This window comes from Nitrospirillum amazonense (assembly GCF_007828035.1).
GTDB classification, from domain to species: domain Bacteria; phylum Pseudomonadota; class Alphaproteobacteria; order Azospirillales; family Azospirillaceae; genus Nitrospirillum; species Nitrospirillum amazonense.
The window spans coordinates 1-114,160 of record NZ_VITV01000013.1 but is presented as its reverse complement, the minus strand read 5'-3'; the positions used below and the strand labels follow the sequence as shown (position 1 = coordinate 114,160).

Annotated in this window: 98 protein-coding genes, 7 pseudogenes and 1 riboswitch (1 of these 106 cut by a window edge); of the genes and pseudogenes, 66 read left to right on the top strand and 39 right to left on the bottom strand. The window is 64.4% G+C overall.

Annotated features, from left to right (window positions below; translation table 11 throughout):
- Together FBZ87_RS25735 and FBZ87_RS25730 are read right to left on the bottom strand one after the other, a co-directional pair.
- Positions 1–939: the 5' portion of an MFS transporter gene (locus FBZ87_RS25735; RefSeq protein ID WP_186454978.1), read on the bottom strand. 318 nt of this gene lie to the left of the window's left edge; the window shows 939 of its 1,257 coding nt (coding positions 1–939); it begins with the start codon at positions 937–939; its stop codon lies off the left edge, out of view.
- A gap of 165 nt (positions 940–1,104) precedes the next feature.
- Positions 1,105–1,764: a helix-turn-helix domain-containing protein gene (locus FBZ87_RS25730; RefSeq protein ID WP_145613438.1), complete on the bottom strand. Its 660-nt coding sequence runs from the start codon at positions 1,762–1,764 to the stop codon at positions 1,105–1,107.
- A 215-nt stretch (positions 1,765–1,979) separates the two neighbouring features.
- Between FBZ87_RS25730 and FBZ87_RS25725 the strand changes: the two genes are divergently transcribed.
- Positions 1,980–4,190 carry a TonB-dependent receptor gene (locus FBZ87_RS25725; RefSeq protein ID WP_145613437.1) on the top strand — a complete coding sequence of 737 codons (2,211 nt, stop codon included), beginning with the start codon at positions 1,980–1,982 and terminating at the stop codon, positions 4,188–4,190.
- 47 nt (positions 4,191–4,237) lie between these two features.
- On the top strand, positions 4,238–6,187 hold the full coding sequence (locus FBZ87_RS25720) for a serine hydrolase domain-containing protein (protein WP_246134604.1): 1,950 nt from the start codon (positions 4,238–4,240) through the stop codon (positions 6,185–6,187).
- Positions 6,188–6,608: 421 nt separating this feature from the next.
- Here the strand turns inward: FBZ87_RS25720 and FBZ87_RS25715 are convergent, their stop codons facing one another.
- Both FBZ87_RS25715 and FBZ87_RS25710 read right to left on the bottom strand, forming a co-directional pair.
- Entirely contained in the window at positions 6,609–7,349 is a 741-nt protein-coding gene (locus FBZ87_RS25715; protein WP_145613436.1) for an FkbM family methyltransferase, read from the bottom strand.
- Between the two features lie 238 nt (positions 7,350–7,587).
- Complete coding sequence (locus tag FBZ87_RS25710; protein WP_145613435.1) at positions 7,588–8,568, bottom strand: MBL fold metallo-hydrolase; 981 nt, start codon at positions 8,566–8,568, stop codon at positions 7,588–7,590.
- 176 nt (positions 8,569–8,744) lie between these two features.
- On the opposite strand from FBZ87_RS25710, the gene ubiT reads away from it, so the two are divergent.
- From ubiT to FBZ87_RS25685, 6 genes are all read left to right on the top strand, one after another.
- Positions 8,745–9,356: a ubiquinone anaerobic biosynthesis accessory factor UbiT gene (ubiT, locus tag FBZ87_RS25705; RefSeq protein ID WP_145613434.1), complete on the top strand. Its 612-nt coding sequence runs from the start codon at positions 8,745–8,747 to the stop codon at positions 9,354–9,356.
- Positions 9,353–10,348 (top strand): ubiquinone anaerobic biosynthesis protein UbiU, encoded by a 996-nt coding sequence (gene ubiU, locus FBZ87_RS25700; RefSeq protein ID WP_145613433.1) that lies wholly within the window; start codon positions 9,353–9,355, stop codon positions 10,346–10,348. The genes ubiT and ubiU overlap by 4 nt, the downstream gene beginning before the upstream one ends.
- 15 nt (positions 10,349–10,363) lie before the next feature.
- Positions 10,364–11,281 (top strand): ubiquinone anaerobic biosynthesis protein UbiV, encoded by a 918-nt coding sequence (ubiV, locus tag FBZ87_RS25695; protein ID WP_145613432.1) that lies wholly within the window; start codon positions 10,364–10,366, stop codon positions 11,279–11,281.
- Between the two features lie 77 nt (positions 11,282–11,358).
- The gene (locus FBZ87_RS29930; protein WP_246134603.1) at positions 11,359–11,508 is read left to right on the top strand and encodes a PIN domain-containing protein; all 150 of its coding nucleotides are present in this window, start codon (positions 11,359–11,361) and stop codon (positions 11,506–11,508) included.
- 33 nt (positions 11,509–11,541) lie between these two features.
- The gene (locus tag FBZ87_RS29925; protein WP_342780935.1) at positions 11,542–11,781 is read left to right on the top strand and encodes a PIN domain-containing protein; all 240 of its coding nucleotides are present in this window, start codon (positions 11,542–11,544) and stop codon (positions 11,779–11,781) included.
- Entirely contained in the window at positions 11,778–12,035 is a 258-nt protein-coding gene (locus FBZ87_RS25685) for a YlcI/YnfO family protein (protein ID WP_145613431.1), read from the top strand. The genes FBZ87_RS29925 and FBZ87_RS25685 overlap by 4 nt, the downstream gene beginning before the upstream one ends.
- A 36-nt stretch (positions 12,036–12,071) precedes the next feature.
- Here the strand turns inward: FBZ87_RS25685 and FBZ87_RS25680 are convergent, their stop codons facing one another.
- Genes FBZ87_RS25680 through FBZ87_RS25670 form a run of 3 tightly spaced genes read right to left on the bottom strand, consistent with a single transcriptional unit; the run spans position 12,072 to position 16,073 of the window.
- Positions 12,072–13,493: a c-type cytochrome gene (locus tag FBZ87_RS25680; protein ID WP_145613430.1), complete on the bottom strand. Its 1,422-nt coding sequence runs from the start codon at positions 13,491–13,493 to the stop codon at positions 12,072–12,074.
- Positions 13,490–15,256, bottom strand: a complete 1,767-nt coding sequence (locus FBZ87_RS25675) for a GMC family oxidoreductase (protein WP_145613429.1) — start codon at positions 15,254–15,256, stop codon at positions 13,490–13,492. The genes FBZ87_RS25680 and FBZ87_RS25675 overlap by 4 nt, the downstream gene beginning before the upstream one ends.
- Positions 15,249–16,073, bottom strand: a complete 825-nt coding sequence (locus FBZ87_RS25670; protein WP_211107196.1) for a gluconate 2-dehydrogenase subunit 3 family protein — start codon at positions 16,071–16,073, stop codon at positions 15,249–15,251. The genes FBZ87_RS25675 and FBZ87_RS25670 overlap by 8 nt, the downstream gene beginning before the upstream one ends.
- A gap of 197 nt (positions 16,074–16,270) precedes the next feature.
- Here FBZ87_RS25670 and FBZ87_RS25665 point away from each other — a divergent pair, with 197 nt between their 5' ends.
- Entirely contained in the window at positions 16,271–16,507 is a 237-nt protein-coding gene (locus FBZ87_RS25665) for a hypothetical protein (RefSeq protein ID WP_145613427.1), read from the top strand.
- A gap of 70 nt (positions 16,508–16,577) precedes the next feature.
- Here FBZ87_RS25665 and FBZ87_RS25660 read toward each other — a convergent pair whose 3' ends face one another.
- The 6 genes from FBZ87_RS25660 to FBZ87_RS25635 all read right to left on the bottom strand — a co-directional run bounded on the left by FBZ87_RS25660 (position 16,578) and on the right by FBZ87_RS25635 (position 22,476).
- A complete protein-coding gene (locus tag FBZ87_RS25660) occupies positions 16,578–16,988 on the bottom strand; it encodes a PRC-barrel domain-containing protein (protein WP_145613426.1) in 411 nt (136 codons plus the stop codon).
- Between the two features lie 188 nt (positions 16,989–17,176).
- Positions 17,177–17,680 carry a YciE/YciF ferroxidase family protein gene (locus FBZ87_RS25655; RefSeq protein ID WP_145613425.1) on the bottom strand — a complete coding sequence of 168 codons (504 nt, stop codon included), beginning with the start codon at positions 17,678–17,680 and terminating at the stop codon, positions 17,177–17,179.
- 78 nt (positions 17,681–17,758) lie between these two features.
- Positions 17,759–20,023, bottom strand: a complete 2,265-nt coding sequence (locus tag FBZ87_RS25650; protein ID WP_246134602.1) for a xanthine dehydrogenase family protein molybdopterin-binding subunit — start codon at positions 20,021–20,023, stop codon at positions 17,759–17,761.
- A 55-nt stretch (positions 20,024–20,078) separates the two neighbouring features.
- On the bottom strand, positions 20,079–21,107 hold the full coding sequence (locus FBZ87_RS25645) for an FAD binding domain-containing protein (RefSeq protein ID WP_145613423.1): 1,029 nt from the start codon (positions 21,105–21,107) through the stop codon (positions 20,079–20,081).
- 4 nt (positions 21,108–21,111) lie between these two features.
- The gene (locus tag FBZ87_RS25640) at positions 21,112–21,738 is read right to left on the bottom strand and encodes a (2Fe-2S)-binding protein (RefSeq protein ID WP_145613422.1); all 627 of its coding nucleotides are present in this window, start codon (positions 21,736–21,738) and stop codon (positions 21,112–21,114) included.
- A gap of 105 nt (positions 21,739–21,843) precedes the next feature.
- The gene (locus FBZ87_RS25635; RefSeq protein WP_145613421.1) at positions 21,844–22,476 is read right to left on the bottom strand and encodes a sigma-70 family RNA polymerase sigma factor; all 633 of its coding nucleotides are present in this window, start codon (positions 22,474–22,476) and stop codon (positions 21,844–21,846) included.
- Positions 22,477–22,825: 349 nt separating this feature from the next.
- On the opposite strand from FBZ87_RS25635, the gene FBZ87_RS25630 reads away from it, so the two are divergent.
- The 5 genes from FBZ87_RS25630 to FBZ87_RS25610 all read left to right on the top strand — a co-directional run bounded on the left by FBZ87_RS25630 (position 22,826) and on the right by FBZ87_RS25610 (position 24,847).
- Positions 22,826–23,389 (top strand): sigma factor-like helix-turn-helix DNA-binding protein, encoded by a 564-nt coding sequence (locus tag FBZ87_RS25630; RefSeq protein WP_145613420.1) that lies wholly within the window; start codon positions 22,826–22,828, stop codon positions 23,387–23,389.
- A 169-nt stretch (positions 23,390–23,558) separates the two neighbouring features.
- Complete coding sequence (locus FBZ87_RS25625) at positions 23,559–23,753, top strand: NepR family anti-sigma factor (protein ID WP_088875491.1); 195 nt, start codon at positions 23,559–23,561, stop codon at positions 23,751–23,753.
- A gap of 90 nt (positions 23,754–23,843) precedes the next feature.
- Positions 23,844–24,167: an ArsR/SmtB family transcription factor gene (locus FBZ87_RS25620; RefSeq protein ID WP_145613419.1), complete on the top strand. Its 324-nt coding sequence runs from the start codon at positions 23,844–23,846 to the stop codon at positions 24,165–24,167.
- Entirely contained in the window at positions 24,164–24,583 is a 420-nt protein-coding gene (locus tag FBZ87_RS25615; RefSeq protein ID WP_145613418.1) for an SRPBCC family protein, read from the top strand. The genes FBZ87_RS25620 and FBZ87_RS25615 overlap by 4 nt, the downstream gene beginning before the upstream one ends.
- A gap of 36 nt (positions 24,584–24,619) precedes the next feature.
- A complete protein-coding gene (locus FBZ87_RS25610) occupies positions 24,620–24,847 on the top strand; it encodes a hypothetical protein (protein WP_145613417.1) in 228 nt (75 codons plus the stop codon).
- 5 nt (positions 24,848–24,852) lie between these two features.
- Here the strand turns inward: FBZ87_RS25610 and FBZ87_RS25605 are convergent, their stop codons facing one another.
- The 6 genes from FBZ87_RS25605 to FBZ87_RS29365 form a co-directional block, all read right to left on the bottom strand.
- Positions 24,853–27,069 carry a catalase gene (locus FBZ87_RS25605; protein ID WP_246134601.1) on the bottom strand — a complete coding sequence of 739 codons (2,217 nt, stop codon included), beginning with the start codon at positions 27,067–27,069 and terminating at the stop codon, positions 24,853–24,855.
- 61 nt (positions 27,070–27,130) lie between these two features.
- Positions 27,131–28,180 (bottom strand): DNA topoisomerase IB, encoded by a 1,050-nt coding sequence (locus tag FBZ87_RS25600; protein WP_145613416.1) that lies wholly within the window; start codon positions 28,178–28,180, stop codon positions 27,131–27,133.
- Positions 28,177–28,467 carry a PQ-loop domain-containing transporter gene (locus tag FBZ87_RS25595; RefSeq protein ID WP_145613415.1) on the bottom strand — a complete coding sequence of 97 codons (291 nt, stop codon included), beginning with the start codon at positions 28,465–28,467 and terminating at the stop codon, positions 28,177–28,179. Before FBZ87_RS25595 ends, FBZ87_RS25600 begins: the two co-directional genes overlap by 4 nt.
- Positions 28,464–30,470 (bottom strand): DNA ligase D, encoded by a 2,007-nt coding sequence (ligD, locus tag FBZ87_RS25590; protein WP_145613414.1) that lies wholly within the window; start codon positions 30,468–30,470, stop codon positions 28,464–28,466. Before ligD ends, FBZ87_RS25595 begins: the two co-directional genes overlap by 4 nt.
- A gap of 11 nt (positions 30,471–30,481) precedes the next feature.
- Positions 30,482–31,372: a DUF72 domain-containing protein gene (locus FBZ87_RS25585; protein ID WP_145613413.1), complete on the bottom strand. Its 891-nt coding sequence runs from the start codon at positions 31,370–31,372 to the stop codon at positions 30,482–30,484.
- Between the two features lie 18 nt (positions 31,373–31,390).
- Positions 31,391–31,540 (bottom strand): hypothetical protein, encoded by a 150-nt coding sequence (locus FBZ87_RS29365; protein WP_157999499.1) that lies wholly within the window; start codon positions 31,538–31,540, stop codon positions 31,391–31,393.
- A 200-nt stretch (positions 31,541–31,740) separates the two neighbouring features.
- Here FBZ87_RS29365 and FBZ87_RS25580 point away from each other — a divergent pair, with 200 nt between their 5' ends.
- From FBZ87_RS25580 to FBZ87_RS25560, 5 genes are all read left to right on the top strand, one after another.
- Positions 31,741–32,346 carry a biliverdin-producing heme oxygenase gene (locus FBZ87_RS25580; protein ID WP_186454977.1) on the top strand — a complete coding sequence of 202 codons (606 nt, stop codon included), beginning with the start codon at positions 31,741–31,743 and terminating at the stop codon, positions 32,344–32,346.
- A gap of 129 nt (positions 32,347–32,475) precedes the next feature.
- Positions 32,476–34,707 (top strand): ATP-binding protein, encoded by a 2,232-nt coding sequence (locus FBZ87_RS25575; RefSeq protein ID WP_186454976.1) that lies wholly within the window; start codon positions 32,476–32,478, stop codon positions 34,705–34,707.
- A complete protein-coding gene (locus FBZ87_RS25570; protein ID WP_004273032.1) occupies positions 34,694–35,137 on the top strand; it encodes a response regulator in 444 nt (147 codons plus the stop codon). The genes FBZ87_RS25575 and FBZ87_RS25570 overlap by 14 nt, the downstream gene beginning before the upstream one ends.
- Positions 35,137–37,134, top strand: coding sequence for a response regulator (locus FBZ87_RS25565; protein ID WP_145613410.1), 1,998 nt, complete (start codon positions 35,137–35,139; stop codon positions 37,132–37,134). The genes FBZ87_RS25570 and FBZ87_RS25565 overlap by 1 nt, the downstream gene beginning before the upstream one ends.
- A gap of 118 nt (positions 37,135–37,252) precedes the next feature.
- Positions 37,253–38,230, top strand: a complete 978-nt coding sequence (locus FBZ87_RS25560) for a magnesium transporter CorA family protein (protein ID WP_145613409.1) — start codon at positions 37,253–37,255, stop codon at positions 38,228–38,230.
- A gap of 3 nt (positions 38,231–38,233) precedes the next feature.
- On the opposite strand, the gene FBZ87_RS25555 is transcribed toward FBZ87_RS25560, so the two are convergent.
- Complete coding sequence (locus tag FBZ87_RS25555; protein ID WP_145613408.1) at positions 38,234–39,205, bottom strand: 2-hydroxyacid dehydrogenase; 972 nt, start codon at positions 39,203–39,205, stop codon at positions 38,234–38,236.
- 337 nt (positions 39,206–39,542) lie between these two features.
- Between FBZ87_RS25555 and FBZ87_RS25550 the strand changes: the two genes are divergently transcribed.
- From FBZ87_RS25550 to FBZ87_RS25540, 3 genes are all read left to right on the top strand, one after another.
- Positions 39,543–40,013 carry a hypothetical protein gene (locus tag FBZ87_RS25550; protein ID WP_145613407.1) on the top strand — a complete coding sequence of 157 codons (471 nt, stop codon included), beginning with the start codon at positions 39,543–39,545 and terminating at the stop codon, positions 40,011–40,013.
- Positions 40,014–40,158: 145 nt separating this feature from the next.
- On the top strand, positions 40,159–41,469 hold the full coding sequence (locus FBZ87_RS25545) for an MFS transporter (protein WP_186454975.1): 1,311 nt from the start codon (positions 40,159–40,161) through the stop codon (positions 41,467–41,469).
- A 186-nt stretch (positions 41,470–41,655) separates the two neighbouring features.
- On the top strand, positions 41,656–42,807 hold the full coding sequence (locus FBZ87_RS25540; RefSeq protein WP_186454974.1) for a glycosyltransferase family 61 protein: 1,152 nt from the start codon (positions 41,656–41,658) through the stop codon (positions 42,805–42,807).
- A gap of 351 nt (positions 42,808–43,158) precedes the next feature.
- On the opposite strand, the gene FBZ87_RS25535 is transcribed toward FBZ87_RS25540, so the two are convergent.
- From FBZ87_RS25535 to FBZ87_RS25520, 4 genes and pseudogenes are all read right to left on the bottom strand, one after another.
- Positions 43,159–44,190 carry an IS110 family RNA-guided transposase gene (locus tag FBZ87_RS25535; RefSeq protein WP_145613404.1) on the bottom strand — a complete coding sequence of 344 codons (1,032 nt, stop codon included), beginning with the start codon at positions 44,188–44,190 and terminating at the stop codon, positions 43,159–43,161.
- Positions 44,191–44,480: 290 nt separating this feature from the next.
- Complete coding sequence (gene istB / locus FBZ87_RS25530; protein WP_145613403.1) at positions 44,481–45,209, bottom strand: IS21-like element helper ATPase IstB; 729 nt, start codon at positions 45,207–45,209, stop codon at positions 44,481–44,483.
- Positions 45,209–46,708, bottom strand: a pseudogene (istA, locus tag FBZ87_RS25525) (IS21 family transposase). Before istA (FBZ87_RS25525) ends, istB (FBZ87_RS25530) begins: the two are co-directional and overlap by 1 nt.
- A 270-nt stretch (positions 46,709–46,978) precedes the next feature.
- A complete protein-coding gene (locus FBZ87_RS25520) occupies positions 46,979–48,085 on the bottom strand; it encodes a hypothetical protein (protein ID WP_145613402.1) in 1,107 nt (368 codons plus the stop codon).
- A gap of 608 nt (positions 48,086–48,693) precedes the next feature.
- Here FBZ87_RS25520 and FBZ87_RS25515 point away from each other — a divergent pair.
- From FBZ87_RS25515 to FBZ87_RS25490, 6 genes are all read left to right on the top strand, one after another.
- On the top strand, positions 48,694–49,707 hold the full coding sequence (locus FBZ87_RS25515) for a sulfotransferase domain-containing protein (protein WP_145613401.1): 1,014 nt from the start codon (positions 48,694–48,696) through the stop codon (positions 49,705–49,707).
- Between the two features lie 693 nt (positions 49,708–50,400).
- Positions 50,401–51,765, top strand: a complete 1,365-nt coding sequence (locus tag FBZ87_RS25510; protein WP_145613400.1) for a glycosyltransferase — start codon at positions 50,401–50,403, stop codon at positions 51,763–51,765.
- 561 nt (positions 51,766–52,326) lie between these two features.
- The gene (locus FBZ87_RS25505) at positions 52,327–53,517 is read left to right on the top strand and encodes a glycosyltransferase family protein (RefSeq protein WP_145613399.1); all 1,191 of its coding nucleotides are present in this window, start codon (positions 52,327–52,329) and stop codon (positions 53,515–53,517) included.
- A complete protein-coding gene (locus FBZ87_RS25500; RefSeq protein WP_145613398.1) occupies positions 53,514–55,730 on the top strand; it encodes a glycosyltransferase in 2,217 nt (738 codons plus the stop codon). Before FBZ87_RS25505 ends, FBZ87_RS25500 begins: the two co-directional genes overlap by 4 nt.
- Before the next feature lie 61 nt (positions 55,731–55,791).
- Positions 55,792–56,766: an NAD-dependent epimerase/dehydratase family protein gene (locus FBZ87_RS25495; RefSeq protein WP_145613397.1), complete on the top strand. Its 975-nt coding sequence runs from the start codon at positions 55,792–55,794 to the stop codon at positions 56,764–56,766.
- Between the two features lie 334 nt (positions 56,767–57,100).
- A complete protein-coding gene (locus FBZ87_RS25490; RefSeq protein ID WP_145613396.1) occupies positions 57,101–58,933 on the top strand; it encodes a hypothetical protein in 1,833 nt (610 codons plus the stop codon).
- A gap of 431 nt (positions 58,934–59,364) precedes the next feature.
- Here the strand turns inward: FBZ87_RS25490 and FBZ87_RS25485 are convergent, their stop codons facing one another.
- Together FBZ87_RS25485 and FBZ87_RS29920 are read right to left on the bottom strand one after the other, a co-directional pair.
- Positions 59,365–60,396 carry an IS110 family RNA-guided transposase gene (locus FBZ87_RS25485; protein WP_145613395.1) on the bottom strand — a complete coding sequence of 344 codons (1,032 nt, stop codon included), beginning with the start codon at positions 60,394–60,396 and terminating at the stop codon, positions 59,365–59,367.
- A 144-nt stretch (positions 60,397–60,540) separates the two neighbouring features.
- Positions 60,541–61,031, bottom strand: a pseudogene (locus FBZ87_RS29920) (transposase); the annotation flags it as partial.
- Between the two features lie 59 nt (positions 61,032–61,090).
- Between FBZ87_RS29920 and FBZ87_RS25475 the strand changes: the two are divergent.
- Positions 61,091–61,237, top strand: a pseudogene (locus FBZ87_RS25475) (IS256 family transposase); the annotation flags it as partial.
- A gap of 154 nt (positions 61,238–61,391) precedes the next feature.
- On the opposite strand, the gene istB (FBZ87_RS25470) reads toward FBZ87_RS25475, so the two are convergent.
- Both istB (FBZ87_RS25470) and istA (FBZ87_RS25465) read right to left on the bottom strand, forming a co-directional pair.
- A complete protein-coding gene (gene istB / locus FBZ87_RS25470) occupies positions 61,392–62,261 on the bottom strand; it encodes an IS21-like element helper ATPase IstB (RefSeq protein ID WP_145613394.1) in 870 nt (289 codons plus the stop codon).
- On the bottom strand, positions 62,258–63,760 hold the full coding sequence (gene istA, locus FBZ87_RS25465; protein WP_145613393.1) for an IS21 family transposase: 1,503 nt from the start codon (positions 63,758–63,760) through the stop codon (positions 62,258–62,260). Before istA (FBZ87_RS25465) ends, istB (FBZ87_RS25470) begins: the two co-directional genes overlap by 4 nt.
- A 229-nt stretch (positions 63,761–63,989) precedes the next feature.
- On the opposite strand from istA (FBZ87_RS25465), the gene FBZ87_RS25460 reads away from it, so the two are divergent.
- From FBZ87_RS25460 to FBZ87_RS25450, 4 genes and pseudogenes are all read left to right on the top strand, one after another.
- Entirely contained in the window at positions 63,990–64,340 is a 351-nt protein-coding gene (locus FBZ87_RS25460) for an IS4/Tn5 family transposase DNA-binding protein (protein WP_211107190.1), read from the top strand.
- A gap of 63 nt (positions 64,341–64,403) precedes the next feature.
- Positions 64,404–64,622: pseudogene (locus tag FBZ87_RS29915) on the top strand (transposase); the annotation flags it as partial.
- Positions 64,574–65,122, top strand: coding sequence for an IS5 family transposase (locus FBZ87_RS29910; protein WP_246134600.1), 549 nt, complete (start codon positions 64,574–64,576; stop codon positions 65,120–65,122). The pseudogene FBZ87_RS29915 and the gene FBZ87_RS29910, both read left to right, overlap by 49 nt.
- A 42-nt stretch (positions 65,123–65,164) precedes the next feature.
- Entirely contained in the window at positions 65,165–66,274 is a 1,110-nt protein-coding gene (locus tag FBZ87_RS25450; RefSeq protein WP_211107186.1) for an IS4 family transposase, read from the top strand.
- A 593-nt stretch (positions 66,275–66,867) separates the two neighbouring features.
- Here FBZ87_RS25450 and FBZ87_RS25445 read toward each other — a convergent pair.
- Positions 66,868–67,902: a tetratricopeptide repeat protein gene (locus tag FBZ87_RS25445; protein ID WP_145613392.1), complete on the bottom strand. Its 1,035-nt coding sequence runs from the start codon at positions 67,900–67,902 to the stop codon at positions 66,868–66,870.
- A gap of 667 nt (positions 67,903–68,569) precedes the next feature.
- Here FBZ87_RS25445 and FBZ87_RS25440 point away from each other — a divergent pair.
- From FBZ87_RS25440 to cobJ, 9 genes are all read left to right on the top strand, one after another.
- A complete protein-coding gene (locus FBZ87_RS25440; RefSeq protein ID WP_145613455.1) occupies positions 68,570–69,682 on the top strand; it encodes an IS5 family transposase in 1,113 nt (370 codons plus the stop codon).
- Positions 69,679–70,005: a hypothetical protein gene (locus tag FBZ87_RS25435; RefSeq protein WP_145613391.1), complete on the top strand. Its 327-nt coding sequence runs from the start codon at positions 69,679–69,681 to the stop codon at positions 70,003–70,005. The genes FBZ87_RS25440 and FBZ87_RS25435 overlap by 4 nt, the downstream gene beginning before the upstream one ends.
- Before the next feature lie 40 nt (positions 70,006–70,045).
- On the top strand, positions 70,046–71,932 hold the full coding sequence (locus FBZ87_RS25430) for a hypothetical protein (RefSeq protein WP_145613390.1): 1,887 nt from the start codon (positions 70,046–70,048) through the stop codon (positions 71,930–71,932).
- A 105-nt stretch (positions 71,933–72,037) separates the two neighbouring features.
- A riboswitch (cobalamin riboswitch) is annotated at positions 72,038–72,261 on the top strand.
- A gap of 159 nt (positions 72,262–72,420) precedes the next feature.
- On the top strand, positions 72,421–73,470 hold the full coding sequence (gene cobW, locus FBZ87_RS25425) for a cobalamin biosynthesis protein CobW (RefSeq protein ID WP_145613389.1): 1,050 nt from the start codon (positions 72,421–72,423) through the stop codon (positions 73,468–73,470).
- Positions 73,471–73,640: 170 nt separating this feature from the next.
- Positions 73,641–77,330, top strand: a complete 3,690-nt coding sequence (gene cobN / locus FBZ87_RS25420) for a cobaltochelatase subunit CobN (RefSeq protein WP_145613388.1) — start codon at positions 73,641–73,643, stop codon at positions 77,328–77,330.
- A complete protein-coding gene (gene cobG / locus FBZ87_RS25415; RefSeq protein WP_145613387.1) occupies positions 77,327–78,670 on the top strand; it encodes a precorrin-3B synthase in 1,344 nt (447 codons plus the stop codon). The genes cobN and cobG overlap by 4 nt, the downstream gene beginning before the upstream one ends.
- A 13-nt stretch (positions 78,671–78,683) precedes the next feature.
- Positions 78,684–79,349, top strand: coding sequence for a precorrin-8X methylmutase (locus FBZ87_RS25410; protein WP_246134598.1), 666 nt, complete (start codon positions 78,684–78,686; stop codon positions 79,347–79,349).
- Between the two features lie 5 nt (positions 79,350–79,354).
- Complete coding sequence (locus tag FBZ87_RS25405; RefSeq protein ID WP_145613385.1) at positions 79,355–80,134, top strand: precorrin-2 C(20)-methyltransferase; 780 nt, start codon at positions 79,355–79,357, stop codon at positions 80,132–80,134.
- On the top strand, positions 80,131–80,916 hold the full coding sequence (cobJ, locus tag FBZ87_RS25400; RefSeq protein WP_145613384.1) for a precorrin-3B C(17)-methyltransferase: 786 nt from the start codon (positions 80,131–80,133) through the stop codon (positions 80,914–80,916). The genes FBZ87_RS25405 and cobJ overlap by 4 nt, the downstream gene beginning before the upstream one ends.
- On the opposite strand, the gene FBZ87_RS25395 is transcribed toward cobJ, so the two are convergent.
- Positions 80,895–81,635: a cobalt-precorrin-6A reductase gene (locus FBZ87_RS25395; protein ID WP_145613383.1), complete on the bottom strand. Its 741-nt coding sequence runs from the start codon at positions 81,633–81,635 to the stop codon at positions 80,895–80,897. The genes cobJ and FBZ87_RS25395 overlap by 22 nt on opposite strands.
- Before the next feature lie 28 nt (positions 81,636–81,663).
- Between FBZ87_RS25395 and cbiE the strand changes: the two genes are divergently transcribed.
- From cbiE to cobM, 3 genes are read left to right on the top strand one after another with little or no spacing between them, the layout of a single operon-like run.
- Complete coding sequence (cbiE, locus tag FBZ87_RS25390) at positions 81,664–82,887, top strand: precorrin-6y C5,15-methyltransferase (decarboxylating) subunit CbiE (protein ID WP_145613382.1); 1,224 nt, start codon at positions 81,664–81,666, stop codon at positions 82,885–82,887.
- Positions 82,884–83,279 (top strand): cobalamin biosynthesis protein, encoded by a 396-nt coding sequence (locus tag FBZ87_RS25385; RefSeq protein WP_145613381.1) that lies wholly within the window; start codon positions 82,884–82,886, stop codon positions 83,277–83,279. Before cbiE ends, FBZ87_RS25385 begins: the two co-directional genes overlap by 4 nt.
- The gene (gene cobM, locus FBZ87_RS25380) at positions 83,276–84,037 is read left to right on the top strand and encodes a precorrin-4 C(11)-methyltransferase (protein WP_145613380.1); all 762 of its coding nucleotides are present in this window, start codon (positions 83,276–83,278) and stop codon (positions 84,035–84,037) included. Before FBZ87_RS25385 ends, cobM begins: the two co-directional genes overlap by 4 nt.
- Here the strand turns inward: cobM and FBZ87_RS25375 are convergent.
- Positions 84,016–85,158, bottom strand: coding sequence for a cobalt-precorrin-5B (C(1))-methyltransferase (locus FBZ87_RS25375; protein WP_145613454.1), 1,143 nt, complete (start codon positions 85,156–85,158; stop codon positions 84,016–84,018). The genes cobM and FBZ87_RS25375 overlap by 22 nt on opposite strands.
- Position 85,159: 1 nt before the next feature.
- Here FBZ87_RS25375 and cobA point away from each other — a divergent pair, with 1 nt between their 5' ends.
- The 3 genes from cobA to FBZ87_RS25360 all read left to right on the top strand — a co-directional run bounded on the left by cobA (position 85,160) and on the right by FBZ87_RS25360 (position 88,975).
- Entirely contained in the window at positions 85,160–85,948 is a 789-nt protein-coding gene (cobA, locus tag FBZ87_RS25370) for a uroporphyrinogen-III C-methyltransferase (protein ID WP_145613379.1), read from the top strand.
- Positions 85,941–87,275 carry a cobyrinic acid a,c-diamide synthase CobB gene (locus FBZ87_RS25365; protein ID WP_145613378.1) on the top strand — a complete coding sequence of 445 codons (1,335 nt, stop codon included), beginning with the start codon at positions 85,941–85,943 and terminating at the stop codon, positions 87,273–87,275. The genes cobA and FBZ87_RS25365 overlap by 8 nt, the downstream gene beginning before the upstream one ends.
- 218 nt (positions 87,276–87,493) lie before the next feature.
- Complete coding sequence (locus FBZ87_RS25360) at positions 87,494–88,975, top strand: mannose-1-phosphate guanylyltransferase/mannose-6-phosphate isomerase (RefSeq protein WP_145613377.1); 1,482 nt, start codon at positions 87,494–87,496, stop codon at positions 88,973–88,975.
- A 117-nt stretch (positions 88,976–89,092) separates the two neighbouring features.
- On the opposite strand, the gene FBZ87_RS25355 is transcribed toward FBZ87_RS25360, so the two are convergent.
- Both FBZ87_RS25355 and FBZ87_RS25350 read right to left on the bottom strand, forming a co-directional pair.
- The gene (locus FBZ87_RS25355; RefSeq protein WP_145613376.1) at positions 89,093–89,347 is read right to left on the bottom strand and encodes a helix-turn-helix domain-containing protein; all 255 of its coding nucleotides are present in this window, start codon (positions 89,345–89,347) and stop codon (positions 89,093–89,095) included.
- Positions 89,348–89,543: 196 nt separating this feature from the next.
- Positions 89,544–89,861 carry a helix-turn-helix domain-containing protein gene (locus tag FBZ87_RS25350; RefSeq protein ID WP_186454973.1) on the bottom strand — a complete coding sequence of 106 codons (318 nt, stop codon included), beginning with the start codon at positions 89,859–89,861 and terminating at the stop codon, positions 89,544–89,546.
- A 179-nt stretch (positions 89,862–90,040) separates the two neighbouring features.
- On the opposite strand from FBZ87_RS25350, the gene FBZ87_RS25345 reads away from it, so the two are divergent.
- The 7 genes from FBZ87_RS25345 to FBZ87_RS25315 all read left to right on the top strand — a co-directional run bounded on the left by FBZ87_RS25345 (position 90,041) and on the right by FBZ87_RS25315 (position 98,003).
- On the top strand, positions 90,041–90,394 hold the full coding sequence (locus FBZ87_RS25345) for a hypothetical protein (RefSeq protein WP_145613374.1): 354 nt from the start codon (positions 90,041–90,043) through the stop codon (positions 90,392–90,394).
- A gap of 122 nt (positions 90,395–90,516) precedes the next feature.
- Positions 90,517–90,924: a hypothetical protein gene (locus tag FBZ87_RS25340; protein WP_145613373.1), complete on the top strand. Its 408-nt coding sequence runs from the start codon at positions 90,517–90,519 to the stop codon at positions 90,922–90,924.
- Between the two features lie 134 nt (positions 90,925–91,058).
- Positions 91,059–91,865 carry a metallophosphoesterase gene (locus FBZ87_RS25335; protein ID WP_145613372.1) on the top strand — a complete coding sequence of 269 codons (807 nt, stop codon included), beginning with the start codon at positions 91,059–91,061 and terminating at the stop codon, positions 91,863–91,865.
- Between the two features lie 3 nt (positions 91,866–91,868).
- Positions 91,869–93,398: an AAA family ATPase gene (locus FBZ87_RS25330; RefSeq protein ID WP_145613371.1), complete on the top strand. Its 1,530-nt coding sequence runs from the start codon at positions 91,869–91,871 to the stop codon at positions 93,396–93,398.
- Between the two features lie 639 nt (positions 93,399–94,037).
- Positions 94,038–96,215, top strand: coding sequence for a type I secretion system permease/ATPase (locus tag FBZ87_RS25325; RefSeq protein ID WP_342780934.1), 2,178 nt, complete (start codon positions 94,038–94,040; stop codon positions 96,213–96,215).
- Complete coding sequence (locus FBZ87_RS25320; RefSeq protein WP_211107184.1) at positions 96,202–97,662, top strand: HlyD family type I secretion periplasmic adaptor subunit; 1,461 nt, start codon at positions 96,202–96,204, stop codon at positions 97,660–97,662. The genes FBZ87_RS25325 and FBZ87_RS25320 overlap by 14 nt, the downstream gene beginning before the upstream one ends.
- 113 nt (positions 97,663–97,775) lie before the next feature.
- On the top strand, positions 97,776–98,003 hold the full coding sequence (locus FBZ87_RS25315) for a hypothetical protein (protein ID WP_145613369.1): 228 nt from the start codon (positions 97,776–97,778) through the stop codon (positions 98,001–98,003).
- An 869-nt stretch (positions 98,004–98,872) separates the two neighbouring features.
- Here FBZ87_RS25315 and FBZ87_RS29360 read toward each other — a convergent pair.
- Positions 98,873–99,178 carry a hypothetical protein gene (locus FBZ87_RS29360; protein ID WP_186454972.1) on the bottom strand — a complete coding sequence of 102 codons (306 nt, stop codon included), beginning with the start codon at positions 99,176–99,178 and terminating at the stop codon, positions 98,873–98,875.
- Positions 99,179–99,536: 358 nt separating this feature from the next.
- Here FBZ87_RS29360 and FBZ87_RS29355 point away from each other — a divergent pair, with 358 nt between their 5' ends.
- From FBZ87_RS29355 to FBZ87_RS25285, 7 genes are all read left to right on the top strand, one after another.
- Entirely contained in the window at positions 99,537–101,021 is a 1,485-nt protein-coding gene (locus tag FBZ87_RS29355; RefSeq protein WP_186454971.1) for a matrixin family metalloprotease, read from the top strand.
- A 105-nt stretch (positions 101,022–101,126) separates the two neighbouring features.
- Positions 101,127–102,734, top strand: coding sequence for a matrixin family metalloprotease (locus FBZ87_RS25305; RefSeq protein ID WP_186454970.1), 1,608 nt, complete (start codon positions 101,127–101,129; stop codon positions 102,732–102,734).
- 550 nt (positions 102,735–103,284) lie between these two features.
- A complete protein-coding gene (locus tag FBZ87_RS25300) occupies positions 103,285–104,100 on the top strand; it encodes a sulfotransferase family protein (RefSeq protein ID WP_145613366.1) in 816 nt (271 codons plus the stop codon).
- 4 nt (positions 104,101–104,104) lie between these two features.
- Entirely contained in the window at positions 104,105–105,538 is a 1,434-nt protein-coding gene (locus tag FBZ87_RS25295; RefSeq protein WP_145613365.1) for an alpha/beta hydrolase family protein, read from the top strand.
- A gap of 122 nt (positions 105,539–105,660) precedes the next feature.
- Entirely contained in the window at positions 105,661–105,972 is a 312-nt protein-coding gene (locus tag FBZ87_RS30260; protein ID WP_425465739.1) for a citrate/2-methylcitrate synthase, read from the top strand.
- A gap of 52 nt (positions 105,973–106,024) precedes the next feature.
- The gene (locus FBZ87_RS30255; protein WP_425465738.1) at positions 106,025–106,195 is read left to right on the top strand and encodes a citrate/2-methylcitrate synthase; all 171 of its coding nucleotides are present in this window, start codon (positions 106,025–106,027) and stop codon (positions 106,193–106,195) included.
- A 13-nt stretch (positions 106,196–106,208) separates the two neighbouring features.
- Complete coding sequence (locus tag FBZ87_RS25285) at positions 106,209–106,952, top strand: aconitase family protein (protein WP_246134597.1); 744 nt, start codon at positions 106,209–106,211, stop codon at positions 106,950–106,952.
- 38 nt (positions 106,953–106,990) lie between these two features.
- Here FBZ87_RS25285 and FBZ87_RS25280 read toward each other — a convergent pair whose 3' ends face one another.
- Together FBZ87_RS25280 and FBZ87_RS25275 are read right to left on the bottom strand one after the other, a co-directional pair.
- Positions 106,991–107,950: a relaxase/mobilization nuclease domain-containing protein gene (locus FBZ87_RS25280; RefSeq protein ID WP_145613364.1), complete on the bottom strand. Its 960-nt coding sequence runs from the start codon at positions 107,948–107,950 to the stop codon at positions 106,991–106,993.
- Positions 107,943–108,317, bottom strand: a complete 375-nt coding sequence (locus FBZ87_RS25275) for a plasmid mobilization protein (protein ID WP_145613363.1) — start codon at positions 108,315–108,317, stop codon at positions 107,943–107,945. Before FBZ87_RS25275 ends, FBZ87_RS25280 begins: the two co-directional genes overlap by 8 nt.
- A 395-nt stretch (positions 108,318–108,712) precedes the next feature.
- Here FBZ87_RS25275 and FBZ87_RS25270 point away from each other — a divergent pair, with 395 nt between their 5' ends.
- Both FBZ87_RS25270 and FBZ87_RS25265 read left to right on the top strand, forming a co-directional pair.
- The gene (locus FBZ87_RS25270) at positions 108,713–109,021 is read left to right on the top strand and encodes a transposase (protein ID WP_211107182.1); all 309 of its coding nucleotides are present in this window, start codon (positions 108,713–108,715) and stop codon (positions 109,019–109,021) included.
- Between the two features lie 115 nt (positions 109,022–109,136).
- A complete protein-coding gene (locus FBZ87_RS25265) occupies positions 109,137–109,817 on the top strand; it encodes a transposase (protein ID WP_211107180.1) in 681 nt (226 codons plus the stop codon).
- 35 nt (positions 109,818–109,852) lie between these two features.
- Here FBZ87_RS25265 and FBZ87_RS25260 read toward each other — a convergent pair.
- The 3 pseudogenes from FBZ87_RS25260 to FBZ87_RS25250 form a co-directional block, all read right to left on the bottom strand.
- Positions 109,853–110,107, bottom strand: a pseudogene (locus tag FBZ87_RS25260) (transposase); the annotation flags it as partial.
- Between the two features lie 27 nt (positions 110,108–110,134).
- A pseudogene (locus FBZ87_RS25255) lies at positions 110,135–111,511 on the bottom strand (transposase).
- A 65-nt stretch (positions 111,512–111,576) separates the two neighbouring features.
- A pseudogene (locus FBZ87_RS25250) lies at positions 111,577–112,165 on the bottom strand (transposase); the annotation flags it as partial.
- A gap of 189 nt (positions 112,166–112,354) precedes the next feature.
- On the opposite strand from FBZ87_RS25250, the gene FBZ87_RS25245 reads away from it, so the two are divergent.
- Together FBZ87_RS25245 and FBZ87_RS25240 are read left to right on the top strand one after the other, a co-directional pair.
- Positions 112,355–112,855: a hypothetical protein gene (locus FBZ87_RS25245; protein ID WP_145613361.1), complete on the top strand. Its 501-nt coding sequence runs from the start codon at positions 112,355–112,357 to the stop codon at positions 112,853–112,855.
- Positions 112,819–113,550, top strand: coding sequence for a hypothetical protein (locus tag FBZ87_RS25240; RefSeq protein WP_145613360.1), 732 nt, complete (start codon positions 112,819–112,821; stop codon positions 113,548–113,550). Before FBZ87_RS25245 ends, FBZ87_RS25240 begins: the two co-directional genes overlap by 37 nt.
- The last annotated feature ends 610 nt before the right edge of the window (positions 113,551–114,160 follow it).

Sequence of the window (114,160 nt, the reverse complement as noted above, 5' to 3'; positions counted from 1 at the left end):
CGCCAGCGCCACCAGGGCGAAGGGAAAGGCCAGGACGGCGCACAGGGTGGCGACCCAGATGCGGCCGGAGGGGCCGTAGCGCTTGACCGCCACATCGCTGAGGACGCCGCCCGCCACCGTCGCCACCACGCCGGCGACGACGACCAGGGAACCCAGCGCCAGGCCCACCGCGTCCGGCGTCATGGCGTAGCGGCGGCTGAGCAGGGCCGGGGCCCAGGCGATCAGGGCGAAATCGCCCACCGACATGAAGGCGCAGCAGACGATGACCGGGATCAGCACGGTGCGAACGGCCGCCAGCTGGGCGAAGATCTCGCGCAACGACGTCGCCTCCTTCTCACCCGCCAGCGCCTCGCTGCGGCGCGCCGGCTCACGGATGGGCAGCAGGGCCAGCAGCAGCGGCAGGCCGGCCAGGCCCAGCAGGACCAGGACGGCGCGCCAGGCGGCCAAGCCCTGCAGCAGGGGGATGCCCTGGAAGCCGCCGGCGGCCGCCAAGCCCAGCACGGCCCCGCCGATGGCGATGGCGACACCGCCACCGATGGTCATGCCCATGACGAAGACGCCCGTGGCCAAGCCCCGGCGCTCAGCCGGGAACATGTCGGCGATCATGGACATGGCGGCGGGGGCCAGCGCCGCCTCCCCCACCCCCACGATCAGGCGGCCGGCGAACAGCACCCAGAAGGACGGGGCGTAGCCGCACAGCAGCGTGCCGATGCTCCACAGCCCGACGCCGGCGCAAATGACGGCGCGGCGCGGCAGCATGTCGGCCAGGCGGCCCAGCGGCAATCCGGCGATGGAGTAAATCAGGGCGAAGGCCACCCCCTGCAACACCCCCACCTGGGTGTCGCTGATGCCCAGGTCGGCCCGGATGGGGTCCACCAGCAGGCTGAGGATCTGCCGGTCCGTGTAGGACAGGACGGCCGCCACGCAGAACAGGGCCACTGCCGACCACGCCGCGACAGGGCGCGGCCACGGCTGAAGGTCCCTGTTCGTTATTTTCCCGCTGAGGATTTCCCCATTGGGAATTTCGTTGTCGGGGGGTGCGATCTGCATGATGGGATCAGCATCACACAGGCCGGCGGGTGTTTCAATATCGGAAACAGCGTGTCAAACCGTTTCCTCGTCCGTGGCCGGCGACAGCTTCCACGCCTTGGCCGCGGATTGGGCCAGACGCTGAATCCCCGGCCCGGCGCAGACCGACAGCACGCGGCATGTCTCCTCGCTCACCCGCACATAGACGTGGCTCATGCCGCTGTCGAAATAGACCGAATCGCCCGCCTCCAGCCGCAACGGCGCGTACAGGTCGGTGTGCAGTTCCATGGCGCCGGATAGGACGTAAAGGTATTCCTCCCCCGAATGGCGCACCATGCCGCCCATCTCCGCCACGCTGCGGGCCCGCACTTCGATGATGATGGGGACCATCAGCTTGCCCAGCAGATCCGCCGCCGGGTACTGATGAGCATGCACGTCCGAGGTGGCGCCTGGCGACCGGCCGGCACGGGAAACGCTACGGCGGCCGCCGGCCGGCGGCGGCTCGGCCTCCGGCCCCGGGCTGCTGACCAGGGTGCCGATGTCCACGCCCAGCCCCTGCGCCAGGCGCAGCAGCTTGTCGTAGGTCATCTCCATCTTGCCGTTCTCGAGCTTGGACAAAGTGGAGAAGGGCATGCCGATGCGGGCCGCCAGGGCACGAAGCGTCAGCCCCTGCTTGATCCGCGCCGCCCGCAGGGCCAGCGCCGGATGCGCCCGGTCCGGTGCGGATTTGGCCATGCCTTCCCCTCCCTCATTCTGCAAGCTCGGCAGACCCAGCCCCACGTTTCACGTTCCCCATAGGCGTTTCCGAGCGTTTCATCATCCAAAGTGCACCAGCCGCCTTGAGAAAACCAGCGTCGCCGCACAGAAGCATTCGTGTTGCAGAAACGCTGTTGCCAAATCTGAAACACGTGCCATCATGGGCCCAACATAACGATCAGGGAGATCGGGAAATGAAGCGGGGAACCAGGGCATTCCTCTGCGCGGGCGTGGCGGCCTTGGCCATTAGTGCCGGCGCGCGGGCGCAGCAGGCACCGGACGCGGGGTCGCCAACGGCGGCGCCGGCGGACGCGGCCGACATGCTGGCGGAGATCGTCGTCACGGCGCAGAAGCGGACGGAACGTCTGATCGACGTGCCGCAGTCGGTCTCCGCCGTGTCGGCGGAGGCGCTGCAGCAGGCCCATGCCGAACGGCTGGACGACTTTTTCACCCGGGTACCCAGCGCGGCCCTGGTGGAAACCCAGGCGGGACAGGCGCGACTGATCCTGCGCGGCATCAATACCGGCGGTGTGGGCGCCACCGTGGCCACATACGTGGACGAAACGCCCTACGGCTCCGCTACCTCCCTGGCCAACGGCGCCATCCTGACCCCCGACCTGGACCCGTCGGACCTGGAACGGGTGGAAGTGTTGCGCGGTCCCCAGGGCACCCTCTACGGCGCCAATTCCTTGGGCGGCCTGGTCAAGTACGTGACGGTGGCGCCCAGCACGGACGCGGTGCATGCGGCCGCGGAGCTGAGCACCGAGGACGTGGCCCACGGCGACACCGGCTGGTCCGGCCGTGCCTCAGTCAACGTGCCGCTGGCCGATACCCTGGCCGTGCGGGCCAGCGGCTTCTACCGCCGCGATCCGGGCTTCATCGACGACCAGCATGAAAAGGACATCAATGACGGCCGCACCTATGGCGGCCGCGTCTCCGCCCTGTTCAAGCCCACCGACGCGCTGAGCCTTCGGGCTTCGGTGGTGCTGCAGAACCTGGACAGCAACGGCACCAATCAGGTCGACGTCGATCCCCTCACCCTGAAACCAGTGCTGGGCGACTATAGGCAGGCCCGCGTGGTCGCCCAACCCAGCGACATGCAGTACCGGGTCTACAACCTGACCGGCAGCTATGATTTCGGGCCGGTGCAGCTGTTGTCCTCCACCAGCTACAGCTCGCTTTATCAAAATGCGCTGGAGGACGCGAGCGGCCTCTATGGCGGCCTGCTGACCGGCGCCTTCGGCGTGCCGCTGGGCGCCTCGCAGGTGCAGCAGGTGCAGCAGCGCCGCCTGACGGAAGAGGTGCGCCTGGCCTCCACCGACACCGGCTGGCTGGAATGGACGGTGGGCGGCTTCTATACGCGTGAGCGCAATGCCATCAACCAGATCATCGACGGCGTGGACGGCGCCAGCGGCGCCCACATCGCCGACTTCTCCGGCCTGGCCCTGGCTAACCTGGCCTCGCGGTATGAGGAATACGCCGGCTTCGCCAGCGGCACCGTCCACCTGAACGACCAGTTCGACCTGACCTTCGGCGGCCGCTACAGCCATAATGAACAGGACGCGGTGCAGATCAGCAGCGGCCCGCTGGCCGGCGACTCAGACTACACCGCCCACTCCTCCGACGGGGTGTTCACCTATTCCGTGGCGCCATCGTTCAAGCCCAATGAGGACACCACGATTTATGTGCGGGTGGCCAAGGGCTATCGTCCCGGCGGCCCCAACGTGCTGCCGCCTGGGGCGCCGGACGCCGTCCCCCACCAGTTCGGCGCCGACACCACCACCAACTATGAGATCGGAGTGAAGTCGGAACTGCTGAACCGCAAACTGTCGCTGGAACTGACCGGCTTCTACATCGACTGGGACAACATCCAGCTGTTCAGCTCGGTCGATGACTACGGCGTCAACATCAACGGCGGCACCGCGCGCAGCCAGGGCATCGAGGCCTCGGTCACGATGCGGCCTCTGACCGGCCTGACCGTGTCGCTGAACGGCGCCTTCGTCGATGCCACCCTGACCAGCGACGCGCCACCCCTGGTAGGGGGGCTGAAGGGCGACCGCCTGCCCTACACCGCCCGCTTCTCCTCCACCCTGGCGGTGGAATACCAGCGGCCGCTGAGCGAGACGGTGGACGGCATCGCCGGGTTCAGCTGGCGCTACACCGGCGACCGGCTATCGGCCTTCGACACCAGCTACGGCCAGCGGCACCTCAGCGCCTACAGCCAAGTGGACGCCCATGCCGGCGTCACCTTCGGCGGGTACCGGATCGATGCCTTCGTGCGCAACCTGACCGACAGCCGCGGCATCCTGGATGTGGGCGCGGCCGGGTCGGCCCTGGATGGCAATGTCACCGCGGCCATCGTGCGCCCCCGCTCCTTCGGGGCCACGCTCGGCTATCGTTTCTAAGGCAAGGACAGAACACGATGTGGAAGGTTCGCCTCTTAGCGCTTCTCATGACCGCCCTGGCCTTGCCGGCCGCGGCGCAATCGCCCGCCGACCTCAAGCCGACCCCGCCGACGCAGGTGCCGGCGGCCAGCGAGGCGCCGACCTCGACCCCGGTGCCCGCGTCCACGCTGACCAAGGCGGACGTGGACACCTGGCTGGACGGCTACATGCCCTACGCCCTGCAGACCGGCGACATCGCCGGCGCGGTGGTGGTGGTGGTGAAGGACGGCCAAGTGCTGACCCAGCGCGGCTTCGGCTATGCCGACGTGAAGGAGAAGAAGCCGGTGGACCCCGCCGGCACCCTGTTCCGCCCCGGCTCCATCTCCAAGCTGTTCACCTGGACGGCGGTGATGCAGCAGGTGCAGGCCGGCAAGCTGGACCTGGACCGGGATGTGAACGACTACCTGGACTACAAGATCCCGCCGGCCTTCGGCAAACCCATCACGCTGCGCCACATCATGACGCATACCCCCGGGTTCGAGGAGACGGCCAAGTACCTGCTGCTGACCGACCCCAAGCTGGCCAAGCCGCTGGGTGAGGCCATGAAGCGCTGGGTGCCCACGCGCATCTACGCCCCGGGCCAAATCCCGGCCTATTCCAACTACGGCGCCTCGATGGCGGGCTATATCGTGGAGCGGGTGTCGGGCGAGCCCTTCGCCCAATACATCCAGAACCATATCTTCACGCCCCTGGGCATGCAGCACTCCACCTTTGTCCAGCCGCTGCCGGCCAACCTGGCGGGAGGGATGTCCAAGGGTTATGAGCAGGCGTCCAAAGACCCGCAGCCGTTCGAGATCATCGACATGTCACCGGCGGGCGCCCTGTCCGCCACCGGGGCGGATATGGCGCAGTTCATGATCGCGCACCTGGCCCACGGTGGACCGCTGCTGGACAAGGCGACGGCGGAGCAGATGTACGCCAACGCCAACACCCCCTACCCCGGCCTGCCCGCCATGGGGCTGGGCTTCTATCATGAGGACCGCAACGGCCACCGCATCGTGGGCCATGGCGGCGACACCGACGTCTTCCATTCCGACCTGCACCTGTTCATCGACGACGGCGTCGGCCTCTACATGTCCTTCAACAGCGCCGGGCGCGAAGCTGCGGCCCATGTGCTGCGGGAGCATGTCTTCGTCGACTTCACGGACCGCTATTTTCCGCAGGCCAAGCCGGCGCTGCCGACGGCCCCCACCGCCAAGGAGCATGCCCAGGTCATGGCCGGGCACTATGTCAGCAGCCGCGGCTCCGAGACCAACTTCATGCGCCTGTTCAGCCTGCTGGGCGAGGCCCAGATCGTGGCGAACGATGACGACACCATCACCGTCTCCGCCCTGCTGGACGCCGCCCGGGTACCGAAGCGCTGGCGCGAGGTCGGCCCCTGGCTGTGGCAGGACGCCGAAGGCAAGGAGCGCCTGGCGGCCGTGGTGAAGGACGGCAAGGTGGTCATGTTCTCCATCGGTGCCTACGCCCCCATCATCGAGTTCGTGCCGGCGCCGGGCTCGCTGAACGCCGGCTGGATCACGCCGGTGATGGCGGTGTCCCTGGGCGTGCTGGTCCTGACCGCCCTGTCCTGGCCCGTCGTCGCCCTGGTGCGCCGCCGCTACCGCTACAACCCCGGCATCACCGGCCGGACGCTGATCCTGCATCGCGCCACGCGGGCCGCAGCCTGGCTGGTCCTGGTCTTCGTCCTGGGCTGGGGGATCATGCTATCGGTCATCAACCACGGCGTGGACGCCCTGGACGGCCGGCTGGATATCTGGATGCGCCTGATGCAGCTGGTGCTGCTGGCCACCATCGCCGGTACGGTGGCCGCCATCTGGAACGCCTACGACATCGCCACCCGGGGCGGCCGCCGGCCCTGGGCCACCGCCTGGGCGGTGCTGGTGGCTCTGTCGCTGGTCTTCTTCGTCTGGGCCGCGATCAACGTCAAGCTGCTGACGCCCACGCTGGACTTCTGAAGCGGAGCATCCGTCGTCGGGGCCTCTGGAGTGGACCGCTCAATACCGAGCTGGCTGTGGTGATTTCGACCGAAGGTGTTTCTGACTTAAATAGAATCGTCAGAAACACACTAGAGCGGAGTGCGTTTAACCTGAGATGCACTCCGCTCTAAATGCTTGTTCAACGAGCAGGTTCACGCTCCAAAGCGATTCCGCGATCGGCTCTAAGCCTCTGGTTTTTCATGTAACTCCAGGCTCAGGTGACACCACCTGAGCCTGGAATCACACTAAGGCTAGATCATCATCCGGCGACTTGGCTATAGCGCGTATCGGCGCGCAGCCGCAGTCACCGCTTTTATCAAACAAACAAAGAAGCCGGCCGGAATCGGGACCCCGGCCGGCTTCTTTGTTTTGAGCCCCGTGATGCGGTTGGGGCCACTCCTTAGCGGAGTTCCGGCGGCAGCAGGGTGGCCGCCTCTTCCTCCGGGATGCAGAGCGCGTCCTCTTTCCACTGCGCCAGCTTGTATCCCCGCTCGGTGAAGAACCGGTGGATGGCCCCCACGTCGGACTTCAGATATTCGACCTGGCAGATGGGCCGGCACTTTTCGATGGTCTTCTGCGCCCCGTTCAGAACGTTCATCTCCATGCCTTCCACGTCCACCTTGATGAAGCGGACATGGTCGAAGCCGAAATCGTCGATCCTCACCTGCTTCACCATTTCGCGGGCGGGCTGGCGATCCTGGTGCAGGCGTTCGCGCTGGACGTTGCCGAACTCGACGCTGCCGAAGTTCATTTCGCGATGATAGTCGAAGCCAGGAATCTCGACCTCGGTCACCGTATCGCCGACGCAGACATGGTGGACGGTGGCGTTCTCGATGCTGTTCAGGGCCAGGGAGCCGCAAATCATGTAGGCCAGGACCTTCTGCGCCTCGAAGATATGGACCTGGCCGCCGCCGTCCGCCAGGATAGGGGCGCAGCCGATGCCATAGACACCAAAATTGCCGCCAATATCCAGGAAGGTGGCCGGCTTGGGCGCATGCCGAAGAATATTCTGCGCGAAGGCGATCTTTTCCGCGTCGTGAGCCGCCCCCGTCTTCAGCAGGGCGTTGGTTTGGTTAATATCGTGGCGATTTACGATCAGATCCCCATAAATTGTGGGGAGAATAATGGAATAAGAAACCATTGCAGACCCTCGAATTGCCCGCAGCGCGGGTTATCGCCTGATGAAATATTTCGAAACATGGTAAAGTACTGCACAAGCACTAATGTGCCCGCTTTGACGGTGGCAGGCAAGGCACATTCGCCCCGAGCATTTGCCGACAATAGGTCGTTTCCCGCGCGCTGATGAGCACGGGAGCGGCCAATCAGCCAATATTAATTTCCATGTGCCGGCCGGGCGCCACCGGTGAACCCTAACTCGGTTAGAAACTGGTCCAGCTGTCGCCCGGTTCAAGGGCGCGGAAGCGGTCAGCCGCGATGCCCTCGCGTGCCAGCGCCTGGGCCAGTTCCTGCGGCGGGGCCAGCCGTTCCTCATCCGACAGGGGAAAGGTGCCCCAATGCACCGCCAGTCCCTGGCGGGCGCCGCAGTCGGCCAGGATGCGCACGGCCTCCGCCGGATCGCAGTGCTGCTGCTTCATGAACCAGCGGGGGGCGTAGGCGCCGATGGGCAGGATGGCGACGGTGGGCTCGCCATGGTGCTGTCTCACCTGGTGAAAGATGGCGCCGTCGCCATAGCCGGTGTCGCCCGCCACATAGACCGGGCCCGCCGGCGTGCGCAGCACGAAGCCGCACCACAGCGCCATGCGCCGGTCGCCCAGCCGGCGCGCCGACCAGTGGTAGGCGGGATGGAAATGGGCGGTGACGGCAGGGCCCAGCGCGACCGTGTCGCCCCAATCGCCGGTTTCCACCGGCAGTGGCCCCACCTCGCGCGCCACCACACGATCATTGCCCAGGGGGGCTACGATGCGGGGACGGTGGGTGGCCCACAGCCGCCGCAGGGTGCCCACGTCCAGATGGTCGTAATGGTTGTGGGTCAATAGCACCGCGTCGATAGGCGGCAGGTCTTCGAAGGCGACACCCGGGCGGTTGACGCGGCGCGGCCCCAGCCATTGAAAGGGGCTGACCCGTTCCGACCAGACCGGATCCACCAGCAGGTTCAGCCCCGCCACCTGGATCAGCACGCTGGCGTGACCGATCATGGTGATCGCCAGGCCATGCACACGCGCCGCCGGGCGCACCTGCCGCCCCGCCACTGCCGCCGGCCACACCGGCCGCTTCCCGCCCCAGCGCCAACGCAGAATCTCCCCCAGGCTACGGTCGGTCGGGGCTTGGCCGGGATTGAAGAAGCGGACACCGTCGAAATGGTCCGTCACAGGACCGGCATAATAGGGATTCGCAGGCATTCGGCGTCCGCATCGTTGCGTGGCAAGAACCTTCCCTTGTATCGGCACGGGAAGGCACCGTTTCAAGGCGGCGCCCTTTCATTATTGTGCCATGTCAACGACATCCCTGGCCCGCGACGCCCACAGTCACGCGACAAGCCGCCTACTGGCCGCCGCCCTAACTGGATGTGCCTCCCGTGAGTCTCGACCCGACCGATCCGCCCCCCTTGTCGCCCGTGCTGCTGGCCGGGCTGGCGGCGCGTGTCCTGCCGCCCCTGCCGCTTTTGGGCCGTCCGCTGGCCGGGCCCGTGGCTGCGCGCCTGTCACAGATGGCCTTTGATCGCCTGCAACGGCGCCATGAAGCACTGTTCCAGCGCTTGGCGGTATTGGGGGAGCGGGCCTTCCTGGTTGATCCGAGTGACCTGCCGGTGCGCTTCCTGCTGCGGCCGGCGGGCGTGCGGCCCGGCCTGTGGCCCATCGCCGATGGGGACGCCCCGCCCCCGGCGGCTGCCACGCTGCGGGCGCCCCTGGCGGCACTGCTGGCCTTGCTGGAGGGTCGTGCCGACGGCGACTCCCTGTTCTTCAGCCGGCAGCTGATGATCGAGGGCGACATGGAGGCGGTGCTGGTCCTGCGCAATGCCGTGGACGGCGCGGACATCACCCTGGAGCGCGATTTGGCCGCCCGCTTGCCCCGGCGCGTTCTCACGATGGCGCGGCGTTGGTACGGCGATATCGACGGCCTGCTGCACCTGGTGGCGCGTGCCGCGTGGCAGCCCGCCGCCCTGGCGGTGGCGGAGGTTCAGCCATGACGACCGCCTCCCTTTCCCTCGTCTGCCCCGCCGGAACGCCGGCGGCATTGGACGCGGCCGTGGAGGCTGGCGCCGATGCCGTCTATTGCGGTTTCGCCGACGCCACCAACGCCCGCAACTTCCCCGGCCTGAATTTCAGCCCGGTGGAGATGCGCGCCGCCGTCGCCCGCACCCACAGAGCCGGCCGGTCGCTCTACATCGCCATCAACACCTTCCCCCGGGCGGGGGAGGAGGCCATTTGGCACCGCGCCGTGGACAGCGCGGCCGAGGCCGGGGCCGACGCGGTCATCCTGGCCGACCTGGGTCTACTGGCCTATGCGCAGGCCACGCACCCCTCCCTGCGCCTGCACCTGTCGGTCCAGGCCGCCGCCTCCACGCCCGAGGCCATTCGCTATCTGGCCCAGACCTTCGGCGTGCAGCGCGTGGTGCTGCCCCGCGTGCTGACCCTGGCGGAGGTGACGGAACTGACGGCGGCGGTGGCGCCGGTGGAAACGGAGGTGTTCGCCTTCGGCGGCATGTGCGTGATGGCGGAAGGGCGCTGCCAGCTGTCCAGCTACGTTACCGGCCAGTCGCCCAACACCCACGGCGTCTGTTCGCCCGCCGGCGCGGTGCAGTTTCGACGCGAACCCGGCGGCGACGTCACCGCCCGGCTGGGGGATGTCACCATCGACCGCCACCCGGCGGGCGCGCCCGCCGGCTATCCCACCCTGTGCAAGGGCCGGTTCCGCGCCAACGCCACCACCGGCTATCTGTTCGAGGAGCCGACGTCGCTGAACGCCGCCGAGCACATTCCCGGCCTGATCAGGGCCGGGGTGCGGGCGTTGAAGATCGAAGGGCGGCAGCGGGGCCGCGCCTACGTCGCCCGTGTGGTGGGTGAGTTCCGCCGCGCCATCGACGCGGCCGTGACCGGCGGCTTCACTGTGCCGGATTTGGCCAGCGAGATGGAAGGCGGCCGCGCCACCGCCGGCGCCTACGACCGGCGCTGGCGCTGAGCGGGGAGGATGATCATGACCCTCGAACATCCCAAGCTGACCCTGGGCCCCTTGCACTTCCACTGGCCGGCTGCACGGCGGCGCGACTTTTACGCCCGCGTCGCCGATGAGGCGCCGGTGGACACCGTGGTCCTGGGTGAGGTGGTGTGCTCCAAGCGCGCACCTTTCTTCGACAGCCATATCCCCGAGGTGGCGGAACGCCTGCGGCGGGGCGGCAAGGAAGTGGTGCTGGGCAGCCTGGCGCTGGTCATGCAGGCACGGGAGCGCCAGAGCGTCATGGATCTGGCCGCTAGCGACGACTTCCTGGTTGAGGCCAACGACCTGACCGCCGTGGCCGCCTGCGCCGGCCAGCCGCACGCCATCGGCCCTATGGTCGCCGTCTACAACCCCAGCACCCTGGAACTGATGGCCCGCCAGGGCGCCACGCGGATGTGCCTGCCGGGGGAGCTGACGGCCGACGCCATCGGGGCGTTGGCGGGGGCCGCCATGGCGACGGGCACCCAGCTTGAGGTGCAGGCCTTCGGCCGCCTGCCGCTGGCCATCTCCGCCCGCTGCTACCACGCCCGCGCCCATGGCCTGCACAAGGACGGCTGCCGTTACGTGTGCGAGAAGCACCCCGACGGCATGGACCTGGACACCCTGGACGGCGCCCCCTTCCTGACGGTGAACGGGGTGCAGACCCTGTCGGGCAGCTATCTGGACCTGCTGGGTGATTTGGGCCGACTGCGCGCCCTGGGTGTCAGCCGCTTCCGCCTGTCACCGCAGGATTGCGACATGGTGGCGGTGGCGGAAACGTTCCGCGCGGTGCTGGACGGCATCCTTCCAATGGCCCCGGCCCGCGACCGCCTGCGCGACCTCTGCCCCGGCCGGCGCTTCAGCAACGGCTTCCTGCACGGGGTGGAGGGTATGGCCTACCGCGCGGCGGCGATTTAGGCGGGGATACAAATGTAGTCGCCACTGAAGGCATGACCGGGCGGATTGTGATATCGCGGGCTGATATCAATTCCGACATGAGGCTTGTTCTCGATACCGATGTCATCGTGGCCGCCCTGCGCAGTCCTTCGGGGGCCTCCTCCGCGCTGCCATTGGCGGCGGACGATGGCATCGTTCAGTTGTTGGCCACGGTGCCGCTGTTCATCGAATACGAAGCGATGAGCTAACGTCCCGAACATATTCTTGCGGCTGGCTTGTCAGTGGCAGACATTGAGGTGTTTCTTAACCGGCTTGTGGAATTGGTTGAACCGATTGAGCCGTGGTTTCTTTGGCGTCCTCAATTGCGTGACCCCGGCGATGAAATCGTGTTGGAAGCCGCCGTGAATGGACGAGCCGACGCGCTAATTTCGTTCAACCAGAGAGATTTCTTACCAGCCGCCCACCGCTTCGGAATGCCCTTGCTGAAGCCGGGGGACGCATTGCAAAGGATCAGGGCATGACCAAGATTTCAACCTATCCGCTACGGCTGCCTGCATCTGTGAAAGCGGAGGCGGAACGCTTGGCGGCCGAGGACGGCACCAGCCTAAACCAGTTCGTCGCGACCGCCGTGGCGGAAAAGTTGGCGGCCCTGCGAACGGCGGCCTTTTTCACCGAACGGCGTGGGCAGGGTGACCGCGCCGCGTTCAGGGCCTTAATGACGCGTGGCGGAGGTGAACCCCCGCGACCGGGCGACGAGCTTCCTGGGAAGGAATAAGTCCAGGTCTCTACCAACGCGGAGGCTGAAGAACCGTCACGGCTGCCCCAGCGCCGCCGTCCCCGCCTGGTCCGTCCCGTTCTGCCGGCTGTCGGTGTGGGGGCTGGACACGGTTTCTGGGTTGGGATGATGCATGTCGGTGGGGTAGCCATCCGGTAAGGTGCGGCGGTCGGCGCCCAAGGCCTTGCGCATCTTGGTCACCGTGTCGACGTCCACCGGCGCCGCCGCGTTGCCCCAGCTGTTGCGGACATAGGTGGCCACGGCGGCGATCTGTTCGTCCCTGAGTTTCCAGTTGAAGGCCGGCATGGTGGCCGGTGTCGGCCGCGCGTCGGTCGGCAGGCTGCGGCTGCCCACCAGCAGGACACGGATGAGCGTGCCGGGATTGGGTTGCTGCAGGTTCGGGTTGCCGGGCAGGCGGGGGAACATGGCCATGGAGCCGGCGCCGTCCATGCGGTGGCAGGCGGCGCAGGTGTCGACATAGACGGCCTCCCCCGCCTTCATGACGGCGGGGTCCGGCTTTTTGGGGCTGTCGTCGGCCCGCGCCGGCCGGTCGCGCAGATAGGCGATAATGGCGCGCACGTCGTCGTCGGTCATGCGCGACGTGGAATAGGCGACCACCTCCCCCATGTCAGCGGCGGCATTGGCATGGACGTTGCGGCCGGTCTTCAGGTACTGGAATAGCTCCTCGTCGCTCCACCCCCCGATGCCGGTGCGCTTGTTGGGGGTGATGTCCGGCGCGTACCAGCCGTTGCCGATATCCCCACCGTGATAGTCGCGGCTGGTGCGCGGGGCGCCGAAGAGGTTCTTGGGCGTGTGGCAGGCGGCGCAGTGGCCCGGCCCCTCCACCAGATAGGCGCCCCGGTTCCAGGCCGCGGACTTGGCGGGATCGGGCTTGTACTCCCCCTTGTCCAGGAACAGAAGGTTCCAGCCCATCATCAGGGCGCGGACGTTGAACGGAAACGGCAGATCATTGCGCGGCGACCGGTTGGGCGATGGCGGCAGGCTGCGCAGATAGGCGAACAGCGCGTCGGAATCAGCCCGGCCGATGCGGGTGTAATAGTTGTAGGGGAAGGCCGGGTAAAGATGGCCATCCGGCGCCTTGCCCTCATGCAGGGCGCGGTAGAAGTCGTCCGCCGACCAACGCCCGATGCCGGCGTCCTTGTCCGGCGTGACGTTGGCCGAATAGATGGTGCCGAAGGGTGTCACCAGGGGGCGTCCGCCGGCGAAGGGCAGGCCGCCGGGCACGGTATGGCAGCCGACGCAATCCCCCTGAACCGCCACATAGTACCCCTTCGCCACATCCGGATCCTTCACCGGCGGATAGGGCCCGGACGTGGCGGACGGCGGCTGGCCGTTGGCAATACCGCTGAGGCCGATGGCCACCAGCGACAGGGTGGCCACCAGGATGCCCAGGCTCAGCAGCCCGGTCACAAGCGCGCGCTGCAGGGGGGCCCTCATGTGTGCACCAGGGGGCCGGGGGATTTCAGGTACTGTTCGCGCACCGCCTTCAGCGACCAGTAGGCCAGCGCCGCCACCGTACCGGTGGGGTTGTAGCCCGGGTTCTGGGGAAAGGCGCTGGCCCCCATGACGAACAGGTTGCTGACGTCCCAGCTTTGCAGATAGCGGTTGACCACGCTGGTCTTGGGATCGGCGCCCATGATGGCACCGCCGGTGTTGTGGGTGGTCTGGTAGGGCACCACGTCCCAGGAGCCGTCGCGATACACCACCTTGATCTCGCGCGGCCCCATGGCGCGGGCGACGTCGGCCGCGCGGTCGGTGATGTAGTGGGCCATCTTCTGTTCATTGTCGGTGTAGTCGAAGGTCATGCGCAGCAGCGGCCGGCCGTAGACGTCCCGGTATGTCGGGTCCAGGTCCAGGTAGTTGCCGCGATGGCTCATCACCCCGCCGTGGGTGGAGATGGTGGTGGTCTTGAGGTAGTTGGCGGCCACCGCCTTCTTCCAGGCCCCGCCCCAGGTGGGCGTGCCCTCCGGCACCGGGTGGGTCTCGATGGGCCGGGCGCCCGTCTGCAACACCCCGAGGTAGCCACCGCCCAGGAAACCCAGGCCGCCATGGTCGAAATTATCGCCGTTGAAGTCGTCGATGTGCATCCCATGGGCGCCCGCCCCGATGAAGGGGTTCAGGATCTTGTCATCGAAGAAGGCGTTCACGAAGGAGGTGCGCTGGTAGGCGTAGTTACGTCCCACCACCCCCTCCCCGGTCCGCGGGTCATACGGCGTGCCGATGCCCGACAGCAACAGAAGGCGGACGTTGTTGAGGGCGTAGGTGCCCAGGAAAATCAGGTCGGCCGGCTGTTCGAACTCCCGCCCCTGGGCATCGACATAGGTGACGCTGACCGCCCGCTTGCCCGTGCTGTCCCGGTTGATCGTCAGCGCCTCTGCCTCCGTGCGCAGGGTGAAGTTGGGCTTGCGCATCAGCACGGGCAGGATGGTCGTCTGCGCCGAGGCCTTGGAATAGTTGCCGCAACCGAACTTCTCGCAGAAGCCGCAATAGGTGCAGGGCCCCAGCTGCACGCCCAGCGGGTTGGTATAGGCTTCCGACAAATTGGACGACGGCTGCGGGAAAGGGTGGTAGCCCAGCTTGGCGGCGGCCTCCGCGAACAGCGTGGGGGCGTAGGCCTGGCGCATGGCGGGGGTGGGATAGCCCCGCTTGCGGGCACCTTCGAACGGGTTGCCGCCTGCCTGGATCTGGCCGTTCAGATTGCCCGCCGTGCCCGAGGTGCCGCAGAGGTATTCGAAACGGTCGTAGTGCGGTTCCAGGTCGTCATAGGTGACGCCGAAGTCCTGGATGGTCATGTCGGCGGGAATGGCTCTGGCGCCATAGCGCCGCGTAACATGGCTGCGCACCTCCAGGTCGCTGGGCAGGAAGCGCCATGTCTGCCCGTTCCAGTGCACGCCGGAACCCCCCACCCCCGTGCCCGGCAGAAATGAGCCCATGACGCGCATGGGCAGCGCCGTCTGGCTGATGTTGTTGCGGATGGTCAGCGTGTTGTGCGCCAGGTTCTCGAACAGCGCGTGCCGCCACATGTAGCGCAGCTCATCCTGGGCGAAGGTGGGGGCGAAATCGGTGGGGGTGTCCCGCCATCTTCCCCGCTCCAACGCCAGGACATTCAGGCCGGCATCGGTCAGTTCCTGGGCCACGATGGCGCCGGTCCAGCCGAACCCCACCACCAGCACGTCGACGGAGGGCAGTTTCTCAGACATGGGTCTTGGTCCCCACTTCCTTGGGCTGGCCGTCCTGGTCGCGCGGGGTCCAGCCGGGCCGGCCGGTGATACCGACGGGCGGCAGGGGATAGGGTTGGTTGTGACGGTCGACGAAGGGCCCATGGTCGTAGCGGGCGCCGGGAAAGCCGATCAGGCGCCAGCCGATCATGTCCTTGTTCCCGCCATAGACGGGGTCGCTGAAAAAGCCCTCGATGGTGTTCTGCAGCAGCAGGGTGAAGAACACCTTGGTGTCCACGCCCTCGATGGCCAGCTCGTTCGATTCCAGGCCCTTAAGCACTTCGTCCTGCTGGTCGGGCGGCAGCTTGGCGAAGGAGGTGCCGCCATGCTGCTTGGCCACCATATCGTCGATGGCGCGGATGGCGGAGCGGTACACCTCCGCCGGCGTCATGCGGCTTTGATAACCCTGGGTCTTCAGCGGCGGCGCCCAGGGCCCCTGCATGTACCAGCGGCTGGCATGCCCGTATTCGCCATCCAGCTGGCGATCGATGAACAGCGGCACAGCCGCCTCGATGGCCCCACCACCCAATTCATCGGCGGGGATCAGGCGCCCCACGGCCGCCTCGATGAACGCGGCCTCCGCCGCCGTGAAATAGATATAGCCGGCCCGGCGGTCAGCCGGAAACGGCGCATCCGCCGCCCCTTCCTGCCACGGCATGTCGCCCCGGATGTCGGGACCTGCGCCACCGCCCCGGGCGGACTGCTCCGGGGCGCCGGGCGCGGCCAACGGTAGGGCGCCGGCCGCGCCGGCGGCCAGACCGGCGCCCAACAGGCCGCGCCGGCTGAGTTTGGTTTCCATCAACTCTCTCCACCAGTTGGCCGGCATCGTTAAGTCGGGGCGGGCGGGCCTGTAGCCGGTCGCCAAGCCAATGCTCCAGCCCCGTATTGGTTCCCGTCGAAATGCGGGCGGCACGGAACAGGGCGGATGGGGCAGCGGTTCCCTTAATTCAAGACGGGCGGAAAACGCCCTTCGATCAGTGACCGAGGAGGAACCCCATGGCTTCTTTTGTGCCGCCGCCACCCACTCCTGAACCACCCCGTCCCCACCCCCGCACCAAACTGGAGCAGCTGGCCCACGGCGCCTATCACGGCACGGGCGAGGCCCCACCCCCACCCAAGCAGGCCCAGCGCCCGTCGGGTACGAGGCTGACCGATCTGCTGACCAGCGCGCCCGTGGCCTACACCGCCTTTGGCGTGGTGCTGGGCTTCATCTTTGCCAGCCGCCGGCGCTGAACAGGAAAAGACCCGCGGGAAGGGACGCCCCCTCCCCGCGGGTCTTCTCGGCCTAGGACAGCAGGCGTCCTCAGCTCTTGGCGTAGTGGAACGCCGGCTGGTTCTTCAGCGCATCCTTGTTGCCGCCCGGCAGTTCGATCTTATCATCGGTGATCTGCAGGGCGCTGTAAGGGATGGCCACCAGACGGTCGCCCACACCCAGGAAACCGCCCACTGACAGGATGGCGTAGGGCACGCTGTCCTTGGGCGAGATGATCAGGTCATCGACCGTACCGACGGTGTCGTTCTGGTCGTTCACCACCTTGGCGCCCACGATCTTGGACGAACGGTGGCCGGTGGCCACGGTCGCCACATCCACCTTGGTGGTGGCGATGCGCTGGGTGGTGCCCTGCGCCAGGGTCGGGGCGGCAGGCAGGACAACGGCGGTGCCCAGCGCCGACACACCCAGGGCGGCGGCCAGGAACAGATTGGCGCGTTTCATGGTAACTCCTCCAATTGGGGCGGGCCGCTTTTCCCAGAGGGCGCAGGGCGCCTGGGCGGGCCGCCCGGTTGTTGCAAGGCGGTTTTGCTAACCGTTTGAACAACAATTGAAAGCTGCCCGTGGTTCCCGGTGGGGATCGTCCGCCTCATAAATGCCCCAGGCGTTAACGGCTAAGCACTGATAGGGCATCAGGCGGCGGCGCGGTTCAGCCGCGTCTTGGCCAGCATGGTCAGCCACTCGTCCGTGGCCTTTTCCTCATCCAGGCTGAGGCGCAACAGCTCGGCGCTGTCCGCCCGGCCCAGCATCTGGGCCCAGGCGACCAAGGTGCCATACCGCGCGATCTCGTAATGCTCGACCGATTGGGCGGCGGCGACAAGGGCGGCGTCCAGGACACCCTTGTCCGCCACCTCCCCCACCACGTCGTCGGTCTCATCGATGATACAGTCGATGGAGGGACACTTGGCGATCTCCGGTACCGCGCCATGCATCTGGAATACCTGCTCCAGCCTCGCGATCTGCTCCTGGGTTTCACGCGCGTGCGTCTCGAAACCGTGCCGCAGCTCAAGGTCTGCCGCGCGCGCGGCCATCTTGGGCAGTGCTCTCGCGATGCGACGCTCGGCGTAGTAAATGTCCTTCAACTGGTACACGAACAAATCGTGCAGCGTTTCGATGTCCTTGGTGAACATGCCCATGGCCGTATCCTCCGCATGCGGGCGGGATTCCCCGTCCACTGCCTTGAACACGGATCTGCACGTTTTTGTTCCGAAAGTTCATGTCTGCTGCAACTGAAGCAGCTTGTCCAGGCGCATGGGAATGTCGCGCAGACGCCGGCCCGTGGCATGGTAGATGGCGCTGGCGATGGCGGAGGAGGTACCGACATTGCCCAGTTCACCCAGGCCCTTCACGCCGGCCGGATTCACCTCGGTATCGGTTTCCGGCACCAGGATGACCTCCACCCCCTCCACATCCGCGTTCACCGGCACCAGGTAATCCTGCAGGTCCCGATTGACGGTGCGGGCACGGCGCGGATCGATTTCCGTCATCTCATGCAGCGCGGCGCCCAGGCCCCAGATCATGCCGCCCAGCAGCTGGCTGCGGGCGGTGCGCGGGTTCATGATGCGGCCAGCGGCGAAGGCGCCCACCATGCGCGGCACCCGGATCTCGCCCGTGCGGGCGTGCACCCGCACCTCCACGAACTCCGCCCCGAAGGCGTACATCAGCACCGGGCCCTTGGCCCCGCCCATGATGCCGGGATTGCCCTGTCGCAGCTGTTCAACCGCCCCGGGGGCCGAGCCTTCGGGCGCGAACTCGGCATAGTCCTCCAGCTGTGTCGTGCCCAGCTTCTGGAACAGAGCGCTCAGCGGTGCCGACCGGCCGCTGTCCAGCACGGCCATACCATCGCGCAGGGTGAAGCTTTCCGGCGTGGCGGGAGGGCCGCTGTTGATGGTCGCCGCCCGGTAGAGCTTGTCGCGAATGCCGCCGCAGGCCTTCAGCACGGCGGAGCAGACGCTGGCCGTGCTGACCGACCCGCCGGCGACGGGGCCCGCCGGCAGGGCGCTGTCGCCCATCTCCACCGTCACGTCCTCGACGCTCAGGCCCAGCGCCTGCGCGGCGGTCTGGGCGGCGACGGTGCGCACGCCCGTGCCGATTTCGTGCGCCGCCGTTTGCACCAGCGCCTTGCCGTCGGCCGTCAGGCGCACCCGCGCGGCGCAGGGTGCCACCTGGGTGGGATAGACGGCGGTGGCGCAACCCAGGCCCACCAGCCAATCGCCATCCCGCATCGCGCCCGTCTTCCATACGCCGGCATCCAGGCGGCGCTGCCATCCGAAGGCGGCGGCCGCCTCGTCATAGCACCGCATCAGGGACCGGCTGGTGTAGCGCTTGCCGCTGACCGGGTCGGCCTGGGTATCGTTGACGCGCCGGAATTCCACCGGGTCCAGTCCCAGCTTCTCCGCCATCTCGTCCATGGCGCACTCCAGCCCGAAGACGTAGGGCGTCTCCGGCGGGGAACGCATGTAGCCCGGCGTGTTGCGGTCGGCCTTCACCAACTGCACCTTGGTGTGCACGGCGCCATAGGCGTACAGGCGCGCCGTGGTCTCGGTACCGCCCACGACATAATCGTCGGGGCGCGACGTCAGCTCCCAGCCCTCATGGCTGAAGGCGCGGATCTTGCCGTCGCGGCCGGCACCCATCCGGATGCGCTGGCGCGTCTCCGCCCGAAAGGTGGCGGTGGTGTAGCCCTGGGCCCGGGTGCAGACGCACCGCACCGGCCGCTGCACCAGCTTGGCCGCCAGGGCCACGGCGGCGGTGCGCGGCGTCATGGGCCCCTTGGAGCCGAAGGCACCGCCGATGTATTCGCTGACCACGCGGATGTTGGCCGCATCCATGTCCAGCTGCTTGGCCAGTTGCGCCCGCCATCCCGCCACGAACTGGCTGGGCTCGTACACCGTCAGCCGCCCATTGTTCCATTCCGCCGTGGTCGAGAACAATTCCATGGGATTGTGATGCTGCGCGGCGGTGTTGTAGGTCGCGTCCAGCACCACCGGCGCCGCCTTGAATGCCGTATCGAAATCGCCCGCCTTGGGGTCCTCCGGATACATCGGGCTGGCGCCGGCGCCAGCCACGATCTCCACGCCGCTGGTGTCGAAGCCGGCGCTGGGCGTGTCGTGATCGTAGGTGACAGCCACCAGATCCGCCGCCTCCTGCGCAGCCTCCTGCGTCTCGGCCACGACGATGGCCAACATCTGGCCATCGTGCCAAATCCGCTCCTCATTCAGCGGCTGGATGGAGGTGCTGCCGCCGGTGCCGAACTTGGGCGCGGTCAGCTGGCCTTGCGCCCGGTCCCGCGTCAGCACCAGCAGCACGCCGGGAACGGCCGCCGCCGCGGTGGTATCCAGGCTGCGGATGCGGCCGCGGGCGATGGTACTGGTCACCATCACGGCGTGGGCCAGGTTGTGCAGGGGGGTATCAGCCGGATAGCGGGCCTGACCCGTCACCTTCAGCCGGCCATCGATGCGGGCGACGGGTGCGCCCATGTTCTCCCGGGACGGTTCCCCAGGGGACGGCTTCCCAGGGCGCGGCGGCACGGCGTCAGGCATGGGTCACCCCGTTTCGCGATGTCGGCGGTGGCGGTTGAAGCGCGCCGGCCTGCAGCAGCGCCTGCACCAGCACCTCCTGGCCCAGGGGCACCTTGAAGGCATTGTGCGCACGGGTGCGGGCGCCGGCGAAAGCGGCATCGGCGGCGACGCGGGCAGCACCCTCATCCAAGGGTTTGCCCACCAGAGCGGCCTCCGCCGCCTCGGCCCGCCATGGCACGGTGGCGACACCGCCCAGCGCGATGCGCGCCTGTTTCACGCGGCCACTTTCCAGGTCCAGCGCCACGGCCGCCGATGCCAAGGCGAAGGCGTAGGAGCGCCGGTCGCGCACCTTGACGTAGCGCGACCGCCAAGACCAGGGGCTGGCAGGCACCACCAAAGCGGTGATCAGCTCATCCGGGGCCAGCGTCGTTTCAAGGTAGGGTGTGGTTCCCGGCTGGCGATGGACCTTGGCCACCGGCACCAGGCGGACGCCGCGCGGGCCCGTCAGCTCCACCTGGGCATCCAGGACCAGCAGGGCCTGGGCCATGTCACCCGGATATGTCGCGATGCAGGCGTCGCTGGTGCCCAGCACGGCGTGCTGGCGGTTCAGGCCGTCCAGCGCGGCGCAGCCGGACCCGGGCCGGCGTTTGTTGCAGGGCCAGGACGCCTCGCGGAAATACTCGCAGCGGGTGCGTTGCAAAAGGTTGCCGCCGAGGCTGGCCATGGTGCGGATCTGCCGGCTGGCGGCCAGGGCCAAGCTGTCGGCCAGCACGGGATAGCGGGCGCGGATGCCGGGATGATCCTCCGCCTCCGCCATGCGGACCAGGGCGCCGAGGCGCAAGCCTTGATGATCCAGGGTGATACGGCCCAGCGCCGCCGTCTCTTGGCTCAGGCCGTTGATGTCCACCAGGTGCTTGGGCGACACGACGCCCAGGCGCATGTAGTCGACCAGGTTGGTTCCGCCGGCGACGACGGTGGCGTCGGGAGCGGCGCGCAGGGCCTCGGTCACGCTGTCGGCGCGATCGAACAGGAAAGGCTGCATGTCGCTACGCCTCCATCTCGGTCTTCGCCTGGCGAATGGCGGCGATGATGTTGGGATAGGCGGCGCAGCGGCAGACGTTGCCGCTCATGTATTCCCGTATCTGGTCGTCATCGCCGGCATGCCCCTCCTTGACGCAGGCGACGGCCGACAGGATTTGTCCCGGCGTGCAATACCCGCACTGGAAGGCGTCCTGGTCGATGAAGGCCTGTTGCATGGGGTGCAGGGTATCGGGCGCCGGCGCCAAGCCCTCGATGGTGGTCACCTGGTGCCCCTGGGCCATGACCGCCAGCCGCAGACAGGACAATTCCCGACGACCATCCACCAGCACGGTGCAGGCGCCACACTGGCCGTGATCACAGCCCTTCTTGGTGCCCGTCAGGCCCAGCCGGTCACGCAATGTGTCGAGCAAGCTGGCACGGGCGTCCAGGCTCAACCGGTGATCCTGGCCGTTGACTGTGAGGGTGACGGTGTGGAGCGCGCGGGGATCACGGGCTTCGGCCGCCTCAGCCGCCAGCGCGGTTGCCGCGTCCCCGGGGCTTGGCAAGGTGGCGGCCCCACCCGCCGCGGCCCCGCCGACGGCGGCCAGGAAATGGCGGCGGTTCACAGTGCCGGATTGGGAGCGGTCAGGCATGGCGCGGCGTCCCGGCTGGGATGGAAGGGCTCGGATGGGGGTCGGCTTCGGCTAGGGAACGGCGCGGGCGCGTCCTGGTTCCGCGGCACCGGTGCCGCAGGTTCTCTAATGCCGCGTCCACTGGGTCGTGGAGGTCGCATCGGCACCGGCCGGCAACGTGGTGGCGCCCAGGGCGACGACGCGATTGGGCAGACCCATCAGGCCGGCCAGCTTGGTGCGGGCCCGGTTCACGCGGCTTTTGATGGTGCCCAGGGCGCAGCCGCAGATCTCCGCCGCCTCTTCATAGCTGACGCCAGCACCACCCACCAGGATCAGCGCCTCCCGCTGGTCTTCCGGCAGGGCGGCCAGAGCCACCTTCAGCTCACGCCCGGTGATACCCCATTCCTGCGCAGGCTCCATCATCAGGCGGCCGGTGTGAAAGCCGTCCGGATCGGCCACTTCGCGTTGGCGGCGCTTGGCAATGGAATAGTGGCGGTTACGCAGGATGGTGAACAGCCAGGCGCGCAGGTTCGTGCCGGGCGTGAACTGGTCGGCATGCGACCAGGCGCGCACCACGCAATCCTGGACCAGGTCGTCGGTGTCGGCGGTATTGCCGGTGAGCGACCGGGCGAAGGCGCGCAGCGCTGGCAACAGGCGCAACACCTCGTCACGAAATTCCGGCTGTCGCGCATCCGTGTTTCGCGTGTCGGCGTTCAGCGCACCCGCCGGCAGATCCGTCGATAGTAAATCAGATGGCATAACGTGCCCCGTATCAAGATTCTCTCAAGGAAAACGGGATCCTCGAGAATCGGATGGATGAGGTCTTCAGGTCGATTCGAGATTATCGCGGCGCTTTCTGCGGCACGCGGTGAAAGCATAGACCCATAAAACTGAGTCGTGTTCGGATTTTCCGGGAGGGGCTACACGTCTCTATTGTGCCACGAACACGTATATGTCGTATGCGGAACCGCCTATACCAAACGAATTCATTATGGCATGCGCCCTAGCGCGAAAACGTGCATCGAAAGTTTCCAAGACCAAGGAAACTTTCGCGCCGGTCGGCAGGTTCGGAAACCAGATAGCCAGATAGAGAGGAGCGACGCAGATCATGCCGGCACACCGCAGCGCCCCCGCCGACCTCATCACCGAACAGCTACCCTGTTTGCGCCGCTATGCCCGGGCATTGACCGGCAGCGCCATCAGCGGCGACGCCTACGTCCGCATGGTATTGGAAACGCTGGTGCAGGACGGCGTGGGCATCCTGGGGCCGGACGCCGACCGCGGCACGCTGTTCCGTCTGTTCCACTGCATCTATGCCGGTGGGCATCTTGAGTTGGGGGACGAAGGCCCCGTGCCCGAAACCATGGGCCCTGGCGCCCTGTTGCGCACCCTGCCGTGCGAACGGCGCGAGGCATTGCTGTTGACCGCGGTGGAAGGCTTCACCGCCGATGAGACCGCCCGGATTCTGGGCCTGCCGCTGGACGAGGTGGAACACCAGATCAAGCTGGCCCGCCAGGCTTTCCGTGACGGCCTGCGGTCGGGCGTGCTCATGCTGGAGGACGACATGACCATCCGGCTTCCTCAGGCGGGCGATATGCCGCCGCATGCACACGCTTCCCTCCGTCATCCCGCCGACGCCCCTCCCGGCGGCTGGGGCGCCGGCTTGCAATAAAACACGCTCCAAGGGGTGGCTGGCCGCAGGCGGCTCCATTAAGCTGACTGCACCGGCGGCGTAGCCTTTGATCACGAAAGTTGTTCCAGCTGTCGGGGGACATGCGGGCGCCAGGGCGCGCCGGCCCAAACAAGGCCCAATCACCAGGGCCGCATCCAGGGGATCCGTCATGACCAAGCAGCCGAAGGCCCCGAATGGCAAGCGATCGCTGCTGACGGCCAGCACCCGTCCGATGCCGCCTGGCCCGCAAACCGTGCTTGACCGGGGCCTGCGCGAGATGTTCGAGGATGAGGCGGCGGAACCCGTGCCCCAACACCTGTTGGACCTAGTCGATAAGCTGCATCAGAAAAACCGCAAGCACTGACACGGCGGCCAAGCCAAGCCGCGTTTCGCTCTTGACTCATTCATAACCGATCAGCTATGGATTAATTCATAACTGACTGGTTATGAATCTATGCCCCGAGACCCCGACCTCCTGTTCCGGACGCTGGCCGACCCGACCCGCCGGGGAATTTTTGAGCAATTGTGCCGGCGGGGGGAACAGACCGTGGCGGCGTTGACGGCACATGCCGGCGTTTCCCAACCCGCCGTCTCCAAGCATCTAGCCGCGCTGAAACAGGCCGGCCTGGTGCGTGACCGGCCGGAAGGCCGCCAAACCCATTACAGCGCACAACCCAAGGCCCTGGCCCCGCTGGCCGACTGGACCCAGCAGATGGCCAGCTTTTGGGACGCCCGCTTCGACGCCCTGGAAGATTTGCTGAAAAGGATGGATCAATGACCGCCCCTGCGACCGCCGCCGAAACACGTTCCGTCATCATCGAGCGCGAGGTGCCGTATCCGCCGGAGAAAATCTGGCGCGCCCTGACCCAGCCGCACCTACTGGCGGAATGGCTGATGAAGAACGATTTCCAGCCCACGGTGGGTCACCGCTTCGACTTCAGGGGCGACTGGGGTTCCGTGGATTGCACGGTGCTGGAGGTGGAACAGCAGCGTACCCTGTCCTACAGCTGGGCGGCCATGGGGCTGGACAGCGTCGTCACCTGGACCCTAACACCGTCGCCTACAGGTACCCACCTGCGCATGGAACAGGTCGGTTTCCGTGCAGACCAGGACCAAGCCTATCGCGGCGCCCAATACGGCTGGACCCAGTTCCTGGCCAAGCTGGAGCAGATCCTGGCCGGCATTCCCGTCTGAAATCCCAGCCCGACGGGAACTAGGGAGGCTTTTCCAATGAACTGGGCCACAAGCATCCGCCAGCTTCATCGCTGGCTTTCCATCGCCTTCACCGGTGGCGTCATCATCTATATGGCGGTCATGGGCGGGGGCCGGCAACCGGCCGCCTGGGTCGGACTGCTGGCCCTGGTCCCGCTGATCCTGCTGCTGGCCTCCGGCCTCTACCTATTCGCGCTACCTTATATCCGCCGGGGCCGCGCGGATGCGCAGCGCGTGAGCGGCTAGGCGCCTCAGGCGGGCACCGGCGCCACGTTCCGCTGGGGAAAACGGTGGCGGCGCATGGCCTCGACGAACAAGGTCAGCGTGTCCTCCAATGTCTCGCCGATGATGACCCCCTCCTCTTTCAGCACGGTGGGCAGGTTGGCGGCTGCCAATACCTGTTCGCCCGTGCCGATGGCGGCGATGGGCTTGCCATGCAGGAAGGCCTCGTTGAGGAAATGGCGGAACAGACCGCTGGCCTGTAGGGCGCTGGTGTCCACCCCACCCGGCACGATCACCGCGTCATAAACCACCGACGGGGCGTTGGGCGCGGCGCGCGTGACGGGCACGAGGACGCCATCAGCGCCCTGCACCGTGCCGGCGGTGGGGGCCACCACCTCCACGATCGCCTCCTCATCCATCAGCGTCTCCTGGATGATGGTCAGCTGTTCGGCGCTGACGCCCTTGTCCACCAGCACCGCCACCTTGCGACCCCGGATATCTTCCGCCAACCGGTCCATGCTGAGCGCAGGTGACCGGCCGACCCTAAGACCGGCATTGGGAAGATCGGCGCCGGTCTGGCCCGCGACCGCCGAATGCGTCCGAGCCTCCGGCAACGGAATGCCCGTCCGCGCGGCCACGCCCTGCGCCAACTCCAGCGCGATATTGCTCAGGATCACATCCATCACCCGCTGGCGCACCACCATGTCGGTGCACTGGTTCAACTCGAAGGAGAAGGCGGCGACGATGTGGTCTTTCTCCCACCCCGTCATGCTGTTCCAGAACAGGGTGGCCTGGCTGAAATGGTCACCGAAGCTGTCACTGCGCACGCGAATCTTGGCGCCGTCCACCTTTTCGGCATAGCTGCGGAAGGCATCGGCGGCCTCCGGCGAATGCATGGGACAGCCGTGGGCAAGGCCATTGGGGAAATAGGCCACGCGGCCCCGGTTGATCTGCCGGCGGCCCATGCCGTCGCGCTGGTTGTTGTCCACCCGCTGCAGCGGCCGGTTGATGGGCAACTCGGCGAAGTTCGGGCCCACACGGCGCAGCTGGGTATCGAGATAGGAGAACAGGCGCCCCTGCAGCAGCGGATCGTTGGTGAAGTCGATGCCCGGCACGACGTGGCCGACGTGAAAGGCCACCTGTTCGGTTTCGGCGAAGAAGTTGCCAGGGTTGGCCGTCAGGGTCATCAGGCCCACCCGACGCACCGGCACTTCCTCCTCCGGGATGATCTTGGTGGGGTCCAGGATGTCGACGCCGTACTTGAACTCATCCTCCTCCTCGATGACCTGCAGGCCCAGTTCCCATTGCGGAAAATCGCCGCGCTCGATGGCGTCGAACAGGTCGCGGCGATGGAAGTCGGGATCTTTGCCGGCGGTCTTCTGCGCCTCGTCCCACACCTGGCTGAAAACGCCCTTCAGCGGTTTCCAGTGGAACTTGACGAAGCGCGCCTTCCCCGCGGCATTCACCAGGCGGAAGGTGTGGACGCCGAACCCCTCCATGGTGGCGTAGCTGCGGGGAATGGCCCGGTCGCTCATCACCCACATCAGCATGTGGGCGGACTCCGGGGTCAGCGACACGAAGTCCCAGAAGGTGTCATGCGCCGACTGGGCCTGCGGAATCTCGTTATGCGGTTCCGGCTTCACCGCATGGATCAGGTCGGGGAACTTGACGGCGTCCTGGATGAAGAAGACGGGCATGTTGTTGCCCACCAAGTCCCAGACACCCTCCTCCGTATAGAACTTGACGGCGAAGCCGCGCACGTCGCGCACCGTGTCGGCCGACCCGCGCGACCCCGCCACGGTGGAAAAGCGCACGAACACCGGCGTTTCCTTGGCCGGGTCCTGGAAGGGCGCGGCGGTGGTGAGGTCGGTCAGCGGCTCATAGACCTGGAAGATGCCGTGGGCGGCGGCACCCCGGGCGTGCACCACCCGCTCCGGGATGCGTTCGTGGTCGAAGTGAGTGATCTTCTCCCGCAGATGAAAGTCTTCCATCAGCGTCGGCCCCCGGGCCCCAGCGCGCAACGAATTCTGGTCGTCGCTGACCTTCAGTCCCTGGTTGGTGGTCAGCGCCGACCCTGCCTCCTGGTTATCCGCCGCCAAGTCACGCTGCTTGGCCGTGTCACCGCCGACGAAGGGCACGCTGGGCATCGCGGGTTTGGCCGCCGGCTGGGCCACCGCGTCCGGGGTGGGGCTGGGCGTCGGCGGCACCGGGCGCACGGGCGTGTCGTCGTAACGGGTGTCGGACATGGGCTTCCTCTTTGTCGGGACGGCTTTGGCGAGATGGCGGTCCACGCTCCAACCGCCCGGCTCAGCTCAAGTTCCCCGCGTCCTGACGCTTTTCCGCGCGGCGCAGCACGGTCAGCACCGCGGCCTCCGCCGGGGACAGCCCCGCCGGCCCGTCCTGGCGCAGGCGCAACCGGAAACGGCCGGCCAGGTAATCGTCCATGATCACCGGGTGGACATAGCATTGACGGCAAACGGTGACGGTGTTGCCCAAGCGAGCCGCCACCTGTTTCAACGCGGCGGTGACCATGCGCCGGCCGTGGGTGGGGCTGGTGGGCGGCGGGCTGTCGTTCAGCGCCAGGGCCATCATGACCGTGCCGGCCCAGGTACGGAAATCCTTGGCCGTGACCCCGTCTTCACGCTTGGCCCCCTTCCCCTCCGCCGCCTCGCGAAGGTAGGCGTTCACATCAGCGGAACTGACCTCCCGCCGGTTACCGTCAGCGTCCAGATATTGGAAAAGGGGCTGCCCGGGCAGCTCCTGGCAGGCCTTGACGATCCGGGCCACCCGCCGGTCGGTCACCTTCAGCCGCCAGAGCTTGCCGCTCTTGCCCTTGAAGTCGAAGCGCAGGGACGACTTCTCCACGCTGACGTGGGCGGCGCGCAGGGTGGTCAGGCCGTAGCTCTGGTTGTCGCGGGCGTAATCGGCGTTGCCCACGCGGATCAGCGTCGTCCCCAGCAGGTGGACGATGGTCGCCAGCACCTTGTCGCGTGGCAAGCCGGGCAGCGCGAGGTCGCGGGCCACACGGTCGCGGATCAACGGCAGACGCCGGGCGAAATCGATCAGGTGGTGGAACTTGGCCCCCTCCCGCGCCTGGCGGAAGGCGGGATGGTACATGTACTGCTTGCGCCCCTTGGCATCACGGCCGGTGACCTGCAAATGGCCGTTGGCGTCGGCACAGATCCAGACGTCCGTCCAGGCCGGCGGGATGACCAGGGCCTTAATGCGGGCGCGCAACACCGGGTCGCGCACCGTGGCGCCGTCCGGCAGGCAATAGCGAAAGCCCGACCCGGACTTGCGTCGCCGGATGCCGGGATCGCTGTCGCTGACATAGACCAAGCCCGCCTCATCGCTCATTCGGCGGCCTCAGGCGCCTTCGCGCGGCGCTGGCTGAGATATAGTCCCTGGCCCACGACAGCCGTGGCCAGGATCAGAGCGTTGGTGGTGACGAACACCCAATTGCCCAGCAGCCAGGAATAGGTGACGAAGCCGATGGAGGTGGCGATCTGCCCCGTGAACAGCCAGGGCGACACCCCCTTGGTCGAGCGCTCGCGCCACTGCGTCCAAATCTGGCACGCCAGGGTCAGGAACAGCAGCAGCGCCGCTAGCCAGCCGATAAGGTCCGCGAAGCCAGGCGCGATCATCCGTTGTAGGCCCCCGCACCCACCTTCACCCCCAGCACGCGGCAGGCCGCGGCGCCCAAATCCTGCTCCAGCTCAAAATATCGGGCCCAGGGATCGGCGCGCCGCATCAGGGCGGGGGCATCGGCGGTGGTGTAGAAATCCGCCCGTTCCACCTTGGCCAATTCCTCCCAGCTGACCGGGCAAGCGACGGGGGTGCCGCCGCCGGCGCGCGCGGGCTTGGCCCGGGTCGAGTAGGGGGCAATGGCCGAGGAGCCCCGCGTATTGCGGAAATGATCGATGAAAATGCGACCCTGGCGCCGAGCCTTGCTCATGGTGGCGACGTAGGCGTCGGGGTTGGCTTCCACCAGTTGTTCCGCCACGGCCTTCGCGAAGGCGGCCACCACCGGCCATTGGCGGCGCCCGCCGGCGGCGCCGGGACCCAGCGGAGCCACGACATGCACGCCCTTGCCGCCCGTCAGCAGGGGGAAGCTGACGAGATCCAGCGCCGCCAGGACATCGCGCATGGCCACCGCCGCCGCCTTGACCTTGGCGAAGGGCAGGCTGACGTCGGGATCCAGGTCGAATACCAGCCGGTCGGGGGATTCCAACTTGCGCACCTGGCTGCCCCATAGGTGCAGCTCCAACACGCCCATCTGGGCCGCCGCCCGCAACCCCGCCGCGTCCGTCAGGTAAAAATAGTCACTCTGTCTTCCATCCTTCTCCTTCACCGCCTTGCGCCGCCACCAGGCCGGCGTGCCGGAAGCGGCATGGCGCTGGAAGAAGCAGGCCTGCCCTGTTCCTTCGGGACAGCGCAGTAGGCTCAGCAGCCGGCCTGCGGCATAGGGCAACATGCGCGATGCCACCGTTTCCAGATAGTCGGCCAGGTCCTGCTTAGTCAGGCCGGAGACGGGGTCCAGCACCCGCTCCGGATGGGTCAGCGGGACCTGACCCTTGGGCGGGCCCGCTTCCTTCGCCGCCTGGCCCACGGGTTCCGCCTTTTCCAGCACCACGGCCTTGGCCGGCTTGTCGCCGCGCAACCCCAGGAAGCGGCCCTGCCGCACCAGTTGATCGGCGGTGAAGCCGGCGAAGGCGATTTCCGCCACCAACTCGGGCTTCACCCAGCGCGCCTCCCGGGCGATGGCGGGGGGTACGCTGTCCACTGCCACCGTCGGGCTCTTACGTCCCAGGGCGTGCAACCGCGCCTCCAGCCCCGCCTGGGTGTCGGCGTCGAAGCCGCTGCCCACCCGGCCGGCGTAGCGCAAGGCACCATCCTCCCTTAGGCCCAGCAGCAAGGAGGCGAAGGCCCGCCCATGGGTGGAGGGCGACCAGCCGACGATGACGAATTCCTGGCGGTTGCCACACTTCACCTTCAGCCAGTCATGGCCCCGGCCCGGGTGATAGGGGGCGCTCGCCCGCTTGGCGATGATGCCTTCGAAACCCTGTTCACATAGGGTGGCCAGCAAGGCGGCGCCACCGCCCATCACGTGGTCGGTATAGAAGACCGGGCCGGTCTTGCCGGTTTCCCCCAGCAAGGCGGCCAGACGCGCCTTGCGTGCCACCAGCGGGCGGGCGCCCCAATCGCGCCCGGCTTCCGCCAGCAGATCGAAAACGTAGTAATTCAGCGCCGCCTGATCGTCCTTCATGGCGTGCTGCAGGGTGTTGAAGCTGCTGATCCCCCGGGAATCCAAAGCAACGATCTCCCCGTCCAGCAGCACCGGCGGCAGGTCCAGCGCCGCCAGCGCCTGCACGATGGTGGGGAAGCGATCGGTCCAATCAAGGCCTGAGCGGGTGTGAATGCGCACCTCCTGCCCAGAAGCCGCCACCACCGCGCGGTAGCCGTCGAACTTGGCCTCGAACAGCCAATCCGGCCCCTCCGGCGGGGTGTCGACCAAGGTAGCCAGCGCTGGCTCCATGAAGGCGGGCGGCAGAATTTGCGCGCGCGATGGCCGTACCGTATCCGGCCCCTTGGATGGCTCTTTCGATGGATGGTCCAGCACCTCGTCATCGGGGATGTCACGGCCCACGGCGCCCTCCCTCAATGGTCCAAGCGGCCGACCAAGGCGCGGGCGTCATCGGGCGCCCGCAGCTTGTCGGTGTTGTCGAAGTAGAGGAAGACGTCGCGCGGTGAGGGGTGCGGGTCGGTTGGCGGCTCGACATAATCGTCACGCCCATAGTCGCCGGCGTCCAGCGGCCGCCCCCCGGCCCAGGCGGCTACACGCCGCGCCCAGCGGTCCAATTCGTCGGTACCGTAACCGCTGCGGTATAGTTCGCTGGAACCGTGCAGGCGGCAGTAGACGAAGTCCGACGTCAAATCCATAAGGCGCGGCCATGCAACCGTGTCGGCGCAGACCAGCGCCACGCTGTGCTGGCGCAGCAGGTCGATAAAGGCCGGATCGCGAAAACTCTCGTGGCGGATTTCCACGGCATGACGCAGCCGACGGTGAGGGCCGGATTGCATCCAGGCGCGGGCCTTGAGATTATCGTCGTGGCGGTGGGCCAGGTCGGCCGCGTGTTCCGTGTCGTGAGGCAACAGCGCCAGGAAGTCGCCCAACAGTTGGGCATCGAATTTGAAGCTGGGCGGGAATTGCCACAGCAGGGGTCCCAGCTTATTCCCCAGCCGCAGCAGGCCGGAGGCCAGGAAGTTGGCCAGCGGAGCCACGGGATCCTTCAACCGCCGGATATGCGTGATATAGCGTGGCGCCTTTACCGCAAAGACGAAGCCGTCGGGCGTCTCCTCATTCCACCGGGCGAACACATCCGGCGTCTGCAGCCCATAAAAGGTGCCGTTGATCTCGATGCTGCGGAAGACGCCGCTGGCATATTCCAACGCGCGGCGCTGGGGCAGGCCTTCCGGGTAAAAGGCCCCACGCCAGGGGGCGTAGGTCCAGCCGGAGATGCCGATGCGAACGTCCGCCTGGGGCGCCATGATGCCGCCGGTCCTTCCTTACCACCACTTGCCCAACCACCAAGCCAGCGCGAAGGCCACGATCACCAAGGCCAGGCTGACCAGAAGGACGGCCAAGACCGGCCGTCCCAGGGTGGCCCCCCGCGCCTCCCGCGCGGTCAGGACGACATGGTCTTTCTTGCGTTCCATCTTCGGGCCCTCGCTCGCTGCCAGGTCACAGCCAAAGCAACCACCGGATGCCGCGCAGGGTTCCGTGGCGGGCGGAAAGGGGGCGGTGGCAGGCCCCAGCGGTGCCGCCGACGTGGGCACACCCGACATGGGCACCATTGATTTCCACGGGGGCCGCGATATGTCACTGGCTGAGGTCCGACGAGGAGGAAGGAGCGGGCGTGACGCTACTGAGATCAGTGCTGCGCATGGGTACGGCAGCCTGCCACGCCACCCTGGACAGGCAATTCGCCACGCTGGATGTCAGCCACCTGCCGGACTACTTCCATCTGCTGAAAGCCCAGCACCCGGCATTGCGCGCCGTTGAATTGAGCCTGGAGGCGGCAGGGGTGGAACTGATCCTACCCGACTGGCAACAGCGGCGCCGTCGCCACGCGCTGGAGGCGGACCTGGCAGCGCTGAATGCCGACAACCGCCTGTCGGCGGTGCTGGTGGAAGCGCCGATCATCCGCAGCCGGGCGGAGGCCCTGGGTCATCTGTATGTGCTGGAAGGATCACGGCTGGGCGCCGAGGTGCTGTTGCGCCGGGCGCTGGATTCAGGCGACCCCCTCATTCCCCGGGCCACCCGCTTCCTGGCGCATGGCCGGGGCCGCCCCTTCTGGCGCGACTTCGTGGCCCTGCTCAACAAGGAAGCCGCGGACAGCGCTTTCCGGGCCGACGCCGTCACGGCCGCAGTCGCCTCCTTTGGCCTATTCCAAAAGGCCGCCGAGCAGGTCCTAGGCCATTATCAGGCTAGCCACGGCCGCAGGCGGGTGTCAGAAAAATGAGCCGCGGCCCCATATTCGCCTTAAATTTCCGGCAAATGGCTGGTTCACGGTTCCTTGGACAAATGGGTCTGCCCCGTGGTCACGTCACATAGCCCAGGAAACACCGATCTCGCCCCGGACGTACCGCCCGTGCCCCAGGAGCTGCTGGACCAGTGCGCGCGGGAACCCATCCGCATTCCCGGCGGCATCCAGCCCCACGGCGCGCTGGCGGTACTGCGGCCGGACGACCTGGTCGTGATCCAGGCCAGCGCGAACCTGGGCGCCATCCTGGACCGCCCGGTCGCCTTCGACGGCAGCCAGACGCTGGGTGACCTGGTGGGCCCACGCACGGCGTTGGAGAATGACGTCCGCCTCTGGGCCGACGGCACGGATACCGCCTTTCTGGAGCAATACCAGATCGACGGCCGCACCTTCCATGTCAGCGGCCAGCGCGCATCCCAAGGCCTGATCCTGGAATTCGAATCTTTCGACGAGGCCGAGCGCGGGCGCAGCGCCAGCCTCTACCAACTGCTGCGCGACTTCCTGGACAATTCCGATGGGCTGCAGACCGTGGCGGATCTCAGCGCCGGTGTTGCGGCGGAAGTGCAGACCCTGACCGGCTTCAACCGCGTCCTGATCTATCGCTTCGATGAGGACTGGAACGGCACCGTCATTGCGGAAAAGGGGGACGGCACCCTGCCCTCCTACCTCGATCTGCGCTTCCCCGCCTCCGACATCCCGGCCCAGGCGCGGGAATTGTATCGCACGAACCGCCTGCGCCTGATCCCGACCGCCACGTACACGCCCGAGCCGCTGATACCCGCCCTGTGCCCCACCGACGGCGCGCCGCTGGACATGAGTTTCGTGGCGTTGCGCAGCGTTTCGCCCGTGCATCTGGAATACATGCGCAACATGGGCACGGCGGCCTCGCTGTCCATCTCCATCGTCATCGACGGGCGGTTGTGGGGCCTGATCTCCTGCCATCATGCCCAGCCGCGCTATGTCAGTCCCCAGATTCGCGCCGCCTGCGACTTCCTGGGCCGCATCGTGGCGCAGCAGATCGCGGCCCGCGAGCGGGCGGCCGAGATCGACGAACGGCTGCGGCTGAAAAACATCGAGACGGAACTGGTGGCCCACCTGGCGCGGGCGCCCGGTTTCCAGGCCGGCCTGGTGGACTGCGCCAGCCAGTGGCTGGCCCTCACCAACAGCGCCGGGGCGGCCGTCGTCACCGATGGGATCGTCCTGGCCGCCGGCAAGGCGCCGCCCATCGACAGCATCCTGGCCCTGGTCGAGTGGCTGCGGACCCGGAACGTCGACCAGATCTATGCCACCAGCACCCTGGGCACGGACTGGCCGCCGGGCAGGGACATCGCCGGTGTCGCCAGCGGCGTCATCGCCGTTCCCATCTCGCGCCTTCATGCCAGCTTCATCCTATGGTTCCGCCCGGAAGTGGTGGAGACCGTGCGCTGGGGTGGCGATCCCCGTGCGGCCAAGGCCACGGACACCGCCGGCCGCCTGCATCCGCGCCTGTCGTTCGAGGCCTGGAAGCAGGAGGTGCGCGAGCGCGCCCAGCCCTGGCGGGCGGCCGAACTGCTGAGCGCCGCCGACTTCCGCGGCGCCATCATCAACTTCGTCCTGCAACGGGCCGAGGAGCGCGCCCAACTGACGGAGGAACTGCAGCGCTCGAACAAGGAGCTGGAGGCCTTCTCCTACTCCATCTCCCATGACCTGAGGGCGCCTTTCCGCCACATCGCGGGCTATGCCGAACTGCTGGGCGAGGAGGAGCCTGATCTGAAAGCCCTGTCCCGCCACTACCTGGACGGCATCATCGCCGCGGCCCTGTCGGCCGGTGAGCTGGTGGACGACCTGCTGCACTTCTCGCAACTGGGCCGCACCAGCCTGAAGATGACCCGCATCGACATGGCCAAGGTGATGGCGGAAATCCGGCGCAGCCTGGCCATCACCGAAGGGCAGCGGCAGGTGGAATGGGAAATCGGCGTCCTGCCCCCCGCCTGGGGCGACACCACCCTGGTGCGCCAGGCCCTGTTCAACCTGGTGGACAACGCCTTGAAATACAGCCGGGACGCCACCCCGCCCCGCATCAAGGTCTGGGGCCAGGACCGGCCCGACGAGGTGCTGTACTGCGTGGAGGACAACGGCGTCGGCTTCGACATGAACTATGCCGGCAAGCTGTTCCAGGTGTTCCAGCGCCTGCACCGGCAAGAGGATTTCGAGGGCACCGGCATCGGCCTGGCATTGACGAAACGCATCATCGACCGGCACGGCGGCACACTGGAAGCCAAAGGTGCCGTCGGCCAGGGCGCCGCCTTCAGCTTCACCCTACCTAAGCGAAAGACAGGAGGAAACCGTGGCCACGCTTAGACCCATCCTTCTCGTCGAGGACAATCCCGCCGACGTCGAACTGACCCTGGCCGCGCTCAGGAAAACCCAGTTGGCCAACGAAATCGTGGTCGTCCGCGACGGTGTGGAGGCGCTGGAGTACATTTTCAGCGAGGGCCAATTTGCGAACCGTGAGCCGGGCGCCCCGGCCGTCGTGCTGCTTGACCTGAAGCTACCCAAGGTGGACGGCCTGGAGGTGCTGGAAAAGGTGAAATCCCACCCCCGGCATCGCGCCACCCCCATCGTCATGCTGACGTCCTCCCGCGAGGAGAGCGACGTGGTGCGCAGCTATCACTACGGGGTCAATTCCTTCGTGGTGAAGCCGGTGGACTTCAAGGCCTTTTTCGAAGCCATCCGCGACCTAGGTATCTTCTGGGCGGTGCTGAACGAGCCCGTGCCTGGAGATTTTTAGTGTCGCCATCCGCGGAAAAGCCTGTCGCCCTGCTGTTGGTGGAAGACAGCGACATCGATGCGGAACTGATTGCCCACCAGTTCCGCAAGATCGATCAGCCCTTGATCCTGACGCGCGTGGCCGTGCGGGCGGAATATGAGGCCGCGCTGGCCGGGAGCGACTTCGACATCATCCTGTCCGACTATTCCCTGCCCGGCTTCAATGGCCTGGCGGCGCTGGAACTTGCCCGCGCCCGCGACCCGGCGGTGCCCTTCATCTTCATCTCCGGCGTCATCGGTGAGGAGTTCGCGACCGAAGCCCTGCGCGCCGGCGCCACCGACTATGTGACCAAGCGCAACCTGGCCCGCATTCCCATGGTGGTGGCCCGCGCCTTGCGCGAAGCGGAAGACCGCCGCGAGGCACGGCGGGCGGCCCAGGCGCTGCGGGAAAGCGAGCAGCGCTTCCGGTCCATGGCGGACAACACACCCGCCCTGATCTGGTCGTCCGACGCCGACGGCCGCATCATCTTCGCCAACCGCCGCTTTGAAACGGAATTCGGCATTCCGCCCGCGCGCATGGAGGCGGAGGGCTGGGCCGCCCTGATCCATGAAGACGACTGGCCCACGCTGAGCGCCGTGCGCCGGGCGCTGTTCGTCGGGCGCACCCCGTTCCTGGATGACATGCGCGTGCGCAAGGCCACGGGCGAGGTGCGCTGGCTACGCTGTGAAAGCAGCCCGCGTTTCGACGACGCCGGCACCTTCCTGGGCTTTCTGGGCTGCGCCATCGATATCACCGAAACCAAGCTGGCCCGCGATGCGCTGGAGGCGGAGGTGGTGGCGCGCACGGAGGAGCTGCGCATCAAGGAAGAGGCCCTGCGCCAATCGCACAAGATGGAGGCCATCGGCCAGCTGACGGGGGGCATCGCGCATGATTTCAACAACATGCTGGCCGGGATCGTCGGTGCCGCCGACCTGATCCAGAAGCGGGTGCGCGACGCCCGTTTCGACAGCATCGGCCGCTATGTCGACAACATCCTGTCCTCCGCCCACCGGGCGGCCGGCCTGACCCACCGCCTGCTGGCCTTCGCCCGGCGCCAGACGCTGGATCTGAAGCCCGCCGACATCAACCAGCTGGTGAGCTCGCTGGATGACCTGCTGCGCCGAACCCTCGGCCAGGGCATCGACCTGCAGATATCCCTGGCGCCCGAGGTATGGCCGGCCATTACGGATGCCAACCAGTTCGAGAGCGCCATCCTGAACCTGGCCATCAACGCCCGCGACGCCATGACGGTGGGCGGGCGGCTGACCATCCAGACCAGCAACGTCACTATCGCCGAGGGGGACGAGCGGGCGTCCGCCGACCTGCAGCCCGGCGACTACGTCCTGACTTGTGTCACGGACACCGGCACCGGCATGCCACCGGAGGTGCTGGAGAAGGCGTTCGACCCCTTCTTCACCACCAAGCCCATCGGCCACGGCACGGGCCTGGGCCTCTCCATGATCTATGGTTTCGCCCGCCAGGTCGGGGGGCATGTCACGCTGGCGTCGATCCCGGGCAAGGGAACCACCATCTGCCTGTACATGCCCCGCGACCGTAGCGCCCCAGCCACGGCGGAGACGCCCAAGCCCACCCCGCATGAGACCCCGCCCAAGGGTCGGGGCACCGTGCTGGTGGTGGAGGACGAACTGGTGGTGCGCATGGTGGTGGTCGATATCCTGGAGGAGCATGGCTACGGCGTCATCGAGGCCGAAACGGCCGCCGACGCCCTGCCCCACCTGGAAGGGCCCGGCGCCATCGATCTGCTGCTGACCGATGTCGGCCTGCCCGGCATGAACGGACGCGCGCTGGCGCACGAAGCCCGCCGCCTGCGGCCCGGCCTCAAGATCCTGTTCGCCACCGGCTACGCCGAAGGTGCCAGCCAGCGCTCCGCCTTCGTCGGCGAGGGCATGGACTACATCGCCAAACCCTTTGACCTCGACGAACTGGGGCGGAAGATCCGGGCGCTGACGGAGGCATAGGCTCGCCGCCTATCCTTGGGCGGAGGAGCGATGCGTTTGCGTCCAAGCCGTGGCGCTTGCCTTTCCGGATGAACGGCCTTCCTTCTTGCGGGCGCCCCCTATTTGGAAAGACGCCTGGATGCTCACCCTGTACCGCCTGGAAAACGGCACCCTGACGCGACGTGAATCGGGCGCCGACTGCCTGGCCGACGACCTGTGGATCGACATGATCGCCCCCACCAGGGAGGAGGAAGCGGCGGTCGAAGCGGCGCTGGGGGTGGAGATTCCCACGCGGGAAGAGATGCGGGAGATCGAGACCAGCGCCCAGGTGTATAAATCCGGCGACGCCTTGGTGATGACGGTAAGGGTGCTGACTCGCCAGGCGCCGTTGGGCCCGGCCCTGGCCGACGCCACCTTCATCCTGACGCCCCAGCATCTGGTGACAGTGCGTTACCTGGACAGCACGCCCTTCCGCACCTTCTCCACCCGGGTGGACCAGGGCAACGATGTGCCCACCGACCCCGAGGCCATCCTGCTGGGCATCCTGACCGCCATCGTCGGCCGGGTCGCCGATGTCCTGGAAGAGGTTAAGGACGGGCTGGACACCTTGTCCCGCTCCGTCTTCAGCCAGGGCGGGGAGCAGTCGCCCAGCATCATCGACGCCGACCTGCAGAACGCGCTGAAGCGCATCGGTCGCAGCGGCGACCTGGCATCCCGCGTACGGGAGAGCCTGCACAGCCTTGCCCGCACCGTGTCCTTCCTCAAGGCGGCGGAAAAGGCCACGCCCATCGCCCCGGAAATCAAGCTGATCCTGAACACGCTGAACGGCGACATCCAGTCCTTGCTGGACTACAACCTGTACCTGGCGCAGACGACGCAATTTCTGCTGGATTCGACCCTGGGCCTGATCAATATCCAGCAGAACGCCATCATCAAGATCTTCAGCGTCGCGGCCGTCATATTCCTGCCCCCGACGCTGATCGCCTCCATCTACGGCATGAACTTCAAGCACATGCCGGAACTGGACCTGGTCTTCGGCTATCCCGGCGCGCTGTGCTTGATGGTCGTCTCCGCCATCCTGCCCTATTGGTATTTCCGCCGCCGGGGCTGGCTGTGAGAATCAGCCGGCCTTAATGGGCGTTTCCGGCACAGGCGTCAGCACCGGCCGGCCCTGAGCCCAGGCGACCAGATTGTCCACCACCAGCTGACCCATCGCCTGGCGGGTATGGATGGTGGCGGATCCGACGTGGGGCAGCAGCACCGCGTTGTCGAGGTCCAGCAGCGCCTGAGGTACCTGGGGCTCCTGCGCGAACACGTCCAGGCCGGCGCCCAGGATGGTGCCATCCCGCAGGGCTGCCACCAGCGCCTGCTCGTCGACCACCGTGCCCCGGGCGATGTTGACGAGGATGCCATCGGGGCCCAGGGCTTTCAGCACCGCCGCGTCCACCAGGTTGCGCGTCTCCGAGCCGCCCGGGGTCACCACCACCAGCACGTCCACCGCCCGGGCGAGGTCGACAGGCGTCGCATGGTAGGGAAGATCGACATCCGCCTGCCGGTGACGGCCGTGATAGTGCACCGGCACGCCGCAGGCGGCCAAACGCCGGGCGATGGCCTTGCCGATGCGCCCCAGGCCCAGAATGCCGGCCGTGCGGCCGCGCAGCGAAGGTGTTAGGGGGAAGGGCTTTTCCAGCCAACGGCCAGCGCGCAGGTGGCGTTCGGCCTGCGGCAGGCGTCGAACCGCCATCAACGTCAGGGCCAATGCCGTATCCGCCACCTCCTCCGTCAGCACGTCGGGCGTGTTGGTGACCGTGATGCCGTGGGTCCCGGCCCAGTGGGCGTCGATGCTGTCGTAACCCACGCCGAAGCCGGACACGCATTCCAGCCTGGGAAGCCGCCTCATCAGGTCGGCGGTGATGGCCGCCCCGCCGGCGGCGGCGATGGCGCGGACGCGGGGGGCGACCTCCGCCAGCAGGGCTTCGGCATCCGCCGCCAGCCAGAGCTTGTGCACATGGAAGGCCTGGTCCAGCCGCTCCATGATGAAGGGCATCATGGGGGCGGGCATGAGCAGGTCGATATCGAAGCGAGGTGCCATTCTGCCAAGGTCCTCTTGCCGTTCCGGAACGGGCCCCCAATTTGCTGGGGGTGGGTTGTAACCAGCATAAGCCGCCTCTCAGGCGCTTGTCTGCCACTCCCTGCCATCAGGGACCAGCCGGGAACCAGCGACAGGCATGGTCGGGTGATGGCGGGCCGATGGCGGAGGGGTGTAGAGTGATGCGGGCGGAGCCGGTGACGATCGACCCAACAGCCTGTGACGGCGCTCTTTGCCATTGGCGCGGACATGGGTTATGATTTGAGAATGATTTGCATCTACGGCGCTTAGCCTCCCTGGCGTTGGGGTGGAAGTGGCCGGGGGACTGATGATGTCGTTGATGGATGCCATTGCCGGAACGATGGACCACACGCCGGAATTCGGCCCCGGCGAGCATTTGCTTGTGTGGGCCCTGCGCCGCATGGTCAAGGGCAAGGACTACGGCCCCCTGGTGGGACGGGAGTTCGCCGACACCTGCGGCGAAGATGGGCGGGAGGTGCTGGCCACCCTGCACACTTTCCTGCTGGCCCTGATTCACACTTGCCGTCGGGAATTGTCCATCGGCCATCCGGGCTGCCCCAGCCTGACGGCGGATGAACGGCAGGTGTTGCAGCTGGTCGCCGCCGCCCAGAACGGCAAGGAGGCGCAATTCGACGCCCAGCTGCGCTGGCTGGCCACGGATGATGACCGCCCCGCCCTGGCAATGACGGCGCGGGCCTTGGCCTTCGCCTTGGGGCACAACCACCTGACCCTGACGCCGCCCGCCTCGCAATTGCCGACCACCTGCGAGCGGGAAGCCTTAAGCGCCTGAGTCCGTCCTATCCCTGAACGATTGCGCCGTCCTTCGGATCATTGGCATCCGCCTGACGCCGATGGCAGAGTGTTCTGCTGTCGCGACACCGGGTCCTGCGACGGGTATTGAATCTTCCGGGGGCTTGGATGGCGGGGACGGGGGCATGCGCATACTGACCAAGGTGGCTTACGCCGCCCCAACTGTGGGGTTGGCGGCCTTAGGCTTGCCGCTGCTGATTTATCTTCCCGACTATTACGGAACCGTGGTGGGGCTTCCCCTAGGGCTCGTCGGCACGGCCTTTCTGGTCGCGCGCTTGGCCGACATCGCCATCGATCCTGTTGTGGGGATCCTGACGGACAGGACACGCTCCCGCTTTGGCCGGTTCCGCCTGTGGCTGGCGATTGGTACACCCCTGTTGATGCTGTCGGTCAAGTATCTGTACATGCCGCCACCCGACGCCGGCTTCCTCCACTTGGCGCTTGGCTTAGCCGGAACCTATAGCGCGTGGTCGCTGTGTTTCGTCTCGCATCTGGGTTGGGGCGGCACGCTGTCGGGGGACTACGACGAACGGAACAGCGTCTTCGCCTGGTGGCAGACGCTTTTCCTGGTAGGGGGCCTGCTCGTCACCGCCCTGCCCTTATTGCCCGCCTTGCGCTCGACGCCGCAGCAGCTTCTGCCCGCCATGGGCTGGTTCGTGCTGCTAAGCCTGCCTTTGGGGGTCGGCGCGGCCCTGATTCTGGTGCCAGAGCATGCGGGAAGCCGCCGACGGGCACCGGGGCGACGCGATTATCTCAGCCTGCTGGGCCAAGCCGGCATCACCCGCCTGCTCGCCGCCGATTTCCTCTCCAGCGCCGCCGTCTACGCGGGCGGGGCCATGTTCTTTTTCTATTATGGAACCTTCCACGGTCTGGACCGGGTGCAGACGGCAACGTTGCTGTTCGCGGTCAAGGTGGGCGCCATGCTGGGAACGTACGTCTGGAGCCAGATGGGCAGCCGGCTGGAAAAGCACCGCGCCATGACGCTTGCCTTCGGCGGCTTGGCGACAATGTATCTGGTCGTCCATCTGGTTCCGTGGACCACTTTGCCCACAGGCATCGTCATCCTGGGGGGCTTCGGCCTCTTCCTCTCCGCCGATCCTATCCTCGTGCGCTCCATGATGGCGGATTTGGCTGACGAACGCCGCCTGGCCACCGGCGCGGACCAAATGGGTACCCTGGCCTCCTTGCTCTCCGTTTCCGACAAGCTGGCCGCGGCCGTGGGGCCGGCGCTGGCGTTGACCGCTTTAAGCGCGGCAGGCTTTGACGCCCAGGCCGCAAGCGTACCGCAGACACCCCAGGCCCTCATGGTGCTGGCCGTTGCCGCCATCTGGGTACCCATGGCGGCGCATATGACATCGGCATTCCTGGTCTGGCTGCACCCACTGACCGCCGCTCGCCAACAGTCGGTTCAGTCCGAACTTGCCGTACTTGAGTGACAGGTGGATGCCCATGCTAAAAGGCGGTCAACTGCCAAGCGTCGCACAGTCATATCGACGTTGCGGCAACGACGGTCCGATGCAACACTACGACATAACCGGTTTTACATTAAAGGTAGTACTCTGTTCTCCGTCTTAGTGTATGAGCAGCTTGTTTGTTTACTTATCAACGCCGAGGATATGGCTTTGGATGATCCGATCTCATTAATCGTCAGAAGCCTTGAATCCATTATCGATGGAAATGACCTGTCTTCCCTTGAGGAAACTGGCATCAAACACGTCAACCAGCTATCTCCCAGGGGAAGCTATTTACGACGTCCTATGGCACTGGTAGACGATTTTCATATTAACGCCGAAGTTCGGGGTATATTCGATTATTACAGAAATATTTATGAGCAATTCTACCCACAGATAAGCGCAACGACGTTAGTAGGTGCTTATGTTACCGGGCAAGGGACGGTGGTCACGCGCAACGGCTTGCTCATCGAAGAAAGTGCAATTGAATATCTGGCCCACCGGCAGGTTCCCGAAGGCTTCTGTCAAGGTCAGGCGGATCGAACCTTTGCATTCGCGCACTCCCCGAGTACTCTAGTAGAGGCACCCTGCATTCTAGTAAAACGGCCCTGGTATCGGAATTACGGCCATTGGCTTGTAGATAATGCTACAATTCTTGCGCATTTCTCGCAACAGATCGAGGCCGACCAATTGACCATTGTCGTCGGTGCGAATGAAAGTCAAATCCAAAGAAATATTGTCCAGGAAACAATAAATATAATTTGCCCTGGCACCAACGTTATCGAGATGCCAGATAATGTCACATGGCGGTTCTCCAATCTCCTTTATGTCACCCCTCTGCATCGCCCCCCCATGATCAAGTGGCCTCCGGCCATGATCAAACTTAAAGCGGCCTTCGTCGAAAACCGCGTCAAAATCAATCATGGTGAGCGCTTATACCTGTCACGAGCAGATGTGAAGACGCGCACTTTGGCTAATGAGGATGCGCTCAAGGATTTGCTGGATCAATTTGGCTTCAGAACGGTCTTCACCAGCGGAATGTCGCTGACTGAACAGGCACAGTTGCTCAGTTCCGCTGAGGTAGTCATGGGAGTTAAGGGCGCGGCATTGGCCAATCTTGTCTTCTGCCAGCCCGAAGCGACTGCGATTTGCCTATCTCCCGGCGACTTCATTGACCCGTTTTTCTGGGATGTGGCTGGCCAGATAGGAATGACCTACGCCGAGATCTTTGGTCGAGTTGTTACAAACCACGCTGTGGGCCGAAATGACTTCGTGATCGAACCAGAGCACCTGGAAAGGGCACTGACCACGTTGTTAGGATAGCGTGGCAGGTGGCGGTCAAGCAGTGGTTCACCCTGGCTGTGAACCGGCGTGAAAATTCCATGCCGATACATACGTAATACCAACGAGTGTCAACGTATGGCCCGCCCCGTCCACAGGTGGTTTGACGATCCCGCCTTGATCAGTCTGCTTCAACGTATCCGGCCTCGGGGCAATGCCCCCTGCCAAGATGGAGATCCGAGCAGCCCGGTCCTCATAATCGGCCCGGCCTCGAAGGCCGTTGACAACGCCCAGGTTTCCGTACTGCCGTTCGACTGCCAGGCCATCTCGTCCTACCGCCCGCAGACACCGGCGACCGTGCGCAACGTTGACCGCGCGCCGATCAATTTCGTCTCATGCCGCCACGGCATGTGCCGCATCGAAGCCTTGTCCACCCGTCAGGACGGCCCAGGCGATGCGCGCCAATTTGTTGGCGAGCGCCGCCACCACCACGGTGTTCTTGTGGGCGCGCTCCAGCAAGCCTTTCACCCAGCGGCCGAGCGGCGTATCGCGCTCGACCAGCAACGGCAGCACCGCCCGGGCGCCGTGGATCAGGTTCTTGCGCAAGTAGCGGTTGCCGCGCTTGCTGATGCCGAGCAGCTTGGGTTTGCCCCCCGTCGTCATCTGGCGCGGCACCAGCCCCAGCCAGGCTGCCATATCCCGGCCGCGCGCAAACGCACGGCCATCACCGACGGCCGCCACCAGCGCCGTCGCGTTGATGCTGCCAATGCCGGGCACCGAGATCAGGCGGCGGACCGTCTCGTCGTTGCGGGCCTGGGCGACGAACTCGGTGTCGAACGCGGCGATCCGGTGATCCAGCCCCTGCCATTCCTCGCGCAAATCGCTGACCAACTGGCGGATGCGAGGGCTCAAGCCCAACGCCTCGTCGGCCAGGATGCCGGGCAATTCCTTTTCCAGCTTGCGCCGCCCCTGCGCCACGGTGATGCCCCGCTCCAGCAGGAGTGCCCGCAGGTGGTTGATCAGCGCGGTCCGGTCGTTCACCAGGCGCTCCCGCGCCCTGTGCAGCGATTGCATGTCCGACTGCGCTTGGGTCTTCACCTCGACAAAGCGCATCGTCGGCCGCGTCGCCGCCTCCGCAATCGCCTCGGCGTCCCGGTCGTCGTTCTTTTGCGCCTTCACGTAGGGGCTCACATATTCCGGCGACATCAGCCGGACCTCATGCCCCTGCGCCGCCAACTGACGGCCCAGGTGATGCGCCCCGCAGCATGCCTCCATCGCCACGACGCACCCAGGCCACTGCCGAGCCAATCCGGCGAGGCCCTCCCGCTTCAGCCGGCGGCGAAGCACAACCTGACCGGCGGCGTTCAGTCCGGCAACGCTGCAGGAATTCTTGCCAAGGTCGATCCCAAGAACAACGATATTCATCGGTCCGCTCCTCTCCCTCTCGCAAAGGTCTGCGATCTTAACCCATCGCTTCGAGAGGGGCGGGCCATCCTATAATCGGCGGCGTAACGGGACCCCGTATCGGCGCCCAATAGGGACCCCAGTGATGTGCTGGCAATAGGGTTGTCCCGGTAGCGCATAGGAGGGCCCCGTCCCCGGAGCGCAGCGCCTCCGGCGATGCGTGGAGCGGAGGGGACGGGAGGTGCCTGTGCGCCCACCGGGGGAACCCGCGGGGGTGGGGTCCGGGGCGGCGGGCGGTGATGGGAGGGCGGTCAGGCGCGGTTCTTGAAGCGCCAGCTCTCGTTGCCGGTCTCGACGATCTCGCAGTGGTGGGTCAGGCGGTCGAGCAGGGCTGTGGTCATCTTGGCATCGCCGAAGACGGACGGCCATTCGCCGAAGGCGAGGTTGGTGGTGACGATGACCGAGGTCTGTTCATAGAGGCGGCTGATGAGATGGAACAGGAGCTGGCCGCCCGCTTGGGGGAATGGCAGGTAGCCGAGTTCGTCCAGGATGATGAAGTCCAGGCGGCTGAGGTGGTCGGCCAGCCGCCCCTGGCGCCCCAGGCGGCTCTCAGCCTCCAGCTTGTTGACCAGGTCGACGACGTTGAAGAAGCGACCGCGCCGCCCACCCCGAATGCAGGCGCGCGCGATGGCGATGGCCAGGTGGCTCTTGCCGGTGCCGGTTCCGCCGACCAGGACGACGTTACGCTGATGGGTCAGGAAGTCGCCGCCCGCCAGGTCGCGGACCAGGGTCTGGTTGATGGGCGTGCCCTCGAACGCGAAGTCGTCGATGTCCTTGGCCAGGGGCAGCTTGGCGATGGTGATCTGGTAGCGGATGGAGCGCGCCTGCTTCTCGCTGATCTCCGCGCTCAGCAGGTCGCCGACGATGCGCTGGGGTTCGTGCTGGCGCTTGACGGCCGTGGTGATGATCTCGTCATACGCCGCCTTCATGCCGTAGAGCTTCAACTCGGCCATGGCGGCCAGGATTTCCGGGCGCTCCATCACTGTACCCTCCTCAAGGTGTCGTACCGGGCGCAATCGGCCACCGGCGCATGGTGCAGCATCAGCGTGGCGGGCGTTTGGATGGACGCCGGCGCCGCCGCTTCCTGCCGCCGGGCCAGGATGTTGAGGATGACGGCGGCGGAATGGACGTTCTCGCGCAACGCCTCGGCACAGGCCGCCTCCACCGCCGGGAGGCCGTCGCTCAGCACCGCCGTCAGGATGTCGACCATCTGCCGGTCGCCGTCGTCGCTGCCCGCCAGCTTGCGCCGCACCCGGTCCAGCGCCGTGGGCGGCACCCAGTCCTTGAAGGGCGCGCCGTTGCGCAGGGCCCCCGGCTTGCGCGCCAGCACCGGCACATAGTGCCAGGGATCGTAGACGGTGCGGTCGCGGCCGAAGCAGCGGGCGTGCGTCCCCACCACTTGGCCGTCCTGGCGCAGCTCGATCCGGTCGGCATAGGCCCGCACCTCCACCGGGCGCCCCACCGCCTTGGCCGCCACCGAGTACTTGTTGTGGTCGAACCGTACCAGGCAGGTCTTGGACACTGACGCCGAGGTGGCGTGGAAGCCGTCGAACCGCCCCGCGTAGCCCACCAGGCTGGGTCGTTCCGCCTCGAACATCTCCCAGACGGTACGGTCCCGCTGCTCAGGATGCCGGTGCGCCCTGGCGTAGGCGATGCACTGGTCCAGCAGCCAGCCATTCAGCTCCTCGTAGCTCGCCACCCGCAGGCGCGGCGTGAAGAACCGTTCCCGCACCAGGCCCACCTGGTTCTAAACCTGGCCCTTCTCCCACCCCGCCGCCGGGGTGCAGGCCGCCGGTTGCACCAGGTAATGGCTGCACATCTGCTGGAAGCGCCGGTTGTAGGCCCGCTCCTTGCCCACGAAGATCGCATCCACCGCCGTCTTCATGTTGTCGTATATCCCGCGCGTGCAGGTGCCCTTGAAGAAGGCGAACGCCCGGTCGTGGGCGTCGAACACCATCTCCTGCGTCTCACGCGGATATGCGCGCACGAACAGCATCCGGCTGTGGCACAGCCGGACATGCGCCACCTTCACCGTGACCGTCACCCCGCCGATCAGCACCACCTCGTGGCTCCAATCGAACTGATAGGCCTTCCCCGGCGCGAAGCTCAACGGCACATAGGCCGCCGCCTGCGACGCCCCCCGCGCCTTCTGCCAGGAACGGGCGTACCGCCGCACGGCATCATAGCTGCCGTTGTACCCGGCACCCCGCAGTTCCTCGTAAATCCGCACCAGCGTCAGCCGCTCGCGCGCCGCTTTGGCCTCATTGGCCAATAGCAGCGCGTCCAGCCGTTCCCGCCATGGCCCGATCTTCGGCTGGGGCTGCGCCGTCCGCTCATACCGGAACTCCGTCGCTTCCGAACGAAGCACCTTGCGGACTACCTTCCGCGACAAACCCAGTTCACGGCAGATCGCCTTGATCGGCTTCTGCTGAACAAAGTAGGCGCGCCGGATCTTCGCGATCGTCTCCACCACCAGCATCCCAATCAAGGCTCCCGCCATTGCCATGGGAGCCAGTATGGACCCGCGCAAAAGGGGTCCCGATTGGACGCCGATCACCCCTCATATGGGGTCCTTATTCCATGCCGATTCACACCTCACCTCGGACAAACATTCGGCCCTACCTATCTCAGCCCCATTGCGTTCGAGGAACAACACGCCCAATCACCGGGTCAATTCCGCGGCTTGAAACTGCCCACCTAAAGGGGCGCACTCCATCTCGAAGCCCCCACCCATTGCACCCGCTGTCGGTCAGGGGCCAATCGATTCCGGCAATTCCTCCAGCCGGCACACCCGGACGTCGTAAGCGGTTAAGGGTGCTATTCCATTGGAGTAAATACGTGTTTCATGCACTTCATGGGGTGGCAGGCGCATCACGCATTCAATATCCACAGTGCGGATGGCGCCCCCCGTCCCCATCAACGGCACACGGACATTGGCCCGTGAATAACGAGGACGGGTCATAGCGACATCGCACCAACCACATTCAAAAGCCGGTTCCGCTTCGCTGCTGTAGCGAAAACTGAAACGATATCGGCCGGGACTGATACTTTCGTAGGGTCCGAACATCGCAAAACCGGCCTGTTCCACGCGGCGGGCAGCGTATGGAACAGGCCGACCGGGTATGTTGGCCTGCAACACATCGGCCGTGGTCAACCAAGCGCGGGGAAGCGCCGCATAGGCGGAGGTGTCAACAGAAATGCTTGGCCTTCCACGGCGGCGCAAGATTTTTGCTGGCAACAGCACATTCAGGAAGCGCTGATCAAAGAACCAGTCGCGCTCGGAGCAGCAGGCGCCGACAAAACTCCCCCGACCCGTTTCAAGGATGGAGGTGGGGTCAATGATGCCGAAGCCCGCGCCAATGATCGGCTCGAAATCCGCTGTATATTCCACGGACAGTTCACCCTCGGCGTTTTTACGCCATTGGAATGGAACATGCCTATAAGGATCAAATGTCGCATGGCCGAGACCGAACGCCACATCCCCCAATACAAGGGCGTTGGCCCCGCCCCGCATCATCGCATAGCGATCATGCGGCGCCCTTGGCGCCCACGGACACCGATGCGATTCGAGGACAAGGCCGGCTCCTGTCTCTGGCGACACGCGCAAAATTCGGAACGGATCGAAACCATGGACGGCCCCCACATCGCCATTCAAATCAAATGGCATCCAGTTCTTACCGTACGCGACGGTCAAACCGCTGACATTGATAGGCACAAGACGGTCCGTACGAACGTCATAGAGGTAATATTCTTGCGGGGACTGCAGCGCACCTCGGAACAGAACAATCGGCCTTCCGCTGATAAGGGCTATACGCGGATCATTTCCCGGACCAACCAGCCGCTCCTCGTCGGGCACCAGATCTTGCCCCTCCTCGCGCCACCGAATCAGTAAAATGTCACTAACGTTCGTAGTGGGATCTGATGGCCACCTTTCCGGCTCAAACATGACGTGCCTGCGATGGGCCGACCAAAAGGCGCCGCGCCACCAGACGAACGAAAAAAAGCAGTCGACAGGCACTCCACAGGTCGAATCGACAACAAATTCATAGCCATTCCCTCGTCTTATAAAGCGCATACTGCCTCCGGGAGGGTTGACCATGCTACATGGCCAGAACCAAAAACTGGTCGTTTTAAGCAATTTATGTTCTTATGTGCTCCGTATCCACTGGGAGGCTACCTACCCTCAGTGCCCCTAATTCGATCCCCTGGTAGCTATCTATTGGACGGCACACTCCCGACACCATAAAATTCTCTTCCTTCTTCTGAAATTCGAATTCTGAAATTCGAATTTCTGAACCATGTTCATTGAAGTGGGGCATGACATTAGAACTAGGCCGATTGGAGGTGTCGCCCCATGTGTGCCCAGCTTGCACAACGCCAGCGCAAGCCCAAACCTAAAACCATTGTCTGGCCTTGGGCGAGGGGCTAAGTTGTCACCAAAGAGAACAAATTAAGGCTTTTTTTATGACGGAACTCGGCACCACGGGTGGCAAGCAAAGCATTCTGTTTATCGGGATAGCGCGAGGCGGAAGTTCAATCTGCAATCAAATTCTCTCGGTTTTGGCACAATCCTGCAACTATGAATTGCGGGATATTGAGACCGAACATTTTAATGCCGGGGTCCCCGTCAGCCACATTTCGCAAGACATCTTCGAAGGGCTTGAGAGAAGCCAAGTCTATTATGGCCCTTTCCGCAGCGCGCCCGAATCTCTTCGTAAGGTGAGTTTGCGCGGGATACGGAAGGTCATGGTTGTCCGAGACCCGCGAGACTGTCTGGTTTCACACTATTACGCCATGAAAAATTTCCATGCTCGTTTCCAGATTGGCAAAGGCTTGGACGAAATGGAAAAAGGGGCCCCAATTGATATCGACATCGACAGCCACTGTCTATCGGTGGCGTCCGAATATAAGGAAACGCTTCACGGACTCGCCGCATTCGTCTATCGGAACGCTGATACGATAGTCTACCGCTACGAAGACATCTTTCAGAATCCGGGCGCATGGGTCCTGGACGCCATAAGGCGACTGAATCTTACGCCGACTGAAGATGCGCTGAAGGACGCCATGGTCCTGGCCAACTTCGAAGCCACAGGCGAAAATGAGTTCGTGCACAAGCGTCAGGGGCGGCCCTTCGACCATTTGAACAAGTTGAAAGCGTCCACCATCGAAGCCATCTCCCGGGTGCTGGATCCGGAACTGGGCATGTTTGGATACGGTATCCGCCCGCTTCAGTTGGCGACGGGCGTTGCCGTAGCGCAGGACGAGAGTCTGCGCATTGAGTTCACAGCTCTCAAGAAAGCGATCTTGGACTTGGCCGAACAAAACGGGTTCCGCATCGGAGAGACTGGCGAGCTATCTCGAGAAAATGGCTTCAGGATTGATGAAATTAGCAGTCTGACGAGGCGCCTCGAGGCCCTTGAGGCCAAGTTGGCCACTGCACAGCCCGGAGGCACGGATAGCGCTCAAATCGAGGAGTAGCGTGTGCCGGGCTTCCACCGTAGAGCGGGAACAGAAGCCCGCCCCCGCGTCTCGCCCGCGCGGTTAATCAACTCCCGCCGATAAGCTGAAAGCTATCTGCCTCTGGCCACGCTACATTAAGAGCCATGTACCCACCGCTTCCCAGGAAGCGGTGGGTCGTCGTTTTCCCTGATCAGGCTTGGCAAGCGGCACGGCCGACGGGAGGGAAGTAGGGTAGCTGCTGAACCGAAGCGGAGCGCAAGGTTGAACCAATTTCAATGGCCTGTGCCGCGGGGACGGTTGCGCGATTGGCCCGAACCCTTCGACCTTCACAGCTGGGTTGTTTACCTAGTGCGGGACGATGTGCGCAACGGCGGGGCCTGGGACGATGAGGCAACCCAACGTCGCTTCCTGCTGTGGTGGCTCTGTGGGGGCCGGCGCGACTATCGGCACACGTCAGCTCCTGCCGGCCAAGTAGCCCTAGCCTGGAGCCTGGGCACGTCTGCCCACGTCGACCGGGACCAAAACGTACAGGTTCCAATCCTGCTAGATTGGATCCTCGCGCAACGGGATGACATCGTCGCCGCTTTTCGCACAACGGAGCCAGGCGGGCGTGAACGAGCGCTGGGTTGGCTCCTCATTTATGGGCGCCGCGAACTTCATCTGGAGGACCTATTCCCACCACGAGTCCTGGAATGGCTGGAGGGGGAATCCATGGCCCCTGATGGCAGTCCGCTTGGCCTTTCGCGCCTCATGCATTTTTGCCACGCGGCCGACGCCGGCTTGAGGCAACAGTTCAACATCCTTGAGGATGGCGGCCGCGCGGCTTACATGGCATGGTGTCTGACGGGTGGCTTCCGCCACCTCGGCGTCGATATCCTGACGAGCGGCCGCAACACCCCCTCCCTGCGTGAACCGGTCACGCCCGCTCAAAAGGGACACATCTCCCCCCCGGACCACGCGGTCGCCCTCGTGGGTTATGCGTTCGGTGAATTAGGTATCGGCGAGGACGTCCGGTCCATGGCGGCCGCGTTGCGGACCGCCGATGTGCCTTTCGGGATCCTCGATTTTCCTAAAGGCTTGGCGGCGCGACAGCAGGATTATACGGCCGCCGCGGACGTCGCGGATCATTCCACCGCTCCCGTGACATGCTTCTGTCTGACTGGCTTCGACACCGGACGCTATCTAGTGGAACGGGGAGAAGCCCGATTTCGGGAGAGTTATGTCGTCGGCTATTGGCCTTGGGAGCTTCCACATTGGCCACGTCCCTGGTCGGTCGCCTTCGAATTGGTGGATGAGGTTTGGGTTTCGTCACGCTTCACACAAGACGCACTGCAACTGGTTTCGCCAGTGCCCGTGATATATATGCCCATGTGCGTGCGCCTTGCGCCACCAGTGCTGTTCGACCGCAGTACACTCGGCGCGATTCTCGGCAACTTTCTTTTCCTTTATGTGTTCGACGCCAACTCGTACCTTGAGCGTAAGAATCCCGCAGGTGTGATCGCGGCGTTCCGACGAGCGTTCCCCACGATGACCGAGCCGGTCGGCCTCGTCCTCAAGGTCATGAATGCGCCCCCCGACTCCGCGGCTTGGGAGGCAGTCGCCGAGGCGGCCCGACAGGACCCACGCATTCGCATCATCGCGATGACAACGACCCGGGCTGAGGTGCTGGGCCTGATCGAGGCCTGCGACGCTTATGTTTCTCTGCATCGTTCCGAAGGGTTCGGGCGCACCATAGCGGAAGCGATGCTCCTGGAACGCCCGGTGGTGGCAACTGGCTGGTCCGGTAGTGACGAACTGATTACCCAGGACACGGCGTTGGCTGTGCGATCCGCGCTGATTCCAGTCGAGCCCGGCGCCTATCCCTTGGCGGACGGCACCCATTGGGCCGATCCTGATCTGGATCACGCCGCCTACTGCCTGCGCCAGACGGTCCAAGATAGCCATGGGCGCGCAAAGCGCGTCGCGGTGGCGCGATCGCGTGTGGAAGAGCGTCACAGCGCCGCCGCCGTCGGGGCCCGCTATCGTGAGCGGCTCAACCTGATCGGCCAGATTATCAATGGAAAAACGGCGCATTGACGCATGGAGAGGCCGACTACGGCGTGGGACGGCCACCTTCCCACCACCCAAACACGATTCCCAAGACGGGGCGGCTAGGCAAAACAAGCGCCTAAAGGTATACACTGCACTCGATATTGAGTGGTAGCCGATTTCGGCGATGATGGGCAAAGGTCAATAGAATGGGCACTATTACATCCAGCGACGCGCAGCGGCAACCTGCAACCAAATTGCGAGGCCCAGCTCGGGAATACCTGACAGCACCTTCTTCTTTAGCGAGATTCGGCACTTTTCCTTAATCGATATGGAGCAATTTCCGAAGGTGATCACATTCAGTCATTGGGAGAAAAGGAAGATAGGAAATCACCTTCGGAATAACACTAATTTTAATAAAAACGTTATCCACGCCGGCATATATCTAGGATCTTTTTGGTCACTCGAAGAAATAAAGGACGGCATTTAATATACATTTGGGAACAACGAATTTTCGGAGATGAAAAGAATTAATTAAAATTTCAATCAGGTTTAATACAATACTTAATCCTGAATCGATTACCATTCTCACGAAGGGTTTGCTGAACAATGTCTCGGCTTTTCATTCTCGATCCGGTTTGTGCGCAGCTGCTCGGACACAATCTCACCAGCCTGGTGAAGTTTCGATCTTATTTTTCTTCATTTAGCTACTACGACAGCATTATCCCTGTCGCCAGCCGGCTACTGCCAGAGGCGTTCGCCCAAGAAAATGAGGTCGAGCAAGCATTCCACTTTTATTATCACAATCGGATGAAGGTTTCGGATGCGCAGGGCCGCGCCATAGTCGACGCCACCGCCGTCTTGCCGGACTACGAGGAACGGATGCTGGAACTCGCGACCACGGATGCGCGGGAATTTTTTGAACGCTTCTCCATCGGAGCCGCCGATTCACTTTTTTTCCCAAGTGTCGACTTCTTCTCATGCCTGGCGATATTCGAGATGCTGAGAACACTCCCACCCGAGCGGGCGCCCCGCCTCTATCTTCGCTTCATCGGCGTGATGGAGTATTCCTGCCGCCTGTATCCCGATCCGAAGCGTGAGTTGCTGCGCCAGGTGAAGGACATCATTTCTCGGGGGTATCCGGTGTTCCTGTCGGCGGAAGCCTCGGTTTACGCCGACCATCTGGCAGAATTGCTGGATGCCCCGGTCGCCGCGACGCCGGTTCCGCCCTTCCATGATATCCTACCAATGGATGATGGAGAGGAGTTTGTCGTTGTGTCGCCGGGCTCCGGCCGAATTGACAAGGGGTTCAACCTTCTCCCTAGCATCATCAGCGACTTCAGACGCAGCTACCCGCGTCTGAAAGTCCGCTTCCTGATCCAGAACTTGCCGCCCTGGGATTTGGAACACAATATGAAGTCGGCCTCGCAGATCTACGCTGCCCCTGGTGTCGAATTATTGCCATCATCGATCTCCTTCGAGGAGATGACGGCGATGTTCCGCCGGGCGCATTTGGTGCTGATGCCCTATGCGGCGGATATTTACGAGCTGCGCTCCTCCGCCATTCTGACGGAATCGGTCGGACACGGTCGTCAGATAATCACGAGCAGGGGCACAGGATTTGAAAAGGAGGTGTCGTATTTCAATCTAGGGCTTGTATGCGCAGATGTCGGCGGCTACGTTGCCGCCCTTGCACAGTTTAGTCAAATGTCTCGCCGTCAGCTGACGAATCGCGCCAATCAGGCACGTCATCGTTATACGACCTATTGCCTATCCCAGTACAAGGAGTGGCTCAAGTGAGAAAAATTCTATTTGTTGATCATATTTTCCACAGGAAGACGATTTCGTCTCAATTCTTTCTTGATCTGCTCCGGACGCGGTACGAAGTGGAGGTTCTGTTTGTCGACCCCGCTGAAGGGTTGCCTCCAGATTTCACGGCGCCCGCCGATGTCCAGGTCGCCGTCCTTTGGCAGATGGACTATCTGGCGCCACTCTTTCTGGCGGCCGGGTTGCCTACGGTCGTCGTCCCAATGTACGATGGTTCGGGGCAAATGCCCAGGACCCACTGGGGGATATCCGGTGAGGCCCGGTTCATATCCTTCTCGTTCAACCTCCATGAAAGCATCCGTCGGGCGGGGTGCAACAGCTTGCTGGTGAAGTATTTCCCGGAGATTCCGAACGAATTCGTCAGCGACTTCTCAGAGATGCGAGGTTTTCTATGGCAGAGAGCCCCGCAGACCGGTATCCACTGGCGAACCATCAATCACATGATCGGCCACCAGCTGGCGTCGCTGCACATTCACGACGCACCGGATGGGCTTTTCATCGACCAGAGCGCCCATAGCTTCATTGGAGGGGTGCACTACCCGGTTACAGTTTCCACCTGGTTCGAGAACAAGGCCGATCTTCTGGCGGCCATGCACCGCTGCAATGTTTTCATTGCCCCCCGGCCCTCCGAGGGGATTGGCATGGCTTTTCTGGAAGCCATGGCGCGGGGGTGCTGTGTCATCGCCCACGACCTGCCAACCCATAACGAGTACATTCTGAATTGGGTCAATGGCATCCTGTTCAACAAGGATAACGCTGGCCCTTTCAGCATCAGCAACGCTGCGGAAATTGGCCGGTCCGCCCGCGAAACCGCGGTCGAAGGCCGGCGGGTGTGGCTGGAACGGGACTGCGGACGGATTTTGGACTTCATCGCCGACGCTGTCCGGCCCAACCGCACCATGGCGCATTTCGACCGGCGCAAACTGGACCGGCTGGTCAACAGCTATGTCCGCGGCTACGAGCATTACGTGTCCTTTCTGAAGATGCATGAGGACACGGTCGATGACATTCTCGGCAACACACGGCAGGAGGAGCCGAAGCGCATCTCCCCCAAGGTGTACAATCGCCTGCTTGAGTTCAGCGCCATGGATGATCGTGGCGCGTTCTCGGCCATGGGGCTTGGCCCGCTCATCGACGATTGCGTCTGGACGGCGGCGCAGACGGCCATGTTCAATATTCCACTGGAACCGTCCCCCCCAGGCGCCGTCTTGCTCCTGATGGACATCATGGCGCCCGCCAACGCGCCGCATTCTTTGCAAACACGCCTGTTGATCAACGAGGAGGTCGTCGCCCAAATCCAACTGTCACCAGATTATGGGTGTATCCGCCTGCGATGTGTGATTCCAACCGCGGCCCGGCGTGGTCGCGCCTTGCAACTTAAGATCGTCACGGACTGTCTGGTTTCAGTCCCCAGTAGCACCCTGCGTACCGGCTCGACGTTGCGCGGCATTGGCATTCGGGCGATGGGCGTCTTCGATCTGGACCACGCGCCTCTTAAGGACATCGTCGAGCTCGAGGCACAGGCGGAATCCGTAGTGGCGGATCCTACCGCCCGCCGGCCGTTTGTGATGTGGTGCCTCAACAAGGGCCTGCAAATTGACAGTCCGGAGGCGGTAGCCCGCTTCGACGATGGGCGTCACCGGCGGGCCATGGACAACGCTCCCGCGATCAATGTGGTTGAAAGCGCCAGGGTGCAAAGGGTGGAGACAGCGCAGCGCAGCACCCACCGCATGGATACCATTTGGCGCACCCGCAGCTCGCGCGTTCACCCAATCCTTGGTGATGTGCCTTATCATGCGTTGATGGATCAAATCCTGGCGGAGCGAAGCGACGTCGCGTCGGGCCTGGACATCGGGAGCGACCAGGGCTTGGCCGCCTTCGTCGCTTGGTATTATCTGGTCGGCGTAGTGGAACATCATCTGGAAGACTATCTACACCCGGAAGAGGTGGCGTGGCTTCATGAGGACTGCCCATCTGGCAGCGAAGTCGCGGGACAGCGGCTCAGCCGCGTTCTCTACTGTCTTTGGGCCATGCGGTCGGACTTGCAGCACGCTTTCGACCTCAGTCGACCGGAAGGTCCGGGCGCACTGGCCGCATGGGCGGAGATCTACGGGGTGCAGGAGTACCCGCATTTGGCCAATTTCATTTCCGCTCGTCACGGGACTGCGGCTCTTGAGCTCGCTTGACCTCGGCCCCGGGGCATCAGGCTCGTGACATAGCGCAGCCAGTTTGAATGAGGAGGAATTCATGAAGCAGATTCTTGTGCTGGGTGCTGGCGGCTTTATCGGCAGCCATCTGGTGAAGCGTCTCAAGGCAGAAGGCAATTGGGTTCGCGGCGTGGACGTCAAGTACCCGCGCTATGAGGAAACCCCTGCCGACGACTTTGTTATTGGCGACCTGCGTGAGCAGTATGTTGTCCGCCAGGTGATCGACCGTCGCTTTGACGAGGTCTATCAGTTGGCGGCGGACATGGGCGGGGCCGGATACATTTTCACGGGCCAGCATGACGCTGAGATCATGCACAACTCGGCGACCATCAATCTCAACGTTCTGGACGCCTGTCACAAGCGCAACATCAAGCGGATTTTCTATTCGTCCTCCGCTTGCATGTACCCGCAGGAGAACCAGGAGGATCCCAACAACCCCAACTGCCGCGAGGACAGCGCCTATCCCGCTCATCCCGATAGCGAGTACGGATGGGAAAAGCTGTTCAGCGAACGCCTTTTCCTCGCGTATCACCGCAACCACGGGATCGAAGCGCGCGTCGCCCGTTATCACAACATCTTCGGGCCGCTGGGCTCCTGGAATGACGGGCGCGAGAAGTCTCCCGCCGCGATCTGCCGCAAGGTTGCGATGGCGCAGGATGGCGGCGAGATCGAAATCTGGGGTGACGGCACGCAGACCCGTTCCTTCCTGTTCATCGACGAGTGTCTGGAGGGCACCATTCGCCTGACCCGTTCCGGCTTCACCGGTCCGGTCAATATCGGCTCGGATGAGATGGTGACGATCAACCAACTGGTCGACATCGTGTCATCGATCGCCGGCAAGCAACTTTACAAGCGGCATATCCCGGGTCCCCTGGGTGTCCGCGGCCGCAACTCCGACAACACGCTGATCCGCGAACGCCTGGAGTGGGCCCCCAGCCTGACGCTGCGCGCCGGCCTGGAAAAGACTTACGCCTGGATTTCCGAGCAGATTCGCCGGAAGGCAAACGATCGCTGATTGGCGTGCGATACCAGTAGATCGGCGCCCGACCAGCGCATATAGTCCTGAAGAAATACCCCTGGTCATGGTGGATGGCGTGTTAGCCGCTATGACCAGGTTTCGGGATTCGACGGGCAACTAAAAACGAGGATGATCGTCATTAATGGTATGCGGATATTTGCTCGTACCATTCCAGACGACCACTCACTTCTCTCCATTTTCATGAATTGAGAATACCTTCCTCTATCGTTCGGTCGTAAAAACGCGTTTAATATCGGCTTTAATTACAACAAGATGGGCAGAAATTCGTTAAATAGCCTAATACATCTACTCTAACGATGGAAATCTCCGCATGGCCAGCTTCAAACTCCCGGTGTATGGAAATTCAAACATCCTGACATATCTGGCCACACATCGAAAAGACATTGAGGTTATTTCCGACAACGAGGTTCGTACGAGACCGCATGTAGCATTCTTACACGTCAATATGCTGACGGCAATCAGATCCAGTCAAACTGGATATGCATTCGAAGATATCCTGCGCGAATATAAAGAAAAGATCGCCGATAACTCGAATTACTATATATTAATAGATTACTCTCATGAAGGGGCTGCATTCAATGAAGTCTTTTCGTCATCAATAATAGAAATGCACAACCTATTGATTGAATACAATATAGATGAATCGAAAGTTTCTCTAGCTCAACACAACATATTATTTGGGAACGAAAGCTCGGGATATTTGCGTTGGTGTCGGCGCCACGGGAGGCGCCCATTCAATCTACATTTAGTTCATTGGTGGATGCTCGATCAATCCGCTATGTTGCACAAAAAATATTCGGACTCCCATATTCTGAACCAGCATATTGACAATTTAACGGCCGCAATATTTTCCGATAATCCGAAACCGAAGCGATTCCTCTGTTTTAATTATTTTCCAAGGCCGCACCGAGTTTTGCTCCTCCTTTGGATGATCGAAAGAAATATACTTAACAAAGGTCTTGTTTCATTTCCCGGATTTCGCATCCCCGAAGTTCCTCACATCGATTTTTTCGAGGAATCAAAATATTACTGCAGTAATATCGGCCTCGGGCAACGACTAAGCAAGCACCTCGATCAGCTTGCACGCCTATCTCCTCTTATAGCTGACACGGATGGTGTTTCCAATAAGTCATCTTTACAAGATCGATTTGTTCAAGAACCATATCTTATTACAGATTTTTCAATTATCACCGAAACAGATTTTAGTAACGGTCTTGATTCTCGACGCGTAACGGAAAAATTCCTAAAAAGCGCCTCTAATATGCATCCTTTTCTTATTGCCGGCGAGCCGGGATCGCTCTCCTCGCTCCGGGAGCACGGATTCGTAACGTTTGAACCTTTTTTTGACGAAACCTACGATACTTTTGCCGATCCCGAGACACGAATCGAAAGACTATTTGCCAACGTCAGTAACAAATGCAGCGCTACCCCATACGAGGTCAGCCAAAGCATTCGTTCTATGTATCCTATACTGCTGCGGAATATGGAGTATGTGGCTAGCGATTTCTGGGGTCACAATCGGGAAAAATACGAAACCCCCCTAGTTGAATATCTCCAGCGCAAATTTCTGGGTCTGTACGAGACGATGACTGATAAAATACGCGAACGGCCTTATTGCGAATCAATAGAGATTCCTAGCGACGATGTAACCGTATTTAGCATTGGATCCACCCTGGATTTAAACGATATTCGCCCCCTAAAAAATTTCAGGGGCTATGTAGTACTGTCTGACACTCTCGATCCAGGGAACCATTGCTGCGTATTCAGGATCAACCGTGGCTTGGATTCAAAGATTATTCTCCGCATCGATATAAAGTCGGCTGGCGCGAAAAGTATCATGATAGATATAAAGCATCCAAGAAGAGCTGGGGTACGCCTAATGTTTAATTTCGACATTGGTGTCATTACATCGGTTGATCAACTCTCCTATGGTGCCCAGCTATCTGTAGACATTCAAGACCAAGGTGACGGCTGGTTCCAACTGGGGGCGGAGTGCTATCTGGGCGGGAGGAACGATCCCTTCGATATCGTTTTCTATTTGGGGAATCCACATGTCACGTTCGATGGCACGGGAACGAACTCCGTGCTACTATCCAGCATGAGCCTAATATTACAACGTCCGGCTAATTCTACTGTGTCATAAGTAGCGTATTTTATGGCAGCATGGACATCGTGGGAGTGTTCTGGCGAGTGCCTGTGCGATGGTTATGCGCATGGTGGCGATGGAGGTCGGAACGTGGCGCTCAGGCCGTGGGGGTGGAGCCCCTGGGTCTATAAGCTTTGGGAATGTCAGGCGCCTTGAGGCTACTGTGTCAACGTATGGCCCGCCCCGTCCACAGGTGGTTTGACGATCCCGCCTTGATCAGTCTGCTTCAACGTATCCGGCCTCGGGGCAATGCCCCCTGCCAAGATGGAGATCCGCGCAGCCCGGTCCTCATAATCGGCCCGGCCTCGAAGGCCGTTGACAACGCCCAGGTTTCCGTACTGCCGTTCGACTGCCAGGCCATCTCATCCTACCGCCCGCAGACACCGGCGACCGTGCGCAGCGTTGACCGCGCGCCGATCAATTTCGTCTCATGCCGCCACGGCATGTGCCGCATCGAAGCCTTGTCCACCCGTCAGGACGGCCCAGGCGATGCGCGCCAATTTGTTGGCGAGCGCCGCCACCACCACGGTGTTCTTGTGGGCGCGCTCCAGCAAGCCTTTCACCCAGCGGCCGAGCGGCGTATCGCGCTCGACCAGCAACGGCAGCACCGCCCGGGCGCCGTGGATCAGGTTCTTGCGCAAGTAGCGGTTGCCGCGCTTGCTGATGCCGAGCAGCTTGGGTTTGCCACCCGTCGTCATCTGGCGTGGCACCAGCCCCAGCCAGGCGGCCATGTCCCGGCCGCGCGCAAACGCGCGACCATCGCCGACGGCCGCCACCAGCGCCGTCGCGTTGATGCTGCCAATGCCGGGCACCGAGATCAGGCGGCGGACCGTCTCGTCGTTGCGGGCCTGGGCGACGAACTCGGTGTCGAACGCGGCGATCCGGTGATCCAGCCCCTGCCATTCCTCGCGCAAATCGCTGACCAACTGGCGGATGCGGGGGCTCAAGCCCAACGCCTCGTCGGCCAGGATGCCGGGCAATTCCTTTTCCAGCTTGCGCCGCCCCTGCGCCACGGTGATGCCCCGCTCCAGCAGGAGTGCCCGCAGGTGGTTGATGAGCGCGGTCCGGTCGTTCACCAGGCGCTCCCGCGCCCTGTGCAGCGATTGCATGTCCGACTGCGCTTGGGTCTTCACCTCGACAAAGCGCATCGTCGGCCGCGTCGCCGCCTCCGCAATCGCCTCGGCGTCCCGGTCGTCGTTCTTTTGCGCCTTCACGTAGGGACGCACATATTCCGGCGACATCAGCCGGACCTCATGCCCCTGCGCCGCCAACTGCCGACCCAGGTGATGCGCCCCGCAGCAAGCCTCCATCGCCACCACGCACCCAGGCCACTGCCGAGAAAGGCCGACAATGCCCTCCCGCTTCAGCCGGCGGCGAAGCACAACCTGGCCGGCGGCGTTCAGCCCGGCAACGCTGCAGGAATTCTTGCCAAGGTCGATCCCAAGAACAACGATATCCATCGGTCCGCTCCTCTCCCTCTCGCAAAGGTCTGCAATCTTAACCCATCGCTTCGAGAGGGGCGGGCCATCCTATAATCGGCGGCGTAACGGGACCCCGTATCGGCGCCCAATAGGGTCTCTGACGCAAACTTGATGATGGGCAGATCATTCGGCACCGATGACGCGGGCCTGGAGTAGGTCAAGCTTGCCGCGGCCATACATCTGGCGTTTGACGAGTTTGAGCTTGGTGATCTGGCCTTCGGTTTGGCCATTGGACCAGGGTGACGTGATGGCGGCGGCTACAGCGGCGCGATCCTTGATGATGCCGTTGGCGAACGACGCCACCAGGCTACCTTTGGCCCGATCCAGTCAAGGTTGGAGGTCGCTGAGGGACTTGCGCCGGATCATCCCCTGGAAGTCGGCGACAATGTTCCTGGTATCGACCAAGCCGGGGACGCCCCCTTCAATGGCAGCGATGACGATGGTTTCCGCCTTGGTCAGGGTATCGCTGCCCAAGGTCATGAGCCGGGCGATGGTTCGAGCCGACAGCGTGCGCTGAGGGCCTCTGCCCCCATCTGATCCGCGCGCTGCCGGCGGGTCGCCCACTCGGCGACGACCCGCAGGGAACCCCGGAAGCCCTGCTGATGCAACCGGCGCGGGACTATCAGGAATTTCGTGCTCGGCGGGGTTATAGTGAGGAAAAAGGAGACCCTCCATGGCCCGACGCAAAGAGCCTGTTATCCCTGACGCGATCCTTGACCAGTTGCTTGCCGGAGCGGACGCCAAGACGGCGTTTGACCAGAACGGCCTGCTTGATCAGTTGAAGAAGGCGCTGACGGAACGTACCCCTCCGGCGAGGCTTTCAATTACCCATAAGTCGCTGACTCAAATAAAGATCCCGGACACGGGAATGTTGAATCAAATGAATCCCTTGTGATTCTATAGCGCGACAATCTGTGTGAGAGGCTGGCGAAAATCAGGATGAGAAGGGATGGTCGCGGCAGTGCAGGATCGCTCTATTTTGTTGTCGCTGGCAAGGGCGGTTTTTCTTCTTGATTGTCGCGGCGCGACATTTCCTCGACGGTGTTGATTGTCGCGAATGTAGGTGGTCTGCCGGCCCGTGACTGTCGTTGGATGGCGGACCTTCGGCGATAGCTCTCGACGTTCATCTCGAAGATTGTGGCGTGATGGACGAGGCGGTCGACGGCGGCGAGTGTCATGGCGGGATCAGGGAAGACGCGGTTCCACTCGCCGAAGGGCTGGTTGGCGGTGATGAGCATGGATCGGCGCTCGTATCGCGCGCTGATGAGCTCGAAGAGGACGGACGTCTCGGCCTGGTCCTTGGTGACGTAGGCCAGGTCGTCGAGGATGAGCAGGTGGTATTTTTCGAGCTTGGCGATGGCGGCTTCGAGCGCCAGTTCGCGGCGGGCGACCTGGAGCTTCTGGACGAGGTCGGAGGTTCGGGTGAAGAGGACGCGCCAGCCGTTTTCGATCAAGGCGAGGCCGATGGCGGCCGCCAGATGCGACTTCCCCCCGCCTGGCGGCCCAAACAGGATCAAGTTTGCGCCCTTTTCGAGCCAGCCGTCGCCGGAGCAGAGGGCGGTGACCTGGGCCCTGCTGATCATGGGGACGGCGTCGAAGGCGAAGCTGTCGAGGGTTTTGCCAGGCGGCAGGCGGGCGTCCCCCAGGTGGCGTTCGATGCGGCGACGGTCGCGTTCGGCGACCTCATGCTCGGCCAGGGCGGCCAGGAGACGGACGGCGGGCCATCCCTCCTTGTCGGCGCGAGCGGCGAACTCGGGCCAGACCAGCTTGATGGCCGGCAGGCGCAGGTCGTTGAGAATCAGGCTGAGCCTCTGGGCGTCGATGGCGGGATTGACGGTGGTCATGCCGCACCTCCGGTCAGCAGGGCGTCGTAGGCGCTGAGGGGGGCCAGCTTGACCACGACTTCGGGCAAGGTGCCGGGGGATGGCGCGAAGCGTCGCCTGAGCACGTCCATGTCGGGCAGACGGCCGGCGTCGATGTCGGCGACGAGCGCTTCGGCCAGTTCGGCCTCGCAGGCCCGTTCATGGGCCATGGCGAGGAGGTCGACCATGCGCCGGCAGGCGTCCTTCTCCGACCCCGCTTCCAACAGGCGCTCGAAGGTTCGCTTGTAGGCGTCCCGGGGGAAGAGCTGATCGCGGTAGACCAGCCGCAGCAGGGCCATGGGCTTGCGCCGAAGGCTGTGGATCAGGTGGCGGTAGTCGACGACATGGCCATGGGCGCCATTGCCGGCCGCCCGTCCGCGCCGCAGGGTCATGAGGTGGGTGCCGCCGACGAACAGGTCCAACCGGTCATCGTAGCGCCGCACGCGCAGGCGATGTCCGATCAGGCGGGATGGCACGGTGTAGAACACCTTGCGCAGCGTGAAGGCGCTGGAGGAAGTGACGGTGACGATGACTTCCTCGAAGTCGCTGGTCCGGCGGTCGGGCAAGGGATGCAAGGCGGCACGCTCGAGGTCGATGCGGGGGCCATGACGGCGGTTGCGGCGGCCGACCACCTCGTCGATGAAGCCGCGATAGGCCGCCAGGTCGTCGAAGTCCGGAGAGCCGCGCAGCAGCAGGGCATCGCGGACCGCCGCCTTCAGGTGGCCGTGGGCGCTCTCGATCGAGCCGTTCTCGTGGGCGACGCCCCGGTTGTTGCGGCTGGGCGTCATGCCGTAGTGTTGGCACAGCGCGTCGTAGCGACGGGTCAGGTCCTGGCCGGCCTCGGCGTCCAGGTTGCGGAACGCCGCCGACAGGCTGTCGCTGCGATGGTCGGCCGGCGCCCCGCCCAGGGCCCAGAGCGCGTTCTGCAGCCCCTCCGCCAAGGCGACGTAGCTTTCGCCGCCCAGGATGACATGGGCATGCTCGAAGCCGGACCAGGGCAGGCGGAAGTGATAGAGCCGATGATCGAGCGGGCAGCCAGCAACACGCACGCCCAGGTCGCCCATCTCCGTGAAGTCGGAGAGGCCCAGCCGGCCGGGCTCATGCGTCTGGCGGAAGATCACCTCCCGTTCCGCGCCATGAACCGCCCGCCAGGCGCGGATCCGCCGTTCCAGCGTCCGGCGCACCCCGGGACTGAGGTGGGGGTGGCGGCGCATCAGTTCCTCGTACACACCGATTGGCCGCAGGCCCGGCGCCGCCTTCAGCAGTGGCACGACCTCGCTGTCGAAAATATCCGCCAGGGGGTCGGGGCGCCGACGGCCCCGCTCCTCCGGCCGCACCGAGGGGAGCACCGGATCGTGCAGGATCCGATACCCGGTCGCCGCGCTGAAGCCCGCCTTGGCCGCCGCCGCGGTCACCGGGATCGTTTGCCGCAACTTCATGAATAGCCTCATCTGATGGTCGTTGACGTGGCGGCCGGGCAATCACGGGGCATCCTCTGGAAATCCGAGATGCTCCCTCTTTACCCGGCCGACCCCGACCATCCGCAGCACCCAAAAGGCGCCACACCAGCAGCTGCCCCGGCTACGGGCTACGCCCTCCGCCGGGGCAGCTGCTGGCGATTCTCATCCTGATTGTCGCGCTGCTCTCATCCTGTTTGTCGCGCGGCAGTGATTCCTTATCGAGCACCTGATTCGCTTGATGGGGTGCGGGATGTCGGTTCGGAACGATGGTTCAGCGCATTGGAGCGACCAAGAGGTCGATGAGGCGGCGTTCAAAGACGCGCGGCTTGGTCGGCGGTTTGCGGACATCCTGAAGCAGCTCGGCGACGGAATGGGCGGGTCCATTCCCTTCGCGTGCCAGGATTGGGCAAGCACGAAGGCCGCCTATCGGTTCTTCTCCAATACCAAGGTGGAGGAAGGCGATATCCTGAGTGGGCACTTCGACGCCACCCGGGCGCGGTATGACGCCTGCAACGGCCCGATCCTGTTGCTGCAGGATACGACGGAGTTCACTTACCAACGCCGCAAGCCCCATGACGTCGGGTTCACTAGGACCTGTTGACAAAGGGGCTTCCCAAGATGTGTCGGGCGTGATTCAACGCTGATCTTTACGGAGGTCAGCTTGATGCGCGGCGATGTAACGGACGAAGAGTGGGCGATTATCGAGGCATTGTTGCCATCCGAGCGCGGCCGGGGTTGCCGGCCATCTCACGACAATCGCCGCTTCCTGAACGGGATGCTCTACGTACTACGTGTCGGCTGCCCGTGGCGGGACATGCACGAGCGCTACGGTAAATGGAACTCTGTCTATGTTCGGTTCCGGCGCTGGGCCGAGCAGGGGGTGTGGGACGCGCTGCTTCAGACCCTGGTCGATCTTGGGCTGACCGACGACTGGCAGCACATGATCGACAGCACCACCGTCCGGGGCCACAGCCAGGCCGCCGGCGCAAAAGGGGGACTCATAAGGAGGGCTTTGGTCGAAGCCGCGGCGGCTTTACGAGCAAAATCCACGCCCGCGCAGACGGTCAAGGACGCCCTCTCGGCTTCGTCCTGACCGGTGGCCAGGCTTCCGACTACGAAGCCGTGCCGGACCTGTTCGACCTTGATGTGCGCAAGCCCAGGCTGATGCTGGCCGACAAGGGCTATGATGGCGACGAGGTCCGGCAAGGCCTGCTCGTCCACGGCGTCCTGCCCGTCATCCCACCCAGATCGAACCGGCGGGAGCCGATCGCTTGCGACTTCCAGAGCTACAAGGACCGCAACCGCATCGAGCGCATGTTCAATCGGCTGAAGCAGTTCCGCTGCATCGCCACCCGATACGACAAACCGCGAAATCCTTCATAGGCTTCCTCAATCTCGCCGCCGCCAAAATCTAGCTACCCTTCTTTGTCAACAGGCCCTAAGAGCATCAACAGCGGGCGCGACAAAAAGGGACGGCTTCGCCATCACGCCGTATGCGGAATCCTGATGCATTCCAGCTTGGCCGTCACGGTCGAAGGACTGCCACTCGGACTGGCGGCGGTGAAATTCTGGAACCGCGACAAGTTCAGAGGAACCGCCGCGCTCAAGCGTAAAATCAACCCGACGCGCGTTCCGATCGAGAAGAAGGAGAGCGTCCGATGGCTGGAGAATCTTCGCCAGTCGATCGACCGCTTTGGCCAGCCAGACCGGTGTATTCATGTCGGTGACCGCGAGAGCGATATCTTTGAGCTCTACTGCCTCACCCAGGAATTGGGCACGCATTTTGTGGTTCGCACCTGCGTCGACCGCCTGGCTGGCGACGGGAGCCACACGGTCGCGGCCGAGATGAGTGACGTCGGCACTGCGGGCCAGCACATCATCGAAGTGCGTGACGATGCCGGCGAAGTTGTCAAAGTCGCGCTGGATGTCCGGTTCAAGCGAATTCGGGTCTTGCCACCGATCGGAAAGCAGAGGCGCTATCCGTCGCTGGACCTTACGGTCATCCACGCTGTCGAGCCGAGCGCCCCAAAGGGCCGAAAACGCATCGAATGGAAGTTGCTCAGTGACCTTCCGGTCGCAAGCTGCGCTGAGGCCGTCGAGAAAATCAAATGGTACGCGATGCGCTGGAAGATCGAGGTCTTCCACAAGATCTTGAAATCCGGCTGCCGAGCGGAGGACGCGAAATTGCGCACTGCCGATCGCCTGGCAAACTTGGTCTCGGTCTTCTGCATCATCAGCTGGCGCGTATTGTGGCTAACAATGCTCGCCCGAACTTCGCCAGACTCGCCGCCCACCGTGGCGCTGACTGACGAGGAGATCGTAATTCCCGACCGGCTCATCGGCGACGCCGGCAACCGCAGAACCCAGCCCGGAACCCTGATATTCTATCTGACCAAGCTGGCCCGACTTGGCGGATATCTCGCGAGAGCAGCGGACCCTCCACCGGGCAACACGGTCATCTGGCGCGGCCTCACCCGACTGACCGACATTAAGCTCGGAGCCGAGATCGCAGGAGACCTGACTGTGGGTAATTGAAAGCTACGCCGCATGCTTACGCTCATCGTGGCTTCAGTCTCTCAGGAGTGAAAGCCTCCGACAATCCCGGCGCGGTTCACCTCGCCGTTCCGGCCGCCTTCGGCGACGGCAACGGCGTTCCGTAACTTCGAAACGTCCAATCCGATATAGGCTTCGCTGCTATACTGCTCCATGGCTCGTCCTCCTCACGGTGAGGAAAGGCTCAATACCACGAGCAACCCTCGATCCGCGTGAATGCGGGGACGAGCCACCTCACCTCGGACAAACATCCGGTCTTACCCTGTTCCCGCAAAACCCCAATGATCTGCTCTTCCGTGAACCGTGAACGCTTCATCATCCGTCTCCTGCTTGAGGCGGTCTCTAACTTAAACTGGGGGCGTGCTCGGGGAGCAGGTCACCGCCGTCTGATAACCTCATGAGCGGTCTACTGTCAGGACATAACCGTCTCTGTACAGATTACCACCAGCATATTCGGCAACCACTTGGCGTTTGAACGGTGCTTCGCCATGACCCTACTCCTGCAAGGCCCGACATCACCGTCAATCTTTTATCCGCAGTGTCCACCCCAAAGGGGGCGCACTCCAAACGAGGTACTATTTTGATAATTCTTTCCACTCCGCCTGCATTCCAGCCTCGAGTAAAAGAGAAAGAAATTGATTACGGTCACTAACATGACCCCCATAAGACAAAATTTGTCGCAAAATTGCGCGACCCTCTTCAAACCTTTTCGTGTATATTAGATAATAAGCTAATAAGAATTGAGCATGAATAAGCGCCGGCCGGTAAAGTACCAGCAATTGGGATGCCAGCAAAGCTGGCTTTGGACCATGTATTTTTCCGAGAAGCTCAATTATCTCATACCAGACCTCTTCTCGAGAGGCCTCCTCTACAAAGGTAAAAGCAAGGGAAATTGCACTACCTGCCTCTTCGTGCCGACCAGTCCGATAAAGTATCTTAGCTAATTCCACCCTGGGCTCCGGACTCCTCGATGCAAATTTGACAGCATTCCTGGCAGCATGCTCAATTTCACCTGCGAATCGATCGACGTTTCGACTAAGAGCATAAACGCGATTTATCCAATAAATAACAGATTTCCCGCGATGATTTCTGATCTTTTTTCTAATGGAAAACGCATCAATGGTTATTTGATCAGAATTAAATATCGAATCAATGGCCCCAGTATCGATTAGATGAAGTATTGTCGCATGACCGGTAAAAGGCGCAAGGATTGGAGTCGCATCAGAGTTTTCAATTATTTTTCTCGCATGCCAACTATCTTCTTCAAAAATAGGGTCATAAAAAAATACAGATCCCTTTTTTACATGCTCGCGCCTGATCTCCATCTCCTCATGGAGGCTACTATCAAAAAATTTATAATAAGGCCCCGCCATACCTTCCGATTTTGCCGGATCAATTGTGTATTGAGGACTGGATGCAATAGCCACCGCGTTTAAATCAGCGGAATAACGGAGGGCTGCGTACCCCCCCTGGCTATGCCCATACGTAATAATGGATAGTGGACGACTCTGTTGCAGATCAGAATTAATAACTCTTATGGCTCCCTCCATATCTTTTCTTGGAAACCAATTCGGAGACTTGGACATAACACCGTACAGACTGTAGCCCATTGCCGACAGATACTCCTCCCCCCAGAACCTAGTCCCGTTGGCGAGCATTCCACGTTCATTAAACGTGATTACAACTTCTCTCCGCGTCCCTGGCTTGCAAACAACAGCAAGGCTCGGCGAATCGAAAATGATACGTGAGGAATTCATTGACATAACCACTTCAGAAAATTTTCGGGCAGACTATTTGCGCAAAGTCCCTATTTTTTCCAGGATGATCCAATTATACATCATCCGCTTATTCTTATATAAGCTCGTCATTGCCTCATAACTCCACGGTAGGCGCTTTATCATTGAAGCCATGTACCAAATTGGAACGTGTACGGTATCAATCAGCCCTGAACCACCTTTGCGAAACGATTGCCTAACGTCAATCAATCAAACGAGACTCCTCCAAGCCTGCAACCTTCAGCCTCTCCAACGAGGGCAATTGGACGCGCCACCATATCAGGAGACTTTAAGGTCTCCCTATCCCTTCCAATTTCCGGACACCGCCCGATGTTAATCTAGCAGGATCGTTCCGGTTGACGCATCCGAAACTGATCCGTTGCCTCCTGCACAGGATAATGGGATGCGAGAGGGGGCTGCCTAGCAGGCTGTTGAAAAAGCCTGTGGCCGCCTGAGTGTTGGCATGATTCACTGTTGGCCTTGGAACGGAGCCGAGGGCGGCATGCGGGGATCAGACGAGCGGTCGGGGGAGTTGTTCTCCTACGTTGATCTTGAGATGCGGGTGCGGGCGGATCATCCGCTCCGCCCGATCCGGGAGATGGCGAACACGGCGCTGGCGGTTCTGTCGGGTGACTTCGGCGCGCTTTATTCCGGCATGGGGCGGCCGTCGGTCGCGCCGGAGATGCTGCTGCGGGCCATGCTGTTGCAGGCGTTCTACTCGATCCGGTCTGAGCGTCAGTTGATGGAGCGGCTGGAATACGACCTGCTGTTCCGCTGGTTCGTGGGCTTGGGCGTGGATGATCCGGCGTGGGATCATTCGACGTTCTCCAAGAACCGGGACCGTCTGCTGGACGGTGAGATCGCGTCGAAGTTCCTGGTGGCGGTGCTGGCCCAGCCGAGGGTGAAACGGCTGCTGTCCAGCGAACACTTCAGCGTTGACGGGACCTTGATCGAGGCTTGGGCGTCGCAGAAAAGCTTCAGGCCGAAAGCATCCCCGGATCGCCAAGACGACGATGGTAAGGGAGATGGCGACACCGGTGGCGGGCGAAACGCTCCGGCGGACTTCCGTGGTGAGAAACGTTCCAACGAAATGCATGAGAGCGCGACCGATCCCGATGCCAGGCTCTACCGGAAGGGTGCCGGTATGGAAGCCAGGCTGTGCTTCATCGGGCATGGACTGATGGAGAACCGGTCGGGGCTGATCGTGGACACACGGCTGACCCGCGCATCGGGGCACGCGGAACGACTGGCTGCCCTGGAGATGATCGAAGGCTGGGCCAACCGGCCTCGCGCCATCACCTTGGGTGGTGACCGGGCCTATGACGCCGCCGACTTCGTGGAGGAACTGCGGACGCTCAATGTGCGCCCGCATGTTGCCCAGAACATCAGCGGGCGGCGTTCGGCCATCGACGGGCGCACCACCCGCCACCCCGGCTATTCGGCATCCTTGAAGGCGCGCAAGCGCATTGAGGAGGCCTTCGGCTGGATGAAGACGGTGGCTGGCTTGCGCCGAACCAAGCTGCGCGGCCTCGCCAAGGTGGATTGGGCCTTCGCCTTCACCGCCGCCGCTTACAACCTGGTGCGCCTGCCCAAGCTCCTGGCGGTTACGCCATGAGCGGCCCGGCGGATTGCAAAATCCTCGGGCGTTGGCGGATCGTTGAGGCTGACCTCTGGGATGGCAGCTACCTCAACCTGGCCGGGCCCGCCACGCTGACCATCGGCAACGACGGCCACGGTGAAATGGCCTTCGGCGCCATGCAAGCCAGCCTGGATCTGCAATATGGCCGCTCCATCGTCTTCTTCCGGTGGGGCGGTTCCGATGAAGGTGATGAGGTCACCGGCTCAGGATCGGCTGAGCTTAACGATGACGGCACGCTTGAGATCGAGCTCTCATACGACAACGACGACGAGGTCACTCTCAAAGCCCGAAGAAGCTGACTTCTTCAACACTCTGTTAGAAATTTCCGGAGTACTGCCCATGCCCATATCAGCGTTATTGCGCGGTCTTGCTGCCGTCGCCATTTTAAACGCCATTTCCGCAGTTTCTTATGCCCAACCGGATCAGTCGGGGCAGACCGATCAAATTAAAGAAGAGGCCCACAACAGCCGCGACAGCCCTGGAGTGGGAACGGAACAAACCTATGAATCCCGCGCGGCGGCGGCGGCGCTTCGTATCCCGAAAAGCACCCGCACGTTGCGGACATCCGGCTATGCCACGGCAGGGGATGGGGGCGCCGCTCGTTATATCCGCGTGAACACCCAGGCTTCCTATGCCGGGTTCCAATCGGCGGATGGAGCGTATTGGGCCCTGAACGAAGTTATCGTGCATCCCGAGATGGCCGGAGGCTTGGCGGATGGCAAGACCGATATTGTACCGGCCCTAGACCAGCTCATGGGATTTTTAGGACCCTATTCGGGCAATACCTTGCCGTCCGGCGGACGGATCGAATTTTCATGCAACCGTACCTACTATGCCGGCTCGTCGGTCAACACGACGGGCAAGCACGGCGTGAAACTCATCGGCTGCGGTAACCATTCGACCGTCATCACGGCCAAAGGCGGCAATTACCCTGTCTTCTATGACAACGGCTACGATAACGGCAATTTCAACACCATTAACGTGGAGATTGCCAACTTCACCGTCCGTTGCGGCGGGAACGCCAAGTCAGAGGCACATGGGGTCAAGTGGGCTCTGTCCAACACTGGCAGCATCCACGACAATTTCTTCCTATCCTGCAATCACGCCTTAGACGTGAATCGCCAATGGCAAACGCAGATCTATAATAACCGCATCGATGGCGCCGGAGAAGATGCGACCAAGATCTGCCTATACATGCCGGGGCCGATTTCAGCGGCCGATAAAGATTACAACAACTCGATTATTGCTTCCAATAATGTCTGTCAGCTATATAGCAGCGAGTCTGGATATTACGGAGCACGGATCATTAACGCCCAAGGGTCGATTTTCCACCACAACCAATGGATGGGTGGATACCAGGGTATTTATTATTGTGATCCGCCCGTGGCGACCTATCCGAGTGGCGCCCCCTTCCTCTGCCAGTTCGTATTCTTCGATCAGGATCAGGTGGATAGCGTTGGCAACGCGAACTGGTATTTCGTCAAGGGCCTTGCCGCCACGATGGGGCGTGGTGTCGTGCTGGAGCAACCATGGGCCGGAAACGGCAACGGCTACGGATTCGCGATCGACGGTGCCACGGGCCTTCAGATCAATAATCTGGAGCTAGAGGGCAACGATGTCGGAGTGGGCTTGAACAATACGTCCTTCACAACCGTCAGCGGCCATATCTATACCTTCAACCGACACAACACGCGAGCAGCGGGCCTGCAGTTCACAGGAACAACCAGCAACAACGTGGCCCACGTGCTGATGGAAACCACCCACCCGATGGAAGGCTATAACGGTATCGTGGAGACTGGTAGTCATAGCAATAACCAGTACTGGGGCGGCCGGGCCCCATGCACCCTTGGGCTTGGCCTGGGCGGAACGGCCAACACAGCGACCCTGAACACCTGCGAGTATGAGGTCCAGGGCACCCGCGTTGACCTGCAGTTCCGTATAGCTTTCAAGGGTGGACTATCCGGCAAGGGGGCCGCTGTCCTCACGGGATTGCCTGTCCAAAGCCAGGCAAGCGGCACCAATGCTGCGGCCGAGGGCGGGATCAACATGATATTGGGCATCAGCGGCATGAAGGCGCTCGGCGGACCTATCCTGCTGCAGCCGGTCGGCGGCGCCACTTCGGCCAACCTTTACATGCAGGCCTCCACGGGAAGCGTAGCGCTGGACAGCGCCAACTTTGGAAATTCCCCCACCTTGGCCGGACACATCTCCTATTTCAAGAACTAATAAGCCCTGACGCTGCACGCTTTTTTTTACGCGCTGCCGGGGAAGCCGCCGTGCGAAAATCATTGATCCCTAGCCCTCATGCAGCGCACTGTCGGCCCACCGACGGTGCCCCGGTCGCCGGCCGGATTTCCCACCGGCAGCTGGAGATAATAGGGAATCCGGTTCAAGGCCGGAGCTGCCCCCGCAACTGTGCGCGGTAGGTGCCAATACCCCCGGGCCGATAGGTCCGCGAGGAGCCGCCACTGGCCCGGGCCACCGCCCCGGCCGGGAAGGCAGGAGACGCGCCATGAACCGCAAGCCAGGAGACCTCCCGTCACGAGGTCCACATCTGGTCCGCCGGAGATGGCGGAGAGAGGGAAGTTTCGCCATGGCCCGCCCGCCCCCGCACGCGCGCCTTCCAAACGTCTTCGGCCTAAAACGGCCCCGCCCCGCATCCGCGGCCGCCAATGCGCCTGCCGGGCGCGACCGCCCCCTTTGAAAGCGAGCCCATGCCTACCCCCACCGCCAAAATCCCCGCCACCGTCATCACCGGCTTCCTCGGTGCCGGCAAGACCACGCTGATCCGCGGGCTGCTGCAGAACCCGGGAGGCCGCAAGCTGGCGCTGATCATCAACGAGTTCGGCGACGTCGGTGTGGACGGCGCGGTGCTCAAGGGCTGCGGCGACGCGGCCTGCCCGGAGGATCGAGTGATCGAACTGGCCAACGGCTGCCTGTGCTGCACCGTGGCGGACGATTTCGTGCCGGCGCTGGAAACGCTGCTGAACCGCGCCGATCCGCCGGACCACATTATCATCGAGACCAGCGGCCTGGCCCTGCCCAAGCCGCTGGTGCGCGCCTTCACCTGGCCCGCGGTGCGCTCGCGTGTTACGGTGGACGGCGTGGTGGCGGTGGTGGCGGCCGATGCCGTGGCCGAGGGCCGGTTCGCGCCCGATGCCGAGGCCCTGGCCCGGCAGAAGGCTGCCATGGAGGCCGGCGACGCCACGGTGGAGCACGAAACCCCGGTGCAGGAGGTGTTCGAGGATCAGGTGCTCTGCGCCGACCTGATCCTGGTCAGCAAGACCGACCTGGTGGACGAGGCGGGCCTGGCCGCCGTGGCCGACACGGTGAAGGCCCTGCGGCCCACCGCCCCGCCCCTGGTACGTGTGGCCCATGGCGATGTCGACCCCAATGTGCTGCTGGGCCTGTCGGCTGCGGCCGAAGCGGACCTCGACGCCCGCGTCAGCCACCACGATGGCGAGGAAGACCATGACCACGACGACTTCACCAGCTTCGTGGCCGAATTGCCATCCCAGGCCGATCCGGAGGCCCTGGTCCGCCGGCTGGGCGAGATCACCCAGCGCTTCGGCATACTGCGCCTGAAGGGCTTCATCGATGTGCCGGGCAAGCCCATGCGCCTGCTGGTGCAGGGTGTGGGCACCCGCATCCAGACCAGCTACGATCGGCTGTGGGGGCCGGACGAGGTACGGCGCAGCCGCCTGGTGGTGATCGGTGAGACGGGCCTGGACAAGGCGGCCATCGAGGCGGCGCTGGCCGCCTGATTGGTCGTGCGGGACCGGGCGTGGACGCAAAGCGGTGCCCTGCCCCATCCCGCTGTTGACCCATCCCGCTGTTGCCCATCCCGCTGTTGAATTGACGGCGTATAGGGGCTAGAGCGGCATAAAGCTGGCTTTTCGTCTTTCAGTGTCGTCACACGGGTTCCGCCCCTCCCATGCACCTGTTGCCCACCCAGGCCGAGGATCTGCTGGCGTCCCCCCAAGCCGAGGATTTGGGGCAGACGCCGGCGGAGTGCGTGTTGCTGTCCTTTTCCGACAGTGACCTGTCGGCGGCGGCCGCCGCCTACCGCGCCGTGGGTAATGTTCCCTGGCGGCCCACGCTGCGCCTGGCCAACCTGATGCGCCTGGGGCATCCGCTATCCGTCGATATGTATGTCGAGGCGGTGGTATCGCGCGCCCGTCTGGTGGTGCTGCGCCTGAACGGTGGCGCCGGCTATTGGCGCTATGGGCTCGAGCAGGTGGCGGAGACCTGCCGGGCCCGGGGCATCGCCCTGGCCGTAGTGCCCGGGGAGGCCAAGGCAGATCCCAGCCTGGAGGCCGCCGGCACCGTGGATCATGCCACCGCCCGCCGCCTGTGGCGCTGCTTCGTGGAGGGCGGGCCGGAGAACACGGTCCGGTTCCTGGCCGAGGCCGCCCAATTGCTGGGACGGCAGCCGCCCGCCGACCTGCTGGCGGGCGAGCCCATGCCTCTGCCCCGCTATGGCCGTCATGAAGGCTGGCGGCCGTCGGCACCCGTCGCGGGACCAGCGGCGGCGCTGGTTTTCTACCGATCGCACTTGCAGGCCGGCAATCTGGCACCCCTGCACGCCCTGGCCGACGCCCTGGCCCAGCGCGGCCTAGCACCCCACCTCTATTACGCGGCCAGCCTGAAGGAAGGTCGGGCGGCCCAGTGGCTGGCGGCCGAGCTTAGGGCCTTGCGACCGGCCGTGGTGCTGAACGCCACCGGCTTCTCTGCCCGCCAAGGTACGGAGGACTCCTCCCCCCTCGACGCCGCCGGCGCGCCGGTCCTGCAGGCTGTGCTGTCCACGGGCACGGAGGCGCTGTGGGAAAAGGCACGCGCCGGCCTGGGCCCCGCCGACCTGGCCATGAATGTGGTACTGCCGGAGATGGATGGCCGGCTGCAAGGCCCCGCCATCGCCTTCAAGGCGGCCGCCGACTGGGACGCCGCCCTGGAATACGCCCCGACCTTGAGCCGCCCCCGTGCCGACCGGGTGGACGCGCTGGCCGACAAGGCAGCCGCCTGGGCCCGTCTGGCCGCCACCCCGCGGGCGGGGCGACGCGTGGCCCTGGTGCTGTCCGATTATCCTGCCCGCGGCGGCACCGGCTTGGCGCTGGGCCTGGACACGCCGGCCAGCACCCTGGCGATGCTGGCAGCTCTAGCCGGTGCCGGCTATGGGGTGGCCGAGAGGCCGGCCGACGGCGCCGCCCTGATGGCCGCCCTGCGCCGGGCCCTCGACGGCGGCGCGCCGGGCCTAAGCCTGGTCGATTATGCCCGACTGATGCAGCCCGCGGCCCTGGCCGCCATCACCGCCCGGTGGGGGGCCCCCTCAACCGACCCTCTGGCGCGCGACGGAGCGCTGCGCTTTCGCATCCAGTCCTGCGGCAATGTATTAGTGGCGGTCCAGCCCAGCCGGGGGCATGGCGCTATCGACAGCGCCGCCCACCATGACCCCGATACCCCGCCCAGCCACGGCTATGCCGCCTTTCACCTGTGGCTGCGCCATGTGGTGGACATCCATGCCCTGGTGCAGGTGGGCGCCCATGGCACGCTGGAATGGTTGCCGGGCAAAGCCGTGGCGCTGTCGGCCGACTGCTGGCCGGAGCGGCTGGCCGGCCCCCTGCCCGTCCTCTACCCCTACATCGCCACCAACCCAGGCGAAGGCGTGCAGGCCCGCCGCCGCCTGGGCGCCGTGCTGGTAGGCCACCTGCCGCCGCCGCCCGCGCCGGCGGGGCTGCACGGCGACTTGGCGGCCCTGGAGCAGGCGCTGGACGAATACGCGCAGGCGCAGAGCCTGGACCCGCGCCGCCTGCCCACCCTGCGGGCCCGTATCCGCGACCTGGCCTGGGAGGCCGGCGTCACCCGTGACCTGAACCTGCCGGCCGATCTGGCCACGGGGGACCTTCCCGATGAGGCTCTGGCCCGGCTGGATGCCCATCTTTGCGACGTCAAGGAGATGCAGATCCGCGATGGGCTGCATGTCTTCGGGGCGGCGCCGGACGACGGCGCCCAGGCCGCCTTCCTGGCCGCCATGGCGCGTTTCCCCCGCCGTGATCAGCCATCCATGACCGAGGCGCTGGCCCGCGACCTGGGCTTGGCCGGCACGCTGGAGGACCTGTTCACGGCCGACGCCGCGACGCCCTGGCCCCATCCCCTGCCGGCCCTGCTGGCGGAGCGGACGGGCACCGGTCCGTCCATTGGGCGAGTGCGGGCGGCGCTGGATGGCCTGGTGCGGGAGGTGGTGTCAGGCCAGATTGTTCCGAACCCGGAATGGCAAAGGGCCACAGCGGCCCTTACCGCTCTGCGGGCCGAGGTGGCGCCCCCGCTGGCCACCAGCGGTCCAGCGGAGATGGCGGCCCTGCTGGCCGGCCTGGATGGCCGCTTCGTCGCCCCAGGCCCCGGTGGGTCGCCCGCGCGCGGCCGGGCCGACGTGCTGCCTACCGGCCGCAACCTCTACGCCATCGACCCCCGCGCCGTGCCCACACCCAGCGCCTGGGCCCTGGGCTGGAAGGGGGCGGATGCCGTGCTGACGCGCCATCTGCAGGACCAAGGCGACTGGCCGCGCCAACTGGTGGTGGATTGCTGGGGCAGCCCCACCCTGCGCACCGGCGGGGAAGAGCTGGCCCAGGCCCTGGCCCTGATGGGCGTACGTCCCGTGTGGGAGGCCGGCAGCGGCCGGGTGACGGGCGTGGAGGTGTTGCCGGCCACCGTGCTGGGCCGGCCGCGCGTGGATGTGACCCTGCGCATCTCCGGCCTGTTCCGCGACATGTTCCCGGCGCAGCTGGCGCTGTTCGACCAGGCGGCGCGCAAGGTCGCCGGGCTGGAGGAGCCGGGCGCCGTCAATCCCCTGGCAGCGGCCGTGCGCGCCGACCGCGACGCCCTGGTGGCCGGCGGCATGGATAGGGCGGAGGCTGACCGCCGAGCGACCGCCCGCGTCTTCGGCGCCGCCCCTGGCGGCTATGGCACCGGCCTGGCGCAACCGTTGGCCACCGGCGACTGGCAGGCCCGCGACCAGCTGGGCACCGCCTATCTCGACACCGGTTGCCACGCCTATGGCCTGGGCCTGGAAGGCGTGGCCCTGCCCGCCCTGTTCCGCCGCCGCGTGGGCCTGGCCGACGCCCTGGTCCATATCCAGGACCAACGCGAAACCGACGTGCTGGACAACGACGGCATGACCCAGTTCGAGGGCGGGTTCGCCGCCGCCGCCGGCCTGCTGGGCAGCGATCCCGTCCTCTATCATGTCGACAGCGCCGAGCCGGAGCGCATCACGCCACGCACCCTGGCGGAGGAGGCCGCCCGCGTGGTGCGCGGCCGCGCCGCCAACCCACGCTGGATCGACGGGCAACGCCGCCATGGCCACAGCGGGGCCGCCAACCTGGCTCGCACGGTGGATGGCGCCGTGGCCCTGGCGGCACTGACGGACGCCGTGCGATCCTACCAGGTGGACAGCCTCTATGATGCCTATGTGGCGGACAGCGAAACCTGGGCCTTCCTGTCGGACAGCAACCCTGACGCCGCCCGGCAAATCTTGGACCGGTTCCAGGAGGCTTTGCAGCGCGGCCTGTGGCATCCCCGACGCAATTCCACGCCCGAGGATCTGACGCGCCTGCGGGAGGAATTGGCATGAGGGCCCCCATCAATCCGCCACGTGTGCGGGGCGCCTGCCCCGGCGCACTGGTGCCCATGGCAGTGGCCGACGGCCTGCTGGTGCGCCTGCGTATTCCCGGCGGCAGGCTGCCGGGGCCGATGGCGGCGGCGATCTGCGGCTTGGCGGAGCGTCACGGCAATGGCCTGGTGGATCTGAGCCAACGGGCCAATCTGCAGATCCGCGGCGTGACCGAAGCGGCACTGCCCGCCCTGACCGACGCCTTGCGCGAACTGGGCTTGGTCAACGGCGATCCGGCGGCGGAGAGGGTGCGCAATGTGCTGTGCAGCCCCACCTGCGGCCTGGACCCGGCGTGCACGCCCGTGCGCCCCCTGGCCCAGGCACTGGACGCCGCCTTGGCCGATAGTCCCGACCTGTGGGCCGCGCTGCCGGCCAAGTTCAGTTTCGTCCTGAACGGGGGCGGCCAAGCGCCCCTGGCCGATACCGTTGCCGATATCCGCTTCGACGCCCTGCCCGACACCGGCCTGTTCCGGGTGGCGGTGGGCGGAGATCAGACCGGCGCCACGCCGCTGGGTGTCTGCACCGCCGACGCGGTGGTGGACACCGCCCTCACCCTGGCCCGCGCCTATGTCCGCCTCTCGAACGGCCGCTACCGGCGCCTGGCCGCCCTGGTGGCGGCGGAGGGCACGGCTGGGCTTGCCACCCTCGTGGCCCTGGCCCCGATGCCCGTCAGCATCGGCCTGCCTGGCCTGAGCCTTGAACAGGTGCTGGGGGCACACACTGGCTGGGTGGGCCTCGGCTTTGCCTTCGGCGGCATGAGCGTTCAATGGCTGGCGCTCGTCGCGCACATGACGCCGGCCCTGCGCCTGACCCCCTGGCGCGCCGTGCTGCTGGAAGGGGACCGCATCGACACCGATGCGGTGCGGGCTCTAGGCGGCATCCTGGCACCCGACGACCCCCGGCTGATGCTGTCGGCCTGCAGTGGTCGCGGAGCCTGTGACTCAGGACTGACGCACGCGCGCGGCGACGCCCTGGCGCTGGCCCGGGTCGCCCCCCGCCTGCTGGCGCGCGGGCACATCCACGTCTCGGCCTGCGCCAAGGGCTGTGCCCATCCGGCACCGGCATTGGTCACCCTGACGGCACGGGGCGATCAGGCCTATGATGTCGGCCTCCTGGCCCCCGCTGGCGGGGCGGCGCAATGGCGTGGCGTGACGCCGGCCCGTGCGACATCGCTGGTGGCGGCGCTGGAAGCTGTCTATACCCACCGGATGCGGACGGATGAGGATCCGGCCGCCTTCATCACCCGCCTGGGCGGGCCGGCCGAAGTGGCCGCCCTGGTCGAGGCCACTGTCGTCGCGTAGAGGAAGCCGCCCCGTGTCCAGTCCCGAGCCCCATAGCCGAGGCGCGCCCCCGCAGTACGATTACATCCGCGATGGCGCCGCCATCTACGCCCGGTCGTTCGCCATCATCCGGGAAGAGGCCAGGCTGGACCATCTGCCTGAGGATCTGCGCGCCGTGGCCGTGCGCATCATCCATGCTGCGGGGCTGGTCGAGACAGCCGAGCACCTGCTGTTCTCATCCGACGTGGGGGCGGCTGCCCGCGCCGCCCTGCGCAACGGCGCGCCCATCCTGTGCGACGCCCAGATGGTGGCGCACGGCGTCACCCGCACCCGCCTCCCCGCCGACAATCCCGTTATCTGCACCCTGACCGACCCCGCCGTGCCCGCCCTAGCGCAGGACCTCGCCACCACCCGCTCCGCCGCGGCTCTGGAACTGTGGCGACCCCATCTGGCGGGCGCGGTGGTTGCCATCGGCAACGCGCCCACCGCTCTGTTCCACCTGCTGGAGATGATCGCAGCCGGCGCCCCACGTCCCGCCGCCATCCTGGGCTTCCCCGTGGGCTTCGTCGGGGCGGCGGAGAGCAAGGACGCTCTGGCGGCCAACCCCTGGGGCCTGCCCTATCTGGCCGTGGCCGGCCGGCGGGGCGGCAGCGCCATGGCGGCAGCGGCGGTCAACGCCCTGGCCTCGGACCGGGAGTGAGCGCCATGGCCGACATTATTCCCGGGACTCTCTACGGCATCGGCACCGGCCCTGGTGACCCCGAGCTGATGACCCTAAAGGCGGTGCGCCTGCTGCGCGCCTGCCCTGTGGTGGCCTATTTCGCCAAGCGCGGTGGGCCCGGCCAAGCCCGGCGCATCGCGGCCGCCCATCTGGATGGCACCCATGAGGAGGTGCCGATGGTCTACCCCGTCACCACCGAACTGCCGCCGGACAGCCCCGCCTATGCCGCCGCCATCGAGGGCTTCTTCGATGAGCAGGCGGAACGGTTGGCGGCGTTGCTGGCCGCCGGCACGTCCGTGGCGGTGCTGAACGAGGGCGACCCGTTCTTTTATGGGTCCTACATGCACCTGCACCTGCGCCTGGCGCACCGCTTCCGGGCGGAAGTGGTGCCGGGCGTCCCCTCCATCCTGGGCTGTGCGGCGCAGCTGCCTATTCCCCTGACCATCCGCGACGACGTGCTGTCCGTCATCCCCGGCACCTTGGGGGAAGCGGAACTGGCGGCGGCCCTGGGGCGCGCCGACGCCGCGGCGGTCATGAAGCTGGGCGGCAACCTGCCCAAGGTGCGCCGGGTGATCGAAAGCCTGGGCCTGACCGGCCGCGCCTGGTACGTGGAGCGCGGCACCACCGAGACCCAGCGGGTGCACCCCCTGGCCGAGGCGCCCGACGTCGCCCCTTACTTCGCCATGATTCTGATCCCCGGCCAGGGCAAGCGCGGCGACGTGCTGACCGCCCCCCAGGCGGCCAAGTCCGAGGTGGCGGAATGAGCGCCCTCGGTTCGCTGACCGTCGTCGGCCTGGGCCCCGGCCCCGACCGCTGGCTGACGCCGGAGGTGGCGGACGTGCTGGCCGGCGCCACCGACCTGGTGGGCTATGGCCCCTATCTCGACCGCATCCCGCAGAGCTTCCACCGCCGCCACGGCTCCGACAACCGGGTAGAGCTGTCGCGCGCCCGTCTGGCGTTGGACCTGGCGGTGTCGGGCCGCAAGGTGGCCCTGGTGTCGGGCGGCGACCCCGGCGTCTTCGCCATGGCGTCGGCCCTGTTCGAGGCGCTGGAATCCGGCGACGATCCCGCCTGGGCCGAGGTGCCGGTGCGGGTGTGCCCCGGCGTGTCCGCCATGCTGGCCGCCGCCGCGCGGGTGGGCGCGCCGCTGGGGCACGACTTCTGCGTGCTGTCCCTGTCGGACAACCTGAAACCCTGGGACGTGGTGCTGAAGCGCCTGCGCCTGGCGGCGGAGGCCGACTTCGTCATCGCCCTCTACAACCCCATCTCCAAGGCCCGCCCCTGGCAGCTGGGTGCCGCGCTGGACACCCTGCGCAGCATGAAGGACCCGGCGACGCCGGTAGTGCTGGCCCGCGCCGTGGGCCGCCATGACGAGGACATCACCATCACCACCCTGGCCGCCTGCGACCCGGCCACGGCCGACATGCGCACCCTGGTCCTGATCGGATCCAGCCAGACCCGGCTGCTGCCGCGCAAGGGGGGAGACAACCTAGGCGACGTCTGGGTCTACACACCGCGCAGCTATTATTCGGCGGAGGGGCTGTGAGCGGCCAGCCAGTCGACAGCGTCGGATGCGGTATAGAACCGGGGTGCGGTTCCAGCCGGCGGCCGGTCGACCATGACCACGGGCAGGCCCAAGGACCGTGCGGCTTGCAGCTTGGCCGCTGTGGCATCGCCGCCGCTGTTCTTGGTCACCAGGGTGCCGACGCCGTAGTCCCGCATCAGCGCCATTTCGCCGTCCAGCGTGTAAGGACCCCGGTCCAGCACCAGGGTGGCACCGGCTGGCAGGACATCCGGCGGATCCACGGCGCGCACCAGGAAACGGCGATCCATGGCCAGGAAGGGTTCCAGCTCCTGCCGCCCCACGGTGAGGAAGACGGTATCGAGCAGGCCGGCGAGCAACTGGGCGGCAGCGGCCATGGTGGGCACCCGGCGCCAGTCGTCGCCCGCGCCAGCCGTCCAGGGGCGGCGGCTCAGCACGGCCAGGGGCACGCCGGCGGCGGCGCAGGCCGCCTCGGCATTGGCGCTGATTTGGTCGGCGAACGGATGGGTGGCGTCGATGACGGCCCGCACGCCCTCCGCCCGCAGATAGTCCGCCAAGCCCGCAACACCGCCGAAGCCACCGATGCGGGTGGGCAGCGCCTGGGGCGCCGGTTCACGGGTACGGCCGGCCAGCGACAGCATGGCCTGAAAGCGCACGTCCTCCGCCAGCAGGGCCGCCAGCTGTCGCGCCTCCGTCGTGCCGCCCAGGACCAATATCCGCATTGTCCGTCCTTATTCCCGTGTGCCGGCTATGACTAGCACCGGCACCCCCTGGCTGACTATTGTCGGCATTGGCGAAGATGGATGGGGGGGCCTGTCGCCCGCCGCCCGGGCCGCCGTGACCGGATCCTGCCTGTTGGTCGGCGGTACCCGCCACCTGGCCCTGGTGCCGGAGACGGCGGGGCAGGAGCGTCTAGCTTGGCCCAGCCCGCTCAGCGACGCCTTCCCCACCCTGCTGGCCCGGCGCGGCCAGGCGGTGACCGTCCTGGCCAGCGGTGATCCGCATTGGTTCGGCATCGGCGCCACGCTGGCCCGCCAGGTGCCCGCGGCGGAGACGCGGGTGTTGCCGGCACCCGGGGCCTTCACCCTGGCGGCCGCCCGCCTGGGCTGGGGCCTGCAGGATGTCGCCTGCCTATCGCTGCACGGTCGCCCGCTGGAGGCCGTGATCCCCTACCTGTTCCCCGGAGCCCGCCTGCTGCTGTTGAGCTGGGACGGCACCACGCCGGCCAAGCTGGCGGCCCTGCTGCGCGAGCGCGGCTTCGGCCCCAGCACGCTCAAGGTGCTTGAGGCCATGGGCGGCCCTCGCGAGCGGGTGAACGCCGCCGCGGCCGAAGTCTGGTCAGACGGCGATATCCAGGACCTGAACACCATCGCGCTGACCTGCGCCGTCGCCCCCGGCGCGCGGATCCTGCCACGCAGCCCGGGATTGCCCGACGACTGGTTCCAGCACGACGGCAAGATCACCAAGCGCGAGGTGCGTGCCGTCGCCCTGTCGCACCTGGCCCCCGGGCGCGGGGAGATGCTGTGGGACGTGGGGGCCGGCTCGGGCTCCATCGCCATCGAATGGCTGCTGGCCGACCCGGCCAACCGCGCCGTGGCGGTGGAGGACAGGGCCGACCGCATGGCCGCCATCCGCGCCAACGCACTGACCTTCGGCGTACCCAATCTGGACTTCCGCGAAGGGGCCGCTCCGGATGCGCTGGCGGATCTGCCCCAACCGGATGCCGTCTTCATCGGTGGGGGCCTGACGGGTGCCGGCGTGGTGGAGGCGTGCTGGCAGGCCCTGCGCCCGAGCGGCCGGCTGGTGGCCACGGCCGTGACGCTGGAAACGGAGGCCGACCTTGTCCGCCGGCAGGCCACGCTGGGCGGATCGCTGACCCGCCTGTCGGTGGAGCGCGCCGCCCCGCTGGGCGGCTTTCGCGGCTGGCGCCCCCTGATGCCCGTCACGCTGTGGCGGGTGGAGAAGCCGCTATGACGACCGCTGTCGGCATCGGCTGCCGCCGGGGCGTGGAGACGGCGGAGATCCTCGATCTGCTGGCCCAAGCGTGGTCCCGCCTGGGTTGGAGCGCGCCGCCCGCCGGCCTCACCCTCAACACTCTGGCCGGCAAGATGGATGAGCCAGGCCTGGTGCAGGCCGCGGCCACGCTGGGCCTGCCGCTGCTGGGCCTGAGGGAGGACGCCTTGCGCGCCGTCACCACATCCACCCCCAGCGCCGCCCCTGGCCACGGCCTGCCCCCGGTGGCGGAAGCGGCGGCGCTGGCCGCCTGCGGTGCCCCGCAGAATCCGAACGCCCGCCTGATACTGGCCCGCATCCAGGGGCCGGGCAGCACCTGCGCCGTGGCCTGTTCCGAAGGCATCCTCCCATGACCGTGCATTTCATCGGCGCCGGCCCCGGCGCGCCCGACCTGCTGACCCTCCGCGGCCGCGACCTGATCGCCCGTTGCCCCGTCTGCCTTTATGCCGGGTCGCTGGTCCCCGCCGCCGTGCTGGCCCATGCGCCGGCGGATGCCCGCATCGTCGACACCGCCCCGCTGTCGCTGGCGGAGATCGTGGCCGAGTTCCAGGCGGCACACGCCGCCGGCCAGGACGTCGCCCGCCTGCATTCCGGCGACCTGTCGGTGTACAGCGCCCTGGGTGAGCAGTTGAGGGCCCTGAAGGACCTGGGCATCCCCTACACCATCACCCCCGGCGTGCCGGCCTTCGCCGCCGCCGCCGCCGCCCTGGGCCGCGAGCTGACCCTGCCGGAGGTCAGCCAGACCCTGGTCATCACCCGCACCGGCTGCCGGGCGTCGGCCATGCCGGCCAATGAGACGCTGGAGGTGCTGGGCCAGTCCGCCGCCACGCTGGCCATCCACCTGTCCATCCATGTTATCGACGACGTGGTGGCGCGCCTGACACCGCTGTACGGCGCGGACTGCCCGGCCGCGGTGGTCTATCGCGCTTCCTGGCCCGAGGAACGGGTGCTGCGCGGCACCTTGGCCGATATCGGTGCCCAGGTGGCCGCCAACCCCATTGAGCGCACGGCCCTGATCCTGGTGGGCAAGACGCTGGGGACCGAGGATTTCCGCGCCAGCGCGCTTTACGACGCCGGCTATCAGCGCCGCTATCGCGGGAGGGGGGAGTGAGTCTGGCCCACGCCACCGGCCTGCCCGATGATACCGCCCTGACGGTCGATGACGATCACGTCGACGGTGATGGGCGCATCCTCCAGCACCCGCAGCGCCACGGCGCGGGCCATTTCCGCCACGCGGTCCGCCACGGCCAAGCCGGCGGCGTCGGCCAACTGCAGCACCTCAAGCGCCGTGTTGGCGCCGCGCGCTTGGGCCACCAGCTCAGGCGTAGCGCCCAGGTCAGCCAGTACGCCGGCCAGCCAGTCCAGATCCACCGCGTGACGCTTGGAATGCAAATCCATCAGACCCTGGGCCAGCTTGCCCAGCTTAGCGAAGCCGCCGGCGATGGTCAGGTGCGGCACGGGATGCCGGCGCAGGTATTTCAGCGTGCCGCCGGCGAAATCGCCCATGTCCAGCAGCGCCTGTTCCGGCAGGCCGTAGCGGTGGGTCACCGCCGCCTCCGATGTGCGGCCAGTACAGGCGGCGACATGAGGCAGGCCGGCGGCCCGGGCCACATCCACGCCGCGATGGATGCTGGCGATCCAGGCGCCGCAGGAATAGGGCACGACGATACCGGTGGTGCCCAGCACCGACAGGCCGCCGATGATGCCCAGGCGCGCGTTCATCGTGCGCCGGGCCAGCACCTCGCCATTGTCGATGCCGATTTCCACCACCAGGTCCGCCGGACGACCGGCGGCCTGGGCCACGGCGGTGACCGCCTCGCGGATCATGGCGCGGGGCACGGGGTTGATGGCGGGCTCGCCTACCGGCAGCGGCAAGCCGGGCAAAGTCACAGTGCCGACACCGGGACCGGCGCGGAAGGTGACCCCGCTGCCCGCCGCGCCCGCCGTGACGTACGCCCGTACCAAGGCGCCATGGGTGACGTCGGGATCGTCGCCCGCGTCCTTGATCACGCCCGCCTGGGCCCAGCCGTCACCACGCTCGGTGACGGCCAGGGCGAAGGCCGGACGCTGCCCGCCGGGCAGAGTGATGGTCACCGGGTCCGGAAAGTCACCGCCGAACAAGGCCGCCGTGGCCGCCGCCGCTGCCGCCGTGGCGCAGGCGCCGGTGGTCCAGCCTGGGCGCAGCGCGCGCCCGTCCGTCCCCTCCGTATCGATATCGCCGTCCACGTCCATCATGACTGACCTGACCCTACCGACCTTGGCCTTTCCCGACTTCCAGCCCGGCAGCGTCTGGCTGGTGGGTGCGGGACCGGGCGACCCCGGCCTGCTGACGCTGCTGGCCCTGCATGCTCTACGCCAGGCGGACCATATCGTCTACGACGCGCTGGTGGACGAGCGCATCCTGGACCTGGCCAACCCCGCCGCGGTGAAGGAATTCGCCGGCAAGCGCGGCGGCCGCCCCTCCCCGGCGCAGGAGGATATCAGCCTGCGCCTGGTGGAACTGGGACGGCAAGGCCTGCGCGTGCTGCGACTGAAGGCGGGCGATCCCTTCGTCTTCGGCCGGGGGGGTGAGGAGGCACTGGCCCTGGTGGCCGCCGGCCTGCCCTTCAGGGTGGTGCCAGGCATCACCGCCGGGCTGGCGGGCCCCGCCTATGCCGGCATTCCCGCCACCCACCGCACCGCCAACCAGGCCGTGATCCTGGTGACCGGCCAGTCCGCGGGCGACGGGCCGGACTGGGCGGCCCTGGCCGCCACCAAGGCGCCGCTGATCCTGTATATGGCGTGGCGGGGTCTGGGCGGCATTGCCACGGCGCTGATGGAGGGTGGCTTGGCAGCCGACACCGCCGTGGCCGTCATCTGTGACGCCACCACACCGCGCCAGAAGGTGATGACCAGCACCCTGGCCACCTGCGCGCAGGACCTGGCCGACAGCCGCCTGGCGCCACCCGCCATCATCGTCATCGGCGCCATCGCGGAACTGCGCGGCACCTTGGACTGGCTGGGGGTGGCATCCCATGGCTGAGCGCATCGCCCCGGGCCTCATCATCGCCTCACCCGCCTCGGGCTCCGGCAAGACAACCCTGACCCTGGGCCTGCTGGCGGCCTTCCGCGCCCGGGGGCTGGACGTGCGGGCCGCGAAGTCCGGGCCGGATTACATCGATCCCGCCTTTCATGCCGCCGCCTGCGGCCACCCCAGCCTGAACCTGGACAGCTGGGCCATGGAACCGGCCCTGGTCGATGGCTTGGCGGCCCAGGCAGCGGCGGGTGGCGAGCTGCTGATCTGCGAGGCCCTGATGGGCCTGTTCGACGGCGTGGCCCGGGTGGGCGCCTGGGGCAACGGCGCCACGGCCGACCTCGCGGCCCGCACCGGCTGGCCCGTGGTGCTGGTGGTGGACGGGCGCGGGGCGTCGCAATCGGTGGCGGCCGTGGTAAAGGGATTCGCGACCTATCGCGACGATGTGCGCGTGGCCGGCGTGGTGCTGAACAACATCGCCAGCCCCCGCCACCGCAGCCTGATCGAGGGCGCCATCGACGCCCTGGGCATTCCGGTGCTGGGCGCCCTGCCCCGCACCCCCGGCCATGCCCTGCCGGAGCGCCACCTGGGCCTGGTGCAGGCGTCGGAAACCGATGCCCTGGCCGAGCGGCTTTCCACTCTGGGCGCCTGGGTGGAAAGCCATGTCGATCTGGACCGTCTGGCGGCCCTGGCCGTGCCCTATACGCCGGCCCCAATTGGTGTCGCCCCGCCTGCCCTGCCACCACCGGGGCAGCGCATCGCCCTGGCCAGCGACGCGGCCTTCAGCTTCGTCTATCCGCATGTGCTGGCAGGCTGGCGGTCGGCGGGGGCGGAGGTGTTGCCTTTTTCCCCCCTGGCCGACCAGGCGCCCGGCGCCGACGCCGACGCGGTGGTGCTGCCCGGCGGCTATCCCGAGTTGCACGCCGGCCGCCTATCGGCCGCGCAGACCTTCAAGGCAAGGATGCGCGCCCTCGCCGCGCAGGGTGCGGCCATCTTCGGTGAATGCGGCGGGTACATGACTCTGGGCGAGGTCCTAGTGGATGCCGATGGCCAGGCGCATGAGATGCTGGGCCTGCTATCGGTCCAAACCAGCTTCGCCAAGCGCAAGCTGCACCTGGGCTACCGCCTGGTCACCACCCTGAGCGACATGGCCCTGGGCCCGGCCGGCAGCCGCTTCCGGGGCCATGAGTTCCATTACGCCAGCGTCCTGAGCCCCGGCGCCGATGCACCCCTGCTGACCGCCGAGGCCGCCGATGGCACGGACTTGGGCCCCTTGGGCAGCCGACGGGGCAGCGTGGCGGGGTCATTCCTGCACCTGATCGCGCGTGAGGGATAATGGCACCCTTCATATGAGACACACTGCCCGAGCCTGGGTTCCATCATCCGTTAGACGCCCAAATTCCCAGCCTGAATAAAGCTTATTCCGATTTTTCAGGCGCCCCTCCATAAGAATGAACGCATTAACATCAATTCTCATTCTCTGGCTTCATTACGTGTTCCCTTGCTGCTATATTGTCTTAAATTGAGATATATATCCTTCAAAGGCATTTCATTATGGACATCGTGACAATTGGTGACAATGGCGCTGGCCCGCGCGGCAATGTTGCGCCATTGGGTCTCATCCAGCCTGTCCTCTTGTCCGGGGGCGTCGGTTCGCGGCTGTGGCCTTTGTCGCGCGAGCGCCATCCCAAGCAACTGCAGACGATATACGGCAGCAAGTCGCTGATCCAGGACACCGCGCGGCGTGTGTCTGAAACATCGCGATTCGCGAGCCCCTTGATCATCTGCAACGAAGACCATCGTTTCATTATCGCGGAGCAGTTCAGAGACATCGCCATCCAGCCGGCGGCCATCATTCTGGAGCCAGTAGGTCGCAATACCACGCCTGCAGCCGCCGTAGCCGCCCTGGTCGCCTGCGACGCTAACCCGGACGCTATCCTGCTGCTGCTGCCCGCCGACCATGCCATTCTTGACCAACTGGCCTTTCAGGCAGCTGTGACCAACGCCCATCGTTTGGCCGCCCAGGGGAATCTGGTGACTTTCGGGATCAAGCCGCAGTACCCAGAGACGGGCTACGGCTATATCCAGCGGGGTGCGCCCATTGAAGGCGCAAGCGACGGTTTCCACGTCGTCGCCTTCACAGAAAAGCCGGATCTGGCGCGGGCGGAGTCGTTTATCGCCAATAGTGATTATTATTGGAATAGCGGCATGTTCATGATGCCGGCACGGCTCCTGATCGAAGAATTGCGCAAGCATAGCCCGGAAACTCTAACTGCTGTGCGCGAAGCTCTGGACCTTGCCAAACGGGATTCGGATTTCCTCCGCCTGGACGCGGGCGCATTCGCCAAGGCTCCCAACCTGTCTATTGACTACGCTATTATGGAGAAGACGGACAAGGCCGCCATGGTGACTGCCGATATTGGCTGGACGGATGTCGGTACTTGGTCGGCGCTCTGGGATATCAGCGCCAAGGATGAGAACGGCAACGCCGCCGTCGGCGCCGTCATACATGTCGATGCAAAGAATACCTACGTACGCTGTGACGATGGCCGTGTGGCGGCCGTGGTGGGGGTGGACGATGTCATCCTGGTCACCACTGACGACGCCGTCCTTCTGGTCCATCGCGACCGCGCGCAAGACGTGAAATGTGTGGTCGATACGTTGAAACGCGAAAAGCGGACAGAGTATCTGGAGCACCGCAAAGTCCATCGCCCCTGGGGATCCAGCCACGGCCTATTATCGGGTCACCGATATGAGGTTAAGCGCTTGTCGGTGAAGCCCGGTGGCAAACTGTCACTGCAAAAGCACCATCACCGGGCGGAGCACTGGGTAGTTGTTAGCGGCACCGCCCTAGTGACAAAGGACGGCGAAGAGCTACTCGTACGGGAGAACGAGTCGGTCTATCTACCCTGCGGCAGTGTCCATCGGCTGGAAAACCCAGGTAAGCTGCAGTTGGAGTTGATAGAAGTCCAGTCCGGTGCCTATCTAGGCGAAGACGATATCGTACGCCTGGACGATAGCTACGGCCGATCATGACCCATCGTGCCTGTTTTCACACAATTGCCCCAGTGGCGACCAGACAAGCGTCCAAATATCTGGTGGACTTTATTGCATAGGGATCGTTTCAGCGCCGACGAGCCTTCAGACGGCGACTCATTCAGTTGCTGGCGATGGCCGATGGATCAATTTACCGAGCACCAAGCAGGCATCCACATCCAGCGCCTGAGCCACTTCGATGAATTCCACAACGTCCAACCTCCGCTCGCCTCCTTCGTATTTCGCGACGAAAGACTGAGGGCGGCGCAGTCGGGTCGCCACCTCGGTCTGCGTCAGGCCCTTCGCCTTGCGCAATTCGATGAGTAGGCTTTGCAGTTGCTGTTGCTGGGGCGAACGAAGGGACTTGGGCATGAAAACCGGCGGATTGCGGAGGCCGATTTTTTCGATAATCCCAATTGCGGATTATCCCATTATAGGATAATGTGGTTTTATAAGCCCGACAGAGACCTAATCATAGGCCTACCATGACAGCCCTTCACACTCGCTACGCCTGCCTCGATGAAAAATATTAGTTGTTGGCGGGCAGCGCCCTCCGTCGGAAGCATACTCAGGCTTGTTTGCCCGGCCCTGCGGCCAACAATTCAACGATGGCGGCAGCAGTCGCCAACATCTTGTTGTCCAACTGCCGTGCAGCGTCGTTCAGACGAGCCATAGCTTCAGCCCGGTGGGGATCGTCCCCTTTTTCATCAACGAAGAATTCAGCCAAGGGTACGCCGAGCCCCTGCGCCAGCAGATCCAGCGTATCGTAGCCAGGCAGCGATACTCCCCGCTCCAGGTTCGAAATGGCATCGGGCGATCGGTCAATAAGAGCCGCTAGGGCTTCTTGACTGAGTCCCCTTCGGTTGCGGATGGCCTTGATCCGCATTGCTACGCGAGTTCGAACGTCCATTTCCGCATGATGAGCGGAAAAAGATATTGCCGGAACGGACTAGCGTACGGTATATTCATTGATATCCGCACGTAACTTCGGTTTTAGAATTTTCCGAAACTCGCGGTTCACGCAAACCCTTGCCACCTCTCCCACACACGCGGATTGCCTCCACCATGCGCTCCCTGCTCCGCACCACCACCCGCCTCACCGTGATCGCCGGCGTCGGCCTGCTGCTGACCGCCTGCGGCGACAACAACCCGGTGCTGGGGAAATGGGAGATGTCCAAGGCAGCCACGAAAGAGCAGCAGGACGCGGCCATCTTCGGTGAAACAGTCGAGTTCACCGCGGGTGCTATGGTTCCCAGCAACGGCTTTCCCGCCGTCCCGGTGACCTATAAGCACGATGGCGACACCTGGTTCATCGTCACAGCCGATGGTCACAGCATCACCGCCCACCGCACCAAGAACGACCTGACTCTCGAGGTCCCGATGCTCGGTTCCATCCCCTACGTCAAAGCCAAAGGCTAGGCAGTCGCCAAGGCGGCTGCCGTATTCCCCGCCCCCGGCCCCAGCCGGCGGCCCACCTGGATTTGTGGCTTGAAAGCCCGTCCGGTCCGGCCGCCGCGCGCCCAGACAGACGTAGGTGCATCATGAGATCAGTGACTGGACGACTCAGCCTTCTTGGCAATGGCATCGTTGCGGGAAAGTTCAGCAAGTATTCTGTGGTAAAGATCGGCAACACTGTGCTGAACAACATTCATATCGCGGAATCATTGGATAGCTTCCTCAACGTCCACGCCCAAGGCGATACGACCATTTATTGGAACGGAAACTGGCTGAGTGGCCGACAGATCCGGGCGATCAGGGCACCATCCGGCGACCTGTACTACCTCAAGAGGTCCCTTCTCTTCGTTGCCTTCAGCGTTGTTGTCAGCATCCTGACTATCCCCATCCTCGGGCTTGGTCTCCTGATGCTGCCGGCCCTGCTCGCCGACTTCAGCTATTGCCTCGCCGCTACCGAGTTCAAGGCCCAGGGCGGTATCCCGATCCCGCTCTGACCGCCGGATAAAGGAAAATCATCATGACCATGCGCGCCAAAACCAAACGTCCGCCGGTGGCCATAGCCACGGCTTAAGCGCGCCTGGGCTTCGCTGGCCTGGGCACTGCCCCAGGCCAGTTCCGGAGCCCCATCATGGTCCGTGTTGCCCTTTTTTCTGACCTCCACCTCGATTCCGCCCCCTGGACACCACCCCCCGACCTGCAGGCCGACATCGTCGTCCTGGCTGGTGATCTGAACGTCAAGGCCCGTGGCCTGCCCTGGCCCGATGCCAGGGCTGTGTTCGGCTGCGACCATGTGCTGGCCGTCGCCGGCAACCACGACATCTTCGGCAGCAGCATCGATGACGGCATGGATAGGCTGCGGACCAGGCTGGCCAGCCAGGGCGTAACCTTGCTGGAACGCGACGAGGCCGTCGTCCACGGCATCCGGTTCCTGGGTTGTACCCTCTGGACCGACGTCCGGTTGTTCGCCGGTGCCGACGACCGCCTGGTCAGGGCCGATGCCGCGATGTTGGTCGGCGACGCCTACAGCCCCCACATGCGGGACTATCGGCAGATCCGGGTGGCCGAGGGTGGCTACCGCCGCCTGCGCCCCTTGGACACGGCCACCCTCCACCGCCAGTCGGTGGAATGGCTGGAGGGGCGCTTGGCCGCCCCGCACAACGGTCCCACCGTCGTGGTCACTCACCACGCCCCGTCCGCCCGGTGCCTGCCGGCGTGGGCACAACAGGACCGGTGGTCCTGCGCCTACGCCAGTCACTTGGACTGGCTGGTGGAGCGATACCAGCCGGAAGGCTGGTGCTATGGCCACATCCACGACCCACCACCCAACCTCGCCATCGGCCGGACGCCCCTGTGGGCCAACCCCCGCGGCCATGGCGACAGCATTCACGACCACAACCCCTCTTTCGATCCCTACGGCTTGCAACAGGAGTTCTGAAACATGGACAATCTTGACTGCCTCACCATCGCCGATGTGGAGCGTTTGCTCGACACGGCGCCCGCCCACCCCGTCCTGCCCATCGACGTAGAGTTCGCCCGTCGGATGATCCTGGACACGATCGAGGGTACGGACATGGACCTGCAATTGGGGGGCACCCAGAGCAGTGACCATCAGGTCATCCCCGATGCCCAGACCGCCGCGTTACTGCTGGTACCGGGTGTTGGCTGGCTCCGGCCGGTTCGGGCGGCCCTCCGCCACCTGCTGAACAATCGGACGGCCGACGACACTGTCGATAACGTCGACGACCCGTGGATGGTGCCGGAAAGCCCCGGCCCCCTTTCGTGGGATACCGCAGGTGCAGCGGTGACGGACGCCTGGCATCGGGGACGAAGCGTGGTCGGGGTGGCTTTCTCAGCCGACGACCTGCCCCTCGAGTTCTGGTGCTTGCCGAGGCGCGGGCAGGCCCGGCTGCCGGGGCCGACGAACCTGCAGATCATGCAATTCATCGACGACCGGACGGGACAGTGGCCCAGTTTTTCCTGGGAACTGCTGCCGGACTCCTTCGCCGGCCAAGTGGTCCCCGGCGACTTGGCAGTGGGGTGGTACGACGGGATCACAGCCGACGATTGGCTGGCTGCGGTCCGTAAGTCCCTTGCCACACGGGCGAGTTTTCAGCGGGGAATGCAGGCGGCCACCGAAGCGCCGCCGGCACCTGAGGTTCAAGGACCTCCGGCGGGGCCGACGCTGGATCAACTGGCGGGAATGGATGAAGCGGTGGCTTGGGGGCGTCAGTTGGCCGAGGACCTGGCCGACTACCGCGCGGGCCGGATCGGGTGGGACGCGGTTGAGCACGGCGTCGTTTTGGCTGGCCCGCCGGGTACGGGCAAGACTACGTTCGCGGCGGCCCTGGCGCGCAGCTGCGGTGTGCCTCTGATCCTCGGCTCCCACGCCAGTTGGCAGGCGGCGGGACACCAGGGTGAGATGCTGAAGTCCATGAACGCCACCTTCGCCGAGGCCGCCGAGGCCGGCCCCTGCATCCTGTTCATTGATGAGATCGACGGTTTCACCAGCCGCGCGGCCAACTCACACGGGTACAACAGCACCTATCAGCGCCAGATCGTCAACGCCCTCCTGGAGCACTTGGACGGCGTGGCCGGTCGGCCGGGAGTGGTCGTCGTCGGGGCCACCAACATGCCGGAGGTGGTGGACCCGGCCCTGCTGCGGCCCGGCCGCCTGGAACGGGTGATCACCATCCCGGTACCGGACACGGCGGCGCTGATCGGCATCTTCCGGCACCACCTGGGGACGGACCTGCCCGGTTCCGATCTGTTCCAGGTGGCGGCCATCGCCGCCGCCGCCGGCGCCACGGGGGCTCAGGTGACGCAATGGGTCCGGGGGGCGAGGCGGGTCGCCAGGAAGGCGCGGCGGTCCATGCGCTTGGGTGACCTGATGCAGCAGCTGGCGTCGTTGGATCCAGCGGCTGATGGAAACGCCCTCGCGGTCCTCGTCCCCATTGGCGGGATGCAGTGAGGCACCCCAAGACCGCCTGCGGACGCCCGAAAGGGTACCGCAGGCGCTTTTACCCCCCGCTCAAGCAGGACAGTGTTGTGGCCTAGGCCGAAGACGTAGCCTATACAGCTTCGTTCGGACCCGCAGCAAACCCGCGCTATCTGTGCCGATGGCTATCACGGTCGCAGAGCGACCGTGATAGCCATCGCCTCGTGGCGACCGTAGTGGCTGTCGCCACGCATCAGAACATCGATGCGGGGCCAACGGGGCGCGGATGGCACGCACAATTGATGGGCGTTTACGCGTCGCTCCGGAAGCCACACTGATTATAAATGATAGAATTTTACAGAAACCACCGCCATTTGGATGCTACATTAGTATTCATCCGATCGATTCTCGATTCGGGCTCGATATTTTCTGCTGCGTCGCAATAATAATGCTGGCGCATACCGCAATTTTTAAATCGTAAAAATGTCAATTGCGCAGACTGAAGCGGGGCCTGTGACAGGATGACGCGAAATTTACTGATTTGACGTCTTTCTCTGAGTTTCTAGTTAACAGGATATATCTGGCACATTTGCAACTTTATTTTAATTGCGACGTAGCGAAGGCAGAGAAAGGCTTGGGCCGTTCGCAACTCCAGGAACGCGTCGCCCCGCTATGCATCATGGTGAAATGGATATGGAAGCCTCGCTGGGTGGCGACAGCGAAACGACGGCCAAAGGCGACGCCAATCTGCAGGCGCTGATTGCCTTATTCGCCCTTAACGGGGTGCCCGCCGACAGCGCCCAGTTGCGTCATGAAGCCGGTCATCACGGTGCCCTATCCCCCGCCGATTTAATTCGATTGGCCCGACGCAGGGGATTGCGCGCTAAAGAAGCGGCATTGGCTTGGGACCGTCTTGCGATAGTCGCCCTGCCGGCCATTGCAGTCCTGAGGGATGGGGCTTGCGCCTTACTGGTTCGCGCGGCGGCCGATCGCATTCTGATGGTCGATCCCGCTTCGGGCCATCCCACCGTGCTGGGCCGGGCGGAGTTCGAGACGCGATGGACGGGACGGCTGATCCTGGCGACCAAACGCCTGGGGCTGAGTGACCTGGGGCGGCGCTTCGACCTGGGATGGTTCTTGTCGGCCATGCACAAGTACCGCCGCCTGCTGGGCGAGGTGCTGGTGGCGTCCCTGTTCCTGCAAATCTTCGCCCTGGTGTCGCCGCTGTTTTTCCAGGTGGTGGTGGACAAGGTCCTGGTGCATCGGGGCGTCAGCACCCTGGATGTGCTGGTGATTGGCCTGGTGGCGGTCTCTTGCTTCGAAAGCCTGCTCAACGTCCTGCGCACCCACGTCTTTTCCCACACCACCAACCGCATCGATGTTGAGTTGGGGGCGCGGCTGTTCCGCCATCTCATGGCCTTGCCGTTGGCTTATTTCGCCAACCGGCGCGTTGGCGACAGCGTGGCCCGGGTGCGGGAGCTGGAGAACATCCGCAACTTCCTGACCGGCTCCGCCCTGACCTTGGTGGTGGACCTCGTTTTCACCGTCGTCTTCCTCACGGTCATGCTGGCCTATTCGCCCCTGCTGACCCTGGTGGTGGCACTGTCCCTGCCGCTCTATGCCATCATCAGCGCTGGTGTCGGTCCGCTGTTCCGCCGCCGGCTGGAGGAGAAATTCCGCCGCGGGTCGGAGAACCAGGCCTTCCTGGTGGAGGCGGTGGGCGGCGCCGAGACGGTGAAGGCCATGGCGGTCGAACCACAGCTGCAGCGGCGCTGGGAAAACCAGCTGGCGGAGTATGTCCATGCCGCCTTCCGCGTCACCAGCCTGGGCAATGTCGCCAGCCAGTCCATCCAGCTGATCTCCAAGCTGGTGTCGGCCGCCATCCTCTACTTCGGCGCCGGTGCCGTCATGGCCGGCAAGATGACGGTGGGCGAGCTGGTGGCCTTCAACATGCTGGCCGGCCGTGTCAGTCAGCCGGTGCTGCGCCTGGCCCAGGTGTGGCAGGACTTCCACCAGGCGCGGTTGTCGGTGGAACGGCTGGGTGACATCCTGAATACCCCGACGGAACCTCAAGCGACGCCGGGGCAAGCGGCGCTACCCGGTATCAAGGGCGAGGTGGTGTTCGACCATGTCCGCTTCCGCTACCGCCCCGACACGCCGGCCATGCTGGAGGATCTGTCCCTGACGGTGGCGGCAGGCCAGAGCATCGGCATCGTCGGCCCCTCCGGCTCAGGCAAGAGCACGCTGACCAAGCTGCTGCAGCGGCTGTACGTACCAGAAGGGGGCCGGGTATTGGTGGACGGGGTGGACATCGCCCAGATCGACGCTTCCTGGCTGCGGCGCCAGATTGGCGTGGTGCTGCAGGAGAACGTGCTGCTGGCCGGCACCATCCGCGAGAACATCGCCCTGGCCGATCCGGCCATGCCGCTGGACAAGGTGATGCGGGCCGCCAGAATGGCCGGCGCGCACGACTTCATCCTGGGCCTGCCGCAGGGCTACGACACCGTGGTGGGGGAACGCGGCGCCAGCCTGTCGGGCGGGCAGCGCCAGCGCGTGGCCATCGCCCGCGCCCTGGTCACCGACCCCCGCATCCTCATCTTCGATGAGGCCACCAGCGCGCTGGATTATGAGAGCGAGCGCGTGGTGCAGGAGAATCTGGCCGAGATGTGCCGCGGGCGCACCGTCTTCATCGTGGCCCACCGTCTGTCGGCCGTGCGCCACTGCGACCGCATCGTCACGCTGGAAAAGGGCCGGCTGGTGGAAGCCGGCAGCCATGAGGAGCTGGTCCGCGCCGGTGGGCGTTATGCCATGCTGCATCGCCTGCAGGGAGGTCTCCATGGCGTGGGCTGACGGCATCCGGGTGTTGAAGGCTGGCCGTGGCGGCGCCATGCCCCGGCGTCGGGGCGATGAGGTGGCCTTCCTGCCGGCGGCGCTGGAGATCATGGAGACGCCTGCCTCGCCCGTGGGACGCGCCATCGGCGGTACCATCATCGCCTTCTTCACCCTGGGTCTGGGCTGGAGCTGGCTGGGCCATATCGACATCATCGCCACCGCCTCCGGCCGCATCGTCCCCGCTGGCCGGGTGAAGGTGGTGCAGCCCCTGGAGTCCGGCATCGTCACCGCCATCAACGTGCAGGATGGCGACCATGTGACGGCAGGCCAGGCCCTGATCCAGCTGGACAGCACGACCACCACCGCCGACCGGGACCGCGTGGCGGCCGACCTGGCCCAGGCGCGTCTGGACGTGGCCCGCCTGACGGCCTTGCGCGCCGGCATCGCCGGCCAGCCGGTGGCCGCCGCGTTCATCCCACCTGCGGATGCGCCACCCATCTTGGTGGAGCGCGCCCGCGCCGCCACCCTGGCGCAGGAGGCGGCGCAGCGGGCCAAGGTGGCGGCGCTCGATCAGCAAATCGCCCAGAAGAAGGCGGAAGCGGAGGAGGTGGCGGTGACCACCGCCAAGCTCACCGCCTCCATCCAGCTGTTGGAGCAGCAGGTCGAGGTGCGACGCAAGTTGATGGAGATGGAATACGGCAACAAGCTGAGCTTCCTGGAAACCCAGCAGAAGCTGGTGGAAAGCCAGCACGAACTGACGGCCCAGAAGCAGCGGGTGGAGGAAGCCAGCGCCGCCCGCCTGGCACTGGAGGGACAGCGCACCCAGGCGGTGTCGGACTACAGCCACCAAGTGCTGGAGGATTTGGCCGCCGCCAGCCAGAAGGTGGCGGAGCACAGCCAGGACCTGATCAAGGCCGACCAGCGCCTGGTCCAGCAGACACTGGCGGCACCGGTGAGCGGCACTGTGCAGCAGCTGGCCGCCCATACCGTGGGTGGCGTGGTGACACCGGCGCAGTCGCTGTTGGTCGTGGTGCCGGACGACGTGCCCCTGGTAGTGGAAGCCAACGTCGACAACAAGGACATCGGCTTCGTCCATCGGGGGCAGGAAGTGGAGATGAAGATCGAAACCTTCACCTTCACCCGCTATGGCCTGGTGCGCGGCCGGGTGCTGGATGTCAGCCGTGACGCGGTAACGCCGGAGCGCGACACGGCCGGCGGAAATGCAGCCCAGCGTACGGGGGGTGACCCGGCGACCGGTGCCGAGGACCATCCGCCCAGCGCCACCCCCACCTATCTGGCCCACATCGCCCTGGATCGTACCACCCTGATGGTCGACGGCCGCGAGGAAGCGCTGACTACTGGCATGGCGGTGACGGCGGAGATCAAGACAGGACGACGGCGGGTGATCGATTACTTGCTGTCGCCGCTGGGTGAGTATGTGCACGACGGGATGAAGGAGAGATAATAATGTTCTCAGGTCAAATTAACGAGAGCCAGAAAAGAAAAAGGGTGGCTCTAATCTGCAATGGCATGGGAGCGAAGCTGTCGCAAATCCTTTTGCATGAAATCGGCCATGCATTGAACTTCGCTGACATCAGCGACCAGACCTCGGTCATGTGCTACATCCCAGGGGAGGGTAATCGCTGTCTGGACATGACCGACGTCAGCAGCGCCACCAGCTTGGTCCCGGCAACCCAGGCCAGCACTGCTTTCGACAGTGGCTCATCCTTGATTTTCTCCCTGGGCGCCGCCAACGACGACACCCGGCCCTCGACCTCGATCCTTCTGGCCGCCAGCGGCCACTGACACCGGCACGATAGCTCGGTGCGTCCTTCGGGTGGCATCGACCCAATTCAGTGGGTAAATAATCATGAAAAAACTAAATAAGGTGTTGGAGAAATGATCGACCACATTAATAGAGTGTGCATCTTATTTTTTATAAATGCTATTATTATTTGTTCTCCATTCATTGAGTTAATTTACGGTTACGGGAAATATAATAATATTGGTCCAATTATAAAAACTCCAACATTTATTATTATCTCAATAATATTAGTTATTCCGTGCATATTATCGATAATTCACACTGTATATTATTTAGTTCGCGCCAATAATTCTGGAATACGTCGAGATTTTAAAAAATTATTAGTGTGTTTGTATTTGGGCTTCGCTATGTCTGCGTGTATTATTTATTTAATTTTCCCAATGAAAGGCTAGAAAATGGCACTGCCCTCCCAAATTACATTTGGCATCACCGCAGGTGGCGGCGTTGACGTCGCCGTGACGGGAACGGGATCGACAATACAGGATGCCAACGTCGCCGCTCAGCTATCAGCTGCAGCGACTGGCCTCACAGCAGGCGTCAATCCTTATTATGCCGCTGCCGCAATTACAGCAGGGGAAGGGGCCTTCAGTACACAATTCGCTGTGATGCTCAACGATATTCATGATGGTAATTCGGCAAATTGGAATCTGAAATCGATTCAAACAGTTGCTGCGGATCTCCTGACTTTAGTGGGTGATGCCACAATTGTCGTAGGCGCCGTGGCCGGTTCCGTTCCAGGTGGTCAGCAGATCGGGACGGCAACGGAAGTGTTGGGAGATGCCATCACTGTTGCCGGCGTGGCTGCAAATCATTTTGATGTCATTGTCGGTCTGGCAAATTCAATAGGTAATCAGATAAATACCGGGATCCAGAATCTCGAAAGCAGCTTGAGTGCCGTCACTGGTGTTCTCAACAATGCCGCCGGCGCTGTTCCCGGAGCGTGGAGTTCATTACAATCGAGCCTCAACTCTGACATAAGCGCCATTACTAATGTCGCGAACAACTTGGGGTCTTCTGGTTTTTCAAGCGCGGCTAATGCTGCGGCCAGCACATTTAGCTCAACGCAGTCACAGCTTGCTAATACAGTAAATAGTTCTGGCATATCGCTGCAGGAATTAACCGACTCTATTAATGGTTTTAATTCATCGCTCAGCAATCAAACCGGATCGTTCTCCATAAACGACAATTTTACCATCAGCGGCGATGGATCTCAGGTCGGAGTCTCTTCATCTCAAAGCAATTCATCGGTATCAACGAACATATCTGGCGGAAATTTCACCGATAGAATAAACTATAGTAATAACTCAGGTGAAATACTTTCTGAGACCCAAAATATTTCGCAAAACGGCCCTGAATCTATTTCCGTTTCCGGAACCGGTGCCGATATTTATGCTGCCGATTCCTCCGTAAACATTACCTCTGGATCAACTGCTATTATTGGAGGATCGAACAATACGATCTCCGAGCAAGGCAGCAACACGGCTTGGGTTTACGGCGACAACAACACCGACAACATGGCGGCTAACAGTGGTGCCATCGCCGTGTTCTACGGCTCCAATGAGACGGTGAACGCTTCGCACGATTCAGTCAATGTCGGCACCAACTCTTCCGTTACAGTTAATGGTAGCGGCGACAATCTCGGCCTGATCGGTGCTAACGTCTCCCTGACCGCATCCGACGATACCGTCAACATGGCGTCAAACGTCACCGGGTCGGTGGTGTACGGCAACAACGATGACATTAACGCGGGCGCTGGGTTCAGCGGCAACGTCCAGGGTTCGCATGACACCGTGAACATGGACCCGAACAGCGACTCATATCTGGGCATCTACGGCACGGACCAGAAGGTCAACAACGACACCGGCAACGATTACGCCAATGTGGCCGGCGACGGCACCTCTGTGGACTTCACCGGCACCGGCAACAATTTCGGCGTCGTCAGCAACAACGACGACATCACCGCCTCGCACGACAACATCAACCTGCTGTCGGGCATTTCCGGCGATGATTTCGATGGCAGCTACGACACCTTCAATGCCGGATCAAACGACAGCTTCGATGTTGACGGATCGGACGATCATGTCAACGGCAACTCTTCGGACAATGTCGACTTCTCTGGGGGTGACTACAGTGGCGATGGCACCTCGGGCGGCGTGGGCGACGAGGATGGCGGTGGCTGGGATGGTGGTGGCGGCTTCTACGGCTATTATGGCGGCTATGGCTTCGCCGGCAACGCCGCCACGGTGAAGGCGGCGGTTGGCAAGGACGTTGGGGCCATCGCGTCCTATGACTTGGCCAACAGCAACCAGCCGGGCGCCACCGCGGCCGAGGCCGGGCTGAAGCAGGCGGCGTTCATCGCCGGTGCCACAGCCACCGTTGGCACGGGCAGCGCCGTGCTGGAAGGCGCCAAGTGGGATAGCCAGGTCGTCACCTGGAGCGTGGGCACCGGCGTGGACGAGGCTGCCGCCGCCCAGGCCTTTGCCAGTTGGGCCCAGGCCACGGGCCTGACCTTCCAGGAGGTCAGCGACCCCTCCAAGGCCAACATCCAGATCGATGCCGCCGACTTGGGAACGGACGGCACCGGCATCGTGGGCTACACCACCTACGCCGCCAAGGATGGGGCTCTGGCCCACGCCACGGTGCGGGTGGAGAGTACCGACCAGACGGCCCTGGTCACCAACGCCAGTGGGCAACAGGTCTATGCCGGCACGGACGCGACCCTGTCGCAAACCTTGCTGCATGAGATCGGCCATGCCCTGGGCTTCGCCGACACCAGCGACCAGGCCTCGGTCATGTACTACGCCCTGGGCGCCAACGACCGCGCCCTGGACACGACCGACGTCAGCGGCGGCACCAGCCTCTATGGCGGTGCCACCAACCTGGCCCAGCTGACCCAGGCTTCCGCCGCCTTCGACAGCAGCGGTTCGTCGGTCTCCTCCCTGGTCGCCGCCAACGACGACGCCCAGGCCTCCACCCTCCTGGCCGCCGGCGGCCACTGACCACAGCACCCGCAGCCTGCGCTGCTCAAGAGCGGCGCAGGCACGGTGTAACCTTAACGGAGAGACTGAATTATGGACGTGAGTGGTAATGCGGGCACAGTGTCCGTGTCAAACCAGACCATCAATGTGGCCGCTGGCTCCAGCGTTGTTATCAGCGGTAGCGGAAACACGATCATTGAGTCCGGCAACTCAACCATTTGGGTCTATGGCGACAACAACACCGACGACATGGCGACGAACAGCGGCGCCATTGCCGTTTTCTATGGCTCGAACGACACGGCGAACGCCTCGCACGATCTGGTCAATATCGGCGCCAATTCCTCTGTCACGGTCAACGGCAACGGCGACAGTGTCGGTTTGATCGGATCCAACGTGTCGGTGAATACGTCCGACAATACCGTCAACATGGTTTCCAACGTCACGGGGGCTGGGATTAACGGCAGCAATAACGACATCAACGCTGCCGCCGGCTTCAGCGGCAACGTCTCCGGTTCCCACGACACCGTCAACCTTGATCCCAATAGCGACTCCTATCTGGGAATTTACGGCACGGACCAGAAGGTCAACAACGACACCGGCAACGACTACGCCAATGTGGCCGGCGATGGCACCTCAGTGGACTTCACCGGCACCGGCGATAATTTTGGCGTGGTGGGCAACAACGACGATATCACCGCTTCACACGACAACATCAACCTGCTGTCGGGCATCTCCGGTGACGACATCGACGGCAGCTACGACAGCATCAATGCCGGCTCCAACGATAACATTGACGTTGACGGCAGCTATGACAGTGTCTCGGGCAACACCTCGGACAATGTCGATTTCTCCGGCGGGAATTATGCCGGCGACGGCACCTCGGACGGTGCCGGCGATGAGGATGGCGGCGGCTGGACCGGCGGCGGCGGCTCCTATGGCTACTACGGCGGTTACGGCTTCGCTGGCAGCGGCGCCACGGTGAAGGCGGCGGTGGGCAAGGACGTTGGGGCCATCGCGTCCTATGACCTGGCCAACAGCAACCAGCCGGGCGCCACCGCGGCCGAGGCCGGGCTGAAGCAGGCGGCGTCCATTGCCGATGCTGCAGCCACCGATGGCACGGGCAGCGCGGTGCTGGAAGGGGCCAAGTGGGACAGCCAGGTCGTTACTTGGAGCGTGGGCACCGGCGTGGACGAAGCTGCCGCCGCCCAGGCCTTCGCCAGTTGGGCCCAGGCCACGGGCCTGACCTTCCAGGAGGTCAGCGACCCCTCCAAGGCCAACATCCAGATCGATGCCGCCGACTTGGGAACGGACGGCACCGGCATCGTCGGCTACACCACCTACGCCGCCAAGGATGGGGCCCTGGCCCATGCCACGGTGCGGGTGGAAAGCACCGACCAGGCGGCCCTAGTCACCAACACCAGCGGGCAGCAGGTCTACGCCGGCACGGACGCGACCCTGTCGCAAACCTTGCTGCATGAGATCGGCCATGCCCTGGGCTTCGCCGACACCAGCGACCAGGCCTCGGTCATGTACTACGCCCTGGGCGCCAACAACCGCGCCCTGGACGCGACCGATGTCAGCGGCGGCACTAGCCTCTATGGCGACGCTACCAACCTGGCCCAGCTGACCCAGGCGACGGCCGCCTTCGACAGCAGCGGTTCGTCGGTTTCCTCCCTGGTCGCCGCCAACGACGACGCCCAGGCTTCAACCCTCCTGGCCGCCAGCGGCCACTGACCGCAGCACCCGCAGCCTGCGCCGCTCTTGAGCGGCGCAGGTACCCTGGAAGACAGGTCCAGGGATGGAATTCATTGAGTGTCCGCGCGACATGAATATTAAATAACCGGCGCAGGTTGATATGATGTATCGCCTAAATTCGTATATTTATTCAAAATATATATCAGATTCATTTTATAAAATTTCGGTTTTGCTTGCTCTTTCACTTGCTTCTTGCACATCAAATGACAAAATTGATCTCATCGATAAGCATGGCGACATTGTTGCCTGCAGGTCCGGAGACTATTTCCTCGAGGAAGGCGACCCCCAAGTAAGGAATCTGGGCGAATGTCTAAAAGCATGTGCCAGATATGGATACCAGCCAATAGATAAGAATAAATTTAACGACAACATTCCTGGGAATCCAGATCCAAGTTACACCGCGGAAATTCCGAGTAAATGCATGAGGGGAGCATCAAATTAACTGCTCCTCCTGACGGCCAGGGGCCGCTGACACCTGCACTGACGGCCGGCGTGCCCCGACGCCGGCGAGCTTGCCACGACGGTTCAAATGACTCACACAGTCCACGCCATCTCCGGCTTGCCCCGCGCCGGCTCTACGCTGCTATCCGCCCTGCTGCGGCAGAATCCCCGATTCTACGCGTCCATGACCAGCCCCGTCGCCATGCTGTGCGGGACCCTGCACCAGAAAATGGTGGGGGGTGAGTTCGGCGTCTTCTTCGATGATGACCGCCGGGCCGCGATGCTGCGCGGCGTCTTCAAGTCCTATTACGCGGATGTGCCTGCGGGCAGTATCGTGTTCGATACCAACCGCACCTGGACGGGCCGTGCGTCGGTGTTGGGCGAACTCTACCCCGACAGCCGTATCATCTGTTGCGTGCGGGATGTCAGCTGGATCATCGACAGCATTGAGCACATGCTGAACAAGAATCCGCTGCAGCTATCGCGCGTGTTCAATTTCCAGCCTGGCGCCTCGGTCTACGCGCGTGTGGAAACATTGATGAACTCCGACAGCGGCTTAATCGGCCTGGCCTGGAGCACTCTGCGGGAGGCGTGGTTCGGCAGCCAGGCGCACCGTCTGATCGTCGTGCCTTACGACCATCTGGTCAACGCGCCGGAGCGCACGCTGTCCCGCCTCTATGAAGCTCTGGGGGAGGCGCCCTTCGCTCACGATTTCGAGAACGTCGTCTATGACGAGCCGGACTACGACGCCCTCCTTGGCATGCCCGGCTTGCACAAGGTTCGGGAGAGGGTGGAATACCGGGAGCGGAAAACCTGCCTGCCGCCTGACATCTTCGCCAAGTACACCAGTGCCAACTTCTGGACCAAGCCGGAACTCAACACCAAAGGCGTGCGGATCATATAGGATTATGAAACCAGCGATTATTCTCCACATCATCATCGCAGCCTTCATTGCCGGCTTTCTTGGTGGCGCCATTAATGCTGCGCATGCGATGGACACGACGGATCCGCGCCCCTTACCGCCAGCGCCCTGGCATGAACAGGTCCTGATGGTGCCTGGTGATCCGGAACGGCCGGCGCAATTGCAGGTTACCTTGTTGCTGCCGGATGGGCCTGGGCCCTTTCCCCTGGCCATCATGAACCATGGCTCCGCTAAACGGCGCCAGTCCCCAAAAGACATGCCGCGCTACAGCGCGTCCCTCGCCGCCTATTATTTTCTGTCCCGGGGGTACGCGGTCCTGTTGCCCATGATGCGGGGGTTCGCCGGGTCTGGGGGCCGGATCCAGACACATGGCTGCAATTTGGCTGGAACGGCGGTAGAGGATGCCAAGGATATCCTGGCGGCCGCGGTCGCCTTGACTGACAACCAAGCCATCGACCTTCACCGTATCGTCGTCGCCGGCCAGAGCTTCGGCGGTTGGAACAGCTTGGCGTTCGCGGCCTTCAATCCCCCGGGAGTCAAAGCGGTGATCAATTTCGCGGGCGGCATGGTTGAGGGGGATTGTGATCGCGGCCGCGAATCCTTGGCGAAAGGGGCAGCGCAACTGGGCGCCTTGACCCACATTCCCAGCATCTGGTTCTACGGTGATAATGACAGCCTGTTTCCGCCCACCACCTGGCGCCTGATGCATGAACGGTACACCGAGGCCGGCGGCAATGCCCGCCTCGTGGATGTCGGCACATTCATGGACGACTCCCACCAGCTATTAAGCTACACGGAAGGCTTGGCGATCTGGGTGCCCCAGGTTGATGCTTTCCTTTCGGAGCAGGGGCTGCCCAGCCAAAACCTACATCCGGAGTACCTGCCAACGCCATTTCCGCCCGCCAGCGGATACGCCGCCGCCACCGACGTGGACGCGGTGCCCTATCTGAACGATAAGGGGCGAGAGCTTTACCGGCAATTCCTGACGAAACCGCTGCCTCGCGCCTTCATCTTGGCGCCGCATGGTTTCTCCGGCGCCTTCGACCAGGGTTTCGACCCGATCGCCCGCGGGCTGGATGCGTGTCGAAAGGTGACCGAGGGGTGCCAACTTTATGCGGTGGACAATGATGTCGTTTGGACACGCCCAACGCCGGCACCGGCCCCCAGCGGTTTCGCCACCATCGATAACGCAACGGCTGTGCCTTATCTGGATGGTCGTGGGCGAGAGGGCTATATCCGATACACCACGCTCCACCGTCCCAAGGCTTTTGTCATCGCGCCGGATGGCGGATGGTATTTCTCCAGCGGCACCTTTGATCCTATCGCCCAGGCCATGACCGGTTGCTCGGAAAAGCATCCGGGATGCCGTCTCTATGCCGTTGATGGTGATGTCGTCTGGGTGAACCAGGCCACGAACTGATGCTCGGTTTCCAATGGCCTATTTCACCGCGAAAGCGGCACGGAGGGCGTTTACGCAGACGACGTTCACATTCCATTCGTAAGCGGTGCGCAGCCCCCACGTGGCTCGGAATTCCTGGGCGTGTGACCATTCGGCTTGTCGGAGGAGGCCCAGTTGGGTCATTTGGCCATCGCCGGCGCCATCGGCATGCTGGGCTGAAGCAACGTGGCGCCGACGAGGTCGCCTTCGAGATCCAAAAGCGCTACGGGACGCCGGACGAGGCAGAGGCCGACATCCGCGCCTCGGTGGAGCGCCGGGAGGTGATCGGCTTCGGCCACCTGGTCTACACCGTCTCCGACCCGCGCAACGAGGTCATCAAGCGCGTCGCCCACAGCCGGTCGGTGGAGGCGGGCTCCACCCGCATGTTCGACATCGCCGCCGGCTGGAGGCGGTGATGTAGGAGGTGAAGCGCATATTCCCCAACCTCGACTGGTTCTCAGCTATCACATGATGGGCGTGCCCACCGCCATGTTCATGCCGCTGTTCGCCATCGCCCGCACCTCCGGCTGGGCGGCGCACATCATCGAGCAACGCATCGACAAGAAGATCATCCGCCTCAGCGCCAACTATGGCGGGCTGGACAGCCCCGCCTTCGTGGCCATCGACCAGCGCCGTTGAGGGCAAACCTGCCATGAACGCCCCCTATCGCAAGCCGCAGCCCGGCACGGCGCTGGACTATTTCGACGCGCTGGCCGCCGTGGACATCCTCCGCTCCGGCGCCTGGGCCGGGTTGTCCTATGTCTGCCACGTGCTGGCGGAGCAGTTGGTGCGCCGCTGCGACCCCGCCGTACTGACCGACGCCTTGCGTCAGTTGGTGGAGCGGCGGCGCGACCTGGATTTCCCCTGGTACCCCGCCCGTGTCGTCTGCCATGACATACTGGGCCAGACGGCCCTGGTGGACCTGGCGAGCCTGCGTGACGCCATCGCCGGCCAGGGCGGTGACCCCGCCGAGGTCAACCCGGCGGTGCCCACGCAACTGATCGTGGACCATTCGCTGGCCGTGGAATATGCCGGCTTCGACTCCCACGCGTTCGAGAAGAACCGCGCTGTGGAGGACCGCCGCAACGAGGATCGCTTCCACTTCATCGACTGGACCCGGCGCGCCTCCGAGAACGTGGCCGTCATCCCCGCCGGCATGCACCAGATCAACCTGGAGAAGATGTCGCCGGTGATCCTGGTGCTATGCAAAGCACACCAGCGGCACGAATTGCGGCAGACTGTTCGCGGCGGCCTTGTCGTCCCGACACGCACTCCGCCTCGAACAGGACGAAATGGTGGAGTGCTGACCCATCGCCACCCGCCCAGGAACAGGAAGCTCTTCCTGTTGATCGCGATGCCGCGCAGGGAGCGTTCGGCGGGTTTCGGGATTGGGTAATGAGCTCTCATCCTGTTTGTCGCGCGGCAGGCCCCAATTCAAAATGGCGAAGGGACATCGTCATCATTCAATGGAAGGCTTTTTTCTGGAAGATCGCTGGGGAAGTACCGATCTGATTCATCGTTGCGACCAGAACCTCCAGAGCCGGCGGCTGCGAGAAGAGTGACCATGTCCAGGCAATCGCGGATTGCCTGCTGATCTCGGCTCCACGAATAACTGAGCCCCTTCTTGAACAGGTTATAGACGCTATACCCTTTGCCTAATGCACCTCCCCGCAGTACCACCCCGTCAAGTTCGAAGGAAAGGCCAGATAAATCGGTGCTCTGACGCGACATTTTGGGGCACACCACAACACCAGACCTTCGCATAGAGGCTACGAATTCAGTGAAGGTGGTTGTTCCTTTGGCCAGGGCTCTGTTGATGGCGGCGGCTATCTCAACCCGAGGAACGCGCTTACCCGCAAGGGCCTGCTGGATATCTATCTGAGAGAAAGCCATCGACTCAGTCATGACGTTTTCAGGTGCAAGCAGATGGGAACGCGCGACTTGGCAAAGTTCCAGTTCCTTTTCGAGGTCTCTCACAACCAACTCACCGCGCCGGAAGTCCCAGCTATCGGGCACAACTGAACCATCAGCGTTTATACGGCTCGCAGCGATATGAATATGATCGCCATCAGGCTGATCGTGGCGCACAATCGTATAGGCTTGATAGCCCATCGCCTGCGCCCATTTCTTACCAATACTGGCCCACTCCTGGTCAGTCAGCCACCGGTCACCAGGCGAGGAGCGGAGGCTACAGTGCATTACTGACCGCATCAGGTTGGGGCGGAGACGCCGGAGAGCATTATATTGCAAGGTCATGGTGAGGATATTGCCGCTCGACACCGTGCCTCCGACGACGGCCACCCGGTCACGTTTGCGGCCTGCATGATCCAGCTCGCCCAAAAGATACTCCAGCAGCCTCCGCATGTCTGCGCCACGTCCGATTTTTTCAAGCATCTGGATCGCCTCCGCCGATCAGCGTGGCGCCCAGCCTCTCAATCTGCATCTGGATTTCAATGATTTGGCCCATTAGCCCCGCTTCGTCCAGGTCGCACCATTCGCGCGTATACAACAGGATTTCGCGCAAATTGGTGGATAGGTTGGACAATTCTTCCCAGGCCGCCAGGTTGACAATGGACGGTGCAGCCGTGAGGCGCCGGCCTAAGGCGGCCCGTCGGATATAATCGCTGAAGGACAACCGGATGGCCTCCGCACGGCCTCCAATTGCCCGCCGCTCCTCGTTGGATAGCCAAATCGTGATTTGCCGGCGCCGATCGCCATCGGCTTTTCTTGGGCGTGCCATCATAACCTCCACCTCAATCATAGGCTGCTAGGCAGCCTGAAATACGCCGGGGCTAGGATGGCCAAGCCGCCACTAGCCGGAGGGCCATGGCACCCGCAAAAAAAAGCGGATTTACCCTGGCGACAGTAAGCCACACTCTGCTTCGCATCCTCGGATGCTCATAGCTGGCTGCTGCTCTCATTAGGCTAAGCGCGGGGCGGTGGAATGGCCGCAGGCTTTTTTTCCTGCGAACATCCAATCCCATGGATATCCGCTGAACACGGGCCCGTTGAGAATTGCCGCGAGGGGCACCGGCAGCGTAAGCGTCGTCTGAGGGCTGCCTTGTAGGAAGGTGGGCTGCGTGCTGAAAGCTACGTGTCGGCAGCGCTCACGGGTGTGACCGGCGTAGCATCGTGGCAAGCAGTGTGGTTTGCACCGTGGCAGTCCAACGTATCGAAGTCATCACCGGTGCCGGCGGGCGGCGCGCCTATTCGGCCGAGGAGAAGATTAACCTGGTCGGCGAGGCCCGTGGCGGTCGTGGTGCCGTCGCGGCGGTGGCGCGTCGCCATGGGGTGTGCAGCAGCCTGATCTACCGCTGGCGCCGTCAGATCAAGAACGGTGAGCTCACCCCGGCGGTGCCGTCTTTCATGCCGGTGCACTTGGTTGAAGCACCGCCGTCAGCCGGCACCGTGTCGCCCACCGTGGTGTCTTCCTTGCCGCCCTGGAACATCGACCAAGCATCCTGAGCCGGGCGCCAGGATCAACCCGCTCGCGCCGCAGCCGGCAGACGACGCTTACCCGGCAGCTGTCAGGGAACATCGTCAAACTGAGGTTTAGCACAATTGGAAAACATGGCTTGCTATGCTCAAGGGCCAAGCGCTCCAGAAGGCGTTGGACCGGGAGATCACCCAGGGGGCGCTGGATGATCCGGCCATCCGGCGGCCGATCACCATCACCGGTGTGAACCTGGCGGTGGCCAGCGGCCTGGTGGCGGCGATCGGCGACATCCGCCGCTTCGCCAGCCCGCAAAAGCTGGTGAGCTATTTCGGCCTCAACCCCCGTGTCCGCCAATCGGGACTGGGCGCCGCCCACCACGGCCGGATCAGCAAGGTCGGACGCAGTCATGCCCGCGCCATGCTGGTGGAGGCCGTCTGGGCGGTAGCCAAGGCGCCGGGCCCGTTACATGCCTTCTTCGTGCGCATCCGGGCCCGGCGCGGCCACCAGATCGCCGCCGTCGCCGTGGCGCGCAAACTGACGGTGTTGTGCTGGCATGTGCTGACCCGGGAGGAGGACTACCGCTGGGCACGTCCGGCCTTGGTGGCGGCCAAGACAAGGGGCATGGAACTCCAAGCGGGCCAACCCCAGCGCAAGGGCAACAAGGCGGGCCCCGCCCACGCCTACAACGTCAAAGCCCTGCGCGACCAGGAGATGGCGGTGGCCCGGCAAGCCGAGCAGGCCTATGAGCACTTCGTCGCCCAGTGGCAGGTCCACCCACGAGCGGACCGGGCGCGGCAGCGGCCCGATGCCGTCCGGAACGAATGATCAGGCGGCGTAGCGCTGTATCCCCACTACGGGCTGATCTCACCCGTGCTGTGCAGCTTGGCCCTATGGGCGGCGGGGAAGGACATGAAGGCCAAGACGTCATCCTCTACCTCGTCCATCAGGGCGGCCAGCTTGCCGACCTTGGGGCGGAGTTGGTCGGCGACCTGACGCCACTGGGTTCGGGCGGCGGAGGCATCGTCCTGGGCGAAGGCGGTGCCGATGAAGGCGGCCACGACGCGGCGCCCCTGCTTGCCGGCATGGGCCAAGGCGTTGCGCATAAAATGGACGCGGGGGCCGTTGAATATCCCCTCTCAGACTCAGGCGGGGCGCTGGGCGGGTGAGGCAACCGCGGCTCGCGTGTTGGTGACGACGTCGGCGGCACGGGTCAGCGCCGCCCAAAACACGAGCACGGCCATGGCCAGCCGCTTGAGGTTGATCGCGGCGGCGGCCAGATAGGCCTGCACCCGCATGTTCCAGAGGCCCCGGCGCACGGCGCGGGCGAGTCCGTGCCAGCTCTTCGCCTCGCCGTGGACGCCCTCCACCTTCCAACGGTGGCGGCGGTAGAACTCACGGTCCATGTCTGTCCACTGCTCCCGGCGTCGGCGCGCCCGCAGCAGCGCCGGGTAGTCATCTCCGACCACCACGGCCTTGTTGGCCCGGCCGCCCGAAAGGCACAGCTTACGCAGGTCGCAACGCCTGCAATCCCGGGCGCGTGAGGTGAAGAACCGGCCGTGCTTCACCGCCCGACCCGCTTTCAGGACCTTGCCGCGCAGACACTTCAGAATGTCGTGGCGGGCGTCGTAGCGAAACCGGCGCATGGGCACCGGCGAACGGATCGGCTAGGCCTTGGGTGGAATCACGGCTTGGGTCCCACGGCGCTCCAACTGCCCGTAGACCTTGGCGTAGGCGTAGCCGGCATCCGCTGTGGCGGTGGCCACCTTGGCGCCAGTTAGCGCCTCGACCCTGTCGAGGGCAGGCACCAGTTCCGCGCCTTCGTTATCCTCGCCCGTGGTGACGTGCACGTCCAGCACTACCCCGGCCTCATCGTCCACGGACGTGTGTTGCTTGTAGGAGGGTTCCAAGCGTCGCCGTCGACCACTGGTCGCCATGCTGGCGTCGGGGTCAGTGGTGCAGACCTTCTTGTACTTGCCCGTCTTCTTGGAATCCCGTTCGGCCTCGTCCACGGGATTCTCCTCGCCCACCTTGTCGACCCAGCGCTTGGCCAGGGCCTCCCAACTGACGTCGGCCCGGATGAGGGATGCGTCGACGTGGACCACCTCGCCCTTGGCCACCTTGGCGGCTAAGCAGGCCTGGACCGTCCTCTCGAACACCCGCCGGAACCGCAACTCGCCCCAGCGCTGCCGGATGCGGGTCAGGCTGGAATGGTCCGGCAGGCCCTCGGTCAGGCCGTAGCCGGCGAACCAGCGGATCGCGACGTTGACAGCGGCCTCGCGCATCAGGCGGCGGTCGTGGACGATGCCGAGCAGGAACCCGGCCAGCATGAACCGCAGTGCCGCCTCCGGGTCGATGCCCGGTCGGCCGTTGTCCGGGCTGTAGAGGTCGGCGACCTCCGCCCGCAGCCACGAGAGGTCCAGGACGCGGCCCACGCGGGCCAGGACGTGGTCGCCAGGGACAAGGTCGCGCAAAGAACCAGCGAAGAACTCGTACTGCTCCGGACCGCGCTGCACCAGCATCCCCGCCTCCCACCACCGGCTTGCCAGGACAGGGAATCACCGATGGCAGGCTTTTTCAACGGCCCCACGCGGCAACGCTGCCAGGTGGCGCGGAACACGCGGGCGACGGCAGCCTTGATGCCCTCATGGGCATCAGAGACGACCAGCTTGACGCCGCCCAAGCCGCGGCGCTTGAGCTTGCGCAGGAACTCCACCCAGAAGGTCTCGGCCTCGGAGGTGCCGATGTCCATGCCGAGGATCTCCCGCCTGCCGTTGGTGTTGACCGCCACGGCGATGGTGACGGCCACCGAGATAATCCGGCCGTTCTGGCGGACCTTCACATAGGTGGCGTCGATCCAGAGGTAAGGCCAGTCGCCCTCCAGGAGCCGTCCAGGAAGGTCTTCACCCGGCCGTCGATTTCCTCACACAGCCGTCAACCGTTACGCCGGTGGAGCGCACGCACCGCTTACGTTCCACCGTGCCGGCGCGGGTGTGCCAGTCGCGCTCACGGTAGCCGTTGCGTTGGAGCAGTCGGTCGGCCGACCGCTTGCCGTGGCCGGCGCCGGCCAGCGCTTGGACCTCCAGTTCCATCAACCGCTCGGCGGCAAAGCTGATCATCTCACGTAGGGCATCGGCGTCTGCGCCCTTTTCAAGCGTAAGCGTAAGCCGAGCCACGCCTTCTCAGGACGCTTTTGATAGGCATGCTGGCGCTCCGCTTGAGCTGTGGGTTGTTAGTCAGCGTGTAGCTTGTACGCCGATCGGCACGGTATCCATTTGATTCTATTGAAGGGTCACTGTGTCGCGCCGATTTACAGCAACGGGGAAACCAAGACCCTGGCCGTGCCCCCGTTGCTGGAAGTCGCCTTGGTTCAGCGATCTTGGGACTTGGTCCAGCGGCCCATCGCGGTTTTCCAGGATACCCGATACCTCCAATTCTCAGCCACCGAGACCGACGGCGCCATCGTCATGCCCGAGTTGGCCGCTCTGGGGCGCGACGCCGTGCGATCTCTCCGTATCGACGTCAAGTTCGGCCGGGGCGTCATCGAGCGGGCGGACGGCCTTTATGATGAGATCCCGCCCCGGATCGGAGCCGACGGCTCGGAAACCTACGTCTTCGAGGGGGCCAGCCCCGACGGCGACGACCCCACCGCATCACCCGCGACCGTCAGCATCACCCTGTCACCCCGCCCAGTCCAGATGCGCCCCGCCGATACCAAGATGCCGGCGGAGGAAGTGGACGAGGCCCCTTCCCACAGCCGCGCGCCCCGCCGGCCCCCAAGCTGGTCGCCGCGCCGGCCACGCCGCGGGCCGCCGCGGCCACTGACCCGATGGAAGGCCCCGTCGCCGACGGTGACGCTACCCTGATCATCGGCGGGCGGGTGCGCAGCGTGGTGGGCCTGGAAGTGGCCGCCATCGCCCTGCCCCGCCTGTCACCAGCTGGGGACATCCAGCGCTATACCCTGCGACTGGACCCGGCCAGCGGCCAGCCGGTTCGTCGCGCCGACATCGCCGGGCGTGCCTGCGTCCAATTGTGCGCCAGTGCCAAGAAGCCTGAGAGCCCGTTCCTCGCCCTCCCGGGGGAGGTCGACTGGTCCGTCATCCAGGCGCCCGCCACCGTGGCCGGGGGCATCGACCTGACAGCCGTGCCGACGGGCCTGCAAGACCACTATCATGGCTTCCTTCCCCTGCCGGACCCCATGGTGCTAACGCTGCCGGCGGAGGGCGGGGAATTGGGCCGCGCTGGCGACGGGACGCCCGGGCGCCTGGTGGTGGGCCTGTTGACACAGCCGGGCAGTCTGGTGCTGACCGGCGCAGACCAGGCCCCAAGCGCCACCTTCATTGAGCGCGTCGGCCTGAGCAGGCGCCACCTGCACATAGCCGCCCGGCGGAACGGCCGGATCGAGGTTCGGATGGCCCAGGGCTCCACCCCGGCCTGGCATCTGCGCGATGGACAGGTGATCGCCACCTTGCCGCTGGCGGGTCAGCCATCCCCGTCCACCAGTCTGGCCATCGAGGCGGGTCTGGTCGGCCCCTATCTCTTCCGCCATCGCCATATTTAAGGACGCCCCGCCATGAACGACAATCACGGCACCCCCGGATTCCTTTCCCGCCTGTTCGGCAGCGGCAGCGCCACGGGTGCGGACCAACAGCGCCAAGCGCCGCAACTGGCGGCCAGCCCCTGGCAGCGTGGCCTGCCCCCCTTCACCTTTCTGGAGGAGGACGCCCCGACCCTGATCCCCAATGGCCAGCCGATGTCAGAGGCGCCGCCGGCGGCGCTAGGCATACCGCCGGTCACCACCCCGCCCGCCGGCACGCCCATGGACTCGCCGTGCTGCACGGGGACCGGCCAGCGCGGCGGGGGAGGTGGCGAGGATGGTGCCGGAACCCTGATCCCCATCCCTGCCCTCTCGACCCAGCCATCGGCCACTCACCACGCCCTGAGGTTAGGCGGGCCTGGCTCTTCCCCTTCCCACCGCCCTCCCCGCACGCGCGACCGGGTGGCGTCTCCACCTCGACGGGCAAGGCCGGCTGACGGAGGACACGCTGGCCGCGATCACCGTGTTGTAGCGCCTGATCAGAAGCTCCAGCTGGCGCGCAGGACGCCGCCGTGGCTTTGGTAGTCGTGGCGGTATTCGCCGTTGTACTCCAGGCGCAGGCTGAAGGCTTCGC

What these genes read in the sequence shown, in the direction of transcription:
- FBZ87_RS25405 (WP_145613385.1), top strand. Translation starts at nt 79,355, where the DNA reads ATGGCCGACATTATTCCCGGGACTCTCTACGGCATCGGCACCGGCCCT.
- FBZ87_RS25395 (WP_145613383.1), bottom strand. Translation starts at nt 81,635, where the DNA reads ATGCGGATATTGGTCCTGGGCGGCACGACGGAGGCGCGACAGCTGGCG.
- FBZ87_RS25660 (WP_145613426.1), bottom strand. Translation starts at nt 16,988, where the DNA reads ATGAAACGCGCCAATCTGTTCCTGGCCGCCGCCCTGGGTGTGTCGGCG.
- FBZ87_RS25720 (WP_246134604.1), top strand. Translation starts at nt 4,238, where the DNA reads ATGACCGCCCTGGCCTTGCCGGCCGCGGCGCAATCGCCCGCCGACCTC.
- FBZ87_RS25615 (WP_145613418.1), top strand. Translation starts at nt 24,164, where the DNA reads ATGACCGCCCCTGCGACCGCCGCCGAAACACGTTCCGTCATCATCGAG.
- FBZ87_RS25280 (WP_145613364.1), bottom strand. Translation starts at nt 107,950, where the DNA reads ATGCTTGAAAAAATCGGACGTGGCGCAGACATGCGGAGGCTGCTGGAG.
- FBZ87_RS25265 (WP_211107180.1), top strand. Translation starts at nt 109,137, where the DNA reads ATGCTCAAGGGCCAAGCGCTCCAGAAGGCGTTGGACCGGGAGATCACC.
- FBZ87_RS25360 (WP_145613377.1), top strand. Translation starts at nt 87,494, where the DNA reads ATGGACATCGTGACAATTGGTGACAATGGCGCTGGCCCGCGCGGCAAT.
- FBZ87_RS25725 (WP_145613437.1), top strand. Translation starts at nt 1,980, where the DNA reads ATGAAGCGGGGAACCAGGGCATTCCTCTGCGCGGGCGTGGCGGCCTTG.
- FBZ87_RS25350 (WP_186454973.1), bottom strand. Translation starts at nt 89,861, where the DNA reads ATGCGGATCAAGGCCATCCGCAACCGAAGGGGACTCAGTCAAGAAGCC.
- cobW (WP_145613389.1), top strand. Translation starts at nt 72,421, where the DNA reads ATGCCTACCCCCACCGCCAAAATCCCCGCCACCGTCATCACCGGCTTC.
- FBZ87_RS25610 (WP_145613417.1), top strand. Translation starts at nt 24,620, where the DNA reads ATGAACTGGGCCACAAGCATCCGCCAGCTTCATCGCTGGCTTTCCATC.
- cobM (WP_145613380.1), top strand. Translation starts at nt 83,276, where the DNA reads ATGACCGTGCATTTCATCGGCGCCGGCCCCGGCGCGCCCGACCTGCTG.
- FBZ87_RS25335 (WP_145613372.1), top strand. Translation starts at nt 91,059, where the DNA reads ATGGTCCGTGTTGCCCTTTTTTCTGACCTCCACCTCGATTCCGCCCCC.
- FBZ87_RS25650 (WP_246134602.1), bottom strand. Translation starts at nt 20,023, where the DNA reads ATGGGCGCACCCGTCGCCCGCATCGATGGCCGGCTGAAGGTGACGGGT.
- FBZ87_RS25560 (WP_145613409.1), top strand. Translation starts at nt 37,253, where the DNA reads ATGCTCACCCTGTACCGCCTGGAAAACGGCACCCTGACGCGACGTGAA.
- FBZ87_RS25585 (WP_145613413.1), bottom strand. Translation starts at nt 31,372, where the DNA reads ATGGCGCCCCAGGCGGACGTTCGCATCGGCATCTCCGGCTGGACCTAC.
- FBZ87_RS25330 (WP_145613371.1), top strand. Translation starts at nt 91,869, where the DNA reads ATGGACAATCTTGACTGCCTCACCATCGCCGATGTGGAGCGTTTGCTC.
- FBZ87_RS29910 (WP_246134600.1), top strand. Translation starts at nt 64,574, where the DNA reads ATGGAACTCTGTCTATGTTCGGTTCCGGCGCTGGGCCGAGCAGGGGGT.
- FBZ87_RS25460 (WP_211107190.1), top strand. Translation starts at nt 63,990, where the DNA reads ATGTCGGTTCGGAACGATGGTTCAGCGCATTGGAGCGACCAAGAGGTC.
- FBZ87_RS25430 (WP_145613390.1), top strand. Translation starts at nt 70,046, where the DNA reads ATGCCCATATCAGCGTTATTGCGCGGTCTTGCTGCCGTCGCCATTTTA.
- FBZ87_RS25625 (WP_088875491.1), top strand. Translation starts at nt 23,559, where the DNA reads ATGACCAAGCAGCCGAAGGCCCCGAATGGCAAGCGATCGCTGCTGACG.
- FBZ87_RS25275 (WP_145613363.1), bottom strand. Translation starts at nt 108,317, where the DNA reads ATGATTGAGGTGGAGGTTATGATGGCACGCCCAAGAAAAGCCGATGGC.
- FBZ87_RS25675 (WP_145613429.1), bottom strand. Translation starts at nt 15,256, where the DNA reads ATGTCTGAGAAACTGCCCTCCGTCGACGTGCTGGTGGTGGGGTTCGGC.
- FBZ87_RS25605 (WP_246134601.1), bottom strand. Translation starts at nt 27,069, where the DNA reads ATGTCCGACACCCGTTACGACGACACGCCCGTGCGCCCGGTGCCGCCG.
- FBZ87_RS25385 (WP_145613381.1), top strand. Translation starts at nt 82,884, where the DNA reads ATGACGACCGCTGTCGGCATCGGCTGCCGCCGGGGCGTGGAGACGGCG.
- FBZ87_RS25325 (WP_342780934.1), top strand. Translation starts at nt 94,038, where the DNA reads ATGCATCATGGTGAAATGGATATGGAAGCCTCGCTGGGTGGCGACAGC.
- FBZ87_RS25240 (WP_145613360.1), top strand. Translation starts at nt 112,819, where the DNA reads ATGGAAGGCCCCGTCGCCGACGGTGACGCTACCCTGATCATCGGCGGG.
- istB (WP_145613394.1), bottom strand. Translation starts at nt 62,261, where the DNA reads ATGACCACCGTCAATCCCGCCATCGACGCCCAGAGGCTCAGCCTGATT.
- FBZ87_RS25365 (WP_145613378.1), top strand. Translation starts at nt 85,941, where the DNA reads ATGGCTGAGCGCATCGCCCCGGGCCTCATCATCGCCTCACCCGCCTCG.
- FBZ87_RS25685 (WP_145613431.1), top strand. Translation starts at nt 11,778, where the DNA reads ATGACCAAGATTTCAACCTATCCGCTACGGCTGCCTGCATCTGTGAAA.
- FBZ87_RS25510 (WP_145613400.1), top strand. Translation starts at nt 50,401, where the DNA reads ATGGCCCCTGATGGCAGTCCGCTTGGCCTTTCGCGCCTCATGCATTTT.
- FBZ87_RS25595 (WP_145613415.1), bottom strand. Translation starts at nt 28,467, where the DNA reads ATGATCGCGCCTGGCTTCGCGGACCTTATCGGCTGGCTAGCGGCGCTG.
- istB (WP_145613403.1), bottom strand. Translation starts at nt 45,209, where the DNA reads ATGGAGCGCCCGGAAATCCTGGCCGCCATGGCCGAGTTGAAGCTCTAC.
- cobN (WP_145613388.1), top strand. Translation starts at nt 73,641, where the DNA reads ATGCACCTGTTGCCCACCCAGGCCGAGGATCTGCTGGCGTCCCCCCAA.
- FBZ87_RS29365 (WP_157999499.1), bottom strand. Translation starts at nt 31,540, where the DNA reads ATGGAACGCAAGAAAGACCATGTCGTCCTGACCGCGCGGGAGGCGCGG.
- FBZ87_RS25515 (WP_145613401.1), top strand. Translation starts at nt 48,694, where the DNA reads ATGACGGAACTCGGCACCACGGGTGGCAAGCAAAGCATTCTGTTTATC.
- FBZ87_RS25710 (WP_145613435.1), bottom strand. Translation starts at nt 8,568, where the DNA reads ATGCCTGCGAATCCCTATTATGCCGGTCCTGTGACGGACCATTTCGAC.
- FBZ87_RS25485 (WP_145613395.1), bottom strand. Translation starts at nt 60,396, where the DNA reads ATGGATATCGTTGTTCTTGGGATCGACCTTGGCAAGAATTCCTGCAGC.
- FBZ87_RS25495 (WP_145613397.1), top strand. Translation starts at nt 55,792, where the DNA reads ATGAAGCAGATTCTTGTGCTGGGTGCTGGCGGCTTTATCGGCAGCCAT.
- FBZ87_RS25490 (WP_145613396.1), top strand. Translation starts at nt 57,101, where the DNA reads ATGGCCAGCTTCAAACTCCCGGTGTATGGAAATTCAAACATCCTGACA.
- FBZ87_RS25680 (WP_145613430.1), bottom strand. Translation starts at nt 13,493, where the DNA reads ATGAGGGCCCCCCTGCAGCGCGCGCTTGTGACCGGGCTGCTGAGCCTG.
- FBZ87_RS25640 (WP_145613422.1), bottom strand. Translation starts at nt 21,738, where the DNA reads ATGCCTGACCGCTCCCAATCCGGCACTGTGAACCGCCGCCATTTCCTG.
- FBZ87_RS25600 (WP_145613416.1), bottom strand. Translation starts at nt 28,180, where the DNA reads ATGAGCGATGAGGCGGGCTTGGTCTATGTCAGCGACAGCGATCCCGGC.
- FBZ87_RS25375 (WP_145613454.1), bottom strand. Translation starts at nt 85,158, where the DNA reads ATGGACGTGGACGGCGATATCGATACGGAGGGGACGGACGGGCGCGCG.
- FBZ87_RS25295 (WP_145613365.1), top strand. Translation starts at nt 104,105, where the DNA reads ATGAAACCAGCGATTATTCTCCACATCATCATCGCAGCCTTCATTGCC.
- cobJ (WP_145613384.1), top strand. Translation starts at nt 80,131, where the DNA reads ATGAGCGCCCTCGGTTCGCTGACCGTCGTCGGCCTGGGCCCCGGCCCC.
- FBZ87_RS25545 (WP_186454975.1), top strand. Translation starts at nt 40,159, where the DNA reads ATGCGCATACTGACCAAGGTGGCTTACGCCGCCCCAACTGTGGGGTTG.
- FBZ87_RS25355 (WP_145613376.1), bottom strand. Translation starts at nt 89,347, where the DNA reads ATGCCCAAGTCCCTTCGTTCGCCCCAGCAACAGCAACTGCAAAGCCTA.
- cobG (WP_145613387.1), top strand. Translation starts at nt 77,327, where the DNA reads ATGAGGGCCCCCATCAATCCGCCACGTGTGCGGGGCGCCTGCCCCGGC.
- FBZ87_RS25445 (WP_145613392.1), bottom strand. Translation starts at nt 67,902, where the DNA reads ATGGGCTACAGTCTGTACGGTGTTATGTCCAAGTCTCCGAATTGGTTT.
- cobA (WP_145613379.1), top strand. Translation starts at nt 85,160, where the DNA reads ATGACTGACCTGACCCTACCGACCTTGGCCTTTCCCGACTTCCAGCCC.
- FBZ87_RS25345 (WP_145613374.1), top strand. Translation starts at nt 90,041, where the DNA reads ATGCGCTCCCTGCTCCGCACCACCACCCGCCTCACCGTGATCGCCGGC.
- FBZ87_RS25620 (WP_145613419.1), top strand. Translation starts at nt 23,844, where the DNA reads ATGCCCCGAGACCCCGACCTCCTGTTCCGGACGCTGGCCGACCCGACC.
- FBZ87_RS25435 (WP_145613391.1), top strand. Translation starts at nt 69,679, where the DNA reads ATGAGCGGCCCGGCGGATTGCAAAATCCTCGGGCGTTGGCGGATCGTT.
- FBZ87_RS25635 (WP_145613421.1), bottom strand. Translation starts at nt 22,476, where the DNA reads ATGCCATCTGATTTACTATCGACGGATCTGCCGGCGGGTGCGCTGAAC.
- FBZ87_RS25655 (WP_145613425.1), bottom strand. Translation starts at nt 17,680, where the DNA reads ATGGGCATGTTCACCAAGGACATCGAAACGCTGCACGATTTGTTCGTG.
- FBZ87_RS25505 (WP_145613399.1), top strand. Translation starts at nt 52,327, where the DNA reads ATGTCTCGGCTTTTCATTCTCGATCCGGTTTGTGCGCAGCTGCTCGGA.
- FBZ87_RS25300 (WP_145613366.1), top strand. Translation starts at nt 103,285, where the DNA reads ATGACTCACACAGTCCACGCCATCTCCGGCTTGCCCCGCGCCGGCTCT.
- FBZ87_RS25320 (WP_211107184.1), top strand. Translation starts at nt 96,202, where the DNA reads ATGGCGTGGGCTGACGGCATCCGGGTGTTGAAGGCTGGCCGTGGCGGC.
- FBZ87_RS25730 (WP_145613438.1), bottom strand. Translation starts at nt 1,764, where the DNA reads ATGGCCAAATCCGCACCGGACCGGGCGCATCCGGCGCTGGCCCTGCGG.
- ubiV (WP_145613432.1), top strand. Translation starts at nt 10,364, where the DNA reads ATGACCCTCGAACATCCCAAGCTGACCCTGGGCCCCTTGCACTTCCAC.
- FBZ87_RS25555 (WP_145613408.1), bottom strand. Translation starts at nt 39,205, where the DNA reads ATGGCACCTCGCTTCGATATCGACCTGCTCATGCCCGCCCCCATGATG.
- FBZ87_RS25715 (WP_145613436.1), bottom strand. Translation starts at nt 7,349, where the DNA reads ATGGTTTCTTATTCCATTATTCTCCCCACAATTTATGGGGATCTGATC.
- FBZ87_RS25630 (WP_145613420.1), top strand. Translation starts at nt 22,826, where the DNA reads ATGCCGGCACACCGCAGCGCCCCCGCCGACCTCATCACCGAACAGCTA.
- FBZ87_RS25550 (WP_145613407.1), top strand. Translation starts at nt 39,543, where the DNA reads ATGGATGCCATTGCCGGAACGATGGACCACACGCCGGAATTCGGCCCC.
- ubiU (WP_145613433.1), top strand. Translation starts at nt 9,353, where the DNA reads ATGACGACCGCCTCCCTTTCCCTCGTCTGCCCCGCCGGAACGCCGGCG.
- cbiE (WP_145613382.1), top strand. Translation starts at nt 81,664, where the DNA reads ATGACTAGCACCGGCACCCCCTGGCTGACTATTGTCGGCATTGGCGAA.
- FBZ87_RS30255 (WP_425465738.1), top strand. Translation starts at nt 106,025, where the DNA reads ATGATGGGCGTGCCCACCGCCATGTTCATGCCGCTGTTCGCCATCGCC.
- FBZ87_RS25670 (WP_211107196.1), bottom strand. Translation starts at nt 16,073, where the DNA reads ATGGAAACCAAACTCAGCCGGCGCGGCCTGTTGGGCGCCGGTCTGGCC.
- FBZ87_RS25440 (WP_145613455.1), top strand. Translation starts at nt 68,570, where the DNA reads ATGCGGGGATCAGACGAGCGGTCGGGGGAGTTGTTCTCCTACGTTGAT.
- FBZ87_RS29355 (WP_186454971.1), top strand. Translation starts at nt 99,537, where the DNA reads ATGGCGGCTAACAGTGGTGCCATCGCCGTGTTCTACGGCTCCAATGAG.
- FBZ87_RS25340 (WP_145613373.1), top strand. Translation starts at nt 90,517, where the DNA reads ATGAGATCAGTGACTGGACGACTCAGCCTTCTTGGCAATGGCATCGTT.
- FBZ87_RS29930 (WP_246134603.1), top strand. Translation starts at nt 11,359, where the DNA reads ATGAGGCTTGTTCTCGATACCGATGTCATCGTGGCCGCCCTGCGCAGT.
- FBZ87_RS25645 (WP_145613423.1), bottom strand. Translation starts at nt 21,107, where the DNA reads ATGCAGCCTTTCCTGTTCGATCGCGCCGACAGCGTGACCGAGGCCCTG.
- FBZ87_RS25285 (WP_246134597.1), top strand. Translation starts at nt 106,209, where the DNA reads ATGAACGCCCCCTATCGCAAGCCGCAGCCCGGCACGGCGCTGGACTAT.
- FBZ87_RS25665 (WP_145613427.1), top strand. Translation starts at nt 16,271, where the DNA reads ATGGCTTCTTTTGTGCCGCCGCCACCCACTCCTGAACCACCCCGTCCC.
- FBZ87_RS25535 (WP_145613404.1), bottom strand. Translation starts at nt 44,190, where the DNA reads ATGAATATCGTTGTTCTTGGGATCGACCTTGGCAAGAATTCCTGCAGC.